The organism is Gallintestinimicrobium sp., from assembly GCF_046968865.1.
Classification (GTDB): domain Bacteria; phylum Bacillota; class Clostridia; order Lachnospirales; family Lachnospiraceae; genus Gallintestinimicrobium; species Gallintestinimicrobium propionicum.
Genome location: NZ_JBKVPW010000002.1, coordinates 112,967 through 228,309, shown reverse-complemented (window position 1 = coordinate 228,309; position 115,343 = coordinate 112,967). Strand labels below are relative to the sequence as shown.

The window sequence follows — 115,343 nt, the reverse complement described above, 5'->3', positions numbered from 1 at the left end:
GTTTTTCGGATTGCGGGCTGATTTTCTGCGGGAGAAGGCGTACACAGGAGGAAATTTTATGGACAACCGCGTAGCCCTGATTGGAATTATGGTGGAAAATCCCGATTCGATCGAAACGATGAACCGTATTTTGCATGAATACGGACAGTATATTATCGGACGGATGGGACTGCCTTACCGGGAGCGCGGTCTTTCTATTATCAGCATTGTTCTCGACGCGCCTATGAACCAGATCAGCAGCCTGTCCGGCAAGCTCGGCATGCTGGACGGCATCAGTACGAAAACCATCTATCAAAGTCTGAAAAAGGAGACATGATTATGAAAAAGTTTGGTTCCCTGCTGATGAGCGCCCTGCTGTGCGCATCCCTGCTCGCAGGCTGCTCATCTTCCGCTTCCGTTTCGCAAAGCACTGTTCCCGAAACCATCAGCACTGCCGAAGGCGCTATCGAAACCGGCTCCGAGGAAGTTTCTTTAGAAGAAATGACTGCTGCTAAAACAGAGACCTCGACCGAAGCCCTGGAGGAAAGCTCTGATGACACCGTTGTCCGCATAGGCGGTCTCAAGGGTCCTACCACAATGGGACTGGTCAAGCTCATGGACGATGTCCAAAACGGCACTGCCGCAAATAACTACGAATTCACAATGGTGACCGCTGCCGACGAACTGACCGGTCTGGTTGCTTCCGGCAAGATCGACATCGCCCTGCTGCCCGCAAACGTCGCTTCTGTCCTGTATCACAAAACAGAGGGTAAAGTTTCCGTGATCGATATCAACACCCTCGGCGTTTTATATCTGGTATCCGGCGATTCTTCTATCAGCTCGATCGAAAACCTGTCCGGCAAAACCGTTTATCTGCCCGGCAAAGGCACAACCCCGGAATATGTGCTCCGCTATCTGATCTCTGCATCCGGTCTTTCCGACGATGCCGTGACCCTCGAATTTAAGTCCGAGGCATCCGAGGTTGCCGCAGTTCTCGCAGAAGATCCCAATGCGATCGGTCTGCTTCCACAACCTTTTGTAACTGCTGCCATCGCGCAGAACGACAGCCTGTCCGTTGTCCTTGATCTGACAAAAGTATGGGACAGCCTGCAGGAGGATGGTTCCAACAGCCGTCTCGTGACCGGCGTTTCGATCGTCAACAACGAGTTTTTAGCCGCACACAAAGATCTTGTAGATACGTTTTTAACGGAGCACGAGGCTTCGATCGCCTATACTGCAGCCGATCCTGAAGGTGCTGCTGCCCTGATCGAAAAGGCAGGCATCGTCGCAAAAGCTGCCATCGCACAGAAAGCATTGCCCGCCTGCAACATCACCTATCTCGACGGACAGGACATGAAGGATGCGTTAAACGGCTATCTGTCCGTACTGCTTTCGCAGAACCCGCAGTCCGTTGGCGGTTCCCTGCCGGAGGATGATTTCTATTATCTGCGGTAAAAAAATGTGCTTCGGCACATCCTTGCGTCGAGGCGCGGTTGCTTCGGCAACCATCTACCCTTGCGCCGAGTGCGCATCCTCGCGGAGCGTTTCTTATCATATGGAAACAAAGTTTCCATATGATAAGAAGTTACAGCTGCATCCCGCGCTTTTGCGTGCGGCTGCAGCTGTTTTGATATGGAGCATTTTTTATGAATAGAAAAAAAGGATTCCCGAAGCTTTTCAAAAAGCTCGGCATATACGCGTTCTGGCTGCTCGTCTGGCAGCTGCTCGCTGTTTTCTTTCACAATGACATCCTGCTCGTCGGCCCGTCAAAAACGCTTCGGACCTTTTTTTCATGTCTGATCACCGCTGGGTTCTGGCGTTCCATCTGGTTTTCGATTTCCCGCATCTGCATTGGATTTTTTCTAGCCATGCTGCTCGGCATCCTGACCGGGGCGCTCTCCTGCCGCTTCCGGATTGTCGGGGAATTTCTGGAACCGCCAATTCAGTTTATGAAATCTATCCCGGTCGCGTCATTTGTCATCCTCGCCCTGATCTGGACCGGTTCGAAAAACCTTTCGATCCTGATTTCTTTTCTGGTCGCCTATCCGATCCTGCACATCAGTACGGTCAGTGGCTTAAAAAGCACCGCATCGAAACTTTTGGAAATGGCACAGGTTTTTCGCGTTCCTTTCCATAAAAAAGTCTTTTACCTGTACCGTCCGGCGCTGTCGCCCTATCTGATCAGCGCCTGCAAATCGGCGCTCGGCATGGCATTTAAATCCGGCATCGCCGCCGAGGTCATCGGCGTCCCCGACTTTTCCATCGGTGCAAACCTCTATGAAGCAAAAATTTATCTCGACACGGCTTCTTTGTTTGCCTGGACGCTCGCGATCATTCTAATCGCCTCCTGTTTTGAAAAAATTCTGCTCCGGCTCATGACTGCTGCCGGCGGAAAGGGGAACACTGTTCATGAAAAACAATGATCTGATTCTGCAAAAGCTTTCCAAATCCTATCACGGACAGGTCATCTTTTCCGATCTAAGCCTCGCGCTTTCTCCCGGAAACGCCTATTGTCTCATGGCTCCGTCCGGCACAGGAAAAACAACGCTTTTTCGCATCCTGATGGGTCTGGAAACACCGGACAGCGGCACAATAGATGGACTTAAAAATCTCAAAATTTCCGCTGTTTTTCAGGAGGATCGGCTGCTGGAGGGCTACGATGTCCTGACAAATCTCCGTTTTGTGTGCAGGCAGCGCCTTTCCGACGCAGAACTTTCTGCCTACGCTGCAGCCCTTTTGCCGCAAAATGCCCTGTCCCAGCCGGTATGCGAATTTTCCGGCGGCATGAAGCGCCGATTATCTTTGTTGCGCGCCCTGCTCGTTCCCTTCGACCTTTTGATTTTAGACGAACCCTTCAACGGTCTGGACAGCGAAAACCGCAAAAAAGCAGCTGTGCTCGTCCGCAACCGCGCACAGGACAAAATTCTTCTGTTTGCCGCCCATACGCAAGAGGACGCTGCGCTTTTGGGTGCAGAAATTCTCTGCCCGTTCGATTCCTATTGTTCTGTGTAAATCAGTCGTTCCAAAGGAAACTAAAATGACAAAAATTTCCATTATAATTCCCTGTATCCGGAACATACTAAGCTCAAGATAAGCAAATGTGACACTGATACATCGACCGGACAGGCAGCTGCAGAGCCAACGTTCCATCCGATGACAGAGTCTCTGCAGCTTATCTGAAACCCAACAGCAGAAAATAATGGAGGTGACTAATCATGGCAACGAATTCTGGTAAATCCAATAGAGTGGAAGTTCCTGAGGCGAAGGCCGCACTGGAACGCTTCAAAACTGAGGTTGCGTCCGAGCTGGGCGTCAACTTAAAGGAAGGCTACAATGGTGACCTGACTTCCAAGGAAGCCGGCTCCATCGGCGGCGAGATGGTTCGCAGAATGATCAAGAAGCAGGAAGAATCCATGAAATAAAAAGCATTTCATGAAATAAAGAGCATTTCATGAATAAAAAATAATTTCAGCCGTCCGGTAAATATCTGCCGGGCGGCTGTTTTGGTTTGTTCTTATTAAAAGGACGGTGCACTATGCCGTCTGTTTTTTCTTTCTGCGCTGCGCCATCTGCTCGTGGAATTCCTCGAGGGTCGCGCGCCCTTCCTGTGTAACCGGTTTGACCCATTTGCCGCTCGCAGTATAGCATAGCTCGAACACCAGACGGATCAGCTCATCTGTATACAAAAAGGCGAACACGGCCAGGAACGGCAGATGCAGGACCATGCCTGCAACCCAGGTTGCAGGTACGCTGATCGTATACAGACAGATAATTTCCAAAACGGTTCCGAAAATTGCCTCGCCGCCTGCGCGGTAACAGGTATTCATAATGTAGTTACAGGTTCGCACGGTTCCCGCTGCCAAATAAATGAGCAGCATATATTTTCCATATTCCATAGCCTCTGCTCCTAATCCGAACAAAGACAACAGCGGGCGGTTGAAGATCACACCAACCAGACAGATACCAAATGTGATCGCCGGGCAGAGAATCGTGAACCCTTTCACATACTGATAGCCCTTCATATGCCGTCCTGCACCAATCTCCTTGCCGACCACAACGCTGCTGGCATCCGCCAGTCCTCCGAAGAAGGCATAAACAAAGCCCTCCAGAACACGGAACGCTGCCATTGCTGCGATCGCACTTTCCGACTGTCTTCCGATCACGATATTGATCAGCATCTGACCGATGCCGTAAAACAGCTCATTGCACAGAATCGGAAAACATTTGGACAGATAGGTTCCGGCAAATCCTTCTCCCCAGTGGAACATTTCCTGTACATGCAGGGTAACCGTCTTTTTATCTTTCAGCAAAAACACCGTCAGGATGATCAGATTGACAATACCGGAAACCAGCGTGCCTACCGCAGCGCCTGCCGCTCCCATTTGCGGCATGCCGAACCGTCCGTAGATCAGGATCCAGTTCAGGACAAAATTGACCACCAGCGCAACTGCGGAAGAAACGAGGGGAATCTTGACGCGCTCTGTCGCCCGCATCAGAAAGCTGATGATCACCGCCAGTACCTGCAGCGGATAAGCAAAGCCAACGATCCGGATATAGGGAATCGCCACCTCTATAATATTTTTCTTATCTGTATAAATTCCAAGCAGAAACTCCGGTCTTGTCACCGCTACTGCTCCGAACAAAAGACCGACAAGCAGCATAAAGCTCATGGAAAGCCCAAAGGTTTTGTTGATACCCTTTTCACTTTTGGCACCCCAATACTGGGAAAAGAACAAAAGCGCGCCTCCTGCAAATCCGAAATAGCAGGAGAAAAACAGCGACGAAATCTGCGAGCAGATGCCGACCGCCGCGACCGATAGCTCTCCCATGCTTCCGATCATGATCGTATCCACCATGCTCGCCGTCGTAGACAATAAATTCTGAAACGCGATCGGCAGTGCAATAGTATAGACTGCCTGTGCAAATACGTTCCATCTGATTCTTTTCTCTCTCATCTAATACCCCTTATCTGTCGTATTTTTGTCGATGGTATCCCCTCAGTATATCATCAGAATGAAAACACCAATGCCGTTCTGCGCCCATCCGCCGGACATTGCAAAACGGGAGACTATTGTTCTCATTTTACTCTCATCCTTTCTCCAGATCAAGCGTAAAATCTGTTTTTCCCGACAATTCCAGATCCAGCATCTGCGCCAGTGGAACACAGGAATTCATACACTCCTCATAGGTGTTGGTCTGCGCCCCCATTTCAATCAGCAGATACCTCTGCTTTAAGTGCATATTGTAACGATAGCCTTTCAAATAAATCCTGCGAGTCAGCCCCGGGTAATACTCGTTGCACAGCACCTGCATCTGGAACGAAAATGCGAGATTATCCGCAATATTTTTATTCGGAAGCGAATCAATGTCCCCGAGCCGTCTCGTTCTGGACAGTCCGTTGAAAAACATGAAGCGCGCCATTTTTTTGCCGCCAATCTCCGTCACGAGCCGCGTTCCTTCTGCCACTTCGTCCCGGTGCAGGTCGATCACCACCTCAATCGACGGGTTTTCCGACAAAAGCGCTTCCAACGCCGGAAGGGAATTGGAATAGGCATAATCCCTTTTTTCCACGTCATACTGTCCCATATGATGCATCACGTTATAGCCATACTGTTTGCGAAGAATTTCCGCCAGCACCTCCCCGACGCCCATAATTCCGGTCTGCGCGTTTCCCGGAATCGAATCGGTAAAGGTTTCCTGCGAATGGGTATGATAAATCAAAATCTGCGGCTGGTCGTCCGTCCGCTTCTGTACGGAAAGCACCCTGCCAAGCAGCGCCTTTTGATTCAGCTGCGTCTCGTCCGCCGCGGTTGCCGGATCGATCGCATAAAATTCCCGCACCAGCGCATCATAACTCGTAAGCTCCGACCAGTTGTAGGTACGCTGCTTCTCCGGGAGAGAGGCTGTAAAATCGCCGATGCCGGAGCTATTTGCTGTGTCGCCGGTTTCGTTTTGACTATCGCCAGGTCTGGTTTCGATCCCGCCGTTGCTTTGCCCTTCGCGGTCGGATGCAACACTCCTCCCGTCGGTTTCGCTGCCGTCCGCCACGCCGTTTTGTCCGCTTTTTTGTCCGCCCGCCTGCTCATTTTCCAACCGCGCAAGCTCTTCAAGCGATAGGTTCCTGCCATCCGTCGGCGCATTTTTTTCTGTATCGTCACCGCTCATCCCGGTGTATTCGTCCCTCCCTTCCGCCAGCAGAATCTTTTCCACCATATCAGAATTTTCCTGCGCCAGCTGCGCAGTTTTTGTTTTGCTCTGATAACCAAGAAACGGAAAAATCCATCCGGACACAGAGATCCTGCCGTTGTCCCCTGCCGCTGCGATCACCGGACAGAAGGCATTTAAAAGCTCCAGCTCTGCATTCTCCGTCAGAAGCTCCCTGAAATTTCGTTCCTCTGCGCGCGGAAACGTAAGAAAAACAATTCCCGCTATCACAATGGCGATTACTGCCCGATATCTGTTTTTTTTCGGTCTGTCTTTTTTCCCCATACTGCAATATATGCGCACAGAAAGGCTGGAATCACTTTTCCCGGCTCAGTACCTGATTGATTGGTTCGCAATCACCCTTCCGGGTTCAGCGCCCGGTTGATTCCATTCGACACGATTTCGCTCAGATATAAAATTGTCTCATCGATGTCCTTTCCGGTCACATACATATTGTTCAGACCGGACAGTGCCTGCGGATGCTCGCGATTTTGAAGCAACGCAGAATCGTTTTCCTGTTCCATCTCCCGCAGCGCGTCTCCGACGATTGTCGCAGCATCCACTACCGTCGGCACACCAATCGCAAGCACCGGCACTCCCAGAGATTCCCCGGTCAGCGCATTTCTGTGGTTGCCGACCCCTGAACCCGGATAGATTCCTGCGTCACTGATCTGGAACGTCCGGTTTAACCGCTTTGTACTACGCGCCGCAAGCGCATCGACAACCAGCACCAGATCCGGCTTTGTCTCCTTCACAACGCCCCGCACGATTTCCGCACTCTCCATGCCTGTCTGCGCCATTACTCCGGGGACAAGACAGCTGACGCGGTTCATTTTTTTCCGGTTATACGCTGCTGCGCCAAACTCGAGAATGATGTGCCGGTTAATAAACAGTCTGTCCGCCACCCGCGGTCCCAGCGCATCCGCCGTCACCTGCCGGTTTCCAAGCCCCACGACCAACACGGATTTTTCAGTTTCCGGATCAGCAATCAGTTTCTGCAGCTGCACCGAAAGTTCCTTCGCCACCTCCTGCTGATACTCCTCCTCGTCGTTTCCAAGCTGTCCGGCTTCCAGTGTAACGTATGTTCCGATCGGTTTCCCCATAATTTTTGCGCCGTTTTTCGTCTCTATTTTTACCCGCGTCACCAAAATTCCCGTTTCCGGTCTGGTTTCTTCTTCCAGAATTACCCCGTGAATCTCAACGCCGGACTCCCGAATCCGTTCCCCCTCTTCCAGTGCAAGATCTGTCCGAACGGCAAAAGCGCTCATTCGCATTCCCTCCTTCTAAGATTGTGTTTCTTACAGTTCACTCGCGCCATTCGCAATACAATAGAATGCACGCTTCGCGAACATTCTATTGTCATGAACCGCGCTTCGACGCTCTCCGCTGCTTCGCAGCTCATTTTTGCTCATAAAGTGGCGTTCCCTTCGTACCTTTTTGTAAGCAGATTTTCATGCGAGCATGAAATCTGCTTACAAACGGTACGAGTGAACTGTAAGAACTATATTTCCATTTTTTCCAAAAATCCAGAAAATATCTATTGACAGAATTCTTTTCATCCAATAGAATACATATGTATGTTTGCATTAGAACGTCCGTGTCCGGCTTTAATGTAATACGATACAGCACACATTTTTGGGTTAATTCATTGGAGGTATCATCGTGGCAAATATTAAATCTGCAAAGAAGAGAATTTTAGTAAACCAGACCAAGGCTGAAAGAAACAAAGCAATCAAATCTTCTGTTAAGACCGCTGTTAAGAAGGTTCGTGTTGCAATCGAAGCACAGGACAAGGAAGCTGCAAAGGCTGCACTGCTGAACGCAACCACAGTTATCGACAAGGCTGCTTCCAAGGGCGTATATCATAAAAACACCGCTTCCAGAAAGGTTTCCCGTCTGGCTAAAGCAGTAAACGAAATCGCTTAATTTTAAAACGAATGAAACAGAATTAAAAAATTCTGTATGAAAAAGAGCAGTTCCCACCGTCACGGGAACTGCTCTTTTTGTTATGGTGACATGGAAAATACTCTGTGCAGAACAACATCCATCCCTGATTACGCGGCTCAACAGACAGATCCCAGGCTCACAGCTTCGTCATGCGATCCTGTGCGATCAGCTTTTTCAGTGCCTCCACGCCGACGCGCACCGCCATGTCTGTGTCGTGGACGACCGGGTTAGAAAGTCCGAGCACTTCCCGCTCCTGGTTTGCCATCGTCAGAAATACCGCGCCGCAGCGCACCCGAAGATACTGCGCCACGATAAACAGCGCCGCGGATTCCATTTCCGATGCAAGGCATCCCATCTTTTTCCACGCGCCCCAATGCTGCTGCAGCATGTAATCCACCGGCATGACCTGCGGCTCGTGCTGTCCGTAAAAGGAGTCCTTGCTCTGCACAACGCCCGTATGGAATCGGATTGCCTGATCCCGGGCAGCCTCCCGCAGTGCGCAGATCACATCCAGGTTTGCGACTGCCGGATATTCGATCGGAGCATATTCCCGGCTCGTCCCCTCAGCTCGTACCGCACCGGTTGCAATGACCAGATCGCCGCTTTGTACCTCTGTATCAATGCCGCCGCAGGTTCCGACGCGGATAAACGTATGCGCGCCCGCTTTGAACAGCTCTTCCATCGCAATCGCCGCAGAGGGACCGCCGATGCCTGTCGAGGTCACAGAAACTGTCTCGCCCTCCAGCGTTCCGGTATACGTCACAAATTCCCGGCTGTCCGCAATCAAAACCGGATGTTCAAAATATGCGGCGATTTTTTCACACCGTTTAGGGTCTCCCGGCAAAATGACATATTTTCCAACCTGCCCGTTATGAATCTGCAGATGATACTGCATTTCTTCTTCCGCATAGTGCATACAGATCCCCCTTTCCGGACAATCTTTATCAATTCTATAAATTTGCCATCCAAACGCCTGCTTCATAGGCGCGCTTTAAGTAATGTGCGCAGTCTTCCCCTTCCGGCTTGGAAACTTCCATCATGAAGGGCTGCTCGTAAGCGGACGCCCGGACAAGCTTCATGGTTTCTTTCCAGTCAATGCTGCATTCCCCCGGCAGACGGTGTGCGTCTCCGCAGCCATCTTCTTTTCCCCAGCCCCTGTTATCATGTAAGTGCTGGCAGAAGAAACGGTCTGCATAGCGGGTTGCCAGCAGCTTGATGAACTCGTTGCCGCCGACAAGGTTTGCATGTCCGGTATCGATGCACAGTCCCAGAAAATCTGCAGGATAACGTCCAAACAGATAATCAAACTGCTCGATCTGATCTTTTGCAGAAGCTTCAAACAGGTTCTCCAGACAGATCTTCACCCCAAGCTCCTTACAATAGGGCTGCAGCTCATCCAGAGACTTGCATGCCTGCTGATAGAAAAGCTCTTTGGTTTCCGGCTTTTCCTCAAAGCTCTTGGTCGGCAGATACATATGCAGCACGATCTCCTTGCCTCCCAGCACATGAACCAGCTCCACACGGTTTTTAATCAGCTCGACGCCTGCGATACGGTTCGGTTCCAGCTCGGACAGGTAGTCTTTTCTGCCATGAGGTGCCTCTGCATATCTTTCTACAAATCGGCGGCTGCCCTTCGAAGCATGCAGTCCTTTTTCTTTCAATCCAAGCTCGTCCATCCAGCTGCGGATCTGCTCCATTTCACTGCGGGCGTACAGATAATCCCCATCCCAGTCAAAGCACCAGTGAATGTGCGTAAAGCCAGCCTCTGCGATCTCGCGGAGCTTGTTTTTGATTTCTTCCAGTTCCCACGGCTCGTTTGCAAAATCTGTGTTAATTCCCAGTTCCATCTTTTTCCCTCTTTCCCCTTTGTATCTATGCGGCATATCCTGCTGCTTTGCGTGATACCATATCATTGTACTATGACAGCGGCTGAAAGCAAGCCGTTTCCTGTAGCAAATGCTTTGTCACAACGCCTTATGCCAGCGCCTTTAATTTGCTTTCCAGCAGATCTTTGCTCTGTACGCCGACCATGCGCTCTTTTTCTTCGCCGTTTTTGAAAATAATCAGAGTCGGAATGTTCATCACATGATAGCGCTCTGCAAGCTCACCCTCGTCGTCCACATTGATTTTGCCGACGTTATAGCCTTCCTCTGCCAGCTTTTCCACTGCAGGTCCCTGCATCCGGCAGGGTCCGCACCAGGTTGCCCAGAAGTCTACCAAAACGGGGCCTGCCGCCTGCAGTACCTCTTTTTCAAAATTATCCACGGTAATATTTTTAGCCATATTTTCCTCTCATTTCTGCACACATTTTTTTGTACATGCCGAGTTTGTGTCAAGTGTGCGCAGACACAAATCTCGCGATTGAAAAATTCTATTTTTCGTAACTGTTCTGTTCCCTCACAGTTACGCGCAAAAATCCATTCCAAATCGGCTGTGCCGATAGGATTTTTGCCTTCCAGCCTAAGTTTTCTTACGGTCAGCGCAGTAAATGCGCAGACCTACGGAACAGTTACTATTTTTCAATCTTTATTCTATTCTGTTTATGGTACCAGAGTAAACAGTTCGAAAAACCTCCTGCAAGCACACTTGCCCCGGATTTCCGACCTTTTGACCCTGATATCAGTATATCCACAAATTGTACTTTTTTCCATAACAAAGTCATAATCTGTTTACTTTTTTGCATTCGAACGCTATAATACAAAAAGAAATTTCGGAAGCGGGATGTGTGGGGTTCACATATCCCGCTTTTTTTGACGCTTTACTGTATTATCACAATGAAAGAAGGAAACTGCCATGTCACCCAAGCTGCACCATACGTTAAAAAATCTGTTCCGGATTTTCCTGATTCTGTTTGGAAACGCCCTGTATTCCCTTGCGGTCGTCGCCTTTATCCTTCCATCCGGCATCATCACCGGCGGCACAACCGGTCTGGCCCTCGCATCTGCGCACTGGTTCCACACGCCGATCACAGCGTTCGTACTGTGCTTCAATGTCCTGACCTTTTTGCTCGGGCTTTTCGTGCTCGGCTGGAAGTTTGCCGCGACTACACTTTTGTCCACGTTCTTTTACCCAATCTTGCTCGCATTCTGGCAGCAGTTCCCGGCGCTGTCCTCCCTGACGAAGGATGCAATGCTCTGCACGATCCTCGGCGGAATGATGATCGGTGCCGGCATTGGCATTGTCATCCGTGCAGGCGCATCCACCGGCGGTATGGACATCCCGCCCCTGATTTTAAAAAAACTATTCCATCTCCCTGTTTCCGCAACACTCTATGTGTTTGATTTTTCCATCCTGATTCTGCAGATGTTCTTTTCCGACATCGAAGAAAGTCTTTACGGCATTTTGCTCGTCATGATCTATACCTTTGTGCTGGACAAGGTTTTAGTCATCGGCACCCATCAGGCGCGCGCCGACATCGTCAGCAGTCATTATGAAGAAATCCGGCAGGCAATTTTTACCCGTCTTGACCGCGGCTGCACCCTTTTAAATGCGACGACCGGCTATCTGCAGACCGATCAGCCCGTCCTGATGACCGTCGTTTCCCGCCGCGAAATGGCTTCCCTGAATCAGATTGTCATGGAAATCGACCCCCATGCCTTTTTGATCATCAGTGATGCAAACGAGGTCAAAGGCTCCGGCTTTACCAGCACCAAAATCCATAAAAAGAACCCGAACCTCTGATCAGTTCCGGGTCTTTTCCACAATCAGCTCTTTCAATTTCCACAGACACCAAAGGTTTGGAACCGCCATGCAGGCATTGCATAGGTCCGACAGGTTCCAGACCAGCTCCAGCGAGCAGACGGATCCGAGATATACAAACACCATGTAAATCACCTGAAATACCGTTACACCTCTCTCGCCCCACAAATACCGCGCCGCACATTCCCCATAAAAGCTCCAGCCGATAATCGTCGCAAATGCAAACAGCACCAGGCAGAGCGACAAAAGATCCTCTCCCGCAACCGGCAGGTTCGAAAATGCAACAAAACAATATTCATCTACAGCGGCCGCCCTGTAAGGAGCGGCATTTTTTACCATATCGCTCAAAATTGCAAGCGCCGTCACCGCGCACATCACCAGCGTATCCCAGAACACTCCCGTCATCGAAACCAGCCCCTGATCCCGTGTAGATAGCCCTTCCGCCGCTGCCGCTGTCATCGGCATCGAGCCCATTCCAGCCTCGTTTGTAAAAAGTCCCTTCGCCATTCCGGTGCGAACCGCCATTTTCACTGCAGTCCCTGCAATGCCTCCGATCACCGCTTTTTTCGAAAAAGCAGACACAAAAATCGCCTGAAGCGCCGCCGGAATCCATGCTGCATTTTTTACCAGCAAAAACAGACAGCTACCCAAGTACAGCACGCTCATCACCGGAACCAGGCAGGTACAAACCTTCGCCGTTTTTTTCGCTCCTCCGATCAGGATGCTGCCCGCCAAAAGCGCCGCTGCGATACCGATCCAGTGTACAGACACCGGAAGCCTGCGAGAAATTACCGCTGTCAAGGAATGCGCCTGCACACCGCTTCCGACGCACAGCGCCGCCAGCACGGTAAAGACGGAAAAAAGAACCGCCAGCAGCCGATTGTGCAACAGCTGCTCCATCACATACATCGGTCCGCCATAAAAGCTTCCGTCTGCCCGCTTTTTCCGGCACGCTGCGGACAGCACGCTTTCCGCATAGCAGGTCGCCATCCCGAAAAAGCCGCTGATCCAGCACCAGAAAACCGCCCCGGGTCCTCCGAGCGCAATTGCACTCGAAATTCCGATGATATTTCCGGTTCCGATTGTCGCCGCCAGGGCGGTTGACAGTGCTTCATAGGGTGACAGCCCTCCTGATCCGGCAGAGGACAGGCTTCGGCGCAGTCCATCCGGCAGCTTCCTTTGAATAAAGCCCAGTCGAATTGTAAAATACAAATGTGTCCCGGCAAGCAGCACCAGCATTGGAAAATTCCACAAAAGGTCGCAGACTGTCCGCACCGCGTCATTGAATCGTTCCATCCTGATTTCCGTTTCAGACAGCCTTTCGCCGCATGTTCCGGTACCCGGCTGTCACAGTCGTTTTTTCTTTTCCAATATATGACGCAGGATGTTTTTTCTATGAATATATAAAAAATAGGCTTCGCCTATTCAACTCCCCTGCCCCTCAATCTTGAGGGGTGGGATTTCTTTTTGTTACTATTTCATGCATAATAGTCTTATGAATGTTTTACAACAGATTTTTACTGACTATTATGAAGAAATTGAATATACTCTTCATCCCAGAAAAACTGAGATGGAAAATATCGATAAGATGATTCATTGCGGTGATCCATCTTTCGGTGGTGCCATGTACGGCTGTCCTCACTGCGGAAATCTTAAATTTGTTCCTTTCCGCTGTCATAGCCGTTTCTGCCCTACCTGCGGCAACAAATATGCCATGGAACGCACTACCAGTATGTCCTTTAAACTGGTTAATGTCACACATCGCCATTGTGTTTTCACAATCGATAAAAGTCTTCGTGAATTCTTTCTCAAGGATCGTTCTCTACTCGATTGTCTGTTTCACTCTGCAAACAGCGTTATCACCCGTATGTTTTACAAAATGAATAAATCCAAAAACTTCACACCCGGTTTTATTATGGTTTTACATACTTTTGGCAGAGATCTGAAATGGAATCCACATATCCACTGCCTCATATCTGAAGGTGGTTACAGCGATGATGGTGTTTGGCGTAATGTCAAACACTTTGATTACACTTTTTTACGCAATGCTTTTCGCACGGCTCTGCTCAATGAAATGGAATCCAAAATCGGTTCTTCTTTCAAAAAAGTGAAGGCGAAATGTTATCGTGAACACCAACAAGGTTTTTATGTTTATGCCAAACCCAACCTCTGCGATCCCAGAATTGTTGTAAAATACATTGGGCGTTATCTTGGTCGCCCTGTCATTGCCACATCCCGAATTGATAAATACGATGGTGAAATGGTCACTTTCCATTACAACCGGCATGAGGATGAACAATACATAGAAGAAACGATTCCTGCTATGGAATTCATCCAGCGTCTCATTCGCCACATTCCTGAAAAACATTTTAAAATGATTCGGTATGGTGGGATTTATGCACGTCACCGAGAAATTGATTCCAAACTCTATCGTGCCATTTCCAAAAGCAAACATCATATCTACCACAGCTTTAATCAGTGGCGAACTGCTATTTTGTCTTCTTTTGGGTATGATCCCTTGGTATGCCCTGACTGCCAGCATAGGATGGAATTCTTAGAACTATACTTCAACCACCAGCGCGTTTCCCTCGAAGAAATGTACGAGAAAGTAATGTCCAAATCTCGTGGAAAGCGTTCTTCTGCATGATTTTCTCGATTCTTATGTTATAATCCTCTAAAAGGAGGATGAACACCATGAAACCAGATATCGAGGCACTGCGTAAAAAATACATGGATAATCCGCCGGAAGGTATGACATCCCAGGACATTCGCATTATGAGCGAGGATGCACTTCTGGATATGGACTATTTCTTAAATGATGATGAACTTGATGACGGTTTTGGTGAAGAAGGTTTTTATATCTTCTAAGCCATCTATCGTCTGCTTGTTGTGCCCGCCTCCGTGCGGGCCTTTTTCAATTCAAGAGATCGCCGTAGGCGGTCTTTCCTATAAAGTAAAAAAGAATCCTGCGAAGCAGGATTCTCCGCCTGCGGCAGGTCGCGCAAGCGACATTCTTCCATTCCGCTGCAGTGCGATCCGCGCGGAGCGTTTATTCATCGTATTCATCGTATAGGAAACGAAGTTTCCTATACGATGAATAAATGCGTGTCATCGATTCTGCATGAACCCTTCGATTTCATCCGGGTCGCGGATAATCTGCTCCGAAAGGACTTCGCATCCGTCCTCCGTAATCAGAAGGTCGTCCTCGATTCGGATGCCGATTTCCCATTCATCGATGTACAGACCCGGTTCGTCGCTGATGACCATTCCGGGAAGCAGCTTATCGTTCTCCAGCGTGTTGACATCGTGCACGTCGATTCCAAGATGATGGGATACGCTGTGCATGTAGTAAGTGCCGATCTCCTCCTCGTTTTCAATCAGACCGAGACGGATACATCCCTCCGCCAGCACCTTTTTGCAGACGTCATTCAACTCCCGAAGCGTCATGCCGGGCCTTGCCGTTTTTGCGATCGTCCGGTTTGCTTCCAAAACGACCTCATAAACCGCCCTCTGCTGCTGCGTAAAATGCCCGTTTACCGGATAGGTTCTCGTGATGTCCGCACAGTAGCCCTGATATTTTGCGCCCAGATCCATCAACAGCAGCGTGCCGTCCTCGCAGATATCCCGGTTGGTTTCGTAGTGCAGCATTGTACCGTTTGCACCGCTTCCGGCAATCGTCGGGAACGAAGTTCCATCCGCACCCTGATACATGATCTGATATTCAAAATCCGCCTGTGCCTGATATTCCGCCATGCCCGGCTCCAAATGCTTCATCACATACTGCAGTGCATTGTCGGTGATTTCGATCGCCGTTTTGAGCTGTGCGACCTCGTCTGCATCCTTCTGCATCCGCATCTGCGCCACATACGGGAACAGATTTCTGATCGGATGTCCCGGATACAGCGCCGCGTATTCCTTCGCCTTTACCGCATTGTAATCCGGCAGATCCTCTTGCTGATGGCGATAACAGTCAAAATACAGGCTTTTGACATCCTCGCGGGTCATCATCATATCGAACACCCCGTCAAAGCTTTCCAGGAAACGCACATCTTCGATCTGACTGATCTCTTTTGCCTCATCGACCGTCACCTTCCTGCCATACCAGCGCTCCTGCGTCGGGTCAGCCTCTTCTATAAATAGGATTTCCTTCGGATCGCGTTTCGTCTTTTTCATGAGCAGGATCATCCGCTCCCGGCGCAATCCCGTCAGATAAAAGAAGTTGCGGTTCGCCTCAAACGGCGCGTACTCGTCCGCGCTCACATGTGTTTCAATTCCAGAAAATAAAATCAGTGCAGCATTTTCCTCCATCTGATCGAACAGCTGCTGTCTTCTTTTTAAAAAATTCATCCTTCCCTCTCATTTCTGCGCACGCTTTTTGCGCATGCCGAGTTTGTGTCAAGTGCGCGCAGACACAAATCTCGTGATTGAAAAATTTCATTTTTCAATCTTTTCCTACATTTTGCAGACGCCCTCGCGTCATGCACTTTGTAGGCGCAAACGCGATCCCGCTTCTTTCATGTATTGGATAAATCCTCCGTTCAGTCGTTCTCTTCCAGCTCCTCCAGATTCTCGTCCGACGCAGACGAACCCATCCATGCCGCGACTCCAAAAATCAGAAGCACCGTTCCGACCACAATCCATAATGTACTGTCCGAATGCATCCAAATCGCCGCAAATCCGCCGATTTCCAACGGAATAGCCGCGATTTTCAGTCCCCAGAACCGCAGTTTTTCTACATCGTTCAATTGCTGATACGCCTGCTTCTGGGCCACCACAGACGCTGCACACATAATAAAAATGTTGCCGGAGGCTTTGTGTCCTCTTAACAACCACGCGATTCCAAAACAGATCGCCGCTAAAAAACATCCAACAATCAGCAGCAGGAAGCTGTCGCCTTCAACGAAATCCTCCACATACTGATAAAAATCATCTTCTGTCCCGTAAAAATAGAGATATGCGTGTCCCTCGGACGGCTTCTGCACCGTCACTTCACCGTTTCCGACAAGCGCTACCGCCGTCAGCTGCGCATCCTCTCCCAGTCCCCAGATCTGATAACGGGTGTCTCCATTTTTTCCGCCCGGGTAAAATTCGTCAAACCATTCCAGACCGCGAACATTATCCTCCGTCAGCTCTGTCTGATCGTCCAATGCAGCTGCGACGTGATCCCCCCGGACTGTATAGCTGCCACCATCCTCTTTTTCCCAGCCGGAAGAATCCTCATCCTCTTCTTTCTGATAGACCCATTTTTCCACTTTCAGATAATAAAACTGCCCATCCAGAAACTTTCTCGGATCGGAAACCAGATCGCCGGTCAGTGGAATCTGCGTCACCACAACTTCCTGCTGCGTGTCCTGATTTTTCCATTCCTCCAGATCCTGCATAGTGACAACCGGTGCGTCATAAAGTGCCTGCGCACGCGCACTCGTATCTTTCATATCAGCTGCGCAGAACACAATTCCCGCAAGCACAAAAAATATTCCCAGTCCGATGAAAAACTTTTTCATAATCCGCTCCTTTCCATAGCTGCTCTATTTCGGGATGTCCGTCAAAAAAAGAATTGAAGCTTCCTGCATTCCTGCCTTATACTGATAGTACCTGATAATATAGGAGGGCTTCCACATGATCCGTTTCGCTGTAATCGGCACAAACACCATTACCGATAAATTTCTCCAGGCAGCCTCTACACTGCCTGATTTCAAGCTCTGCGCTGTCTATTCCAGAACGCTTGCGCGGGCGCAGGAGTATGCACAAAAAAATAACGTTTCGCTTGTCTTTGATTCTCTGGAGGCGCTGGCTGACTCAGACCAGATCGACGCAGTCTACATCGCCAGCCCCAATTTCTGCCATGCGGCCCAGAGCATCCTGATGATGCAACACCACAAGCATGTGCTCTGTGAAAAGCCGATCGCCTCCAATGCTTCGGAATTTCAACAGATGTATAACACTGCCATAAAAAATCAGGTCATTCTGCTCGAAGCCATGCGCTCTGTCTTTTCTCCTGGTTTTGCAGCGATCCGTTCCCTGCTGCCTGTGCTTGGAACAATCCGGCAGGTGGATTTTTCTTTCTGTAAATATTCCAGCCGCTATGACCATTTCAAAGAGGGGATCATCGAAAACGCTTTCCATCCTGCACTTTCCAACGCTGCCCTGATGGACATCGGCGTTTACTGTGTCCATCCGCTCGTCTCCCTGTTTGGCATGCCGGCTTCGATTCAGAGCAGCAGCATTTTCTTATCCAACGGCTTCGAAGGCGCCGGCACGGTTCTTTTACAGTACCCGGATATGCAGGCAACGCTCCGGTATTCCAAAATCTCGGATTCGTATCTGCCGTCCCAGATTCAGGGAGAAGCCGCGACCCTGCTGATCGATAAAATTCAGGATCCACAGCAGCTCACGCTCCTGTTTCGAGACGGTCATACCGAAAATCCGAACATTCCAGCTGTTTCCAACAACATGGTCTACGAAGCAGCTGAATTTGTCCGCTTAATCGACCAGCTGCAGCAGGCGCTGGAAAATGACTCAACGGATGGGATTCCTTCCCTTATCCGTCATTCCTGGCTGAAGGCATCCTGCCTCGAGCTCGAAATCATGGACACCGTCCGCAGGCAACAAAAAATTCTTTTTCCGGCAGACCACTGAGGTCTGCCGTTTTTATTCCGGAAAGAGCCTTCTCCACCATAAGCGGCGGTAAAATGTACCTTTCTTTTTACATTGAAATCCACCCAAATGCATTTGCCACGGAGCTGATCAAAATGATCGTCGCAAAGATCGGGCATAAATACCGAATCATCACGTTAAAAATCTTCTTTCTCCGAAATGCGCTCTCGCCGTGCATAACTTCTTCTTCGATGCTTTTTGTTCCAACTACTTTCGACACGAGCAGACAGGTCGCAATTGCTGCGATCGGCATCATAACAGAGTTTGTCAGAAAATCAAAGAAATCCAGAAACTGCATTCCGATCAGCTTTACCCAGGACAACGGACCGTATCCCATACAGGATAAAGTCCCCAGACCCAGCATGATCACGCCAACCAAAACAACTGCCTTCCTGCGTCCCCAGTGAAGCTCATCCTCAAAGGTAGACACTGCACTCTCTGTCAGTGCAATCGAGCTTGTGATCGCTGCAAATAACACGAGTACGAAGAATAAAATTCCAGCTACTGTTCCAAATCCCATGCTTGCAAACACTTTCGGAATCGTAATAAACATCAGCGCAGGCCCTGCCTGCAGCGTCTCTGGATCTCCGCCGGAAAAGGCAAATACTGCCGGGATGATCATCAGACCCGCCATAATTGCGATGGCTGTATCGAATACTTCTACATTTCTCGTCGAATCTTCAATCGATACGTCCTTTTTCATATAGGATCCAAACGTGATCAAAATTCCCATAGCAATCGACAGGGAATAAAACATCTGTCCCATCGCCGCAACCACAGTCATCCAGGAAAAATTCTTCACATTCGGTACCAGAAAATATTTCACGCCTTCCAATGCACCCGGACGCGTTACCGAATAAATTGCAATAATCACGGACAACACGATCAGAATCGGCATCATGAATTTCGATACGCGCTCGATTCCGTTACGCACACCCGCATAAATGATCGCCAGCGTAAACAGCGCAAATACCGTAAAACAAATTTCCGTAGATGCTCCGTTTGAAATAAAATCGGAAAAATAGCCGTCTGCTGCCAGCTTCTGACCATTTCCTTTGATATATTCAACCAGATATTTGATGACCCAGCCACCGATTACGGAATAATACGGTACGATCAGCACAGGAATGATCGCATTGATCCAGCCGCCTGCAGACAGCCATTTCGATTTGCCGAAAGAGGAAAAGGCTCCGACCGGGCTCTTTTTCGTCATGCGCCCAATCGCGGTTTCCGCTACAATCATGGTATAGCCGAAGGTCAACGCCAGCAAAATATAAATCAGCAGGAAAATGCCGCCTCCGTACTTTGCTGCCAGATACGGAAATCTCCAGATATTTCCCAGCCCGACAGATGCTCCCGCAGCCGACAGGACATATCCGAGTTTGCCGGAAAAGCTGCTTCTTTTGTTATGTTCCATTTTCAGTTTCTCTCCTTTTTGTGAAATACGTTTTTACTATACCATACTTTCATCAAAAAGGATTCCTAAATTTTCGGAGTATTTTTATGCATTTATGTAAATTTTTAGATGATGTGTTTTTCTGATCATTTATATTCTCTTTTGTGAATATTCTCTTATATAAATTTTAACATTTTAATCCGCGCTCCCGCGAAGGGAGCGACAGTGTTTATTGTACACTACCAGTAAAACTGCGCGTATTTCAATCCACGCTCCCGCGAAGGGAGCGACGAGCTTCCCGGGAAGATGCGCATCGGCTCCTTGAGAATTTCAATCCACGCTCCCGCGAAGGGAGCGACTGCCATGTCAAGGTCTACATCTCCCTTGATGCCTGATTTCAATCCACGCTCCCGCGAAGGGAGCGACTAACCTCCTGATAAAACTCTTCCGGGCTGTTGCCATTTCAATCCACGCTCCCGCGAAGGGAGCGACTTCTGTTTACCTCTTTTTCTTCTTTCTATAACTAATTTCAATCCACGCTCCCGCGAAGGGAGCGACATAAAATACACTTTAAACTTATTACAATAGATAATTTCAATCCACGCTCCCGCGAAGGGAGCGACACGAATGCCTTGATAAAACCCATCTCATTTTTATATTTCAATCCACGCTCCCGCGAAGGGAGCGACCCAATGCCTACGACCTGGTTTGTGTGGAAGATCTATTTCAATCCACGCTCCCGCGAAGGGAGCGACTCATCGGACTTATCGTTGTGGAAGTTCTTCTGGACATTTCAATCCACGCTCCCGCGAAGGGAGCGACATCTTTTTCGGCTTCTCGATTGTATTCATAGCCATTTCAATCCACGCTCCCGCGAAGGGAGCGACTATTTTTTGGCTTTAAAGCCTAAACGCTAGAGCGATTTCAATCCACGCTCCCGCGAAGGGAGCGACTATAACCATTTTCTATTGTTTTCTTAATATCATTAATTTCAATCCACGCTCCCGCGAAGGGAGCGACAAGTTGAGCGGTGGGATGCCATCACGGCACTAATATTTCAATCCACGCTCCCGCGAAGGGAGCGACGTTGCAATCATCCGCAGATCGCATTTCCCACAATATTTCAATCCACGCTCCCGCGAAGGGAGCGACTTGCTAACAAATACAGCTGATTTACAAAGTGATCATTTCAATCCACGCTCCCGCGAAGGGAGCGACCAGAACGCACGTCTTTGTATGCGTCTATTCCGGTAATTTCAATCCACGCTCCCGCGAAGGGAGCGACCTTGCTGGGATAGCCCTCTTCCTCGCACTGTATTATTTCAATCCACGCTCCCGCGAAGGGAGCGACAAAATACATCAGTTACAGTAACAATTGTATCAAATTTCAATCCACGCTCCCGCGAAGGGAGCGACGCGAGAGCATTGGACGAGGTTATGCAGGTTGACGCTATTTCAATCCACGCTCCCGCGAAGGGAGCGACGTAGAAATCGGGGCAGTGTGTGAGGCGCGGAAGATTTCAATCCACGCTCCCGCGAAGGGAGCGACGGCATTTCCTGCATAAGCCGCATTTGATACGTCGATTTCAATCCATGCTCCCGCGAAGGGAGCGACCGGCGCAGAACCCGCATAAATACTGGATTCTTTAATTTCAATCCACGCTCCCGCGAAGGGAGCGACGAAGATCTTTACGACATCATGGAAGCATGCGACATTTCAATCCACGCTCCCGCGAAGGGAGCGACGTAACCAGTAATTCCAATACAGCTTCTCTGCATTATTTCAATCCACGCTCCCGCGAAGGGAGCGACGTCCTAGCACCATTCGGCAGCACAACCTCAATGAAAATTTCAATCCACGCTCCCGCGAAGGGAGCGACGCTGGAATCATCAAAAAGTACTTCGAATCCGTCGATTTCAATCCACGCTCCCGCGAAGGGAGCGACCAGAGGCACAGAGAAAAGCTGTTAGGGCATATGAATTTCAATCCACGCTCCCGCGAAGGGAGCGACCCGACCGAGAGTAATTATGTTGGAAAATGTAGAGATTTCAATCCACGCTCCCGCGAAGGGAGCGACAGCTATTTCATGCAGATCCCGGATGGAATAGAAGAAATTTCAATCCACGCTCCCGCGAAGGGAGCGACATGCGTCCCCATGTTTTCGCCGATATTCCAGACATTTCAATCCACGCTCCCGCGAAGGGAGCGACCTCTCTTTTGGGACAAAAAATAGACAGAGACGAGATTTCAATCCACGCTCCCGCGAAGGGAGCGACGATGTTGAAAAAGTAAAAGGTGCACAGGAAGAGCTATTTCAATCCACGCTCCCGCGAAGGGAGCGACAGGATTGCTGCAAGTGATAGCAAGAGCGCAACAATCATTTCAATCCACGCTCCCGCGAAGGGAGCGACAAAATTCACAATGATTGAAAAAGCAAAAGACGTATTTCAATCCACGCTCCCGCGAAGGGAGCGACTGAGTTCACGCAATATCAGACAGGCGAGAGCGTGATTTCAATCCACGCTCCCGCGAAGGGAGCGACGCAATAGACATTCTAGCCGACCCAGGGACGCTGATTTCAATCCACGCTCCCGCGAAGGGAGCGACATCCACCTCTTTTACCTCCTTTAATAGATTTTCAAATTTCAATCCACGCTCCCGCGAAGGGAGCGACTTAGAACTTACTCTAACCGGAACAATAATATCAGATTTCAATCCACGCTCCCGCGAAGGGAGCGACGACTGGGATAGGGTAACAAAAAAATAAAGCAAAAAATTTCAATCCACGCTCCCGCGAAGGGAGCGACGCCCTATGCAGTATGTGTATAAGCCCACCGGGCAATTTCAATCCACGCTCCCGCGAAGGGAGCGACTACGACGACTATGCGCTGATGTGCGGCGTGGATATTTCAATCCACGCTCCCGCGAAGGGAGCGACAGATAGTCCTGGGTATGATGCAGGACGCAAAGGACATTTCAATCCACGCTCCCGCGAAGGGAGCGACGTCTGTGACAAATTATATCAACTGGATTTGGCAGAATTTCAATCCACGCTCCCGCGAAGGGAGCGACCCTCAAACCGGCGGCGCATGGGACGTACTAAATATTTCAATCCACGCTCCCGCGAAGGGAGCGACTATTTTTCCGTTGAGGCACAAAAATACCCAGATATTTCAATCCACGCTCCCGCGAAGGGAGCGACCTACAACATGGCAGCCCAGACAAACATCCTACAATTTCAATCCACGCTCCCGCGAAGGGAGCGACGGAGGAAACGCCGCCGATTCTCAAGGGCGGGAACATTTCAATCCACGCTCCCGCGAAGGGAGCGACGCTCAAATTGCATCTGAAGCATTTGACGGTATGATGATTTCAATCCACGCTCCCGCGAAGGGAGCGACAGCATTTATTAACATCTTTTCGCTTGCAGTACGGCTATTCTTTATTTCATCTCACCAATAAAATATAGCTCCTGTTTTAAAAAAATAAATTAATAAATGTTATTTCATAATTTTTCAGGTGCGAATCTCCATAAGAATTCATATGCACTTCCTGTTCGCACCAGTTTTTTAGAGGAGCAAGACCTGATCGGCAGCAATACCTTTTTCGACCCCGACATGCTCCACTTTCGTCTCGTATTTATTACCAAGATAATAAAAGCGCAGACTGTCTACTTTGCTGTCGATAATATCTGTCAGAAGTGCTTTCAGTGCGATGCACTGAGCGTTATCCAAAATGCATTCAAATACAGAATTCTGAACCCTTCTTCCATAGTTGACGCATTGTTTAGCAACCTTCCGCAGTCTTGTTTTACCAGCTGCTGTTTCTGTGTTCACATCATATGTGATCAGTACAAGCATTTGTCACCTCATTTCCAGAGAAAAACAGGATATTCGTCCAGGTCTCCGCGTAAATATCGGGCAAGGAGCATTGCCTGCACATAGGGAACCATTCCCCACTCCACTTTTTCCCTAAGATACGGATGTGTAATAACTTCCTTTTTTCTATTTTGCCATTCTGTCAAAAACTTTTTCCGCAGCTCATCATCCATCAAAACTACACCATTTTCTTTTTTTGTAAAGTTTTTTCCGCTAATAATCTTCTTATTAATAAGAGATAATACAAACCGATCTGCCATTACAGAGCGAAGTTCTTCAACCATATCCAATGCCAGTGAACTTCTTCCCGGACGTTCTGTATGCAGATATCCGACACAGGGATCTAAGCCAACACATTCCAGAGCAGACATGATCTGATTCGTCAAAAGTGTATAGGCAAAAGAAAGCATCGCATTAACCGTATCCATTGGAGGACGTTTTGTTCGTCCCTGAAACTGAAAATCCTTTTTCTGCTGCAGAATCAATTCATTGAATACACCAAAATAAATGCTGGCAGCTTCCCCTTCATATCCTCTTAACTGATCCTTGGATGTACAGTTTTGAATCCGCTCCAGGGAAGCTTTTAATTGCATTGATGCTGCTTTTACCTTTTCCGCATCAATCTGCATTGCATGATCCCGGACTGCCCGTTCCAGAACCCAGCGCGAATTGTATACTTTTCCAAGAATACAAGTTTTTGCAATTGTAAGACTCTTTTCCTCATCTTTTCCTGTATCATACTGCTGTTTTCGTAAAATAACATTTCCTCTTACTTTTCCAGTCACCCGAGCTAAGAATTTCCCCTGTGGTGTAAGGTAACACAAGGAAATATTTCGGTCTACACAAGCGCCCATAAGCGCTGGGCTTGTCCCTCTGTAACCAAAAGAAACAATTCCCTCAAGATTATGCAACGGCAGCCTTCCAATCTCCTTCTGTTCTTCAAAAACAACAATATTTTCTCCATCCAATCCAAGGTAGCTATTTTCCGAAGTAACGTACAATGTATTGAGCAGTTTTTTCATCCCGGTTCCTCCTCCAGCGCCCGTTTCAGATATTCCTTTACCGATCCGGCTTTTTCGAGCTTTGGAAGGCATATTTCCTTCAGAGAACAGGAAGCGCATGCTTTGCTGTATTTTACTTTCGGCGTATACCGTCTGTCATAATATTGATGCATTTCCTCAAATGTCTGACAAACCTCATTTTTCAGTTCTTCCGTAATTACAACTACTTCACGTCTTCTGGTTTCTCCGTAAAAAATTGCCCCTTCCGTTACTGTTGTCGAAAACATTTCTTCCAAACACATTGCCTGCGCTGTCAGCTGTAAGATATCCTCCTCTGAATATTTTGGTTTCCCTTTTTTATACTCTATCGGATAAATACTGTAAAATCCCCTGTGTCCGTGCAGTTTCACTCCATCTTCACATTTCCGAAATTCTACAATATCGCATTCGCCACTGACTCCCATCGTTCTGGAACTGACCGGCAATGCCCTTACCACAAGCAAATCTTTCCGCTTTTCCGTCAGATATGGATCATGCGCCTTTTTGTGCATCAGCTCTCCAATGACAGTATGTTCATTTTCTGCCCATTGCTGTTCCACATGAATCAATGCCCATTGTCTCCTGCAAAATTTAAAATGCTGGATACCGGATATCATCAAATAATCGTCTTCCGCATATTCCATTATACGACACCTCTTTTTCAACGCATTTCAAACAAAGTGTGCCTTTTTCTGCTTCCTGATTACTATGCTCTTCTTGTCACTTCAACAGATTCCGGTATCTGATCCTGATGAATTTTAACTGTATAATCTTTATAGTTTCTGGGATAAATAATATCGTCGTTTTTCTTTACTTCCACTGCATCAAATAACTTATATGCGGGACAATCTCCCAGCTCCTTGCTGTGTTTGAAAATAATCAGTTCCCGCACCGCCATCTTTCCTCTTGCCGCAGAATGATCATTTTCAAACATGTTGATAATTGCTTCCCATAAAAGCTCCAGATCTTCCTCAGAAAATCCGGTTACCTTTCTGGCAAGATTTGCAGAAACATATCCCTCTGCACGATATAATCCATAGGGCACAATGCTTTTTCTGCCCATTTCCGTGCTCTTATTTTCCGCGTCTTTTTCTGTCGTAATCGCAACTCTCGTAATCGTTACTTCCTGACTGATAATCGGATCAATGCTTCTGGCAAAGCCAATCTGCACAGGACCCCTTACCTGCCCGCAATTCAGCGATGCTTTCACAAATGTTGTCATAACCGCACCAAAAGTTCTGATATCATAAAAATTCTGGCACATATAATCCCGAATTTTCAGATCTGCATCCGGATCGTTCTTTTTCAGCTTTTTTAATCCATCCGTCACTTTTTTTTCATCTGTCTCATGGATTCCAAGGCTCTCGCATGCGGTTCTATCGCTTCGGTTCAACGGTACGTCTTCACGGATATAAATCTGGAACCCCGGCTCCTCCTCTTTTACTGTTTCCACATAATTTCTGATCTTTCGTTTCAGACAAACATCTGTCACAAGACCGAGACCACTTTCCGGATCAATACGCGGCATATTTCCTGCATCAGGATCACCGTTCGGATTTCCATTTTCCACATCAAACAATACTACAAACTCATATCTGTTTTTGATCGCTTCGCTCATTTACTTTTCCTCCCGCTTTTCATATTTTTTCTGCATCTGATGATAATATCCCAGATCAAATTGTCCCTGATCTTCCAATGTCAGACGGTTCGACATTTTTTCTCCGAGTTTCCCCATAATTTCCATAATTTGCTTTTCATAATATATTTTTGCACTCGGATTATTCCGTTCCAGCTTTTTAATATGGCTGTTTTCTAATTTGAACAATATCGGAAAAACAATTGCCGGTGTCGCACACGCAGAGTTAAAATACCGATCCCGGATTGTTGCTTTAATTCCCGGATTGGCGTCCATCTGAATCGCTTCCAACACAGCAAACAGCCTTCCTAAAACATATGCTTCTTGCGTACATCCCTCATTTAATCCCATATAATGTTCCCCCTTTTCCAAATGGTAGTTTTGAATCAAATACGCTTTGAGGATCGCAGCTTTTTTCCAGGTGACGTTTCCCTGCTCCGCCCTGATGCGGATCATCGTGTCCGTATACAAACTTGCCGGATATCGATTTCCTGCAAGGATTGCCTGCAGCACCATAGACGCCATATTCGAAATCGGATTTTTATCCTTTGCTTTTTGATTCACTGTTTCCGCAAGCATGGCCCGGATTCCAAGATAACTATTCTGTTCCCATACCGGCTTTACAATTTCAATCCGCTGATAATGTTCTGCAAGATGTTTCAAAATATTTTCAAAAGAATCTTCATAAAAGAAACGAACCGATAAACGAGCCGCGTTCGGTGCAAGCCCAAGGATATAAAACTTTTGATTTGGATTCAATTCGAACTGATCCAGATCGAGATATTTCTGTTTTTTCAATCCTGCAAAAACGGCTTTCAGAATTTCCTCATTATCCGATTTGGGCTCCAGAAAAGAAGCAAAAAAATCCTGATATGCCTCTTCACCACTTTCTGCCCAGAATACCACTCTTGTATCACCAAGCTGAAATCGGTAGTCTTCCTGTCCCAGCAGGTAATTTAAAGCTGTCGTATACGCAAACTCTGCATACTTTCCAACCGGCGCATTGTAGCTTTGTTCTTTTCCGTAAGATTCAAATGCAGGTGCATTAAAAGACACCAGTGCTGCGCCGCTCGACTGTGCCCCTGGAACCCCTTTAATGAATCTGTGAATTCTGGAGATCGGTCCATAATTTCCGGTTACAAGACAAATTCCTGACGTTTCCTCCTCTGTCTCAGACTGACTTGCGTTCCACTTTTTCTGGATTTCCGGATCATCCTGTGCATAGAATTCGTTCATTCCAAAAACAAGATTCCCGCCATCTGTAATTCCTTCCCATTGCTCTTTCAGCTCCGGACATTCCTGAGCATTTTCCGGGTTCCAATTTTTAAAAAAACCGCGGACTGCCTGCGCCATTATGCCATCTGTTCCTTCCAAAACAGAAAGGTGTTTTTCCTTTGCTGCCAGAAAACGGTCCATGATCCACCCAGAAGTCCCTTCTGCATCAATTCCTAACAGATATTTTGAGTTATCACACAGAAAATTTGCCGCCACCCCGGAAGATCGAGTGACCATCTGCGGTACTTTCATCGTTTTGGGAATAAAAACCTTCTTTTTCCCAACTTCTTTTTCCTGCTTCAAGCAGATAATTTGTTTGATTCGTCCATCCGCATACAAATTGATTTCATAGGAAACTTTTGCCTGACACCACCCCGGCTGCGATACTTTTCCCTGCTCTGCCAGACTTTCATATTCCTTTGCAAGTGCCTGTAAAATCACCGAATCACCTCACAGTCTCTCAGATCAAGAACACCGTTTCTCATCACCGCCCGAAAGAACATCGGCTGAATATCGTTCGGATCAGAGTAATCCATGTCGTATAGCATAAAACCGAGATCCTTTTCCGGAACAACAGCATAACAGGATGTAGTTTCCTCTTCACATAATTCGAAATGTGCCGGGAATTCCCGGCATCCAAAATACGGCATGTGATAGCATTCTCCGCGCTTTAAACGGCGCATCATGATATCCTTGAACTTACCTGGATTGTCTGTTTTATTTGCCTGTTCCGTCATTTCAAAATGTGCTTCAATGACATATTCCACATCACACAGCAATAAAGATGCCCGCTGTACAATTTCCTCTTTTGTACTCAAATACAATTCCTTATCCGCTCCGTTATATGCCTGAAGCACATTGCTGGCAGAAATTTTGCTTTTCACTTCATTTCTCCGAACGCTGGTAAACCGGATTGGTTTGTTTACCTGAATTTTGTCGATCACCCATCGAAGCCCCGGATGCCAGTAAATCGCTTCCAGAATTCCTCTTGCAGCAGATGGCGTCATTACATCGTAAGAACACCGTTCCACTTTCATCTCTGGTCTTGAGAAGAGCGCATATGGTCCCCATACTCTGACTTTTACACCCATGCCCATTTTATCACCCCTTTTCATCTATAATATCGAACCATCCTGATAGCAGGCTGCCAGATAGTCTCTCGATTGATAGTAAAAATCCGTATTATAATCAGAAATGCTGGAATCTATCCAGGAATGATATACCTGCCAAAGCCCTTTCTCAATATCCTGATCAGAATAGGAATCTTCAATCAGCCGTTCATACACTTCTCCGATATCCCAATAATCCGGTACTGTATATCTGCATGCTCCCACATTATCAAAGCTGCCCTTCGGAATATTGCATTCTTCAATCAATTCTTCTGCCACCTTTTCAATTGGTTCACAATGAAACACATCTGCATGTTCGTAAATCCGATGAATATGCTTTCTTCCCAGATAATCTGCTACTTTTTTCCGAGGCTGTTTCGTTTTCCTTCCGATGTATTCGATCAAGCTGCATATATAAAATAAATCATTATTATTTTTTGTCCTCATACACGGCCTCGCTTCCTACAAATGTCAATGTATCCAGCGCTGAAATCGTATGAAAACTGATTTGATGCGTCGGATATTTAAACTTTGCCAGTTCCCAAAATGCGGCTCTCGAAATTTTGCCATCCAGATAGTTCTGGATATAATTGTAAATCGTATCATCTGCCATCGGTCCTTCCACAATATCATATTTGTGTGGAATTCCTCTACGACATGCCACAATAAAATCCAGCCATTCTTCCGTCATCTCTTCAAAATACAAACAATTCAAAGTACTGCTTGGTACATATTCATATTTATTGATGTACCCATCACCGTATCTGGTTGCCCAACGCTTCGCCTGCTCTGCATATAGTGTACAGTAAAATCCAAAATAGAAATCTTTTTGAAATCGTGCTTTTCGAATTTCGGGATATTCCACGATTTCTTTACTCCCATGATATAAAACCATCTCTGTTCCCCTTTTTATAAAAACTATCGTTTTTCTCACTGTCCTTTTCTTTATATTTCCACTATACTATACTGTTTTATATAATGCAACAATGTTTTCATTAGTTGTGGGAAAATATATTGAAGTTTCTATAAAAATATTTACACTGGATTATATGGAATAACTATTATATAATAAACATCGTCTTTTCCTGCCATTTACAATGACACGGAATTGGGGATTGAAAAAATATTTTTTCACACCATGTGAACCAAGCGATGCGGAACAGAAGTTGATTATTTCTCTTCTGTTCCGTATGCTTTTATCCTCTAGACTCCCGCCTGCAGCACTTGCTAAAACAATTACCAAAACACTCCGATGCCTTCTTCAATATCCATTTTTAATCCCATTTCTTCTGTGTACAGTTCCTCCGAAACCAATTCATAGAAATCTTCTATATCACCGGACACCGGACGCAGCGCTCCCTGTCCGTTTAATTTTTCAAAATCCCTGTCATAAATATTGATACAATACTGTCCTGCCTGTCTCATCAAAGTGCGGGAATACCCCTGGCTTCGAATCTGTCCCAATAACTTCGCCGCTTCCTGCTCTCTTTTTACAAACACTGTTACGGTATTCTCTTCAATCAGATGAAACTTTTTAGCAGCTGACGCAAACTGATAATTTTGATTTTCGAAGCAGCGCATCACACCGTCCTTATCCATTTCATCCTGTTTTAACTGATACAGCATCTGGAAATACCGATCTACTGTCGCCAGATCTTCCAGCTGATATCCATCCAGTAAAAGCGCTTTGGACGTATCAATCTGCATCTGCTGACCGGGAACAAACTCTTTTCCTTCCATTCTGAAAATATATACCGGACTTTCCTCTATGGAACGATCTCCATTTCGATTTCCGCGTCCTGCCGCCTGAATCATAGAATCCATTCCCGCAAGCTGTCTATATACAGATCGAAAATCCAGATCCACTCCAGCTTCCACCAGACTCGTTGCAATTAAAATACACTTTTTACCATCTTCCAGTCTTTTCCTAATCTGCTCTAACACCCGTTTCCGATGCTTTGGATACATTGTTGTCGACAGATGAAAGACTCCGTCCCCTTTGATCGCATTATAAATTCTCTGTGCACGTTTCTTCGTATTGACAATACACAATGCCTGTGTTTCTTTTAAAAGTTTTTCCTCCAGCTCTTCTTCTGTCACCGTTCCGATATCTTCAAATCTCGTCCTCTTGAAAAAGCGAAATTGCTCTTCCATACATGGACAAAGCTCAACCGGCTCCCAATTTCTCTGGAAAAAATTCTGAAATGTTGGCTGCGTTGCTGTACAAAGCACAACAGATGAACCATATTGCGCTGCCAGTTCCTCTACAACCGCAAGACAAGGCTTCAGATGCTCCGGCGGAATCATCTGCGCTTCATCAAAAATGATCACACTGTTTGCAATATTATGAAGCTTCCGACATTTTGAAGATTTCGATGCAAAGAGAGATTCAAAAAACTGTACATTGGTCGTAACAACCACCGGCTTGTCCCAGTTTTCCGAAGCAAGCTGCATCGGTCTGAGCTCTTCCGAACTGGTATAATCAATGTTGCAATGGCTTTCCAACACATTTTCCTCTCCCAGGATCTCCCGAAATACCTGCGCATTCTGTTCGATAATATTGGTATATGGAATGACATAAATAATCCGCTTCATCTGATGCGCTGCCGCATGCCGAAGTGCAAACGCCAGCGAGGCAATTGTTTTTCCTCCACCGGTCGGAACAGTCAGACGAAACATTCCCTTTTCCTGAGTTCCCATGTCCATACAATGCCGCAAAATCTCACTTCGTCTGCCGTTGATCGTATCGGGTTTTTTATTTTCCAGCCATCTTTTATTCTCAAGATATTTATCTAACTTTCTGTACAGTTCTTCTATTCTCGTGCCGGGATCTCGTTCTGTCTTTCCCTGCTTCATAAAAGCTTCCGTATCCAGAAAATCTGCGTCTACCAGACAGGAATAAATCATTCGCATAAAAAAACTTAACGAAAAATATGGGTTCGGCACAGCTTTTGGATCAATGGGCGCCGAATGAAGTTGCGGAACCTCAATCTCAGTCTGATAAGCCTGATAATCCTCTACCTTTTTCTTCAGGCGGCCGCTCAGCGTAGATTCTCCGCCATTGTCCGTATTACTTCCGCAATCTGGCAAGCCCGCATGATGCCCTGCAATACAATAATTTAGAAATGAGTAGTATCCTCCTTTCGCCGCACAAAGTTGTGCTCCAGCCGTTGAATGATCCACCTGAACATCTCCTTTTTGAAGTCTTCTCTGGAACCTGAGGCTGTACTTTCCAATATCATGCAGCAGACCACTGCAATATCCCCATTCATACTTTCCAAATTCTCCGGCAAACATTCCAGCAAGTCTTGCAACCCCCTCCGAATGCTCCAAAACACTCTGTTTTCGTTCCCCATCAATATGCGCAAAATAATCCATATGCCTCTCCCCCATTTTCTTCGACATTTTTCTGTTACGATCCTTTTTCTGACATCCGCTTCTAAAAATTCCTGATCGTTTTTTCGATGGTTTCATTATACTCTTTTTACTGTCCAATAAGCGTCCCTCGCACACCAAATATATGTTCTGTTTTTCTATAATAATAGCCGCACGCAGCAATCCCTGTTCCCGGATGCCACCGTGCGGCTGTTATTATTCCGATAAAATTATTCCAGACAATGGAATGTTCGCATAACATACACTCTGTTGCTTATTTCTATCTATCCGGCACGATCACCGGTGCAGACAAAATACCGACCTTCTGCAGCACATATTCCTCCGACCATCCATCATCCTGTGTGCGCCAGCTGCCGGGATTCAGGAATCTGTCATCCTCTCCAACCATATGGACTGCGCCAAAGGTATTGACGCGGTTTCCAAACAGCACCAGATCGATTGAATCAGCCTGTCCAACTTCCAGATCATAGGGTGCAAATGTCGTTTCACCCAACCGTTTTCCATCCTTTTCAACTGCAACGAGTGCGCCACGATAATGAGGAATATGTACAACAGCGCCATTTGCTCCGATCGATACCGGCAGATGATAGGTAATATTTCCACCATAAAAAGGAAGTCCCTGGGATACGATATCCCCAAAGCTTAACTCTCTGACAGGTGCTGTCACAACACCGGCTCTGCCTTCGATACGCACGCCAAAATCACCGAGGAGATAACACCATTCGAGACCGATTCTGTGCGTGAAAGGAACTGTCGCTTCCACTATATTTGTGCCTTTCTGAAGTGTGCCGATTTCGATCGTCCCGATGCAGTGGTCCGTATACCAGCCGGACACCTTTTCGTTCACTGTTTTCCCATTCAGTTTTACAGATGCATGCTCCGCTTCCTCCAGCGCCAAACGTACCGGTACTTCCACTTCACTTTCTATCGTAAAGCGAAGGGTCGCAAAATGTTCCGTCTTTTCCTCCGGCAATACCCATGGCTGGGCAACTTCTCCGCCGCGCGCCGGGAAACCGAGCTGACTGCGCAGGACATTGTCTGCCCGCAGCAGCTCCTGTGCAGGCTGATATGCTCCGCCGTCCATACAAAATTCCGCTCGATCCAAAAGAAGAACGTTCGGCTCACTTAAAGTAACAGCAACACGATTCGGAAGGGCTTTCGGCGCTGCGCCGGACGCAAGGAGCTGTTCCCGGAGGGCTGCAGCTAAAGCAGAATCGCCGCATGCTTCGCAGCTTTCTGCCGTGCTGGATGCGCCAGATACCGCCTGCATCGCGCCAGGCACGCCAGCTGCTTGTGTTGCATCGTTCGCATCAGCCGCCTGCACGCTGCCGCTCGTCTCGCCCACCGGCATCAGCTTTAACAGCAAGCTGCTCTGATTATAAAAGATATGATTTACAACCGTCTGCGCCCCTCTTTTTGCTGTCTTCACATCCCGGATTCTTCCGGTCATGGTATCGTATTCTTTCACCGTGAACCTGCCGTTTAACACGATGTTCACAGGATCCTTTTTCACAAAATCCGGATTTCCTGCAGGCTCTCCCACTGCAATAAACAACCAGCTGCAGTCCTGATCTATGCGCAGCTGATAGATGTAATGGTTTGTCAGGCTGCCCGTCTCATTTTCCAGGCGCAGTGTGCGATACGGCTCAACCGCTTCCAAAAGCGCCGCTTTTTCAAAGACGATCTGGCTGGACAGTGCTGCAAGCTCTGCTCCATCGTTACTGGGCACTGCATCGGTCATAGTCGGTGCTTCTCCCATCAGGATCAGCTTACCGCCCGCTCTTGCAAAGGTTTTCAAACGTTCTATTGTCGTACTGCGCAGCGTTTCACAGCCGGGAATGATAACAGCATCATAGGACATTGCACCGACCTTCAGCGGGTTTCCTGCTTCCGTACACAAATCAGGCAGAAGCGATTCATCCAGAAAGTCAAAGTCACAGCTGCCAAACAACAGCCAGCGGGTCACATTCTGGAACCGTTCCTCCATCTGCTCCCGAATCGATCCGGTCTGGGACTCCGGTCCCCAGTGAAGCCAGTAGCTTTCGATTGGATGGATGACGCCGACACGCACAGCTGCCTTCCCACGTGTCATGGCTGTATTTACTCTTGCAAAATGATCTTCAACTGTTTTATATTCCTTACACCACGGCGACTAATAATTGATGCTCGCCGGATAATCACGCTTTGCCTCCCCCTTCATAGAAACCCAGGACAGATGCGGCACACGCAGTGTAATGCCCAGCGCCGCCTGCCAGTCTCCCTGCAGCTTATGGCGTCTGAAATCAAAGCTCCAGCTCGTTACACCATAAAGCTCGCTCATTACGCCTTCACGCCCAAACTGATGAGATGCAGACTGTGCCTGCTTTGCCGTCGTGTATTCATGGTTGTCACACAGCATGTCGATACCGGGCAGTTCAAAGCTTCTGTACGCACGCATCGCCTCGCCCAGTGCTGCAGTCTGACTGCGCAGTGTGGGCTCTTCCATCATATGTCCGGTCAGCGCGATATTGTGCTTTTTGCACCATGCTCCCACATTGTCTGCAAACGCGCGGGTAAAACGCTCCGTCACATGATCATGATAATGATACCGGATCGTGGAAACGCTTCTGTCTGCTTTTTCCCAAATCAGCTCAGGGAGCTTTTCCAGAATATCCTCCTGATACATTTCCTGATAGGTCTGAGCAAAATCCTCTGTCCAGGGCAGGATCACATCCCGTTTTTCCTGCGGAAACTGCAAAAGTGTTTTATGAGAGAACTGCGGCTCATCCGTAAAGATCGTCGGCACAGTTTTTCCAAACTCGTCCCCGATCTCCTTTGCATAAGCCTCGTGGGTGATTTCCAGGAAACGATCCATTGCCGCTTTGTCCAGCGTATTTACATAGGTCTGATGGTTGTACCAGGTGCTCGGCAACGGGCGTTCCAGATAAGCGTACCAGCAGGTTCCCTGGGGCTGCATCCCTTCCTCCAGTTTTTTACCGGAAACCAGATAACCCTTTTCGTCCAGAACGACATCGTAAACCTCAAGCAGCCTGCCATTTAAGGTTCTTGCTGCTCTCGCACTGGAATCTGTCTGCATCTGTACCTCTTCCCCTGCTTCATAAGGCTTGTTTGTAAACAGAAGATACTGCGCACGGTATTTTTCCTCCTTCGTCACAAGACCTCCCGCAAATCCGGATGGCCAACGATCCTCATCATACAAATAAACCTGTAGATTTTCCTGCTTTGCTTTTGCCAGGCAGCCCTTGATCCGATCCATAAATTCCTCGCTTAAATACGGTGTTTCCAGACCGGTACGCGGATGCAGATGTGCACCGCCAAAGCCCATCGACTTTAAGACCTCCATCTGTCTGTCGAGTTCTTTTTGATCCAGCATCGTATTCCACGCCCAAAAGGAAGCTCCCCTATACTCCGCTGTGGGCTGCTTAAACAAGCTGTCTTCCAGTTTCTCTGCCTGATTCTTTTTGTACAGCATTTAACCGCTCCTCCTCTTATGTTTTCCCCTTTATTTTTATCGCTTATTTCTGCTGCATTTTTCTGATCGCTTCCAAAATGGCAGCATACGCTGCTTCCGGACTGCCGCAGGAAGAAACTGCGCATTCCATTGGACATAATCCGGTATTTTGACGATTTCGGATGTTCTCTGTCAGTTCGTCTGCTTCTGCAGGTATGTTGTATTCCGTCAAAAGCTCTTTCGCACCCCTGCTCATCACAGGTGCATACACCCCGGCTGCTCCAAGCTTCACATATAAAAATGCTGCCGCGCGTCCGACGATTTTATCCGCCGCGTAAAATCCGTTCAAATCCTTCCCCTCCCGGATGCGTGTCAGCAGCGGACGAAGACCTGCTTCCTTACTCGTCAAAAGCTCGTTGTCCCTGCACCAGACACAGGTATAATTTCCCTGTGCAAAAGTTTCCTTTGCTTTCTTCATTGCCTGATTCATCTCTGCTGTTCCTCCCCTGCCTCTTTGCTCAAGAGGCATACCATTTCGATATGTGCGTCATTGTCCAAACTCAAGCTCATATCTTCCGCAATGATTGGAGCTTGAGCTGGTTTTCCGTATCCTCGATTTTATCATACATCTTGTAAAGCCGGTCATCAAGGTCTGCTTAGCGTTTCATGTAGTGCTTATCATCCGGGTCGAGGGAATCAATCTCCTCCATCAGTCGTGCCTTTACGGAATTACTCTGTCGAAGCTGCTTTTCATGCGCCGCGATCTCCTGCTCAATGGCAGAGATATCCACCTTCATGCTGATCTTTTCCTGCATCATGGCGGCGAACTTCGGATTGCTTACCAGCTTTACGATAACCTCTACAACAATGCTGTCCGGCAGCTCTTCATTTTTTCTCAGGGTGTTGCGGTAAAGCGCACTGGTGTACTGGGTACCACGATCGAAGTGAAGCACTGCACCTCGAATAAGCGTTACAGCGGCTTTTTAAAAATCTGTATTGATTTTTCTGCGCGAGGTGCTATAATCGGTATATACCGAAAACAGAAGGAGGAAAGCGCCCATGCCAAGACCGCCACGGTGCCGTCGTATTTGTGGCGCACCACAAGTTGATACCTTCTGCCCCAACGGGTGTGAAGATACCGAGCCGATCCTGTTGACGCTGGACGAATACGAGGTTATTCGGTTGGTTGACTTGGAGCAGCAAACCCACGAGCAATGTGCCGCACAAATGGATATTTCCCGCTCTACCGTGCAGGAGATTTACGAAAGCGCACGGCGCAAAATCGCAGCGTGCCTTGTCCATGGGAAGCCGCTGCACATCACCGGAGGTAACTACCGCATCTGCGGAGGACAGGAGGCAGCCCACTGCGGCCGCTACTGCCGTATGCAGAGAGCTAACCCAGAAAAATCCAACCAAAATTGTAAAGGAGATTCCATTATGAAAATTGCAGTTACCTATGAAAACGGTCAAATTTTTCAGCATTTCGGCCACACTGAACAGTTCAAGCTTTATGAAGCTGCAGACGGCAAAGTTATCCATGCGGAAGTCGTTGACACCAACGGCAGCGGTCACGGCGCGCTGGCAGGTTTTCTGATGCAGCACGGTGTGGACACTTTGATCTGCGGAGGCATCGGCGGCGGTGCGCAGGCAGCTCTGGTCGAAGCGGGGATCAAGCTCTATGGCGGTGTCAGCGGGGAGGCTGATGCGGCGGTAAACGCATTGCTCAGCGGAAATCTTGGCTACAATCCCAATGTTCACTGTGACCACCATGACCATGCGCACGGCGAGGCCGGCCACACCTGCGGTAACCACGGCTGCGGTAAGCATAGCTGCCATTGATATGGAACGCACACTGACACAACTTCCGTTCTGGTCATCCTTGGCCGAACACGAAATGGAGACGCTGCGCCGAAGTGCCTTTGTCCGCCATTATGAAAAAGGTGCGTTCGTACACAGCAGCGACAACGAATGTCTTGGAATGATGCTCGTCCTTTCCGGCGAGATCCGCACCTATCTTCTCTCTGCTGAGGGGCGGGAGGTAACGCTGTTCCGCCTGTATCCGGGCGAACTATGCGTGCTTTCCGCCTCCTGCGTGATCAGTCAGATCACCTTTGATACGCAAATGACTGCCGGAATGGATACGGACGTTCTGATTATCCCTGCAAATGTCATTGCTGCACTCAAGGAGAAAAATCTATATGTCCGCTGCTTCCTCTATGAGTTGGCAACGAAACGGTTTTCTGATGTGATGTGGGCGATGCAGCAGATCATGTTCAAGGGATTGGATCGGCGGCTGGCAGAATTTCTCCTTACTGAAGCGGAGCGTACCGGCTCCGACACGATACGCATGACCCATGAGCAGATCGCCCAGCACATCAGCTCGGCACGGGAGGCAGTGGCACGGATGCTCAAAAGCTTCTCGGAGGACGGACTGGTGGAGCTGAAGCGTGGTGCAATCACGCTGCGGGATAAGAACAGACTGAATCGTCTAAAATAAAAAGGAATGTGACTTCGTCACAGAAGAAAATCATAGATTTGCTACAATAAAAGCAAAAAAAAGGAAGGAGTATCCACCATGAAAGAAACGAAATACGCAGGAACTCAAACAGAAAAAAACCTGATGACTGCCTTTGCCGGTGAGTCCGAGGCACGCAACAAGTACACCTATTTTGCATCCAAGGCCAAGAAGGAAGGCTTTGAGCAGATCGCGGCACTGTTCCTCAAAACCGCTGATAATGAGAAGGAACACGCCAAGCTGTGGTTCAAAGAACTGAACGGCATTGGCGACACCGCAGAAAACCTTCTCTCCGCCGCTGAGGGTGAGAACTACGAGTGGACGGATATGTACGACGGCTTTGCCAAAACTGCCGATGAGGAAGGCTTTCATGAGCTGGCGCAGCGCTTCCGCCTGGTCGCCGCCATTGAAAAGCACCATGAGGAGCGCTACCGTGCTCTGCTGCACAATGTGGAGACAGCGCAGGTCTTTGCCAAGAGCGAGGTCAAGGTGTGGGAGTGCCGCAACTGCGGTCACATCGTCGTGGGGGAGAAAGCCCCGGAAGTCTGCCCCGCCTGCAACCATCCCCAGAGCTACTTTGAAATTCACGCGGAAAATTATTAAAGAAAAGAAGAATCATCATAGAGCAGAAGTTTTACCTTTGCAAGCATTGCGGTAATATCATTACCAAAATCAAGGACATCGGCGTTCCCGTCATCTGCTGCGGCGAGCCGATGAGGGAGATCGTTCCCGGCACCACCGATGCCGCCGTGGAGAAGCATGTCCCCGTCTGGACGGTGGAAAACGATATCGTCCATGTCAAGGTCGGCTCCGTGGAGCATCCCATGCTGCCGGAGCACTACATCGAGTGGGTATCTCTCCAGACCAAGCAGGGCAATCAGCGCAAGGAACTGCATCCCGGCGAGAAGCCGGAGGTCTGCTTCGCTCTCTGCGAGGGCGATGAAGTCGAAGCGGTCTACGCCTACTGCAACCTCCATAGTCTGTGGAAAGCGTGATTCATCTTTCAAAAGGGGCTGCCGCCCAGCAAAAAATATTTGCTAGTGCGACAGCCCCGCTTTCTAATCAAAATCTCTGGTAATGTTTGTGAGCCATTTACCTCTGATATAGTGGATGAAGACCACCGGCATTTTTTCGAACTCATCCAGCGTCATTACAAAGTATACCCAGACAGGCGGCAGCTTTAAGACATATGCTGCAAGAAAGGTAAGTGGAACTGCAACAAGCCACATAAAGAGGGAATCTATGATCATTCCAAATCTGGAATCACCGCCACCCCTGAAGCAGCCGCATATAAGGCAGGTATTGATGCCTTCTCCCACAAGGCGCCAGGTTGTCATAATTATAAAAGTGCCAAGATAATAAATGGCCGTCTCTGTCAGTTTATCCCGATAGAAATCCAGTATCAGAGGACGAAGTGCCAGAATAATGACGCATCCGACCAGACTTACAACCATTGTTATTCTGAGCATGCGCTTTCCATATTCTCTTGCTGCCTCAATGTTGTCTTTACCCAGTTCCTGACTGACAATGATCGTAGTTGCATTGGCAAAACCACGACAGGCGATCGCACCAATATTTACCACCATAACAGCAACCGCATTTGCGGCAACCATATCATCACCAATATGACCGAGGATTGCTGCAAACGCTGAGCTGGCAAGACTCCAGACAACATCATTTATTACAGCCGGAGTAGCAATTTTCATAAAATCCTGGAACAGAATACCTGATTTCGCAAAGAAGTATTTTATCCGAAATCTGACATCGGAACTTCTTAATGAGTAGATGAGGCAGATCAGTACTTCTGTGATTCTGGCAATGACAGTACCAAGAGCCACACCGGTAACGCCAAGCTTTGGAAATCCAAACAGACCAAAAATAAAGGTGGCATTACAAATAACATTGACACAAAGCGAAACAATGTACGTGACAGAAGGCAGCATTATTTTTCCGATGCTTCGAAGGGCGCTCATAAAAACCTGAGAGAATCCCATAAACATAAAGGAAAATGAAATTACCCTTAAGTATTCACTGCCAGCAGCAATCGTATCCGGACTGCTTGTGAAGATCTTCATGATCGTAGCCGGCACAGAAAAAGAAATCACGAAAAACACGAAGGAAACAATCAGTGAGATTCGCTCCGCCAGGCCGAGAATTCTTTCTACTGTCTTTTTATCACCTTTTCCCCAGTACTGTGCACATAAAACGGAAGCACCCGTGGCCATACCATAATATAAACAGAAAAGAATAAAAGTAAACTGGTTCGCAAGGGATGAAGCCGACATGGCAGTCTGGCTTACATATCCAAGCATTACCGTATCCGCAATGTTTACCAGAGTTCCGATCAGATTTTGGATCATGATCGGAAAGGCTAGTTTTGAAGCGTATTTTAAGAAATCTTTTTTATTCAGCATACCTGATTTTCCTTAGTTTTTAGTATCCACAACCAATTGTATCATACTCTTGCATTACAAAGATATACCTTTTAGAACTATTTTTTATCTGCTGCTAATGCTAATACAGCAGTTAAATAGAATCCAAATATCATATAAATAATCGTTCGTTTTCGGTTATGAAAACAAAACCTATTATATACACCAAAGTGGAACAATAAACACAGCGGCAGCCATACTTTCTATGAATGCAATGTATATTCTTGACACTTTTACCCTTTCCTTTTAAAAATACCCAGCTTTTATTTTAGTTTGGATAGCAAACACACCGTCTCAATCCCGGTTGTCCAAGGGAACTGATCCACAGGAACACACCGCTGCACCTCATAGCCGTTTGCGATAAAAATCTCCAGATCCCGCGCAAGACTCGTCGGTTTGCAGGAAATGTATACCAACTTCTCCACCCCATAACCGATGATTCTGGAAAGTGCTTTGGGATGTACGCCATCCCTTGGAGGGTCGAGAATGATAAAGTCCGGCTTTTCTTCGATTTCATCCAGTACCTTTAAAACATCTCCCGCGATAAACTCACAGTTCTCCAGTCCGTTTTGCTTCGCGTTTTCCCGCGCAGCAACAACTGCCTCCTCCACAATCTCCACACCAATGACTTTTTTTGCAACCGGTGCCATCAGCTGCGCGATCGTACCTGTGCCGCTGTAAAGATCGTAAACGATACTGTCCGGCTTTCCCTCTTCCTTTACCAGGCTGCCGACATATTCCCGCGCTGTCTCATACAGCACCTCTGCGCCGCAGGTGTTCGTCTGGAAAAAGGAAAATGTCGAAATTCGAAATTTCAGTCCAAGCAGCTCTTCATAAAAATAATCCCTGCCGTACAAAATTTCACTGCTGTCGCACTTGACCGCATCCGACATGGAGTCGTTCGTAATATGCAAAATTCCGGCGAATTTTCCGTTCAACGGAAGGGAAATCAGTCGCTCTTTCCAGCTTTCCAGATCAACTTCCTGCTGCGTTGTCGTTACAAGCGCTGCAAGGATTTCTCCCGTCCTGGACGCCCTGCGCACCAGCAGATGCCGCAAATATCCCTCATGGGTATAGCGATGATAAAAGGGCGTCTTTTTCTCTTCAAAATAATAGAGTGTCTCCCGCAGGATCGCACTGTAATCGTCGTCCACAAGACGACAGCCATCCACCGTTACGATATCATAAAAGCTGCCTTTTTTATGCATGCCCAGCGCCAGAGGTCCATCCTTTACCTCGTCTCCGAACGTAAATTCCATCTTATTGCGGTATCCGTAATAAACGGGGCTCTGACGGATCGGCTCGATCTGACAGACGCTCTGCTGTTTGGAAAGCACCGGCTCCAACAGCTCCCTGACCTGGTTTTCCTTTATCTTCAGGCTTTCTTCATATGGCATGGAAATATAGCTGCATCCGCCGCAGATATTAAAATGCGGGCAACCGCCGTTTTCAACACCGACAGTTTCTACAGGCGATTTTTCCAGAATTTCCTTTAATCTGCCCTCTCCCTTGCCTTTCCGCACCTTTGTTATAACGACAGAAATCTTCTGTCCCGGCAGTGCACCTTTTACCTCGCAGATTTCTTCTCCATCTGCCGCACCTTCCAGCGGCTCCAGCACCACCATTGCGCGGTTCGGGAATTTCACATTCCGCACCACGCCTGTCCTGATCTGTCCTTTTTTCATCTCTCCTCCATTCCACAAACATACTGCCATGCAAAAACATATTTTATTACAAAACGGGATGTCCCCACGAAAAGCGAAATTTCTGATTTTTCCGCTCCCGTAAGAACATCCCGTCATCTCCGGCGTGCGCAACCCTATAAAGTTTTATCTGCACACTTCCAAATCGCGTTCCTACCGTTCCAAACCAAAGGGAATTCAAACACTCAAAAACCGTGATCTGTCTGCTCCTAATGGCACGTCTCCGCGATCCTTAGTCCTCTTTTTTCTCTTCGGAAGCTTCTTTTTCAGGTTCTTCCTTGTCCAGATCCTCGTCCTCAAAATCATCGTCAAAGTCGTCATCAAAATCTTCCAGATAATCCGGAGTCAGATAACGATATACTGCATAGGCAACTGCTGCCACAGCCGCAACGATGCCGATAATCGCCAGAATCCAGAGAATACAGGTCTTTTTCTCTTCTTTTTTCTTCGCCGCCTCTTTGTACTTCACCGCTTCCAGAATTTCATCCAGCTTTACCATATTATCTTCCATCCTTTCTGCTTGTTTTCATGATTCAATCGTCGTGTTTATCATACCACCCTTTTTTTACTTTTACTATATGAATCCGGAAAATTTATAGTTTTTTCAGTTTTGCAAACGCCGCATACATAATCTTCTGACCAGCTCCGTCGAACTGGATCGTCACCTTGTAATCCCGCGGGTCGTCCACAATCTCCGTCACCGTTCCGTCACCGTATTTTAAGTGCCGCACACGGTCGCCAACACCATATTCCAGCGCTGTAGATTTTACAGAGCCTCTGGAAATTCCGTTCACGCCGTTTAAGCTGCCAAGCCCCTGCGCGATAAAAGGTTTTCTGTCCTCTGCGGTTTTTTTCGGCTTCACAACTGCCCTTGGCTTTCCATAGCCGGTAAAGCTGCCGGTCGAAAAACTTTCCCCGGAAAAGCCTGTTTTGCCTGACGCAGCGAAGCTGCCTTTAGAAGCGCTGCTCCTTGTGTCTGCATTCGACGTGCCAAAGCTGCTATTTCCAAATCCGCTGCCTCCTGTCTTGCTGCGTCCGGTGGAGCCAAAGCCGTTCCATCCGCCTGTGCTCTCGTTCTTTGAGCTGCCGCCTCCAAAGCCGGAAAAACCGGAGAAACCGGAAAATCCTGAAAAACCGCTGTAATCATCCGTCTCTTCTTTTTCAAAGGAAAACCGTTTCGATCCTCCTACCCTCTGGTCGAGCAGATTTGCGGGAATTTCCTTCACGAACCGGCTGACCGGATTATACTGCGTCTCGCCACGAATCATACGCTGCTTTGCACAGGTGATCGTAAGTTCCTCCCGCGCACGGGTGATTCCGACATATGCCAGACGGCGCTCTTCCTCGATCGCGGTCGGGTCATCGTCCATGATGCTCATATAGCTGGGGAATATGCCATCCTCCATGCCAGCCAGATAAACAACCGGAAACTCCAGTCCCTTTGCGGAATGCAGCGTCATCAGAAGCACTTTATTATTATCGGATTCCACGCCATCAATATCCGCAACCAGCGCAACCTCCTGCAAAAAGCTGCTCAGCGTCGCATCCTCGTGTGCCGCTTCAAACGCGACCACCTTGGAAATCAATTCGTTGATGTTGGCGATTCTATCTTCCGCCTCCTCGTCATCCGACTCCTGCAACTCTTTTACATAACCGGTGGATTCTACGATATCATCCAACAACTGTTTTAACGTATAATATTCCAGCTTCGCCCGAAAGGACTGGATCAGCGTCACAAACGGCTCCAGCTTCGATGCGCTTCTGCCAAGCCCGGGAATCTGATCCGCCTGCCGCAGGGCATCGTAAAAGCTCATTTCGTTTTCTTCCGCATATGCCTGCACGCGGTTTACTGTCGTTGCACCGATTCCACGCTTCGGAATATTGATAATTCTGCGCACCTGCAAGTCGTCCTGTCCGTTGTCAATCGTCTTTAAATATGCCAAAATGTCCTTAATTTCTTTTCTCGCATAGAAATTGACGCCGCCGACCACATCATAGGGAATCCCTTCTATAATAAACCGTTCCTCCAGCAGTCGCGCCTGGGCATTGGTCCGGTAAAGCACTGCACAGTCTTTATAATCTGCTGTCCGATTCCGTTTTCTTTTGCAAACATCATCTGCAATAAATTCCGCCTCTTCATATGCAGTATCCAACTGTTTAAAATGGATCAGGCTGCCTTCACCCTTATCTGTCCAGAGAATCTTCTTTTTTCGTTCCACGTTGTTTTGGATCACCTCGTTGGCAGCATCCAGAATCGTCTGGGTCGAACGGTAGTTTTGCTCCAGCTTGATGACCGCAGCTTCCGGAAAATATTTTTCATAATCCAGAATATTGTTGATGTTGGCACCCCGGAACTTGTAGATCGACTGATCGTCATCACCTACAACACAAAGATTGCGGTATTTATCCGCCAGCAAACGGATCAGCTCAAACTGCGCCGTGTTGGTATCCTGATACTCATCCACCATAATGTACAAAAAACGCTCCTGATAGTACGCAAGCACCTCTGGACTGGTTTTGAACAGCTCTACGGTTTTGACAATCAGGTCATCAAAATCGAGTGCATTGTTCTTTTTCAGAGCTGCCTGATATTCCTGATAAACGGACGCGATTTTCTGCTTGGAAAAATCTCCCATCGCGGAGAGCGCATATTCCGTCGGGGAAATCAGCTCGTCCTTTGCGGAAGAAATTGCGGACATCAGGCTCCGTTCCTTATAAACCTTCGTATCAATCTGCAGCTTTTTGCAGACCTCTTTGATGATGTTCTTGCTGTCATCCGTATCGTAAATCGTAAAATTTGTCGAATAGCCGAGGTGGTCGATGTAACGTCTCAGAATCCGCACGCAGGTGGAGTGAAACGTCGAAACCCAGATCTGTTCCGCGCCGTGCCCGATCAGATCGTCCACTCGTTCACGCATCTCCCCGGCAGCTTTATTGGTAAAGGTGATCGCCAGAATATTCCACGGCTTTACGCCTTCGTGCTCAATCAGATAGGAAATACGGTGCGTCAACACCCTGGTCTTTCCGCTTCCCGCTCCCGCCAGAATCAGCACCGGTCCCTTTGTTTTAAAAACAGCTTCCCGCTGTCTGTCATTTAAGGTATCGTAAATGCTCATAGTTCCCCACTGTTTCCTGTTTTTTTCCATCTATAAGTGTCTTTTCGATTTTAACAGATTTTAGTCTGCGATACAAGACGAAAGACGCTGTCTTTGTCCGCTTTACTTTTAGACTTTAATATGTTAAAATAGAAACATATGGACGAACGAAGTCCACTCCATTAGAAAAGTAAAGGAGTTAGTCGGATGAACAAAAAAATTAAAACGGAGGCCGTAGATCACCTGTTTGACGCGATCTTGAGCCTGCAGAACAAGGAAGAATGCTACGCATTTTTCGAAGATCTCTGCACTGTCAATGAGCTGCTTTCCCTCTCCCAGCGTTTTGAGGTTGCAGCCATGCTAAAGGAAGGCAAAACCTATCTGGATATCGCAGAAAAAACAGGCGCTTCCACTGCTACAATCAGCCGCGTCAACCGTTCCTTAAATTACGGCAACGACGGCTACGAGTTGGTTTTCTCCAGAATGGCAGAAGCTTCCGAACCCGATTCGGAACAGTAAGTCCCGCAGGTCCAAGAGGGGGTACCCTGCAACAGGATTTGGAATCGGATCCGGTGAACACCGTAATGCACACATTTTGTCTACATTACATGAGTAAAAAAGAGCGAAGGCTCCGGAAAACTTTTCCGGCGTCTCCGCTCTTTTTTTGCTGCTGTTTTCAAAACGCTCAGCGCTCCAGCGCCTTTTTTGCAAACTCTGTATTGACCAGATCTTCATATGCAACGCGGTTTGTCAGCTCGCCGCCCTCTTCCAGAATATCCTGCAGCAGAACAAATGCATCCTCCGAGAAAATCAGGTCGGTTTTCCACGTATCCTGCTCGACATAGCGTCTCACAATCGCCGTCAGCACCGCTTCGTCCGTTTCCGGGAACTGCGGCGCAATCATCTTTGCGATTTCTTCCGGCGTGCTCTGTGATACCTTTTCCATGCCGCGCTGCAGCGCATTTACAAAGGCCTGCACGGTATCCGGGTGCGCTTCCAGATAACTCTTTTTCGCAGAAAATGCCGTATAGGGCACATAACCGGACTCTTCTCCCAGCGAAGCGACAACATAGCCGTCACCTTTTTGCTCCAGGGCAGTTGCATGAGGCTCGAATTCTACTGTGAAGTCCCCCTGCCCGCCGGAAAATGCTGCTGCCGTGGAACCAAAATCGATGCTCTGGTCGATGGAAAGATCTTCGGTCGGATCAATGTTGTACTGCTTTAAAATATATTCAAATACCATTTCCGGCATGCCGCCTGCCCTGCCGCCCAGCACTTTTTTGCCCTTCAGCATATCCCACTCGAAATTCTCGATCGGTTCCCTCGCAACGAGGAAGTTTCCGGCACGCTGCGTCAGCTGTGCGAAATTGATCAGATAATCCTCGGCTCCGCCGTTTTTTGTATATATCGTTGATTCGGAGCCCATGAAACCGATATCCGCCTCTCCCGCCAACACTGCCGTAACGGTCTTATCCGCACCGAATCCTGTCACCAGCGTCAGATCAATGCCCTCTTCTCTAAAATAGCCCTCTTCTATTGCCACATACATTGGCGCATAAAATATGGAATGCGCCACCTCGTTCAACGTAACCTTCTGAAGTTTCTTTTTCTCCCCTCCATCCGATAAATCTTTCTTCTGCCCGCAACCTGCCAGCATGCCAATCGTCAACGCCGCTGTCAGCGCCAGACATATCCATCTTCTTTTTTTCATAAAATAGCTGCTTCCTCAACACATGTTTCTTTATCCTATGCGCTCCTATTGTCCCATGTGCTGTCCCTTCACAGAATGGTCTTTCTATATTGAGTTTCTTTTCTCTTGTCATCTGGTTTTGAATACTATATAATGAATTCATTAAACAATCTTCATTATCTTATGGAAAACAGGAGCATTTCATATGACACTGGAAACAGGGGATCTTTTACAAAGTATTTTGGATAGTCTGGACCGTATTGATTATATCCGTCCGGATGATATCCCAGATATCGAATTATACATGGATCAGGTGACGACTTTTATGGACAGCCGTCTGAAAAATGCTGCCCGTAATCCCGAAGTGGACAAGATCCTGACCAAAACCATGATCAACAACTACGCCAAAAACGACCTGCTGCCGCCGCCCGTCCGCAAGAAATATTCCCGCGAGCACATGCTGCTTTTGATTTTTATCTATTATTTCAAGGGCATCCTGTCAATCAGCGACATTCAGACCGTATTAAAACCGATTACCGACCGTTTCTTTGCCGGAAACGAAGGGCTGAAGCTTGAAACGATCTATAACGAGGTGTTTAGTCTCGAGCGGGAAGAAGTTGAAGTAATGAAGCAGGACGTCGTACGCAAATATCACAAAGCTCAGGAAACCTTTTCGGATGCTGCCACAGAGGATCAGGAATTTCTCCAGACCTTTTCTTTCATCTGCATGCTCAGTTTTGACGTCTATGTTAAAAAAATGTTGATTGAAAAACTGATCGACAGCTGCAGCGCAAAAGAAACAGACACCACAGAACACCGCTCCCGTCACAGTCGTTCTGATAAAAAACAATAGAATGCACGCTCTGCGAGCATTCTATGTCATGAATCACAGTAACTGCAGCGTTTGCAAACGCTGTACCGCTTCAGTTTGCAAACGGTACGTCTGCTTATAACAGCATGACTGTGAACAGCATTTTTTTCCATCTGCCACTTGATTCCTGCCTGGAAAGTGCTAAAATAAACTTTAGCAGGAAACGGAAGTATAGCTCAGCCGGGATGAGCGTTCGCCTCACACGCGAGAGGTCACGGGTTCGAGCCCCGTTGCTTCCATATCAGTGCCTTTTATGAAAGGTCTGATTTTTCTTCATAAATTATGTTTGGGCTCGTAGCTTAGCTGGGAAAGCGCTGCGTTCGCAACGCAGAGACCGTGGGTTCGAATCCCATCGGGTCCATCCAAAATAAGCCGTTAGAATGTTGATTCTGACGGCTTATTTTCTGTATACACAATAGAATGCACGCTCTGCGAGCATTCTATTGTTATAAACTGTATAAAAAAGAATCCTGCGAAGCAGGATTCTCCGCCTGCGGCGGGTCGCGCAAGCGACATTCTTCCATTCCGCTGCAGTGCGATCCGCGCGGAGCGTTTTTATTTCATAGGACGTATTTTCCTATGAAATAAATAACTTGAGCGGCTGCACCATCTTTTGGAATGGGGCAGCCGCCCAAGCGGGTTCCTATCCGAAACCTTTTCACCCGATAATTCTCTGAATATCATTGAACATCACAAACACCATCAGAACCATCAGTGCGACAAAGCCCGCGAAATGAATGACGCCTTCTTTTTCCGGTGGGATCGGTTTTCCACGAAGTACCTCCAGGAACAAAAATACCAGTCTGCCACCGTCCAGTGCGGGCAGCGGAAGCAAATTCATCACGCCCAGGCTGACTGACAGAAGCATCGCCAGATTGACCATGTTCATGAACACAAGCATCGGTCCGCCGGGTTCTGCAGCTGTTTTCACCTGATCCACGATCTGTGCCATGCCAACCGGTCCTGCCACGTCGTTCTTGGACAACTTACCCTCTACCAGGGATTTCACGCTCAGCACGGAATTTTTTATGCAAAAGCGCAGCTGGTACCAGGCATAACGGAACAGCTTTGTCCCCTTCGCCTCATCATAGGACGCATAATTCTGAAAGCCGACCAGATATTTACCTGCTTCTTCGTTATAAATCGGCGTCAGCGTCGTTTCATACTCCTGACCGTCACGCTCATATACCACTTTTACAGGCTCTCCGGTTTTATTCAATGCCATTTCCAGGGAAATTTCCCGTGCCAGATTGATTTTGCTGTTAAACCGCAGGATTTTGTCTCCCGCCTGCATTCCGGCTGCCTCCGCTGCAGAACCCTCCACTACGCTGCCAAGCACCGGCAGATCTGCACCGGCGTAACCCGCAACCATAATTGCGAAAATAAATGCCAGTAAAAAGTTAAACAACGGTCCGGCAAAAACAGTGGCAATCCGGCTCCATACCGGCGCGTTCTGGAAATTTCCGCGATCCACATCCACCGGCACATTCCGCAAAGCGCCCCGTCCGGTTTTATCCGCCGGCGTGCCTGCGGCAGATGCCTCTTCTTTCGCCGCTTCCAGTCCGTCTTCCCCTTCAAAAATGCATGCGCCGCCCAACGGGAACGCCCGCAGCACATATTCCGTTTCCCCCTTTTTAAAGCCTGCAATCTTCGGTCCCATCCCGATTGCAAATTCATTCACACGGATGCCGTTCACTTTTGCAATCAGGAAATGACCAAATTCGTGTCCCATTACGATCACGAAAAAGATCAGTAAAAAAATGATGATTGTTCCGATCAAAGTTTCATCTCCTGCCTGATTTGTTCATAGGTCTCAGCCTCTGCCTGAAGGATCTGCACCACATCAGGATTTTCTATAGTATGATGATGCTCCATCGCCATTTCCAGGATTTCCGGAATCTGCACGAAACGGATCTTTTTCTGAAGCAGAAGCTTGACAGCCATTTCATTCGCCGCATTGAAAACGGTCGGCATACTGCCGCCTTCTCTTGCCGCCCGATAGGCGAGCGCAAGTCCCGGAAACGTCTCGGTGTCCGGTGCTTCAAAGGTCAGCTGATGGATTGCAAACAGATCCATAAATGGCGCGTTCATCGGTCTTCTTTCCGGATAAACGAGGGCATACTGGATTGGCAGCTTCATATCCGGAAGCCCGAGCTGTGCAATCACCGCACCATCGTCATATTCCACTGCGGAATGCACAATGCTCTGCGGATGCACAACAACCTGAATCTGATCAAGAGATACGTCAAACAGCCACTTCGCTTCCATCACTTCCAGCCCCTTATTGACGAGGGATGCCGAATCAATTGTCACCTTTTTGCCCATCGACCAGTTCGGATGCTTCAACGCATCCTCCAGCGTCATCTGCTCTAAGTCCGCACGCTTTTTTCCGCGGAACGGACCGCCGGAGGCTGTCAGCAAGATTCTGTGGATCTGATTATCCGCTCTTCCCTGTAAAGACTGGAAAATTGCGGAATGCTCACTGTCTACCGGCAAAATCGGAACCTTTCTTTGAGCGGCCAGCGGCATGATGATATGTCCTGCTGTCACCAATGTTTCTTTATTGGCAAGCGCAATCGTCTTTCCGCTTTCAATCGCTGCGATGGTCGGACGGATACCGATCATGCCGACCACCGCCGTAACGACAACGTCGCTTTCCGGGAAAGACGCGATTTCCAGCAGTCCGTCCATCCCGCACACGATTTTGACCGGAAGATCTGAAACTCTCTGCCGAAGGTCAGCCGCCGCTTCCTCACTCCACATTCCCGCGATCTGCGGATGAAATTCCCGAATCTGTTTTTCCATCAGATCGACATTCTGCCCTGCTGCCAGCGCAACCGCCTGTAAATCCTCATTATCCCGGATAATTTCCAGGGTCTGGGTTCCGATTGACCCCGTAGAACCCAATATTGCTACTTTTTTCATATAGTTTTCCTCTCCTGTACCCGCTTATACACAATTCCGGAAAAATCCGAAACCATTTTTTTAATGAACCGCTCCGAGCAAAATGACCGAAAGGAAATAGATCACCGGTGCGGTAAATAACACACTGTCGAACCGATCCATGATCCCGCCGTGTCCCGGAATTATCTTTCCGTAATCTTTAATATCGTGATTTCGTTTGATTGCAGACGCTGAAAGATCTCCTACCTGGGAAATGACTGCACCGGCAGCACTGATCAGCGCAACCACCCAGATCATCGCATCGCTTCCGGTCTCCGGAATAAGAAACAGCCATGCGAATAATGCTCCTACCAGGGCAGAACCGACTACGCCTCCAATTGCACCCTCTATCGATTTCTTCGGGCTGAGCACAGGTGCCAGCTTATGTTTTCCAATTGCCATACCGGTCAAATAGGCACAGGTATCACAGATCCAGGAGCTGATAAAAATGAGCCACACCAGATATTTTCCCCAGCTCAGTTCCCGGGTCAGATAGATGAACGGAAACAGCACCCCCGGGTAAAATGCACAGAAAAAAACAGTCATCACCTGGTCTGCATGGTATTTGGGAAAATGGAACACATAGACGAACATCACTGCCAGAAACATCAGGACAATTGCCCCGATTCCCCAGAGAAAATTTTTGGAAAGCATCATCGCTGCGCCATACAGCACGATTCCGCAGCCTCCCATGATTTCCAGCAGCGTAAATTTGCCATCTTTTTCCACATGGCACGCCTTAATCAGCTCGTAGTAAGCCGTCAGGGAAAGCAGCAGACACACCGCTCCCAGAACAGGACCTCCACTGATCAGAAAAATCAGCGCCAGCACAACCAGCACAACGCTGCTGCCCAATCTCGTCCAGAACATTGTTACTCCTCCTTCACCAGCCCATATCTTCTGTCTCTATGATTATATGCCTCAATTGCCTTTTCCAGCTCTGCCTTTGAAAAATCGGGCCACGCCACCGGTGTAAAATAAAACTCTGTGTAGGCCAGCTGCCACAACAGGAAATTGGAAATCCGAAGCTCATTGCAGGTGCGGATCAAAAGGTCGGGCTCCGGGATTCCTGCCGTATCCAGCGCAGCACTGATCTTTTCCTCGGTGATTTTCTCCGGTTGCAGGGTTCCTGCCTGTACCTGCTCTGCCAGATTCGTCACAGCGCGGCGGATTTCATCCCTGCCGCCGTAATTGATCGCAATCTGAAAATGCAGACCGGTGTTGTCCTTTGTCGCTTCCTCCAGCTCCGCAATCCGTTTGCGGATATCATCATCGAGCCCTGTCTTATCCCCGATCACGCGCACGCACATATTGTTCTGTGTTGCACGCTTTAAGCAGCTTTTCATATAATTGCGCAGAAGCGTCATCAGCGCGGATACTTCATCCTTGGGGCGATTCCAGTTTTCAGTGGAAAACGCATATACCGTCAGATAATGGATGCCCAAATTCCATGCATCCTCGCAGATCTGTTCTACGGTCTTTGCCCCCTGCACATGTCCGTAGTTGCGCGGCATGCCCTTTGCCTTTGCCCATCTGCCGTTTCCATCCAGAATAATCGCCACATGATTCGGAATATTCATTCTTTCTTTTCTCCTATCTGAGAGAAGGGGACAAGCCCAGCCTGCCCCCTTCTCCCTCACTATTCATGACAATATAATGCTTTCAACGTGTACATTCCATTGTTCATCCTGGCAGAATGTACTTTTGTATCCGTTTTAAACGGTCATAATCTCTTTGGATTTTGCTTCTACCAGCTTGTCGATATCCTTGCCGAACTTGTCAGTCAGCTTCTGCAGCTGATCTTCCAGCTCCTTGATTTCATCCTCAGAAACGTCTTCCTTGCCCAGCTTCTTTAAAAAATCATTGCCATCACGGCGGACATTGCGGACTGCAACCTTTGCGTCCTCGCCCTTTTTCTTAACGTCCTTTACCAGCGCTTTACGGCGTTCCTCTGTTACCTCCGGGAATACCAGACGGATCACATTACCATCGTTAGATGGGGTGATGCCGATATCGGACGCCATAATTGCTTTTTCGATTGCTTTGATCAGGGATTTTTCCCAGGGTGCAATCTGGATCATGCGGGGTTCGGGAACAGTTACATTGCCCACCTGCTGCAGCGGCGTGGGAGAACCGTAGTAATCCACACGGATTTTGTCCAGTACATGCGGGTTGGCACGTCCTGCACGGATTGTCATGAAATCTGCTTCCAGATATTCACAGGTCTTTTCCATTTTTGTTTCAAACTGCTGTAATCTCTCGTCCATCTTGTTCTCCTATCCTCCTTATACCGTTACCTTGGTGCCGGTAAAATTGCCCTTTACTGTGTTGACAATGCTGTCTTTTTCATTTAAACCAAATACCCACATCGGCATCTTGTTGTCTCTCGCCAGAATCGATGCAGTCATATCCACTACCTGCAGGTTTTTCTCGATTACCTCATGAATCGATACTTCGTCATACTTCTTCGCCGCCGGATTCTTCGCCGGATCGTCGTCATATACGCCATCAATCGCCTTAGCGAGAAGAATAACGTCCGCCTCTACCTCAATAGCGCGCAGCACAACGCCGGTATCCGTAGAAAAATACGGATGTCCCGTACCGCCTGCAAAGAATACGACCATTCCTTTTTCGAAATATTTGTTCGCGCGATCCTTGGAAAACAGCTTCGTAAAGGAACCGCACTCAAACGGTGTCAAAATGTTGGTCATCATTCCAACCGAACGGAAAATCTCTGAAACGTAGATGCAGTTCATCACTGTCGCAAGCATACCGATCTGATCCGCTTTGGTGCGGTCAATGTGCTCGCTGGTACGTCCTCTCCAGAAGTTTCCTCCGCCGATCACGATGCCGACCTGAATGCCATCATCCACCAGCTGTTTTACCTGAAGCGCTACAGCCCTGACAGTATCCTCGTCAAAACCATGCTTCTTTTCTCCTGCAAGCGCTTCACCGCTCAATTTTAATAATATTCTCTGCATCTTTTCACCTTCCGTAAAACCGTAATATTGGCTCTGCATCGCTTACAAAGCCTTCTGCAGACAGTATATCATAGAATACTGAGAACGAAAAGTGAAAAATCTCTAAAACTGTAGTTGCAGTTTTCTCGCAGCTTCTGACGGGCAATCCATACAACGGCATGTATGCTCCGTGGATATTCTATTGTTATGAATAAAATGCTTTTCTTTTTTGAATTCATATGCTATAATGTATGTCATGCAGATGTAGTTCATCGGTAGAACATCAGCTTCCCAAGCTGAGGAGGCGGGTTCGATTCCCGTCATCTGCTTTTTGTATGCCCGAAACCCTGTAAACACAAGGCTTGACAGCCGTAAGGAGCTATAAGTCTTGTGGTTGGGTAAAAAACGGTGCGACCGTGAAGGTCACACCGTTTTTTTTGCGTCCAATGGCAGATTCTGCGATCATGGGTTCTTCCCAGCGTTTCGGAGCAGGCACGTCAGCCTATTGCCTACACAGTCCACTTTTGGGGACTTGGCGGTGGATTTCAAGGATACGGCGGTCAGCTAAGATCTTAAATCCGGCATTCACGAAGTAAGTTATCGTCCTGTATGTTAAATAGACCACGTCTTAAAAGGTGTGTGCGTTCTTCATGTACTCTAAATAAAGACTGAACAGCACAGCACAGACGGGAACGCTGAACAGCATCCCTAAGATGCCGAATGCTTCGCCGCCGATCCATGCGCCAAAAATCGGCACCAGCGCAGTGACAGCCACAAACGCGGAAACCGCACCGGCATACGGAATCCCAAGGACCAGCATTGTCATGAACCGCGCTTCGACGCTCTCCGCTGCTTCACAGCTCCTTTTTGCTCATAAAGTGGCGCTCCCTCCGTACTTTTTTGTAAGCAGATTTTCATGCAAGCCTGAAATCTGCTTACAAAAAAGTACGAGTGAACTGTAACGGAAATACTATTTATTGCGATTTCGTTGCAAAGCTTTTTGAAAAATAGTAACATAGACCTGTGATAAAGGAACTTTTTTTCAGAAAAAGGAGGATGGAATATTGAAAAAGAAACTTCTGGCATTCGCTCTCGCCCTCACCATGTGTCTGGGCTCCGGTATGACGGCAAACGCCGCAATGATTGTCAAAAACAATATGAGCGCACTGAATACACTGAATACAATAAACAAAAACACCTCTTCCGAGACCTCTCTGCACAAGGAAATTATGAAAAAGTACAAAATAACATATACCCCGGAAGCCCTTGAAGCTTTAAGGCAGGTTTTCAAACCCGAACGGTATGCAATAGCATATCCGGATGTTGCAAAGGCCTTTGGAAATGACTCAGAAGCGCTTTGGAACCATTTTGTTATTTTCGGTTTGAACGAAGGAAGATCTGATATTAATTCTGACTTCAATGTTTTTGCATACAGTTCCGCTTATCCGGATCTGCAAAAGGCGTTTGGCGACGATCTTCTGGCATACTATGTTCACTATGTAAATTTCGGCATCAAAGAAAACCGAAAATATACGACCATTGACGCAACGACAAAAGCCGGCTTTACAGTCAGCGGAATGAACGGACAGATCCTTGCATCCCCCAGACTGATCGTCCCTTCCAGTGTAGACAACAGCTCTGTTTCGAACATCCTGTCCTCTTTGACCTTACCATCTTCTGCCGCTCCAACCCCAGTGCCGACACCTGCACCAACACCGGAGCCGGCAACACCAGAACCGGAGGTCCCCTGCAATCATGAGTTCGACGGCAGGAAACAGATCACCGGAACAACTATGCACGGTCCCGTATGTGTCCTCTGTGGATATATCAACGAAGAACAGGCAGAAAGCTGTACCGTTGATCATTATACCGCTGATGATTCTTCCCATAAAGAAATCTGTGGTGCATGCGGCGGCGTTATAAAAGAAGAATCCCATCTGTATACCTATACAACCGAGACTGCCGAAGACGGCGTGCGGATTCACAAGGGAACCTGTTCCGTGTGTGGACATACAATGGATGGCGCATGTGTATTTGATCCGGACGGTATCTGTGAGATCTGTGGTCAATCCTGTACACATGAATACACCGTCGGGCAAAGTCTTGATGAATCCTATCATCAGCTGGTCTGTGAATTCTGCGGTCATACCGAAAAAGAAGAGCACCAAATTGGCGAATCTGCAGACAGTCAAAAATATTGCACCGCTTGCGGTTATTCCTTGAACGAATAAGTCTCAACGCCAACATCCAGAAAAGTCTTCCGTTTTTGCGGAGGACTTTTTTTGCAGCAAAAAACAAAACACCGCTTCCCCGTTTCAGAGGAGGCGGTGTTCCAAAGGAAACCACACGAATCAATTTAATTTGTTATTCGATCTAAAACTTAGCCTGTCGGCCATGCATCAAAGCTTGGGAGCTTTTTCAGACTGTAATGTTTCCTGTCTTGTTCCAACAGCCGCCGTGAATACAACTTCAACAACACCGCTGATAGAAGGAAGTGCAAAAGAAACTACATCGCCCTTAATAACAACAGGAAGCGCTACAAAGGTTCCGTCTGCTCTCTTGTACATTGCTCTGATGGTCTCATTTTCAGCAAGCTGGTATCCGCCCAGGATTTCTTTCAGGCTCTTTGCAATAGAGATAGAACCCTTGCTTGCTACCAGTTCACCCTTTGAATTCGTCAGATAAACATTTCTGCTGCACAGGTATTTTACCTTGCCTTCCCGATTCAGCAGGGAAATGTTTTTCTCACCACTCTTGTTGATGATTTTGACCTTTTTTGCAGTCAAAGCCTTTGTCAGTTCGCTGGCAGATGTTGTCGTTTCTGCTACAGTTGTAGGAGCTACAACCAGCTGAACGGAAGCCGCATCCAATGCCTGGTTTCCTTTTGCAGTTGCGAATGTTGTTCCAACTGCTACTGCACTAGTCGCGCTGGCTACACCGCTGACAGTCGACTCAGCGGTTCCAGCTGTTGCTGTTGCAACAGACTGATCAACGGTTACCTGACTAACAGGCGTATTACCTGTATTCAGAGACGGGCTGGGAGCTGCAAATGCTGTCATGCTCATAGAGCATGCGAGTACAAGTGAAAGAACAATTGCCATTTTCTTTTTCATGTCAATCATCCCCCTTTCGTAAAATTGTGTGGCTTCTGTTTTTATATTAACAGGCGGTGTCCCGTCTGCCAATACCGTTTTATCCGGCGTGCAGGTCAATCCGCCGCCTCTTCATAAAATACGTCCAGCACCAGTTCATACAGTGCTGTTTCATCGGGATAAAATTCTTCGAATTTTTCTCCCATTTTGACCGTTCCCGTCATGGAATAAAAATTGTCGTCCCCAAAGCTGTAGGACAGCGCCTGACCTGCCAGGTAAACTGCTTCATCCGCAGTCACATCCGTTACCATGTACGGTGTAATCTGTGTATACAATTGCAAAGGAAGCGTCATATCCTGCTTCATCGCTTCTTTTGCCTGAAGGATAAATTTCTTCAAATACTGCTTTTGACGCTCCAGGCGTGCTTCTGCACTCTGTTCCTGCGCCGTATCGCGATAATGAATAAACTGGTACGCCGCATCGCCCTCTAAATGCACCTCGGCTCCGGTTGTCCAGCCCTTTTCCAGTCCGTTTGCAGATTCCGGAATCACGACGTCCACACCGCCGACCGCATCGTTTAACTTCGATACAACCGACATGTTCAGTGCGCAGTAACCGTGGATCGGAAGACCATAGAACAGATTGGAAACTGCATCCAGGCTGTTTTCGCAGCTTTCTTCCAGACCGTCCCCGTAAGCGTGGGAAAGTGCAATCTGTGCAGTCTGTCTTCCGGAATATCTCCCGTTCTTATCATACACATTCATAGAAGCCATGGTATCGCGGTTGATTCCGATCACGCTGATCTTTTTCTCTCCCGGGTCGAGTACAGCCAGAAACAGTGCATCCGCCTGGCCGCCCTTAAAGAGATTGGAAGAAGCCTTTACTTCTCCATTTTTATCAATTCCTAAAAACAAAAAGGTCAGAATATCCTTTTTGTAGGTATAAACCTTTCCATGATACCGGATGCTTCCCGCCTCCAGCATCATCTCGCTTTCCGCTTCCGATTCAGCCTGCTGCATCAGCTCCGGTATCGCTTCCTGTTTTTTGGAAAGCCTGCTCTGACCGCTGTAGTTCATCCACAGCCACCCTGCCGATACAGTAATTCCAAGTAACAGAAGCACAAGTAACAAAATCAAGAAAAAAAGACCAACTTTTGAAATTGCGGAACGCTTTTTCGTCCTTTTTTTCCTGCGTTTTCTCTTTTCCTGCTCCATTACTGTTCCTCAACCAAAACTGCCTGCACCAGATACCTCTGATCCGGCTCGTCGCTCACACCGGTTTCCAGCGTAATCAGCTTGTCATCTTCCGTCACATCCATCGTATCATCGATAAAAGCATCGATCTGACGAATGGAAAAGACTTCTTCCAGATAATTGCGGAAAATAATCGGATCTGAAAAATCATATGCGGCAATCAGATGCCTGTCGTCATACGGATATGCTGCAAAAATGCGGTAGACAAGCATCTTCTCCGGCAGATAAATCCGCACTTCCCGATTTTCATCAAAAAAAGTACGATCCTGATACTCATGAAGCTTTCCAAAACGATCCAAGGTGTTATGTCCGTAAATCACGGTATTTCCATCAGAAAAATCTATATCGTTGGCTGTCTCTGTATAAATTGCCCCATCTTCCGCCTCTTCCTTTGCAGCGTTATGGGTTAGATAATATTCATCGTCTATGCTGCTCTGCAGAATTGGCTGGCTGATGCCCGTTCCAGGAATTTCCAGCCACGCATATGCATCTGCATTCAGCGCGCAGAGCTCATTCAATTTCAAAGGAATTTCTGCATCCGACTGCAGAACCGCTTCCACCTGTGCTGCATCCACTGCTGCCTCTGCTTCTTCGATAGAAGTTTCCTCTGCAGAGCTGCTCTGCGTTATTGTCTCAGCGCCTGTCGTATCCGCCGTCTCCGGATTCGAAGAGCTGCATCCGGACAGCGTTACTCCAAAAACACAGATGCCTGTCAGAATTCCTCTCAACAGCCCGTTACAGGCTGCCGGTTTTCTTTTTTTCAAATTCTCCTCACATTCTGCCGCAATACGCAGCCAAATACCCAGGCAACAATAGAATGCACGCTCTGCGAGCATTCTATTGTCATGAATAAAATGTACACTTTGGGAACACTCTATTGTTATGAATCATTAAAACTGTCTTTTATCTGGCGCCCTTTTGTGTAAAGACCTCCAGGAAAGTTTTCAATAAAATCTTAATGTCCAGCCAGAAAGACCAGTTATCAATATACTCTACATCCAGCTTTACAATTTCTTCGAAATCCGTTATGTCGCTGCGCCCGCTCACCTGCCATATTCCGGTCAGACCGGGACGAAAGCTCAAGCGTTTCTTATGATATGGGCTGTACTGTGCAAACTCATCCAACGTCGGCGGACGGGTTCCCACAAGGCTCATATCGCCCTTTAAAATATTGATAAACTGCGGAAATTCATCCAGGCTCGTCTTCCGTAAGAAAGCCCCCGTCTTTGTAATCCGCGGATCATTTTCCATCTTGAACATCAGGCCGTTCATTTCATTCTGCGCCATCAGTTCTTTTTTGCGCTCTTCCGCATCCGCATACATGGAACGGAATTTGTACATTTTAAAAATTCTGCCGTTCCGTCCAACCCGTTTCTGTGCAAAGAAAATCGGTCCAGGAGACTCCAGCTTGATCATCGGCCCGACGATCACCGTCAATATTCCTAAAAATACACAGCCGACCAGCGCTCCGACCAGATCCAGCAGCCGCTTCATCGCCAGCTGCCCAACCGGTACAAAACGATTCGCATAGGTAATCGTATAAAAGCGCCCAAACTGCGTCAGAGCTTTCTGGCTCGCACCGGACAGCTCCGGAACAGGAATCCGGTAATGAATCGTCAGTCCCATTTCTGCCAGCGTTTCCAAAACATGCTTCATCTCTTTGCTCTGGGTATCCGCAACTGCAACGATCACTTCATCCAGAGACGCGCTTTTACAGTAATCGATCAGATCATCTGCCCCAGCTACGACCGACATTCCGCCGACCTCGCCATTTTCCGGTTTCTCGCCCAGAAATGCCAATCCGCAGAACTCATAGCTGTAATCCTTAAAATTTTTCATATCCATGACGAGCGGCACTGCGAACACATCGTCCGCAACCAACAGCGTCTTCCTGCTCTCCCGAAAAATCCGATACAAAGACGGCAGACATTTTTTCCAGAGCTGGTGCACAATCAGCATCAGGATACAGTCAATCAGAAGAAAATAGAAGAACACCAGACGCGAGTAAGCATCCAGCAGTCCCATAAAATACAGTACAACCGCCGCGCCCGCAAAACTGATTGCATTATTGCGAATCACACACATGCATTCATGCAGCGGTCCCCGCAGCATCATGTTCCGGTACAGGCTGCCAAACAGGTTCATTGCCAGAAAAACGACAAGCACTGCTCCGAGCAAAAGGCCGAAATCCATCCGGGCATCATCGCTCTCAAACAGCCGACCATTTCGAATATAGTTTGCCAGAATCAGGCTCACGACAATCGTCAGACAGTCCAGCAGCAAAATCATCAGATTCTGCAGATTCGATCTTCTCTGATACATTTTTACAGTCCTTCCATTTGATTGTAAAAGCTAGTTATATATTCTACACGGTTTTAAACTGCAATGCAATTCCGTGAAAACGTACTTTTCCGGCAGCAATAAACTTCAGAAAACCAGATTTCTCCGGGTTGGAATTAAAAAAAAGGGCTCCTTCATACGCTCTTTTTCTGTGTTTTCTGGTAGGCAGCAATTTCCCGGCGAAGCGGAATTTTCTATTTTCTTTACAGCTTGCTCACAATCCGATTGCGGATTTTGCGGGTCATGGAAAACGTGCCTGCGTCCACCTTCTGCATCCCCATCAGAATGGTCGTCTTTTCATTAGGCAGGTTTGCAAAGTAAACACCCAGCCAGCCGTCCCAACCATATTCATCCTGCATTGCAAGATAACCGCACTGCGCCGGATTTTTGCAGACGCGCATCAGGTTGCCGTAGCTGTAGCCATCCAGTCCGACCCATTCAGAAAATACCTTCTGAGAAACCGGCATCAGCTCCGGACTGGTAAAATACTTCGTCGTCTTTTCGCTCAGCACCCGCACGCCGTTTAAGCTTCCGCCCTGCATCAGCATCTGCGCAAATTTCATATAATCATCCAGCGTCGAAGCAAGTCCCGCTCCGCCCGACTCAAAGGCAGGGGACTTTTCCATCCGGTTTGCAACGACCAGATGATCCTGCGTATAGCGCTTCAGTACGTTTTGACCATTTTGGTCAATTTCAGTCTGGTATACTGCCGCCAGCCGGTCCTGCTTTTCCTCCGGTACCCAAAACGCCGTATCCTTCATTCCAAGCGGCTCGAAAATTTCTTCTTGCAAAAATTCCCCGAACCGTTTGCCGGACGCAGCTTCAATAATCGCACCGAGCACATCTGCAGAGGAACCGTACTGCCAGCCCTGCCCGGGCGCATAAAGCAGCGGGCACTTTGCCAGTGCATCCGCCACATTCCTTGTCGTCATCGCCTCCAGCGTATGCATCCGTTCCTTTCCCTCTTCGAAAACGTGCTCATACATCCGCCCCGGCTCCGTCGTCGTATCGCCATAAATCAGCCCCGACGTCATCCGTAAAAGATCGACAACCAGCATCTCCCGTTCTCCAGGCAAAAGTGCTTCGCATCTGCCGTTGCGCCAGATTTTTTGTTCGCGGAATGCAGGCAGATATTCTGCAACCGGCTGATACAGATCCAGCTTTCCGCGCTCCATCAAAATCATCGCAGCCGCTCCGGTAACCGGTTTCGTCTGGGAATATAACCGAAAAATCGTATCGCGCTTCATCGCACGTCCATTTTCGATATCCGCCATGCCTTCCTGACAGTCGCAGATTTCTTTTCCATCCTTCACCGCCAGCACTGTCACACCCGCTACACTGTTGTCGCCGATGTATTCTTTCATAATCTCCCTTACTTCTTTTGAAAGTTCCTTCATCCCCATCTTCTCCCTTCTGAAGTATACATCTTTTCGTGCAATACACGCCACTTTTCAGGCTGTTTCCACCTGTTTTGCTTTCTTTTTATCCGGAAGCTGTACACAGATCACCGCCGCAAACACGAGCGCGCAGCCAAAAAGCTCCCGCGCCGAAAGCTTCTGTCCCAGAATCACCCAGCCTGCCAGCACGGAAAAAACAGATTCCATGCTCAAAAGCAGGGATGCCGCTGTTGGCTCCACTTTTTTCTGTCCAACAACCTGAAGCGTATACCCAACGCCGCTGGACAGAACGCCCGCGTATAAAACCGGCACGATTCCGGCAAACAATGCATCCCAGGACGGATGCTCCGTCAAAAACGCAAGCACCAGACAGATGACACCGCTCGTCAGAAACTGCAGACACGAAAGCTTTACGCCATCCACCTGCTCTGCGAAATGATCCACCACCAGAATATGAATAGAAAATACTAACGCGCAGCCAATCACCAGCGCATCCCCCAGTCCGATCCGAACGCTTCCGGAAATACATAGAAGATACATTCCGATTAACGCAACCACAACGCTGCACCATACCTTCACACCTGGAATGCGGCGCACAAAAATCCCGAGCAGCGGCACGATAACGATATAGAGCGTCGTCAGGAATCCTGCTTTTCCCACTGACGTATACCGGATACCAAACTGCTGCAGAAGGCTTGCCGCACACAGCGCGATACCGCAGCATACGCCGCCAGGCAAAAGCGCACCGGATTTATTTTTTTTCGCAGGAGCTCCTGTTGCGCCTTTTTTTGCTTCCATCCGTTCTTTTGTCCAGATCACCGGCAGGAGCACAACGCCGCCAATTAAAAACCGAGATGCATTAAACGTACACGGCCCCATGTAATCCATTCCAACACTCTGCGCCACAAAGGCAATGCCCCAGATAAATGCGGCAAGAAGCAGCAAAAAGCCGCTCCGTACAGATTCAAACTGCTGTTTCATTTGTCTTGTCCCCTGTTGTCACTTCGGCAGTCTTGCCACAATCTCTGCAACAATCTCCCGAATACTTTTGTTTTCACAGTCCACTGTAATGTCCGCATAACGCTCGTATAGCGGGACACGCTCATCGTAAAGCTGCTGCAGCGTCTGTCCCTCCCGCAGCGTAATGCCGCGTTTGCGCAGATCGCCCAGACGCGCTGCGATCGATTCGCACGACAGCTTCAGATAGATTACAACACCGATTTTTTTCAGATGCTGCATGGCTTCCCGCCCATAAATCACGCTGCCGCCGGTCGCAATGACAGAATGCTTGACTGCCAGATCCGCATTGATCCGGTTTTCCACCTGCCGGAAACCGTCGTCGCCCTGCTGTTCTATGATCTCATGCAGTAAAAGTCCGGTTTGCTCCTGAATGACCAGATCGGAATCCACGAAATGATATCCCTGCTGCTTTGCAAGCACGACACCGACCGTGCTTTTTCCTGCGCCGGGCATGCCAATCAGTATCAGATTTTTCATAGGATTATTCTCCTAAATAAGCGACTACTTCTACTTCACATAAAACATCCTTGGGAAGCTTTTTCACTGCAACACAGCTTCTTGCGGGCTTTCCGGTAAAATATTTTTCGTATACTGCGTTAAATGCAGCGAAATCGCCCATATCATCCAAAAAGCAGGTTGTCTTTACCACATGGGTATAGTTGGTTCCGGCCTCAGTCAAAATTGCGCCGATATTTTTCATGACCTGCTCTGTCTGCGCCTCGATGCCTTCCGCTTCGATCGCTCCGTTTGCCGGGTTGATCGGAATCTGTCCGGATGCAAATAAGAAATCTCCTGCAACGATCGCCTGAGAATAAGGGCCGATTGCAGCCGGTGCTTTCACAGTTGAAATTACTTTAAACATGTCTTTTTCCTCCTCTGGGTACGTCCCGCTTCGGGGCTTTCGTTTTTTAGTATAGCACGCTTTTTCCTGTACTGTCACTCCGAAAATGCCACAGTCACATAAAATCCCCTTGGATTTTCTACAACGCTCGTCACATCGCCCTCCCTCGCAAGCAAACGCTCCCGGAACGGATAATTGCCCGACATCGCAAGGGACGGATCGATCGTATAATAATAATTGCTCGGAAGTACGCCCTCCGTCACGGTCACATGGTCGCCCTCTTTTAACAGACCCGGGCGCTCCATTTTAAACTCCATCATTCTGACACCCATACTTTGCCTTCTTTCTGTGCAAGCCTGCTTTCGAAACACAATGGCTGCACACTTTCCATCCACACATGCCTCATGTCATGAGCTGCCAGCCGCCCCCTACGCGCCTTCCCTTTCAAACGCCGTTTCCGCATCGTCCGAGGTACTTACCGCATACGCTGCATACCGCCCGGCGTCGCTTTCTTTACACGACACGGAAATCAGCACGCCGTCTGCCTCATAGGAAATGCTGCGCACAAGCGCCTGCTCCTGCAGCCTCGAAACCGCCGCACCATCCGTATACGGAATCAAAAACGTGCATTCCCGGTAATCGCCAAACAGCTTCTTCTGAATCAGCTCCAGCAATTCGGCAAGCCCAATTCCCTGCTTCGCAGACAGATAAATCCGATCGCCTAAAACTTTGGGAAGCTCGCTTTCTTCCATCACAAGATCGGCTTTATTCATCACATACAGACAGGGAATCTGTCCCGCCTGCAGCTCTTTTAACGTCTCTTGTGTCACCTCCATCTGCTCTCGGTGATGCGGATCGGAAAAATCGACCACCTGCAGCAGCAGATCTGCCGTGCATGCTTCTTCCAGTGTGGAGCGGAATGCCTTGACCAGCGTATGCGGCAGCTGGCTGATAAACCCTACCGTATCCGACAGCAGAAAATCCCGGTTATCTCCGGGGCTGATTCTGCGCACCGTCGTATCCAGCGTGGCGAACAGCATATCCTTTTCCAGAACCTTTTTCTCCGTGTCGCCCATCCAGATGTCCAACATTTTGTTCATCAGCGTCGACTTACCCGCGTTTGTATAGCCTACCAGAGCCACCGACGGCAGTTCGCTTTCTTTCCGGCGCTTGCGCTGTGTCTCCCGGTCCTTTTCCATGACCTTTAATTCCCGGTTCAGCTCGCTGATACGCTTTTCAATCCTTCTGCGGTCGAGCTCCAGCTTCTTTTCACCGGCACCCTTGTTGGAAAGACCACCGCCGGCACCGCCGCCCGCTCCGGCGCCGCCGCCCTGTCTGGAAAGCGCATCCCGCATTCCGACCAGACGCGGCAGAAGATACTGAAGATTCGCACTTTCGACCTGCAGACGGGCTTCTTTTGTCCGAGCGCGCCTGTCAAAAATTTCCAGAATCAGGTTCGTCCGATCCCAGACCGGAACCTCCAGCTGATTCTGCAGGTTTCTCTGTTGGGACGGTGTCAGGGAGTTGTCAAAAATCACGCAGTCTGCATCCAGCATGGAAACCAGATTTTTGACCTCTTCCACCTTTCCTGTCCCGATATAAAAGGCATTATTGACCATCGGAAGATTCTGCACAATCTGCGCCGCTGCTTCGATCTCACACGCCTCCGCAAGGTTTTCCAGCTCCTCCATCGAATGGTCAAAATCCAGATTTTCGTTTAGATTAACCCCTACTAATATTGCTTTTTGCATCGATACCTCCTGTTCAGGCTTTTGTTTGGGTGCTTTGTCCGCCGACCAGCTTCCGGATCAGGACGATATAAACCGGAATCAGTAAGGAAAGGGCGGTCAGCCATGCAAACGGCGTTGCAAAGCAGACGGCGCGGTAGCCAAACGGAATGGACAACACAGACGCACACAGAATTCTCGCAGCCAGCTCAATCACGCAGGCTGCAAACGGTGCCCAAGTATTGCCCACGCTCTGGATCGCGGTGCGGTAAACAAGCAGCGCCCCCAGAAAGAAATAAAACGGCACAACCGTGAACAGATAATCTTTGGAATACTGCATGATTTCCGCCGTCGGGTTTGTGACAAACATCGGGACAACGAAGCTCTGTCCCAGTAAAAGCAGCGCTCCCATCGCAAAATTCATCGCCGTCAGCATTAAAAAGCAATGCCATACGCCTTTTTTGATCCGGTCCATTTTGCCTGCACCATAGTTTTGCGCAACATAGTTGGCGATGCCGATTCCGACCGCGTTATCCACTAAAACGGAGAGCTGATCCACCTTGTTTGCCGCCGTATAGCCTGCAATCGCACTCGTACCGATCCGGTTGACCGCCGCCTGCATCGCAAGCTGACCGATACACATGACGGACATCTGGAATCCCATCGGGAATCCGACTTTTAAATGACGCCATGCCGCCTCTGCAGAAAACCGCCATTCTCTCGCAGAAAAATGCAGGATTGTAAAACGTTTCAGCGCAAACACAATGCACAATGCCGCGGAAATTGCCTGCGCCAGCACGGTCGCCCATGCAGCTCCCGCCACGTCCATGCCGAACGGAACGATAAATACCACGTCCAGCACAACATTTAACAGCGAAGAAAAAATCAGAAAATGCAGCGGTGTCCGGGAATCTCCCAACGCGCGCAGAATATTGGAAATCATATTATAAAAGACCGTAGCGCCGTTTCCCAGAAAGATAATAAACAAGTAGGTATACGTCCGGTCGTAAATATCCACCGGCGTGTTTAACATCCGCAGAATCGGATGCACCATGCTACAGCACAGAACCGTCAATACGATTGTAAACAGCGCGCTGATCCATACAGACGCCGATACGGATTCGCGTACCTGTTTTTCATTTCCCGCGCCGAATGCCTGTCCCAGTAAAATTCCACATCCGCCGGTCAGTCCCTGAATGAAGCACAGCACAAAATATACGATCGTCGCCGTCGCCCCGACCGCAGCCAGCGCATCCGCCCCCAGCGTCCTTCCGACAATCATACTGTCTGCCAGTGTATAGAACAACTGGAACAGATTTCCGCCGATTACCGGCAGTGAAAACCCGGCAATCACCTTCCAGGGAGTTCCCTGGGTCAAATCTTTTGTCCTATCCTTTGCCATCTTCTTTTGCTCCTGTTATAAGGTATCAAAAGATGCCTTACGGTTTTTTTCACCTACGCATCCCGGCATCTAATCAGCCCTTATTGTATAGTAGGTTTTCCGGTTTGTACAGTTCTTTTTTGGTATGAAATTCATAAATGAACCAATACTGTTCTCAGAAACGTTTTCGAAAGGGAGATTAGAAAATTACCATGAATAAAACGACTGAAACTTCTTTCTGTTCCCGCCCTGCAGCACTGTTTGCCTGCGGCAGGCAGAGCATCCGTCTTCCTGTCCCGGTCTATATTCGCTCCAGCGCCTCTGTCGTCGGCAGCCGAGAAAAGCAGGGACCGCTCGGGGAGCTGTTTGACTTTGCAGGAGAAGACGACCTGTTTGGCTGCGATACCTGGGAGGATGCGGAAAGCAGTCTGCAGCGCGACGCCCTGCATCTGGCGCTCCAAAAGGCTGGACTGCATTCCACGGATATCCGATATCTTTTTGCAGGTGACCTGCTCGGACAGAGTATCGCCACAAGCTTTGGGCTGATGCAGTATGAACGCCCGCTTTTCGGGCTCTACGGCGCCTGCTCCACCTGCGGGCTGTCGCTCACACTCGCGAGCCTCGCCGTTTCCGGCAGCTTTGCGGATTTTGCCGCCTGCGTCACAAGCAGCCATTTCGCCAGCGCAGAAAAGGAATTCCGTTTTCCGCTCGGCTACGGCAATCAGCGGCCGCTTTCCGCCTCCTGGACTGTGACCGGAAGCGGTGCGTTCATCCTCGCAAACGCTCCATCTGGGCATGATCGCGCGATGATCACAGGCCTTACTCCCGGAAAAATTGTCGATTACGGTCTGCGGGATTCCATGAACATGGGCGCCTGCATGGCTCCTGCCGCCGCGGACACCATCCGGCAGCATTTCGAAGATTTCGGCACCGCACCGAACGATTATGACAAAATTGTGACCGGTGATCTCGGAAAAGTCGGACAGCGCGTCCTCTTAGACCTTTTACAGACCTCCGGTATCGACCTTGGGGAGCGCCATATGGACTGCGGCATCGAAATTTACGACTGCAAAAAGCAGGACACGCACGCGGGCGGCTCCGGCTGCGGCTGCAGCGCGTCCGTTCTGTCTGCATTTTTGTTAAAGCAGCTTTCCGAAAAAAAGTGGAAGCGGATTCTATTCGTCCCCACCGGCGCGCTGCTTTCCAAAACGAGCTACAACGAGGGGCAGAGCGTCCCAGGCATCGCCCACGCGCTCCTGCTGGAAGCAATCTGAGCGTCGCACACGTCCAACAATAGAATGCACGCTCTGCGAGCATTCTATTGTCAAAAAAAGAATGTGCCTTGGCACATTCTCGCGCCGAGGCGCGGTTGCTTCGGCAACCATCTACCCCTGCGCCGAGTGCGCATCCTAAGCGGAGCGTTTTTATTTCATAGGACGCATTTTCCTATGAAATGAAAAAAAGGCTCCCGTCCGCAGCACAACACTGCAGGCAGGAGCCTTTTTCTTCCTATTTTTCAACGCTGAAACCAGCGTTTTTTTACGATGCTTCGTGTTCAGGCTTCGAAGTGCCTCGCCTGCTCAGCTGCGGTCCGTTTTCTCAAACCTGAGCAACGTCCTTCATGGAGAAGCTCATTCTGCCCATCTTGTCCTTGCCAAGGCAGACAACGGTAACCTGGTCGCCCAGAGTCAGGACATCTTCCACACGGTCGATGCGCTCTTTTGCGATCTTGGAGATGTGAACCATGCCTTCCTTGCCAGGTGCGAACTCAACGAATGCGCCGAACTCCTTGATGCTGACAACCTTGCCCTTGAAGATCTGTCCAGCCTGGAACTCGGTGGTGATGATTTTGATCATCTCAATGGCTTTGTCCATCATTTCCTTATCAGTACCGCATACGGAAACGCTGCCGTCATCTGTGATATCGATCTTTACACCGGTGCGGGCAATGATCTCGTTAATGGTCTTGCCTCTCTGACCAACAACATCACCGATCTTCTCAGGATCGATCTTGATGGAAATGATCTTCGGTGCATATTTACCAACCTCTGCTCTCGGATGTGCGATGCAGGGAGTCATGATCTCGTTGATGATATATTCTCTTGCTTCTTTGGTTCTTGCAATCGCTTCTTCTACAATCGGTCTTGTCAGGCCGTGGATCTTGATATCCATCTGAATTGCGGTGATACCGTCATGGGTACCTGCTACCTTGAAGTCCATATCGCCGAAGAAGTCTTCCAGACCCTGGATATCGGTCAGGACGATATAATCATCATCGGTATCGCCGGTAACCAGACCACAGGAAATACCAGCAACCTGCTTCTTGATCGGAACGCCCGCTGCCATCAGAGACAGTGTAGATGCGCAGACAGAAGCCTGGGAGGTAGAACCGTTGGATTCGAAGGTCTCGGATACGGTACGGATTGCATAAGGGAATTCCTCTTCCGAAGGAATTACCGGGCACAGAGCCTTCTCAGCCAGTGCGCCATGACCGATTTCACGACGTCCGGGACCTCTGGAGGGCTTTGTCTCGCCTACAGAGTAGGACGGGAAGTTATAATGATGCATGTAACGCTTCGATACTTCGTTTTCATCCAGGCCATCCAGCTTCTGAACCTCAGACAGAGGAGCCAGCGTACAGATGTTGCAGATCTGAGTCTGTCCACGGGTAAACATTGCGGAACCGTGTACTCTCGGAATGATATCTACTTCTGCAGCCAGAGGACGGATCTGTGTGATTGCGCGGCCGTCAGGACGCTTGTGGTCCTTTAAGATCATCTTGCGGACGGTCTTTTTCTGGTACTGATAAACAGCCTCACCTAAAACAGCCAGCCATTCTTCTCTATCAGCAAAAGCCTCTTCCAGACGTGCTGTAATCTGACGGATATTCTCCTCACGAACCTGCTTTACATCGGTAAAGACTGCCTGTTCCATCTCTTCGGGAGGAACGATCTCTTTCATCGCATCGAACAGTTCCTGCGGAACTGCGCAGCTGGTGTAGGAATGCTTCGGCTTGCCTACTTCTGCAACGATCTTGTTGATGAACTCAATCAGGGTCTGGTTTACGTCATGGGCTTTGTAGATTGCATCGATCATGACAGCTTCCGGAACTTCGTTTGCACCGGCCTCGATCATGATAACCTTTTCGCTTGTGGAAGCGACAGTCAGCTGCAAATCGCCCTTTTTCCACTGTTCCTGAGTAGGGTTGATAATAAACTCCCCGTCGATCATGCCAACCTGTGTCATTGCGCAGGGACCGGCAAACGGAATATCGGAAATGCAGGTTGCAATCGCAGAACCGATCATTGCCACCAGCTCAGGACGACACTCGGGATCTACGGACAGAACCAGGTTATTTAAGGTAACGTCGTTTCTGTAATCCTTCGGGAACAGAGGACGCATCGGACGGTCGATAACACGGCTGGTCAGAACGGAGTTCTCGCTCGCCTTGCCTTCTCTCTTGTTGAAGCCGCCGGGGATTTTGCCTACCGCATACAGCTTCTCTTCAAATTCAACGGACAGGGGGAAGAAATCGATTCCCTCTCTGGGCTTCTCACTTGCAGTTGCAGTGGAAAGCACGGTTGTCTCGCCATAGTGCATAAATGCAGCGCCATTTGCCTGTGCCGCTACACGGCCTACGTCTACGCTTAACGTACGTCCGGCCAGTTCCATGGAAAATGTCTTGTACATTCTGTCTCTCCTTTTCTTTTACCTTGTTGTTGGAAATTGTTCCGAAAACGCTTCGGATGATGGAAAAAGCGAAAGACAAAGCTGCCGAAACTACTGAAAAACACACTGGCTTCAATGCGCTTGTCAGTGGTCTCGGAATTGCTCCGGTATCCGCTTTTTGCATCGTGTGCAACACCCTGTCTGCTTGCAACAGCCCCGGCAAAACACCTTTTGCCATCGGGTTCTTTTGCAGCTGCAGCATATCGCACGAAAAACAGGGCAGAAAGCTGTACGGCTTCCGCCCTGTCTCCAAGTCTTACTTTCTGATGCCCAGTCTCTCGATCAGGGAACGATATCTCTCGATGTCATTCTTCTTCAGATAGTCCAGCAGACCACGTCTCTGACCTACCATCTGCAGCAGACCACGTCTGGAATGATGATCCTTCGGGTTGCTCTTTAAGTGCTCGGTCAGCTCCTGGATTCTTGCTGTCAGGACTGCAACCTGAACTTCCGGTGAACCTGTGTCGCCTTCGGTTCTTGCATACTCTTTGATGATTGCTGTTTTCTTCTCTTTGGAAATCATGGGTAAATCCTCCTTTAAATGTTAACCGCCTGGTACTAAGATATGGGTCGGAGTGTCCCAAGCCTGAGCACCGGCTGAATTCATACCTAATGACTATATCATAAAAAAATGGGGCTGTAAATACTATTTTCCGGAATTTATTCAGATTGTGACTGTATCACGCTGCCACAAAACAGCCCCTTTTTACGACAGCACCCGTCTGACGGAGTAAGGTGTCCGATAGGATACGTTTGAAATTTTAATGCCCGTTCTGGGGTTGCTGGCGTGGATAACCTGTCCGCCGCCGATATAGATTGCGACGTGGTTGATTTTGCCATTTTTCGCATAAAATACCAGATCGCCCGGCTGTGCTTTCGAAAGGCTGACCTTCTTGCCGCACTGTGCCTGGCTTCCGGAATGATGCGGCAGGCTCACACCATATTTCTTCATAATGCTCAGGACAAAGCCCGAGCAGTCCGCACCCTTTGTCAGGCTCGTGCCGCCCCAGACGTAAGGGTTTCCAAGAAACTGCTTCGCGTAGTTGACGAGATCGACCCGGATGTCAGAAACGCCCTGACCGTATTTCAATTCTGTCAGGCTGACCGCTTTTTCCAGCTTCTTTGCGATATCCACATAATCTGCGGAAACATACGCTGCTTCATCATCCAGCATGATCTTAACCCAATCGTCCTGAATGTCCACAACCTCAAGCTCTTCTCCCTCCGCTACCAGTGTAATGACCGGCGCATCCAGACTTCCCTCTTCCCGCACGCGTAAGCCTCCGGAATTGCAGACCGCCATGTTCGTCGCCTCTTTGTCCGCAAGATTTCTTGCTTCCTCTCCGGTCACCATATAGTCCGCCCTGACATACCCCGTCACTTTACCGGATTTGATCTTATACCAGCCATTTTCTTCGGAAAGCACGTCCGCACCGCCGTTTTTTGGAAGCTTACCCACCAGCTCCCCGTTTTCAGACGGATCTTTACGGATATTCAGATAGTCATTGACCTTCGCAACGCCAAGATTTTCATAGCCGTAAATCTTTTTGCGCGTCTCTTTGGCATTCTGCGCCGCCTCAAGGCACGCTTCCGGATCCATGGATTCCTCCAGAAGCCCGCCGACGCCCATAGACTGCCCTGCGGAGTGAACGTTGCTCCCCGTAAAACCTGCATTCACTGTCATCCCCGCAGACAACACACAGAACACAACAGTCAGTCCAAGTTTTTTCCAAATCTGCATTCAAATCCTCCTTCGTATTCTGACGGCGCAGGTGCAAAAACGTCTGCATCTGCGCGCCGACACTATTGCTCGGCAGCGCCAGGCGTGCTGCTCCAGCTTTACCGCGCGCCCGCTACGATATCCCTCTGCAGCTGCTCCTTTAATTCCTCCACGTCAGCAAATTTTTGTTCCGGGCGCTCAAAGGTCAACAGCCGCACCGTGATAAAGCTGTCGTAAATATCCTCTGAAAAATCATAAATATAGGTTTCCACGCTCATCGGCGGGTGGTCGCCATGCTCCACAGTCGGTTTGACGCCGACATTGGTCAGCCCTTTAAAAACACCACTGCTGCATTCCACCTCCGAGCGGTACACGCCGTTTGGCGGCAAAAGCTTGTCTGCAGGAGGCATCAGGTTGACGGTAGGAAATCCTATTGTACGCCCTAACTGTCTGCCGTGCACAACCGTTCCCATCACCGCATAGGGCGCGCCGAGCAGTCTTGCTGCCTCTTGCATCTTTCCTGCTTCCACTGCCTGACGGACACGGGTCGAACTGATCTCTTCCCCGTCCTCAAGCACCTTGTCGATAATCTTTACCTCGTAGCCATATGCTTCTGCGCGCGCCTTTAACAGCTTGCAGTCCCCTAAGCCCCGGTCGCCAAAGGACAAATCGGTTCCCGCAGCCACGAGCTTTGCCCCGATCTGTTCCTGCACGATCACACGCAAAAAATCCTCCGGAGAAATCGCCGCAGTCTGAAAAGTCAGGGGAAACTCGATCAGCACATCGATTCCGATCTGTCGAAACAGCCGTCTCTTTTCTTCCCGCGTCGTCAGTCCTTTGACTGCTTTTCCGGAAAAAAGAACAGCCGGAGGAGGATCAAATGTAAATACGACCGCCTGCAGTCCGCGCTTTTTCGCTTCCAGTATTTCGGAAAGCAGCGCCTTGTGCCCGCGGTGCATCCCGTCGAATTTGCCAATTGCCACTGCGGACGCCCCCTGCAGCAAAAAATCTGTCGTTCCGGAAATGATCTGCATTTCTTCCTATTGTTCCTTTCCCAAAAACATTTTCACGGGCTTTAAACGCTTTTCTTCCTGCTTCCAGGCATAAATCCCCGTAAACTGCCCGTCTGTATCATAAATGCGCAGCTGCTGTTCGGGTGCAAACGTACCTCTTTCACATGCTGCCGCCGTTTTTTCTTTCTTATAAGGTATCACCAAATCTGCATAAAGCCAGTTGCCGTTTTCTAAAAGCTTCTGTCCGTCCCCCTGCACCTGATATGCATCCAGCTGTTCAAACACGCACTCCACCGGAAGAAGCTTTTCTTCCAGGCTGCCTTCTTTTGCAAACACTTCCAGTTCGGAAAGCCGATAGGCATCCTCAGCTTTGAAATTGCCGGAGCGTGTCCGTTCCAGCCGCTCCATCGCTCCGCCGCAGCCCAGCTTCTGTCCGATATCGTGACAGAGCGTCCGGATATAAGTGCCGCGGGAGCACGCCACGCGCATCGTCACGCGAGGCAGTGAAATGTCCTCGATTTCGATCGAATGGATCGTAATCCGCCTGCTCTTTCTCTCTACAACCTGTCCTTTTCTGGCGAGGTCACACAGCTTCTGACCATTGACCTTTAACGCCGAATACATCGGCGGAATCTGGTCATACGGACCGACAAACGAAAGGATCGCGCTGCGCACATCCTCCTCGCCTGCATTTACTTTCTTTTCTGCCAGAATCTGTCCCGTCGTATCCTGTGTGTCCGTCTCCACGCCGAGCAGCAGAACCGCCCGGTATTCTTTATCTTTGTCTGTTAAAAGGTCGCACAGCTTCGTCGCATTTCCCAGACAGACGGGCAGTACCCCGGACGCTTCCGGGTCCAGGGTACCTGTATGGCCGATTTTTTTCTGTTTGCAGATGCCGCGCAGCTTCGCAACCACATCGTGGGAGGTAAAGCCCGGCTCTTTGTATACATTGAGAATTCCGTTCATGTATTCTCCTTTGTTATTCTGCTTTTATCAGCTGCTTTTCAATCTGCTCCGACAGATTGTTGACGCAGTCATGCACGGTTCCCTGCATGGTGCATCCTGCTGCCCTGACATGGCCGCCGCCCCCGAAATAGGACGCGATCGCCGCCACGTCCACCTTTCCGTTCGAGCGGAGGCTAACTTTATATTCGAGTGTCTTCGTCTGATACAAAAAGATCGCACACTCCACGCCTTTCGTGATGCGCAGCTGGCTCACAATGCCATCCAGATCCTTGGGCACAACCTTGTAAAACTCCATCGTCTTTAAATCGATGGAACTGAAAATACACCTGCCGTCCATAAACCGGATGCTCTCCAAAAGTGCGCGCCCCAGCACCTGATTCTGCACATAGGTCTTTTCAAAAAACGTCTCATCGATCAGCTTTGAAAAATCGAATCCGTATGCCAGCAGCTTTGCAGCGATACGCAATGTATCCGGCGTCGTATTCGAATACTGGAATACACCGGTGTCATGCACGATGCCAAGATACAGTGCCTTTGCAATCTCTGCATCCATATACTTTTCCTCCAGAAGCTCATAGACGAGCTCGGAGGCGGAGCTTGCATCCGGTTTGCAGTAATTAACATCGCCACAGCCGGACGCATTGCTGATATGATGATCCACATTGATCGTCTTTTTCGCGGTCCGGAAATACTTTTCCGCATCCCCGAGCCGTTCCTTTGAGGTATCCAGAACGATGAAAACGTCATAGACGCAATCCTTGCTGCAGTCTGTACGGACATCTTCGATTCCATGAATGCAGTCAAAAATATCTGCAGGCTTTTCCAGATACACATCAATCTGTGCATCCGGCAGCGCTTTTTTCAGATACAGGTACATGCCCATACAGGAGCCGACACAGTCACCGTCCGGACGTACATGTCCGCCGATGGCGATTGTATCCCTGCTTCCCAGCTCTTCCAGGATTTTACGCATCCTCTTCCTCTCCTTTTTTGGCGCGCTGGTCTGCCATTACCATGTCGATCTTATGCGACATGTTGACACCATACGCAATGGACTGATCCATAATAAAATGAATCTCGGGTGTATTGCGCAGATTGATTTCCTTTGCAAGACGTCCGCGGATAAAACCCTCTGCGCTCTTTAATCCCTCCAGCGTTGCGGCAGCCTCTTCCTCGCTGCCCAGAACGCTGATATATGCACGGCAGGTTTTTAAGTCCGGTGCAACCTCGACATCCACAACACTCGTCATGGGCGCAATCCGGGGATCTTTGATTTCTCCCCGGATCACTTCTGCCAGAACACGCTGCACTTCGCCGTTAATCCTGCTGTTTTTTACACTGTTCTTTCTCATGAATGCTCCTATATTGCGGGGAAATCCTGACAGATTCCCCCTTCTGAAAGCCTATCTCGGCACTTCTACCATTATATAGGCTTCTACTACGTCAAACTCCTTCATCTTGTCAAAGCCTTCGAATACAAGGCCGCACTCGAATCCGGCTTTTACTTCCTTCACATCGTCCTTGAAACGTTTTAAGGATGCCAGCGCGCCTTCGTAGATCAGCTCACCTTCTCTGGTAATACGCACTTTACAGCCTCTGGTAAATACGCCGTCCAGGACATAGGAACCGGCGATATTTCCGATTGCGGATGCCTTGAAGATCTGACGTACCTCGGCATGGCCGATGATCTTTTCTTCGTAAACGGGATCCAGCATACCCTTCATGGCAGCTTCCACGTCTTCGATCGCCTGGTAAATAACCTTATACAGACGGATATCTACCCCTTCCGTCTCCGCAGTCGCCTTTGCTGTCGCATCCGGACGCACGTTGAAGCCGATGATGATCGCGTTGGAAGCGCTCGCCAGCGTAACGTCGGACTCGTTGATCGCGCCTACGCCGCCGTGGATACATTTGACAACGATTTCCTCGTTGGAAAGCTTCGTCAGGCTCTGCTTGACTGCTTCCACGCTGCCCTGTACATCCGCTTTGACAATCAGGTTCAATTCCTTTAAATTGCCTTCCTGGATCTGGTTGAACAGATCGTCCAGGGACATTCTGGATTTGGTCTCTTCCAGTTTCTTTTCCTTGTTCTGCTCGATAAATGCCTCTGCGTAGGATTTTGCTTCCTTATCGCTTTCATGTGCCAGGAATACGTCGCCTGCTTCCGGCACGTCGGACAGACCGAGGATTTCGACAGGCATGGACGGACCGGCTTCTTTGACACGGCGTCCCTTGTCGTCTACCATCGCGCGGACCTTACCGCTCGAAGAACCTGCGGAAACGAAATCGCCGACATGCAGCGTACCCTTCTGAACCAGCACGCTTGCCACAGGGCCGCGTCCCTTATCCAGCTGAGCCTCCAGCACAATGCCTCTCGCCATACGGTTCGGATTTGCCTTTAATTCCATCACCTCAGCAGTCAGAAGGATCATCTCCAGCAGCTGCTGGATTCCTTCACCGGTCTTTGCGGATACCGGTACAAATACCGTGCTGCCGCCCCAGTCTTCTGCAACCAGTTCGTACTCCGTCAGCTCCTGCTTTACGCGGTCCACGTTTGCATTGGGCTTATCGATCTTGTTGACTGCAACGATAATTTCAATTCCGGCAGCTTTTGCATGGTTGATTGCTTCTACCGTCTGGGGCATTACGCCGTCGTCTGCCGCAACAACCAAAACTGCAATATCGGTCGCATTCGCGCCGCGCATACGCATTGCAGTGAACGCTTCATGTCCGGGTGTATCCAGGAAGGTGATCGCCTGACCATTGATCTGTACGGTGTACGCACCAATATGCTGCGTGATGCCTCCTGCCTCGCGGTCTGTTACGTTCGTCTTACGGATCGCATCCAGCAGGGAGGTTTTACCGTGGTCAACGTGACCCATAACACAGATGACAGGCGGTCTGGAAACCATATCCTCGTCTGCTTCCTCATCCTCTTTCAACAGCTCTTCAATGACGTCAACCTTGACTTCCTTCTCGCAGATGATGTCGTAGTCGATTGCGATGTTTTCCGCGTCTTCATAGGAGATTTCCTGGTTCACAGTTACAATCTTGCCCTCCAGGAACAGCTTCTTGATGATGGCTGCAGGCTGCATCTTCATCTTTTCCGCCAGCTCTTTGATCGTGATGTTGTCGCCGACGGTGATTACCTTGATGGTCTCTTCCGGTTCAACCGGCTTGGGTTCGGGCTTGATAAAGCGGCCTGCCTTCTTTGCATTTTTCAGTGCTGCTGCGCCGTCTTCTTCGTAAATCGCGTCTCTTCTCGATTTCTTGTCGCGCTCCTGCTGGTTAAGACGGCGATCGTCTCTGCGCTTTTCCGTATCCTTTGCCGGAGCTTCTGCTGCAAAGCCTTTGCCTGCTGCCGGCTTGCGGAATCGATTGTCCTGCCGTCCATCGCCGTTCTGAGGGCGTCCGCCATTTGAACCAGGACGGTTATTGCCCGCACCAGGGCGGCCACCGCCTGCAGGGCGATTATAGCCCTGATTATCTCTTGCACCGCCGTTATTACCCGGACGGTTCTGGTCTCTTCTTGCTCCATAACCGGATGTCCTTTCCTGACCCTGACCATCTCTGCGGCCGGACTGGTTTCTGTCACCGTTTCTGTTATCACGGTTGTAACCGGGTCTGTCTCCGTTTCTGTTGTCACGGTTGTAGCCAGGTCTGTCTCCATTTCTGTTGTCGCGGTTGTAGCCAGGTCTGTCTCCGTTTCTGTTGTCACGGTTGTAACCGGGTCTGTCTCCGTTTCTGTTTCCGGAATTTCTGTTATCGGAACGGTCTGTTCTTTCGGTGCGGTCTGTTCTTTCAGTGCGGTTGTCGCGCTGCTCGGTTCTCTGAGGGCGTTCCATGCTCTTCTCCAGACGTTCCTTTGCCGCAGCCTCTTCTTTTTTCTGTGCTTCGATTTCAGCAGCCTTTGCTGCACGTTCTGCTTCTGCTGCAGCCTTTGCTGCCGCTTCCTTGGCCGCACGCTCTCTGCTCAAAAGCTTCTCATCCGGCATAACGGGCTGGGAAGGCTTAGTCAGGGGCTTGATCAGCGGTCTGCTTTCCATACGCATGCCGTTGTTGTTTCTGTTACCCTGACGGTTCTGGCTTCCTCTGTTTCCATCATTTCTGCGCCCGTCATTTTTTGCACCGTTTCCATTATTATTTCTTCTGTCATTGTTTCCGGAATTGCCGTTCTTCATCCGGCTATTCTGGGGATTGTTCACTACAATGATCGTCTTTGCTTTTTTATGTGCCTTTGCCTGACTGTCCTGTCCTGCAACTTCTTTGTTCATATCCTGTTTATCCGTTGTCTGTTCCTCCCGGCCCTCAGCCTGTACTGCCGCAGTCTGCGTCGTCTTTTCTGCCGTTTCCGCTTTCTCCACCTGCGCCTTCCTTTCTGTCTGCGCTGCCTGCCCTATCCTGCTGCTGTCCTTTTGATCGGACGGCTCCTTATTTGCAGCTGCGAACTTCTTTTTTACCCATTCTACCGCATCGCCCTCGATTGAGCTCTGCGCTGCCTTAACGTCCACGCCCTTTTCCTGTAAAAAGGTAATGACGTCTTTGCTCTTTATTTCAAGCTCCTTTGCGAGCTCGTGCACCTTTATTTTTGCCATTCATTTCCCTCCGTCTCCTTCATTTCCGTTTCCAGATACCGGTTTAAGGTTTTGGCAAACCCGGCGTCTGTTACCGCCAGGGATGCACGCATTTCTTTTCCCATCGCATGTCCCAGCTCTTCCTTCGTCCCGTATTCATAATACGGTACATGATAAAAGCTGCACATGTCCCGGAAATTTTTCTTTGTATTCGCTGAAGCGTCTGTGCCGACGATCACCAGCGCTGCGGTTTTGTTCTTGACAGATTTTTCTGTCATGAACTCCCCGCTTGCCGTCCGTCCTGCTCTCGTCGCAAGCCCCAGCAGGGAAAATACCTTATTCGGTTTCACTCTCACCAAACTCCTTTTCCAGGCTGTCGTAAACCTCATCCGGAATACTCATCTGGAAGGAACGCTCCAGTCCGCGGTTCTTTCTCGCCTTTTTCAGGCAGTCCAGACTTTTGCACAGATAGGCACCGCGTCCGTTCTTCCTTCCCGTCGCATCCAGCACGATCGGTCCCTCCGGCGTCTTGAGCACGCGCATCATTTCGCGCTTGTTTTTCATTTCGCCGCAGCCCACGCACTGTCTCATGGGGATCTTTTTATTCATCGCTGCCCTCGCCGTCTTCCTCGGCTGCTGCAGGCTCTTGTGTATCTTCCAGTGCTTCCTCAGCGCCTTCTTCGTAATCGTCCTCGTACTCTTCTTCCTCGTCGTCATATCCGTCATCCAGATAATCCTCGTAACGGAAGCCAGGAGCATCCTTTGCCTGTGTCTCGCTCTTGATATCGATCTTGTAGCCGGTCAGACGCGCTGCCAGACGTGCGTTCTGTCCTTCTTTGCCGATCGCCAGGGACAGCTGATAATCCGGTACGACTACCTTTGCGGTGCGCTCGTCGGGATCTGCAAATACTGCAACGATCTTTGCAGGGGACAGTGCGTTCTGGATCAGGTTGCCGGGGTTTTCATCCCAGTTTACGATATCGATCTTTTCGCCGCGCAGCTCATCTACAATCGCATTGACACGGGAACCGTTCATACCGACACAGGCGCCGACTGCGTCTACGTTCGGATTGTTCGACCATACTGCGATCTTGGTACGGCTGCCAGCCTCACGGGCGATGCTCTTGATCTCTACAACGCCGTCGCGGATTTCTGTTACTTCTTCTTCAAACAGACGTTTTACAAGCTCCGGATGGGTACGGCTGACTAAAATACGAGGTCCCTTGGGAGTGTTCTTTACTTCAAGAATATAAACCTTAATTCTCTCGGTCGGCTTGAACACTTCGCCCTTTACCTGCTCACTCTCGTTTAAGATTGCGTCCGCCTTGCCCAGGTTGATGCTGATGTTGCGGCCCAGATAACGCTGTACAACGCCGGTTACGACGTCTTTTTCCTTTTCGAAATACTGATTGTATACAACGCTTCTCTCTTCTTCCCGGATCTTCTGCAGAATGACATTTTTCGCATTCTGTGTTGCAATACGGCCGAATTCTTTAGACTTAATCTCCACATGGATTATGTCTCCAACCTGCGCTCTGTGGGAAATCTGCTTTGCATCCTCCAGAGCGATCTGCAGGCATTCATCCTCCACGTCGTCCTGTGTCGGAACAACCTCTTTCTCCGCATAGCAGAGAAAATCGCAGGTATCCCGGTCGATTTCCACCTTTACATTATCCGCTTTGCCGAAATGCTGTTTGCAGGCTGTGAGCAGAGAGTTTTCGATCGCTTCGAACAGAGTCTCTTTGCTGATCTCTTTCTCTTTCTCCAGTACATCCAACGCTTCCTTTAATTCCTTATTCATTTCATCCTCCATTCCGCTGCTTTGTCGTCTGTTTAAAAATCCAGCGCCAGACGGATCAGTGCAATCTCTTTTCTGGCAAATGTCATTTCCTTTTCTGCTGTATCAATCGTAATGCTGTCCGCATCGTAGCTTTTTAATACGCCTGTAAATTCCCGGCATTTATCCACCGGCTTATACAATCTGATTTCTACTTCTTCGCCCAGGCTCTTTTCCAGATGCTTATCCTTTTTCAGCGTCCTGCCCAGCCCCGGTGAGCTCACTTCCAAAATATAGGCGTCCTCGATAAAATCGGCTTCATCCAGTTTGTCGGACAACGCGCGGCTTACTGCCTCGCAGTCACCGATGTTGACGCCGTCCGGTTTGTCGATGTAGGCACGCAGATACCAGTCGCTGCCTTCTTTCACATACTCCACGTCGTAGATTTCCACGCCGTTTTCCTCCGCGATCGGAAGCAGAATTTCTTCTGTCTTCGCTTCGTATGTTTCTCTTTTTGACATTCCTTCACCTTCCTTATTCAGTTGTCTGTGTTATACCAGCGCGCGGTTCGCTTCGCGGAGCTCGCGCTGATTAGCGGTCGTCAAATATCCATTCGTGCAAGCACGATGGATATTTTCCTCGTCGCGATAACAAACAAGAGTGGGTTTTTGCCCACTCTTGCTCCAGTAACATGTATCATCCTCTTTACTCTAACATGTTCCCGACTGGAATGCAAGGGGTTCCGGCAAAAATGTTGCAGTTCACCCACACATAGATGTTTGTGCAAGCACAAATCTATGCACAGGAATTTTCGAGGGAACTGTAACGCAAAAACCGGAATCCTTTACGAATTCCGGTTCTCGAAAACAGCTAGTAGGGGAATCGAACCCCTGTTTTCGCCGTGAGAGGGCGACGTCTTAACCGCTTGACCAACTAGCCATAACTGTTATCCTGTTCTTCCTGAAGCTCAGGAAATCTTTATCCTTTGCAGAAATCCGTTTCTGCAAACAGCTAGTAGGGGAATCGAACCCCTGTTTTCGCCGTGAGAGGGCGACGTCTTAACCGCTTGACCAACTAGCCATTCTTTTGTGTCACTTAACTGACGCTTGATTACTATACAATACTTTTTTCCAAAATGCAAGTGTTTTTTGCAAATTTTATAAATTTGCTGGTAGATAGTAACAGTTTTTGCTGCAGCCGCTTAAAAACAACTCCTGCTTCATCCGTTTTTGATAGGTTTCCCGGTCTTTGGAGGCATCCAGGATCTCCAACGCACGCTTCATCGCCCGGATGTCTTCCACCATCCGGTCCGGGTGGTTTCCTCTGCCTACAATTTTCAGATGGGTAATTCCCGCCTGACCCAGATCATAGAGCGCACACAGCCCACAGCCACTTTCGCCCAGGATTGGAGCATCGAAATCTGATTCCGGTGAATCCCATGTGCCGCCGCACTGTCTGGCCTCTGAGGTATATTCCCTTGAAGACGCGGTATCGTCCCATTCTTTGTGATCGATAAGGATGCTGTCCTTCCGCTGGCTCTTCCCTACACCGACCCGATACGGCACGCGGCACAAATATCCCATCTCGTCACAGTGCAGGGAATTGCAGAATGCCCCGGAAAACTGACACAGCTCATTTAATGCAAACGCTTCATATTTCATGTTTTCCAATCCGGGACTTCTTTTGGCACATGCCTGCGCCACAACCGCCATATCCTTCGGTCGCATCTTCCTTGGAAAGATGATTCTGCTGATTTCCATCTGCTCAAACAATCCTGTCATCGCGCTGTTGATTTCTCCAACCTCGCCGCTTAACGAAATCCGACAGCCGATCTTTTGCTGCCGAAGATATAAAATCAGCGCCGGGTCTGCGATAATATAATCCTCAAAACCAATTTTCATACATTTTTGAATTATCTCTGCGATTTCCGGATACTGCTGTGGAAGATAGTACAGCGAATTAAACGTCAGCTGCACGGGCTTTTGATACGCCCGCACCATCGCCGCCAGAATTTCCAGCTCCGAAAATGCACCCAGCTGCACGCTGCAGCATCGCACCTCCCTGCGGTTTAAGGACAGAACCGTCCCGTACTTTCTGTCCCACGCATAGGGAATGTAACCGCAGAAGCATTCGTCCGCTCCCGCTTCGATATATCGGATATAATCGTCAACCGAGCCAAGCCCCGCTGTAAGTTCCATGTGTGACCTCCATGCCGCGCACTGCACTCAAAGCAGATTCAGCACCGCGCGGTCAGGCTGCACCTCCTGTTCTGCTTCCCCAAACACTGCGTTTTCCACACTGCCCGTCTCCAGCGCCAGCAAAACCGTCTGATCCAGCGAAAACAACGAATTGTATCTTCCTGTCATATGCAGATGCTCCGGGTATAAAAACGTTTTCGTCTGACAGTATCCGGGACATTCCGTCTGTAGATACTGCCGTCCCCTGTTGTGCTCCCTGCACTGCGCATAAAGGGTACAGTATTGCGATGTGTTCGTTTGATAAAACGGAAGATGCAGGCTGTTTTTTCCTTCCGGGAATCTTTGCGGATACCCACAGCTTTCCCATTCATAGCGCACAAATCCAAGGCTTTTTTCCAGTGCCTTTTGATAAAAATCTGCATTCAGGCTGTTCTCTGCCAAAAGTCCGGTGTCCTTGTCCGGCAGGCGGCTTTTTAAATAGGAAAGCCGCGGATCTTTTTTCCGTTTATTGAGAAGTGTTCCCATGCACAGCTCAAACTGCTCCGGATATCTGCCTACAAGCTGCGCCATCCCCCAGTCATTGACGACGATCTCGATCGATCCGTTTTTCTGACACCAGCTTCGCAGGCTTTCCAGAAGCCGTTCCGCTTCCTTTAAACTAACCTCCGGCTGGCATGCAAACGAAACTGTCACGCCAAGCCTCTCGCTCCGCGCCTTTTCGAGCAGGGCAAACAGGATTTCTTTCTTTGGAAAGAGCAGACGGCAGAATTGATTTCCAAGGTAAATCCGATCCGGCAGGCGTTTTGCGTAAAACGCGCTGGCAACGTTGTTTTCCTTCCAGTAATCTGCCATAAAATCCGACAGGCTTTCTTTTAAATATGTCTCATACCATTCCGGTCTGTCCAGCTCCAGCGCGTAAGACGGATACGGCCGCAAAACCGCCTCCCAGTCCGTCTGCGCAAACCATTTTCGTTTCTGTTCTTCCAGGCTGTCGGCAAAGCAATCCTCTAATTCCACCGGATAACCAACCGTTGCCTCTGCAAGCCTAGCGTCATCCTCTTCCAGCTTCAGATGGATGTAGCGGGTATATTGCAAAAGAAGCTTCTGCACAGCAATCCGAAACTCCGGCGAAGTTACGCAGACCCGATAAAGCTGATAAAAGGAGGCAGCGCACAGCTTCTCCCTGTGCCCTTGCTGTGACAAAGCGGGTGCTTTTTCCAGCCCATACTCTGTCAGCACAAGTTCCTGCCAGAGTGCCTGCTCCAGATCGTAAAAGCACACCTTACAAAACGGTGTCACTATGCAGTGCTGCGGCGGTGCGGCATCTCGCAAAACCTGGTGCTGTGCCGGCACAGCATCTGTCAAAAGCTGCCTTGCCGCCTTTTTTTCCAGTCGAAACTCAAATCCGTTTTCCGAAATCCCGACCACCTGAATTTCCCGCTCCCCAAGCTGTGCAGTCAGCAGCCCGGACGGGATTCCTCTGATATATTCTTCCATTTTCATTCTTCCAGCTTCCGTCAGCCAACCATAAAATCAAACAGACTGATCTGGTTGGACTCCGGCAGATCCCCAAGAATGCCCAGCGTATCCAGAAGCTCCACAATCGTCTTACTCGCCTTGGAACGTTCCCGGAAATCATCCTTGCTCAAAAACGGACCTTTTTTCGCCGCTTCCACGATGGCGTCCGCCGCCTTTTCGCCCAGACCGTCAATGCTGTTTAACGACGGCATGATTTTACCGTCCATGATCTGGAAATTTCGGGAATGTGCTTTAAACAAATCGATGGGCAAAAATTCAAAACCGCGCGCATACATTTCCTGCACGAGCTTCATATCCTTTAACGACGCCTGCTCTTTCTGGGAAAGGCTGTCCGAACGCTTCTTGTAATCCGCCATGACCGCTTCCAGATGCTGTTGTCCCTGACACATGATTTCATAGGAAAAGGCGGATGCACGAATCGAAAAATACGCCGCATAATAAGCCAGCGGATAATTTACCTTACAGTAAGCGATTCGCCACGCCATCATAACGTAAGCCGCCGCATGGGCTTTCGGGAACATGTACTTGATCTTTTTACACGACCAGATATACCAGTCCGGCACACCGACCGCCTTCATCGCTTCTTCCATTTCCGGCTTTAAGCCTTTCCCCTTCCGCACACTCTCCATCGTCGTGAAGGAAAGGCTCGGGTCCATGCCCATGTTGATCAGATAAATCATGATATCGTCTCGACAACAGATCGCCGTGGAAATCGTCGCCTTGCCTTCCTGAATCAGCGTCTGTGCGTTGCCCAGCCACACATCCGTACCATGTCCTAATCCGGCGATTCGAATCAGGTCGGAAAAGCACTGCGGCTTGGTGTCCAGAAGCATCTGGATAACGAAATCTGTACCAAACTCCGGGATGCCCAGAGAACCAACCGGGCAGCCGTCAATCTGATCGGGTGTGATTCCGAGAGCCGACGTATTCTGAAACAGGCTCATAACCTGCGGATCGTCCAGCGGGATCTTCGTCGGGTCAACCCCAGTCAGATCCTGCAGCATACGAATCATCGTCGGATCATCGTGTCCGAGGATATCGAGCTTCAGCAGGTTGTGGTCGATGGAATGGTAATCGAAATGGGTCGTAACCGTATCTGTTGTCATATCGTTTGCGGGATGCTGCACCGGCGTAAAGGAGTTGATGTCCTCTCCCACCGGCAAAACGACGATACCGCCGGGATGCTGTCCCGTGCTTCGGCGCACGCCCGTACAGCCCTGTACAATCCGGTTGATTTCGCAGTTTCGTTTCTTGCTTCCGCGTTCTTCAAAATAATTTTTCACATAACCAAACGCCGTCTTATCCGCCAGTGTGCCGATCGTACCGGCACGGAACGTCTGTCCTGCGCCGAAAATAACTTCCGTATATTTATGCGCCTTACTCTGATATTCGCCGGAAAAGTTCAAGTCGATATCCGGCTCCTTATCCCCCTTAAATCCAAGGAACGTTTCAAACGGAATATCGAAACCGTCCTTAATCAGCGGCTCTCCGCAAACCGGGCACATTTTATCCGGCATATCGCAGCCGCCGTTTCCGGCAAAGGCTTTGACCTCCGGAGAATCAAAATCGTAATAATGGCATTTCGGGCACCGATAATGGGCGCTCAGGGAATTTACCTCCGTAATCCCCGCCATGAACGCCACCAGTGAAGAACCGACAGAACCTCTGGAGCCAACCAGATAGCCGTCCTCCACCGATTTCCAAACCAGCTTCTGCGCAATGATATACATTACGGCGAATCCGTTTTTGATAATAGAGTTCAGTTCCTTTTCCAGACGGTCCACAACGATCTGCGGCAGCTCTTCCCCATAAAGCTCATGCGCCTTGCGGTAACAGATTTCCGTCAAGGTTTTATCGCTGTCCGGAATAACCGGCGGACACTTATCCGGGCGCACCGGAGAAATCGTCTCTATCTGATCCGCAATCCGATTGGTGTTGGTAATGACAACCTCCTCTGCCTTTTCACTGCCGAGATACTGAAACTCCTCCAGCATTTCTTCCGTCGTGCGCAGATATAGCGGTGCCTGGTCGTCCGCATCCTTAAAGCCCTTTCCCGCCATGATAATCCGACGGTATACCTCGTCTGCGGGATCCAGAAAATGCACGTCGCAGGTTGCTACAACCGGTTTATTGAACTGCTCGCCCAGCCTGACGATTTTTCGGTTCATGTTCTGAATGTCCTCCACCGAGTTGACATTTTCAATCTTGTCGGAATGGATCATGAACATGTTGTTGCCGGTCGGCTGGATTTCCAGATAATCATAAAATTTCACGATCCGCGCAATTTCCGCATCCGACTTTTCATCCAGCAGGGCACGGTACAACTCGCCTGCCTCACACGCACTGCCCAGAATCAGTCCCTCCCGGTACTTCATCAGCAAGCTCTTCGGAATTCGCGGTGTCTTATGAAAGTAAGTCAGATGAGACTCCGATACCAGCCGGTACAGATTTACCCGCCCCACATCGTTTTTCGCAAGGATAATCGCATGGTAGGAAAACAGTCTCTTTACAATATCCGGACTGGAATCTCCCAAATGGTTCACATCCGCAAGGGTGTGACAGTTGCGCTGCTCCAGAAGCGGAATAAATTTTACGAAAATTTCCGCCGTTGCTTCCGCATCGTCCACTGCGCGGTGATGATTTTCCAGGGAAACACCCATCGTTTTTGCGACCGCATCAAGCGTATGCTTCGCCTGATGCGGCAAAAGCACGCGCGCAATGCCGACTGTATCCACATAGGTAGGATGCAGCTCGATATTTAACTGCGCCGAATTTTCCATAATAAAGCTCATATCGAAATTCGCATTGTGGGCGACAAAAATCGTACCCTCGCAGAATTTCAAGAACTCCGGCAGCACTTCTTCAATCCCCGGCGCATCCATGACCATTTCATCGTTAATACTTGTCAGCTGCTCAATTCGAAACGGAATCGGCACACGTGGATTGACAAAGGTGGAAAACCTGTCCACAATCTTTCCTTCCACCACCTTGACCGCACCGATCTCGATAATCCGGTTTTTAACCGGCGAAAAGCCGGTTGTCTCGATATCAAATACCACATAGGAATCCCGTAATACCTGACCCTTATCTCCGGTTACGATTTCCTTCAAATCATCCACCAGATACGCTTCACATCCATAAATTACTTTAAAGAAATCATTTCTGTCCGGATTTTCGTCTCCTGCAGCCTTACGCTTTTCTTTCTCCGCTTTCCAGAGGTCATCCAACAGATGGTTTGCATCCGGAAATGACTGTACGACGCCGTGATCCGTGATTGCGATCGCCGGATGTCCCCACTGATACGCCCTCTTGACAATATCCTTTACCTCGGATACACCGTCCATATCGCTCATTTTTGTGTGGCAGTGCAGTTCCACACGCTTGCGCACGGAATGATCCATTCTCGACGTGGTAAAATCCGAAATCTTTTTTACCCCGACAATCGAACCGACCGTCAGCTCGCCGTCAAACTTGTCCACCATCGTCAGACCCTTGATTTTGACAAAAGCGCCGGGCTTGATCCCCTCTTTTACCTCTGCCAGCTGTTCATTTAAGGTAAAAATTTTGATGGTCATCGTGTCAGTAAAATCCGTCACGTCAAAAATCAGGATTGTCCGCTCGTTGCGAATTTCACGCTGATCCATTGCGATGATTTTGCCGCGGATAACAACCTCTCCCATCTCACCGATGATCTCCTCGATCGGGATTGCTTCTTCGTCAAAATCCCGTCCGTAAAGCACATCCGGATTGTCACTTTTTTTAACGCCGCGGCGATAATCGCCACGCCCCTCCCGGTTGAATTTGCCTTTGCCGTATTTGCTCTGTCCGCCCGCATTTCTGCCGCCAGCCGATGCGGTACCGTTCGTGCCTGCCGCAAAAGCTGCCGTCTGTCCCATTGCCGGAGCACTCTGCCCTGCTGCCGGTGCATCCGGGCGCATCCGATTCGCTGCTGCCGCTGCCTCCGCAGGAACCATCGTTCCGCCCTCAAACGGAGCTTCCTGCGCAGCTGCGCCCATGGACGCAAGGTATGCTTCATAGCCGGCATCCATACCGCCAGCCTGCATGCTGCCTTCTGCCCTGTCACCCGGCATCGCACCATTTTGCCCTGCGATCCCCGCTGCACCATACTGCGCTGCGTTTCCGTCTGCGTTCTGTGCAGCATTGCATGCGGTGCCATCCTGTCCGCCTGCATACTGCGGCTGCCCATCGTTACCGGACGCGCTGTATCCGCCGCTCATTACGCTGGCGAACTGCTCCTGGCTCATGCCATAGTCCGTCGCAGCCGGACGAGCACCCGCTTTCGCGGCAATCATCGCCACTTTTCTTGCCAGTGCAATCTCTTCCTCCGCTTTTCTCGGATTTTCCTTCGGCTGACAGTAATGTGCGACCGCCTCCATCGGGATTCCGCACCGTTCACAGCAAATTTTTTCCAGAATACGGACAAGCTCGGGACAGCGTTCATGCGCGATTACCGTATCCGGCACTTCCAACACCAGCTTCCCCTCATCCGGGAAGGAAATATTGGCTGATTTGAACAGACTGTATTCCACCGGGCTGCATTCCTTTAATTCCAGTAAAATGCTCTCCTGATAGGTTTCCAGCAGGCTCTTTAGGTTGTACTGGGCGGACAGCTGAAATTTTTCCTGAATTTTGATCGTGATATTGCAGTTCGGAAACAGCTGCCTTGCAATCTCTTCCTCTACCCGGAAAATAACTGTTTTGGGGATCAGGCGTCCGCAGCTGATATACACCCTGATCAGATCCTTTTGCCGCGTGGTCGTCACCCGTTCTACCTTTACTTTTTCAAACAATGCCCGTACTTCCTGTTCCAGAACAAGCTCCGGAAATACTTCCATGAAACCTTTGGTCATTTTACTCTCCATTTTCGTAAATACTTTTACACCAAAAACGATTACTGTTCGTTCCAGTGCTCCAGTTCATACCGCAGAGTCGGAATAAATTCTGCCTCCGGAATCTTGCGGATGATCTGCCCTTTTTTGATCAGCAGACCTTCCCCGATGCCGCCTGCAATACCCAGGTCCGCTTCCTTTGCTTCGCCGGGTCCGTTTACGACACAGCCCATGACTGCAACCTTGATATCCAGGTTCGGAAACTGCGCTGCAAGCGCTTCTACCTGATTCGCGAGGCTGATCTGGTCGATCTTCGTGCGTCCGCAGGTCGGACAGCTGACAACCTCAATACCGCCTTTGCGCAGTCCAAGCGTCCGCAAAATCAGCTTCGCAGATTTGATCTCTTCTACAACGTCCCCTGTCAGGGATACACGGATCGTATCGCCGATTCCCTGATTTAAAATCAGTCCCAGACCAATCGCAGACTTGATATTACCGGAAAGAACCGTACCGGATTCCGTAATGCCGACATGCAGCGGATAAGGTGTCTTTCCTGCCAGCAGCTCATGCGCATGCACGCACATCATAACATCGGAGGACTTGATGCTGATAACCAGGTTGTCATAGCCAAGGTCTTCGATCATATGCACCTTATCCAGCGCACTCTCTACAATCCCCTCTGCCGTTACGCCATGATATTTTTCTACAAGATCTTTTTCGAGGGAACCGCTGTTTACGCCGACACGGATCGGAATATTGCGTTCCCTTGCAACACGCACTACTTCCGCTACACGGTCTGCACCGCCGATGTTTCCGGGATTGATCCGGATTTTATCCGCTCCGTTTTCCATCGCGGCGATTGCCATCTTATAATCGAAATGAATGTCTGCAACCAACGGAATGGAAATCTGCTTTCTGATCTCAGAAATCGCTTTCGCAGCTTCCAGCGTCGGTACGGTGCAGCGGATAATTTCACAACCAACCTCTTCCAGTCTGTGAATCTGCGCAACCGTCGCCGCCACATCCTCGGTCGGCGTGTTGGTCATCGACTGAATCAAGATCGGATTGCCGCCTCCGATTACACGGTTTCCAATTTTTACGACTTTGGTATGATCTCTGTACATAATGCCCTCCGTTTTATCGCTTCCGCGTTCTTTTTGTTCAAAAGCCCAGTTATTTTTATTTTAACACTTCCCCACAGGCAGTGCAATCGGTTTCCGGCGAACGAATTTTGCTGCCCGACGTGCAGACTTCTCCCGAAAATGCCGTCTCGCTACAGCTGTGCATCACCCGAAATGCATCCGGTTTAAGGAAGCCCCTGCACCTTTTTCGCATCAGCGCTTCTGCCCCATCACAAGCTCATACTCTCCGATTTTTTCGTTTCTACTGTACAGACTCAGCATAACCCGCACCTCGTCCCCGCATCCAAGGGTGTTTGGGTTTAATTCCAGAAACACCGGCTTTTCTGTATACAGTGCGGCATTTTCTTTTATCAGGAGCTTTCGCAGACTGCTATCCCGCAGGGTGATCGGAATTTTACCGGCTGCACGATCTACGCCTGCCGCCTTCGCAGCTACGGTCGCCCCCTGCAGCATCAGAACCGCCGCCAGCAGTGCAAACATCCACCTCCCCGGCGGTTTTGCCGTCCTGAGAACGCTCTGCAGCACTTCACAGTCCGCCGTCTTCTTCCGACGCACTTTTTGCCAAAACGGTGCTTTCTTTCCTGTATCATCTACCGTGCAAGCCTCCTGCAACGCCAAAAGCACCTGCAAAAAAGCCTCCATCGTCTGAAACCGTGCTTCCGGCTCCCTGGCTGTGGCACGCATGATAATCTGTTCCAGCTCATCGCCAACCTGCGGACAGCGGCTTTTCAGGGACGCAAACGCATAAGGCGGTCTGGAAAGGTCTGCCCCGCACAAAAGCGCATACAGTGTCCGTCCCAGACCGAACACATCTGTCCGGACATCCACACAGCGCTTTTCGATTTCCCGGCTCAGCTGCTCCGGTGCCGCATAGCCAGGACTCGCGGAAATGCCTTTTGTCACGGGTGTATGCGCTTCCAGCGCGCTGCCAAAATCGATCAGCCTGATTTTTCCATCGGAATCCTTCATCACATTTGACGGCTTGCAGTCCAAATACAAAAGCGGTGGCTGCATCTGGTGAAGCTTCTGAATCGCTTTTGCCAGACAGATCCCGATCTCGATCACCGTTTCTTCTGCAAAGGCGCCGTCTCGTTCCATCTGCGCCGCCAGCGTTTCCCCCTCAATCCATTCCATAATTAAAAAGCGCTCTTCCTCTTGTTCTACTACATCCACAATCCCCGGAAACGCCGAATCTGCCAGCTTTCCCATCGTAAATTCTTCCCGGATCGGAAAATCCCGTCCGACCTTTTTTGCCGCCCAAATCTTTTGCAGGCGCAGATCATACGCCCGGTAAACGGTTCCGGTTCCCCCGCTCGCTGTTTCTCCTTTTAAAATGTATTTTTCACCGATTTTTCGTTCTTTTTCCAGACAGATTCCTCCTTTTCATATCCGATCAGTACCGCTGTCATATTGTCCTTTTCCCCCTGGGCCGTCAAAAAGCTCCCAATTCCTTTCAGCCGCCGATACAGTTGCCCTGCTTCCCGTTCCTCGTACAGGCAGATTCGGAAAAAATCCGGAGGCGCTTTTTTATAAAATCCGTCCGTACACAACAACAGCATGTCCCCGTCGTCCAGCGTTCCTGTATACAATTGCGGCACTTCCAGCCCAAACGCCCCGACGCAGCGGCGCAGCACGCCGCCCTCTTCATGATCCTGTGAAAGCTGCCTGGTTCCGGTCTGTTTTTCCCGATTTAAGCAGCGTTTGCGGCAAAGCTGATACGCCCTGCTGTCCCCGAGATGCACCAGTACAAATCTGCGTCCGCGAACAAACACCATCGTTACTGTCGTTCCGCTGCAGATTTTTTCCTCCCGCTCGCAGCGCTCCAGCTTTTCCTGCATGTCTAAAAGCGCGTCGAGTGCCCGCTTTTTCATCCGTTTTGTCCAGAAAAGAGAGCGCATTTTCCAAAAACCTTCCCGGTAAAACCATTCCGTCAGCTGCTCTGCAACCAGACCGCTCGCGCATTCTCCTGCCCGCAGTCCGCCGATTCCGTCGCAAACCGCAGCAAATATGAGCTCCTTTTTGCGTGCACGAACTCGCTGCAGCGTAAAAGAATCCTCATTTACCTTGCGAAAATCTCCTTTATTCCAATACCACGACGTGATATACGCCATCCGTCCTCCCGTCTCTCTCCAAAGACCGGAACAATGATTGCTCTTTGAATTTCCCTGCGGTCAGAATATCCGCAGCCTGCGACAGAACGCCGCCAGCGATTATACAGGACAATAGAATGTCCGCCAAGGGTACACGCTATTGTATAGAACGCCCAAAAACCTTTCGATATCCGTATTATATCGTCCCGCGCATGCGCCGTCAACGGTGAAAAATACGGTAGTAATACGAATGCAAACTCTGTAAACAATCTATTGCCATAAAAAAAGGCGGGACAATGAGTTTTTGATATTGCCTCTCATTGTCCTGCCTTTTTTTGATCCGAACAGCCTCAGTTTCCGCACTCTACGCTAATTCGGTTGAAAATACCCATGATCTCGTCCGTGTTGAGCTGATTCTTTTCTTCCCCAACTTTATCCAGAACGATTTTTCCCTGATGCATCATCAGGATACGGTCCCCATATTCCAATGCATAGCGCAGGTTGTGCGTTACCATAACCGTCGTCATTTTCTTTTCCCGGACGATCTGATCCGTCAGCTTCATGACAATTTCCGCTGTTCTGGGATCCAGTGCCGCCGTATGCTCATCCAGAATCAGGAAATCAATCGGTGTCATCGTCGCCATCAGAAGCGCCAGTACCTGACGCTGTCCGCCGGAAAGGGAACCGACCTTTGTTTCCAGCTTGTCTTCCAGCCCAAGTCCAAGACCGGAAAGCATCTCGCGGTACGCATTTTCCCGGCTCTTTCTGACACAGCGGTTCAATCCGTAACCTTTTTCTTTCAGATCCGCAACCGCCATATTTTCCAGCACCGTCATATTCGGGCACGTCCCGGCAGAAGGGTTCTGGTATACTCTGCCGATTTTGCGGTGGCGCATATATTCTTTCTGACCGGTGATATCAGTTCCGTTTACGATGACCTTTCCTGCGTCCGCCGAAATGCTGCCGCAGATCAGGTTCAGCATGGAGGTTTTGCCGGAGCCGTTGCTGCCGACCACCGACACGAACTGGCTGTCTGGAATCGTCAGGTTAAAATCCTGAAACAGGCACATTTCATTGACTGAGCCCGGATTATAATATTTATCGATATGGGAAAGTTCAAGCATTTTTCCGCCCCTTTCGTTCCATGCTGACAACCAGAATGACTAAAAACAGTACCGCCGTAATCAGCTTTAAGTCTGTAGATTTTAATCCCATGCGAAGTGCAATCGCAACGCAGGCTTTGTAAAGGATTGATCCGATCACAACGCTGAACGTTACCATGCCAACCCGCACGTTGTGAAGCGCCTTGGAAATCGATCCGATTCCTTCTAACTTCTGATACAGACTCGTTCCGATAATTACACTCGCAAGTCCGACCACTACAGTTCCGGTTCCGACCGAAATTTCAAAGCAGCGCTGCTGCTGTGCAAACAGGCATCCGCTCAACGTAACCAGACCGTTTGCAATTGCAAGTCCGAGAATTTTTACTTTACCACGGTCACGTCCCATCGCCGTTACAATCGACGCGTTATCGCCAACTGCGCGGAGCAGAAAGCCGGATCCGGTTTTTAGATAAGCGTCTAAAAGCACTTTTACCGCAACTGTAATGACAACCATCACGAGTACGATTTTCCAGGACGCCAGTGCTCCCTGGCAGATTCCGTTGACCAGACTATTATCAAATACAGTTACTTCTTTATAAAACGGAAGGTTCGCCCTGCCTGCGATCCGCAAATTGACGGTGTAAAGAGCGGTCATCATAATGATGCCGCTCAGCAGGTCTCTTACCTTGAGTTTTACATGGATCAGACCAGTCAGTACACCTGCCAGCGCTCCTACAAGGAAACACACCGGAAGCGTAAGAATTGCAGGAACCCCATTTGTAATCATGACTGCCGTAATCGCTGCTCCCATCGGAAAGCTGCCGTCTACCGTCAGATCCGGGAAATCCAGTATTTTATAAGTGATATATACTCCCAGCGCCATGATCCCGTAGATCATACCCTGTTCGAGTGTACTGATGACCAGTTCCATGTCAGAACCTCCTGCTTTTTCTTTCTGTCCTTCTATTCTACTGTAACGGTTTCAAAAACCTCTGCAGCGTCCGCTTCGTAGTTTTCCGGGAAAGTGATGCCAAGATCACTTGCTACTTCTGTGTTAATATAAAGGTTTGCACCCTCGCATGCTTCATAAGGCATGTCGGAAGCCTCTGCCTCGCCCTTTAATACCTTTGCTGCCATCGCTCCGGTCTGTTTGCCAAGTGCTACATAGTCGATACCTTCTGCTGCCAGGCAACCGTTCTTTACCTGTTCTACTTCAGAACCAAATACCGGGATGCCCGCTGCGCTCGCTTTTGCCAGAACGGTCTGCAGACCCTGTACTACGGTATTATCTGTCAGGTTGGAAATGCAGTCTACCTTTGCTGCGAGGTCAGCCGCTGCCATATCGACGTCTGCCAGTGTATTGATGCCGGATTCTACGATTTCAAAGCCGTAATCGTCAGCCAGCTCTTTGTAGGTTTCAATCGTGCTCAGAGAGTTTGCTTCGCTTGTTGTATACAGGATACCGATCTTTGTTGCATCCGGAAGCACCTCACGGATCATTTTCAGCTGTGCTTCTACCGGAAGCGTATCTGCGGTACCGGTGATGTTGCCCTCCGGTGTCTTATCTTCTTTTGCAATTCCTGCGCTGACCGGATCGGATACAGCGGTGTAAATAACAGGAATATCGCTGTCCAGGCAGGAATTGTATGCGCTCATTGCGGACGGAGTTGCGATCGCACAGATCAGATCCACTTTCTGAGAAACGTAGTTATCGGAAATCATGCTCGCTGTCGCGGTGTCTGCCTGCGCATTGTCAAACAGAACAGTCAGGTTCACGCCCTCTTCGATGCCCGCTTCTTTTAAGCCTTCCAGAAAACCGGTTCTGCAGTTGTCCAGAGAGCCGTGCTCTGCGAACTGAGAAATACCGATTGTGTAGCTTTCGCCGTCTGCCGCCGCTGTATCTGCTGCTGTGCTTTCCGTATCAGCGGTGCTCTCTTCTGTCTGCACGGTTGTGTCTGCTGCGGTCTCAACAGTGGTTGCTGCGGTCTGTCCGCATCCTGTGATCATTGCTGCTGCCATCATTGCTGCTACGGTAAGTGCCATTGCTTTCTTTTTCATTGTGTTGTTCTCCTTTTCTAAAAACGATGATTGAAACAAAGAAGAAAAGGAAGGGGGATGCGAGTGTGGTGGCTTGAGAAGCTTCCCGCCCGGAGGGCTTCGTTTGTCTGGGAATTTATTCCCAAACAAACGAAAACCGTCTCAAGCATTTTGCTTGAGACGGTAATGTTTCATTATCGCGGTGCCACTCAAATTGACTGTTTCAGTCCACTCTGTTCACATACTATCATATGCGCCGGTCGGATAACGGGTCCGGATCCCGCCGGCACCTACTGTTGGTTCGGGGCCAGCCTCGAAAGTCCATTCCTCAAATGTTCCCATACTGCAATCCCACCGCCTGCAGCTCTCTGTAATGTTCGCGACTCTGAGTACTCCTCTTTCTCATCGGTTTCTCTTTGTTTTCTATACTGTACCTCACTACAGTCAAAAAGTCAATCCCCAGTTTGAAATTTTTCCAATTTCCTCCTGCAGCACAGCGGGAAGCATCCAAGACGGGATTTTGCAAATGGCGCAGGTAAACTGCGCCTCTACATCATTACTGTTCACACGCCGCCAGCACTTTTTCAAACGGCAGGTCTCCGCCGTACAAGTCCAGCGCGCTGCCGACTGTGATATGAATTTTATTCTGTCCGGCTTTTCGAATCTGTTCGATATCTTCCAGACTGCGGATACCTCCGGCGTAGGTGATCGGAATCCGGTTCCATCTTCCCAGCAGCCCGATCAGCTCCTGCTCGATTCCGCTGCGTTTTCCCTCCACATCCACTCCGTGAATCAGAAATTCATCGCAGAAAGAAGACAGCATCGTCAGAATTTCTTCCGAAAGCGCGACCCTCGTATAGGTTTGCCAGCGATCCGTCACGATATAATACTTCCCATCTTTCTTGCGGCAGCTCAGATCCAGAACCAGACGCTTTTTGCCGACAGCATCCATCATGCGGTTCAGATTTTCAAATGAAATATCACCATTTCGAAATACATAGGATGTCACAATGACATGGGATGCACCTGCATCCAGATACTCCCGGGCATTTTCTGCGGTGATCCCGCCACCGACCTGCAGACCGCCCGGATATGCCTGCAGCGCAGAAAGTGCCTGCTGCCTGGTCTGCTCGTAATAAGCGCTGTCTTTGCTGTTTAACAGGATGACATGACCATTTTTCAAGCCTTTTTCCTGAAACAGGCGTGCGTACCACGCCGCATCCTGGCTGGAAATATAATTCTCCTGCGCAGAGTCTCCCTGATCCTGAATGCTGCCGCCCACCAGCTGCTTTACCTTGCCGTTATGAATGTCAATACAGGGTCTTAATTCCATGATGCTCCCATTCTGCCGCTGTCTGCGGCGCTGTTCATGCTCCAACCGACCGGACGTTCTGCTTCGCGCCGGGTATAAAATCCGTCTTCATGCAGATACTGCATACAGGCACTGCCGCTGCGTCCCGCATTTTAATCCCTATTCCGCAGGCGCTTTGTGCCAAAAAACCGCGTGCGATCCATAGCTGTGAGAAGCATAAGTGATCACGCTTATGTTTCAAACTAACATCCACCCAGAAACGAGGAATTTCATGAAACGCAATTATTCCATCCGTCCCATCCTCCTGTTGCTGCTTACAGGCATCGTTCTGCAGGCTTCCTCCTGTCAGAGCGAAAAGTCCACCAAACACCCGGACGATATGGCGTCTGTCCGGTCAGATTCCTTTTTCGATCAGAATACCATCCCGATAAGCGTTCAGAAGCTTTTCCAGATGCCCGATACTCTCCTTTAGCTCGCGTCCAATATCCGTATCTGCCACAAGAATTCTTCGTTTTGCCGTTTCGATCAGGATATTGTCCGATACCATGTCCGTTTCGTTTCGGATCGCATCCTCTGCGGAAACGAAGGGCCTGTGCTCCACCAGATTCATGCCGTGAGAATTGGCAACAAGGGTATAGCCTGCGATTCCAGTTTTTCCCTGATAAGCCTTGGAAAAGCCGCCATCGATAATCAGTAACTTTCCGTTACATTTGATCGGCGTCTCCCCACGCTTGATCTCCACCGGAACATGACCGTTAATAATATGGGAACGATGCTCATCCAGTCCAAATTCCCGCAGGATCTTATTTAAAATCTCCTCGTTATCATACAGGCGATAATAAGCGTTTTTCGTTTCCTTATGTGTTTCCTTATCTGCGATGAAATATCGTTCAAAGGTCGCCATTTTATCCTTGCCGAATACCGGAGACTTCGGACCCGCCCAGATATACCAGAGGGTATCACGCCCTTTTCTGCGTTCTTCCTTATCCTGAGAGTAATATCCCTTGCGGGCATAGGTTTCCAGCACCTCGTAAAGCTTTTTGCCGCTGCAGAGCTTGCCATACACATTGATCTGTTCAAAATTTCCGTCCTCGTCCATCGGCACACAGCCATGATAGAGCAGGTTGGAATTAAAGATCTTATACATGCTGCCCTTGGCAAACAGGAAGCGCACATGCTTCTGGAGCTTCTCGCAATGAACAAAGGCATGCCGCAGGCGCTCTACTACCTGCTCCTCCTCTGCCGTCAGACGATACGGATCCTTCGGATCGACAGTCGGAAAATCAGAATCCAGCATTTCATATTCCTTATCTCCGATACGGACAGTTCCTTTTTCAAAGTCGATCTTATCCAGCAGCAGCCGGTCATCCATGTGATATTCCGGATGTGCCAGGATCAGCTGTCCCTCCAGCTTGAACTGAATGATGGCGATCGCCTTGTGCATCATCATGTCGAGCTTTAAGTCCTTGACATCGTAATCTGCCCCGTATTTGATGGAAAATACGCTGCAGTCCGAATTTTCATAAGTCTTTAGTGCAAAGGTCGCCAGGGGGATCAGGTTAATACCATAGCCCTCTTCCAGCGTGTCCAGATTGCCGTAACGAGCGGAAATCCGCAGTACCGTCGCCATACATGCCGTCTGCCCGCTGGCTGCACCCATCCACACAATATCGTGATTTCCCCACTGGATATCCACAGAATGATATGCACTCAGGGTATCCATGATGACATGAGGTCCCTTGCCGCGGTCATAGATATCTCCGACGATATGCAGGTGGTCGATGACAAGGCGCTGAATCAGGTTGCAGAGCGCGATAATACATTCCGGTGCCCTGCCGATCCGGATAATCGTATTGATAATTTCGTTATAGTAAAGCTCTTTGTCCTGAATTTCTTCTTTTTCGGTAATCAGCTCTTCGATGACATAGGAAAAATCGTGGGGCAGCGCCTTGCGCACCTTGGAGCGGGTATATTTGGAAGAAACGCGTTTGGTCATCTGCACCAGCCGGTGAATCGTGATCTTGAACCAATCCTCCAGCACATCCTGATCCTCTTCCTCCTGACAGACCAGCTCCAGCTTTTCCTGAGGATAATAAATCAGCGTCGCAAGGCTTCTTTTGTCCTTGACACTCAGCGTGTTGCCGAACTCCTCGTCGATCTTTCTGCGCACGGATCCGGAGCCGTTTTTCAACACATGATTGAACTGCTCATATTCTCCGTGAATATCTGTCAGAAAATGCTCCGTGCCTTTGGGCAGACTCAAAATCGCCTGCAGGTTGATAATCTCCGTCGCAGCGTCCGCAATGGTCGGAAACTGTTTCGACAAGCTTTTCAAATAAACCCTGTACTCAAAATTATTATCCATACGCCCTCTCTATCTGCCGCCTGGCGGCTCCCCCGGTTTCACCGTCAACAGTTGCTTTCTGTCTTATTTTCCCTCGATCACGCGGCTCATATCGTACATACCTGCAGGCTTACCTGCCAGGAACCTTGCCGCGGAAACTGCGCCTGTTGCGAACAGCTTTCTGGAATATGCCATATGAGAAAAGGTAATGACCTCATCCTGACCTGCAAAAATCACGTCATGGTCGCCGACAATCGTCCCGCCGCGCACTGCAGAAATACCGATTTCCTTTTCCGGGCGCTTCTCCCTGCGGGTCGATCTGTCGTAAACATATTCGTAATCGCCGCCAGCCGCCTGATTCATGACGTCCGCCAGCGCAATCGCCGTGCCGCTGGGGGCATCCAGCTTCTGGTTATGATGCTTTTCCACGATTTCCATATCATAGCCTGCCGCTGCCAGCACCGGAACCGCATCCTTTAACAGCTTCATCAAAAGATTGATGCCCATGGACATATTTGCAGAGCGCAGGATCGCAACCTTGCCGGAAGCCTCTTTGACATGTGCAAGCTGTTCTTCCGAAAGTCCGGTGGTGCAAAGCACACAGGGAAGATTTCTTTCTACACAGACATCCAGCAGCCCGTCCACTGCCTTCGCATTTGCAAAATCGATCACAACGTCCGCTTCTACATCACAGTCCTTCAGGGTTTTAAATACCGGATAGGTATTATGGACAGAATCACTCACATCCACCCCCGCAACGATCTCCATCTCTGCTTCCTTTGCGATCATCTCCGTAATGACCTGTCCCATGCGGCCATTGCAGCCGTGCATAATTACTCTGACCATGTTATCCTCCTTGTTCTGAACCTGGATTTCCTCTCTGTGGATTGCTCTGCTGTAACCCTCGCAATCCTGAAATGTAAAACAGACCGGAGCACTTTATGTCCCGGCCTGTCAAAAAGCCCTTATAATACACCAAATTTTTTCATTTCACGTTCAAGTCTTGCCGCATCTGCCTCTTCCATCTCTGTCAGCGGCATCCGCAGGGTTCCGGTGCACATGCCCTTTAACTGCATCGCCTTCTTGACCGGGATCGGATTCACTTCACAGAAAAGCGCTTCTACAAGGGGAACTGCCTTTAATTGCAGCTCACAGCTTTCTTTTACCTTTCCTTCAAAATAAAGGCTACAGATCTGGTGTGTTTCCTGCGGCGCAACATTTGACAAAACAGAAATCACGCCCTTTGCTCCCAGAGAAAGCATCGGAACAATAATCGCATCCTCACCGGAATAGAGATCCACGCAGCCATCTGCGATGCTCATGAGATGAGCTGTCTGGCTGATATTCCCCGTTGCATCCTTGACACCGACGATATTTTCCACATCCCTGCACAGGCGCACGATCGTCTCCGGCTGCAGCGTCGTACCGGTACGGGACGGAACGTTATATAACAGGATCGGCAGCTTTACAGAATCCGCAACCATCTTAAAATGCTGATACAGACCATTCTGAGTCGCTTTATTGTAGTAAGGAGTTACAACAAGAAGCCCGTCTGCACCGATCTTCTCCGCTTCCTGGGAAAGATAAACCGCCGTCTCCGTGCAGTTCGAGCCGGTTCCTGCCACAACAGGAATCCGATGTGCCACCTTCTCCACACAATAGCGGATCACATCCAGATGCTCCTCATGCGTCATCGTCGCAGATTCACCGGTTGTACCGCACACAATGATCGCGTCTGTCTGATTTGCGATCTGCTGTTCAATCACTTCGCCAAATTTATCATAATCAATCGAACCATCCGTATGAAACGGGGTGATAATCGCTACTCCGGCACCTTCAAAAATTGCCATATAAACCTCCTTGCGAGCCGTCCGGCCGCCTTGCTTTCTAACAGATTTTATATAGAATTATCATAGCACCCTGCGCCTTGACTGTCAATCAACAGGGAAAAACAAAACCCGCGCTGTAGAGAAGCTCCATTCAGCGCGGGTCTGTTTTTATTTAATTTGTTCGATATCAGATACATGGTCAGCGATTCCCAAAAGGCTGTCACACATCCGAATTCCAGTCAATGTCACATCCGTATCTGCACCGCGCAGAAAGATCAGTTCTCTCAACTCCTGCTCCTGCACGATCCCGCAGTCCACAAGCCCCAGCACCTCATCCAGTACCAACAGGTCGCATTGACCAGTGGTCAGCACCTTTCTCGCAAAGCAGATACCATTTCGAATATTCTGTGCTTCTTCCCTCTGTTTGTCTTCCGGAAGAGATAAAAAGTCAGCATCCGATTTCTCAAACCGGAAGATTTTGATCTCCGGTTCCAGCTGCCGCTCAAATGTAGAATCCGTCAGGCCTCTCCCCTTCAAAAACTGAATCACTACTACACGTTTGCCGGATGCGGCAGCAATCAACGCTTCCCCGAGTGCCGCCATCGTTTTTCCATAGCCGTCCCCTGTAAAAATCTGAACTCTGCCCATAGTCGGAATTCCTTTCCCGATTTGTCTTTTCGTAAACATTTAATGCCGCAGATATACTATATGATGTCGATATTCTAGCATACCTTACCCTAATCTGCAACTATATCAGTCCATCCGCTCCAGCTTGCTGACCGATACCTCATAAGCGATACGCTTTTCCAGCTGATCCTCGGAAAGCTTTTTCATATATTCCCGGCTCTGGATCCGTCCCCATACCGCACAATGGGCACCAACCTCAAAGCTGCCTGCATATCTGGCATTCCTGCCCCAACAGATGCAGGGAATGTAATCCGATTTTCCGTAAGGTCTGTTGACCGCCAGCAGCACATCCGCGATCTCCCGACCCAGCGGCGTCTTACGGTAAACCGGCTCCTTACAGATATAACCGTCCAGATAAATCTGGTTTGTCCGCGCACTTTCCTCCAACTCATCCACGAATGTGATCTCCCTTGCAAACACAGATAAAATCAGCTTATTCCTGCGTTCTTCATGGCGGTTATACGAACGGAACTGTCCGTAAATGCTTACATATTCCCCCTCGTAATTCGCATCCACGTCGATCAGGCGCTCCGATACCATAACCGGGATGATATCATAGGATTCGCTCAGCCGCGCGACTTCCACATCCATCATGTAAAAGCCTTCACCGAAAATCTCATGGCTAAACGTAAATCCGCTGATAATTTTGCCCATTACTGCTGCCTGGTTGTTTTCAATTACCTTATCTGTCATTTTAAAGTTCTCCCTTCTTGTTACAAGAATTTTTTCCTGTCATGTAATTCCATTTTATGGGGTTTCTTCCTAATTTATGAATATACGGAGGCGCACAATTCTCCTTTTCCCGACATCTGCGCCCGCTTCCGGCAGTTTTTTCCTTATTTTTGTGTCGAAAAACAGCTCTTTGGGCGTTTTAATGGTTGCATCAGAAAAAAAGCGGTGCTATACTTGTACCGTTTAAACCCGGAAATGATGAAATACGCGGACGGAATGCCGCAGTACAAGCCGCTTTGGCGGCGGAATGTGAGGAAAAAATGAGACAGAAAAGAGAAGACGTGAGAAACGTTGCCATTATCGCCCATGTCGATCACGGCAAAACCACGCTGGTTGATGAGCTGTTAAAGCAAAGCGGTGTGTTCCGTGCCAATCAGGAAGTGGCAGAACGTGTGATGGACTCCAATGCCATTGAGCGCGAACGCGGTATCACCATCCTTTCTAAAAATACAGCCGTTACCTACAACGGCACAAAGATCAATATCATCGACACTCCCGGACATGCCGATTTCGGCGGCGAGGTAGAACGTGTCCTGAAAATGGTAAACGGCGTTATCCTCGTTGTAGACGCATTCGAAGGTCCCATGCCGCAGACCCGTTTCGTTCTGCGCAAAGCCCTGGAACTGCAGCTTCCCGTTATCGTCTGCATCAACAAGTGCGACCGTCCCGAAGCGCGTCCGCTGGAAGTACAGGATGAAGTTCTGGAGCTGTTCTTAGAGCTGGATGCTACTGACGAGCAGCTGGATTGCCCCTTTGTTTACGCATCCGCGAAAAACGGCAGTGCGACGACGAACCTGACCGTTAAGAATAAGGATATGAAGCCTCTGTTCGACACGATCCTGGACTACATTCCCGCTCCTGAGGGCGATCCGGATGCTGGTCTGCAGCTGTTGATCAGTACCATTGACTACAACGAATACGTCGGCAGAATCGGCGTCGGCAAAGTGGATAATGGCAAGGTTTCCGTCAATCAGGAGGTTGTCATCGTCAACCATCACGATCCCGACTCCACCAAGCGCGTAAAGGTCAGCAAGCTTTACGAGTTTGACGGTCTGAATAAAGTAGAAGTCCGCGAGGCGGGTATCGGCTCCATCGTTGCAATTTCCGGTATTGCAGACCTGCACATCGGAGACACGCTCTGCTCTCCCGATGCGCCCAACGCAATTCCGTTCCAGAAAATTTCCGAGCCTACCATTGCAATGTACTTCATGGTAAACGACTCTCCCCTTGCCGGCAAAGAAGGAAAATTCATCACCAGCCGTCATTTGAGAGAGCGTCTGTTCCGCGAATTAAATACTGACGTTTCCCTTCGCGTGGAAGAAACAGATTCCACCGATAGCTTTAAGGTATCCGGACGCGGCGAGCTGCATCTGTCCGTCCTGATCGAGAACATGCGCCGTGAGGGCTATGAGTTTGCAGTCAGCAAGGCTGAGGTTCTGTACCATTATGATGAAAAGGGTCACAAGCTCGAGCCTATGGAACAGGTATATATCGATGTTCCGGAAGAGTTTGCCGGAAACGTTATCGAAAAGCTCGGTCAGAGAAAGGGCGAACTGGTCAACATGACCCCCGGCCACAGCGGCACGACCCGCCTGGAATTCATGATTCCTTCCCGCGGTCTGATCGGCTACCGTGGTGAGTTCATGACCGACACCAAGGGCAACGGTATCATGAACGCTATATTTGACAGCTATGCGCCTTACAAGGGCGATATCCAGTACCGCAAGCAGGGCTCCCTGATCGCATTCGAGGCAGGCGATGCCATCACCTACGGTCTGTTCAATGCACAGGAGCGCGGCACACTGTTTATCGGAGCCGGTGAAAAGGTTTACGCCGGAATGGTTATCGGTCAGACCGGTCGCAGTGAAGACATCGAAGTCAATGTCTGCAAGACCAAGAAGCTGACTAACACCCGTTCTTCCAGCGCCGACGATGCCCTGCGCCTTTCCCCTCCGCGCATTTTAAGCCTGGAGCAGGCACTGGACTTCATCGACACAGACGAGCTTCTGGAGGTAACTCCAAAGTCTCTCAGAATCCGTAAAAAAATCCTGGATCACACCATGCGCAAGCGTGCTGCAATCCAGAACAAGTAAGCAAAAAAGAGAGCCGCAAGGCTCTCTTTTTTGCGCTACTTTCAAATTTCCGTAAGAAAATTTGAAAGGTTCCTTTTTTAGGGCGCTACTTCTAAAAGTTCCTTTTTTACTACTATAAATCTATCTTTAACTGTTCCTTAATTCTTTCCTTTTCGGTTTGAAACAGCCCTTTTTTGATTTCATAAAACAATCTGCTATATGTATTTTCCCTATCTGATTTTTGCAGAATAAACATAATCTTGTCTGGTCTGGAGCAATATGCTGTGATCGGAGCGTTCAGTAAAGTGGTCGGAATCGCCGCTTTGGCTCTGTCCACTTTATCGCTTCCTTTTATTTTTATGCGCGCATCATACCCAATGACTCCGTTCGCATTTCCGGTAGCCATTTCAAAATCATTCTCGCGTGTTACTAAATCTTTTTCTCCAATTTTATAACATTTGCTGTTTCGTAAATCCAACATCTGCTCCAAAACAGCCAGCTTGGAATACATCGTTTTCCTGTCTCTCCGCGGAGTGCATGCCTTTTGTGTCACCATTCCATTCAGACATGCTTCATAAAATTCGACCGCATTGAACATTTCACTTTTCATTCCCGCCAGGTGCATGAAATTATGCTTTCCAAATCTGACCTCATAAAAATTATAACCTTCCGTTTTCTTTTCCCGAAACAGAAATAGCAGTGTCGTATCAGCATATTCGGAATATCGGACGGCACTGCGATGCAGGATCGCCAACACCTCTTCCGACGTCAATATTTTTTCGTTTTTTATGCCGTATTTCATTATTCTCCTTAACGTAAAAGAGAAACCTTTGTATCAAAGGTTTCTCCATTTTACCTGCAAAACTGGTTTCGTTCCGGTGCTTTGCCACCACTTTACGAGCCTTTCACCCGTCCGACCTTATTATTCTCTGGCTGAAGAGTAAATGCAAAGTTTTAACGTTGCCAGTGCAACGGAAGCAAACACCTTATGCTTCGTGTCCTGTTTCCAGGAAGAGAGTTTTCTCTTGGTATTTATATTATACACAAAACATCCTGGAATATCAACTGATTCCAAAATTTTTCATATTTTTATCCCCAGCAGAAATTTTTTAATCCTTCAAAATCAGCTCCACCGGGCAGTGATCCGATCCCAGAACCGTTGTGTCGATCTTCGCATCCTCCAGTCTGTCTTTCAAACTTTCTGACGTCATAAAATAATCAATTCTCCATCCAGCATTTTTGCTGCGCGCCTGGAAGCGGTACGACCACCAGGAATAGATGCCCTCCTGATCCGGATAAAAATACCGGAACGTATCGATAAAGCCATTCTCCTGCAGCTTTGTCATCTTTGAGCGCTCTTCATCCGTAAAGCCCGCGTTTTTACGGTTGGTTTTCGGGTTCTTTAAATCAATCTCCTTGTGCGCAACATTCAAGTCTCCGCAGAAAATCACCGGCTTGTTCTCTTCCAGCTTCTTCAAATACGCGAAAAAGTCGTCCTCCCATTTCATCCGATAATCCAGCCGAGCCAGACCGTCCTGGGAATTGGGTGTATACACTGTAACCACATAATAGTCCGGGTATTCCAGCGTGATTACTCTGCCCTCGTGATCGTGTTCCTCAATTCCGATGCCGTATGCGACCGACAGAGGTTTCTGCTTTGTAAAAATCGCCGTCCCGGAATAGCCCTTTTTCTCCGCATAATTCCAGAACTGTTCATAGCCCGGCAGCTTCATCTCGATCTGCCCCGCCTGAAGCTTCGTCTCCTGCAAACAGAAAATATCGGCGTCCGCCTCGTTGAAAAAATCCATAAAGCCCTTTGTCATACAGGCGCGAAGCCCATTCACATTCCATGAAATCAATTTCATCCCAATTCTCCATTTCTATTACAACTATGCTCAGCCGCCACGAAATACAGCTTCTCCACCTCTTCGATGCCAGCCTTCGCTGCGGTTGCCTCTGTAATTTCTTTTTTCAATCCGGGCACACACTCTGCCGCAAGCAGCACCGTCAGCTCCACCTGATCCGTGTAAACCGTGTCCTCCGCTTCCAGACCGTTCTGGCGCAGGATGTACTGAATCCTTCCGATTCCATTATAGTCTGTGCAGATTTTTAAACGGACGCCGTAACGCATCGTCCCGATTTTGGACGCGGCAATTCCTTCTTTTACAGCGCCGGAATAGGCGCGCACCAGTCCGCCGGTGCCCAGCAGCACGCCGCCGAAATACCGCGTCACAACGACTGCGACGTTTCTTACGCCCTCGCCTAAAAGCACCTCCAGCATCGGACGTCCCGCCGTCCCGGAGGGCTCGCCATCGTCGCTGCAGCGCGTCAGCTCCGCTTTCGTGCCGATGACAAACGCCGAGCAATTATGCCGGGCGTCCCAGTATTTTTTCTTCATCTCATCAATAAACGCAACCGCCTCTGCTTCGGATTCGACCGGACGGACGTTTGCGATAAAGCGCGATTTTTTTTCCACCAGCTCTGCCTGACCGCCCTCCAGCACCATCCGGTAAGGCTCCCTGACCGTTTCTTTTTCTTCCATAAAAATTCTCCATTCTACAGCTGCCCTGCGGTTTCTCATCTGTCCGCTGACAGGCGTTTCCCGCTTCCCAACCAGTATAACAGCATTTCTTTTTGTGAACAATATCTTAATATGGCAGAAAAACCTTTATTTACCTGCCCGATTTTGCTATAATCAGGGGAGGTAATGTCCAAAACCAAGGAGGTTTCATTGCATGAATTATGGCAAAAAGAGTGTAAAACAGAAAAAGAAAGCACTCCAGTCCACATCTTCGAAGCTCGGACGCAAATGCCTGCTCACCTTTTCCAAGGTGCTGCTTTTATGCGTCATTGCAATCGGAATTATCGGCATCTGCGCCGGACTGGGGGTTTTCAAGGGGATTATAGATTCTGCACCTACCATCACACTGGAGGATGCAACTCCCACCCGATACTCTTCCTTTATTTATGACAGCAAGGGAAACCAGATGGCGAAGCTGATCGCCGAGGACTCCAACCGTGTCCCCGTTACGATGGATCAGATTCCCACCGATCTGGCAAACGCCTTTGTCGCCATCGAGGATGAGCGTTTTTACCAGCACAACGGTATCGACATCATGGGGATTCTCCGTGCCGGCGTAACCGCCGTAAAGACCGGCTTCAAACGGCAGGAGGGTGCCAGCACCATCACCCAGCAGCTGATCAAAAATACCGTTCTGACGACCTGGACTCAGGAAAAGACGCTGGGCGAACGAATCAAGCGAAAAGTCCAGGAGCAGTATCTTGCGATTCAGCTGGAAAAAGATACCAACGACAAATCCAAGATCCTGGAACAATACATGAACACGATCAACCTGGGCCAGAACACGCTGGGCGTACAGGCTGCCTCCAAGCGTTATTTCAACAAAAACGTCTGGGAGTTAAGCCTTTCCGAATGCGCAACCATCGCCGGAATCACCCAGAACCCGTCCAAGTATAATCCGCTGACCCATCCTGACAAAAACCAGGATCGCCGTGAAAAGGTGCTGACCAACATGCTTGAGCAGGGCTATATCACACAGGCGCAGTACGACGAGGCGGAATCGGATACTGACAGCTTATACCGCAGAATCCAGACCGCCAACCTCGAAGTCGGCGGAGATTCTTCCGTAGACTCTTACTATGCGGATGCAGTCAAAGAAGCCGTAACCGAAGACCTGATCGCAGCCGGCTATACCGAAACCCAGGCTTACGTCATGGTTTATTCCGGCGGTCTGAGCATTTTCTCCGCCATGGATCCCGATATTCAGGCGATCTGTGACTCCGTTGCTTCTGACGAATCCCTCTATCCGGACGGCACGCGCTGGCTGCTAAGCTACCAGCTGACCTACCGCGATCCTGATTCTGAGGAGGAAGGCGGCATCGTCAACATCAGCTCGGAAAAGTACAAATCCTATTATCAGGAAAACGGCGACAAAAACTTCAACCTCCTGTACAGCTCTCAGGAAGAGGCGAATGAAGCGATCGAGGCTTATAAGGCTGCTACGATTCCCGACAGTGCGGAAATTATCGGCGAATCCATCACCCTGACGCCCCAGCCCCAGATTTCCTTAACGATTGAGGATCAGTCCACGGGCTATGTCGTTGCCATGATCGGCGGCCGCGGCACCAAGGAAGGAAACCTGACTCTGAACCGCTCCACCGATGCGGTCCGTCAGCCGGGTTCCACCTTTAAGATCGTCTCCACCTACGCGCCCGCGCTGGACAGCGCCGGCATGACTCTCGCGGATGTCGAGGTCGACGGTCCCTTCAACTATGACAATGGCAGACCGGTATCCAACTGGTATTCCAGCGGCTACCGCGGCATCTGTTCCCTGCGGGATGGTATCCGGGACTCCTTAAATATCGTTACGGTAAAGGTCCTGACGCAAATCACTCCCCGTCTTGGCTATGAATATTTACAGAAATTCGGCTTTACCACGCTGGTAGACGGCGTAGAGAAAAACGGCAAGATTTTCTCCGACGTCCAGCAGGCCCTCGCCCTTGGAGGTATCACATATGGTGTAAAAAACATCGAATTAAACGCCTCCTATGCCACCATCGCAAACGGCGGGCAGTATATCAGACCCAAGCTGTATACGATTGTAAAAGATCACGACGGCAACGTTATTTTGGATAACACCAGCACCGAGGGTACGCAGGTCATCAAGCCCTCCACCGCATTCCTCTTAACGAGCGCAATGCAGGATGTTGTCACCTCCGGTACCGGTACTGCTGTCAACTTCGGCGGCATGTCCATCGCCGGTAAAACCGGTACGACGTCCGATTATAACGATATCTGGTTCTCCGGCTACACACCGTACTACACCTGTACGACCTGGACAGGTTATGACAACAACACAAAGCTGCGCAAGGGCGAAGAACGAAGCCTTGCAAAGAAGCTCTGGAAAGCAGTCATGAGTCAGGTGCATGAAGGTCTGGAAAACAAATCCTTCTCCCAGCCTGCCGATATCGTCGCTCAGACTGTCTGCGCGCAGTCTGGCAAGCTGCCGACCGCACTCTGCGGTGAAACCTTAAAGACAGAATATTTTGCTGTAGATACGGTTCCGACCGAAACCTGTGACGTACACTATCAGGGTAGTGTCTGCGCCTACAGCGGTCTTCCCGCAGCAGATGCCTGCCCCTTTGCAACGGAGGGTACTCTGGAAATGCTTCCGGAAAACGAACGTATCCTGACCGGTCAGGTGACCTCCGAGGATTCCCAGAGGGTCTGCGAGCACAGCTCTGTCTTCATGGCAACCCCCGGTGCAGATCAGATCATCGAGCAGGAACGGCTCGAGCTTCAGCTGCGCAGCAACTCTGCACAGTACGAAGCTCTGCTCGTAAGCCTGCAGCAGCAGCTCCAGACCGCAGTAGAGGACAAGGCGATTGCAGATCAAGAACTTGCAGCGGCTGCCGATGACAATGCAAAAGCGGCTGCACAGAGCGCTGTCGATGAGGCACAGCACCGAATCGACAGCCTCAACGCACAGATCAATCAGTTAAATGCCGCACAAACCTCTGTCCAGACACAGTCTGCCGCAGCTGCACCGTCTTCCGACGGCAGCGCAGCCGACAATGTCCCTGTCGATGATGGAAATGCAAACTAACGCGCTTACAGCGCATATCTGGAACTAAAAATAGCATCTATTTCCTATCGAGCAAAAAGCTCCTGTTGGAAACCACACTTGCTTTCGTGGTATGATTCCAACAGGAGCTCTTTTTTACTTATTTTTATTCATGACAATAGAATGCTCACAGAGCGTGCATTCTATTGTTTCCCGCTGTTCTTCTGTGCCAATTCCCTTGCGGTCTGCGGATCGATGACGATCTCCACAAACCGCCGCAGGACGGTGGCAGCTTCCGCCCTGGGCGACTTTTCCATCTATTATGCTTCTTCCGGCACTGCACCGAAAACTGCGCTCAGGTATAAAAATCCAGTGTATCCCTCCTGATTCAGCAGCGTCTGCACCGCATAGCCAGCCGGAACTACTACTCTCCAACGCTTTCCAAGATACCGAAAACGCACAACAACCGTCAGATCATTTCGTTTGCTCAGTTCCTCCATCGTGCTACGGTCAAAGCTCATCCAGTTCTTTCCGTCTATTTCCACAACTGCTCCGGGCGCTGCATTTTTGATCTGGCTGCGCACCGCTTTCTGGAATTCGGCATAGCCGGAGCTTTTCTGTACTGTCGTCTGCTCTTCCGAACCGGAAGCACCCGGATTAGAAACGGCGCTGTTTTTCATTTCTTCCTTTATGATCCGTTTCAGCACTGCGGACAGATTCACACCGCCGCCGCGCGGAACGATCACCGACCAGGTTCCATCCGGCCGCTGAAGGACCTGTGCTTTTCCTCCGGAAATGGATTCCAGCTCGTACCCTTCTGCAATCTGAATCGTAATCCCAAGCTCCTGATTTTCCTGCGCGACATCATACTCCCCGTATTTGGAGGTTCCGTTTACCGAAAAGCTGCCGCCCTCCGAATTGTTCCACCGGATCATATACCGGATCGTAGCATAAATCTTTTCATTCAGCTCCCCGATTGTTTCATCCTCCGGATCGTTCCCATACAGCCCATTGTCATAACTGTTCCAGATAAAATCTTCATTCTTTGCGACCAGCTCTCCCACCACGATATCCGGCAGACTGTTCAGAATATCCTCCTGCGAAGCGCCCGGGGCTGCATTCACATAAATCGCGTTCGCCTCTCCGCCGGCTTTCGCTTTCTCAAGGATCAACGTTCCCTTCTGGCTTCCGGCATCCCAGCAATTGATGCCCACGGCAAAAAAGTTTCTTTCTGCTGTCGATACCGTCCCTTTTACGATGACAGTCGTGCCGGCCCCTGCAATAATAGCGGGATACACGTATTCATAGCCCTCCGGTGCTTCGTAGAACGTTCCACCGGTCACATTTCCATCGACGGTAACCGTTGCGTTTTCTTGCGCAAACACGCCAGGGCCGACCTTCGTCTCTGCATCTCCTTTCACGCTTACCGATGCGTTTCCAACCGCTACAATGCCACTTAATGTTCCGCTTACGGAACCGCCTACCGTTACGTCAGCCTCTCCCCTTGCAACGACCGCTTCTATCCCGGAGACATCGCCTCCGACTTTTATCGTGCCGGTTTCTCCATCAATGCCGACTGAGTTTTCACCGGTTGCAGTCACATCACCTTTTACATGAACCGTGCTGTCTCCGCATGCCGAAGCTCCTGTCATGTATTCCCCGGAAACTTTCACATTTCCGGCTGTCGCTTTCGACCCGCTTTCTGCAATCACGCCGGTCGATTCTTTTCCGCCAACCTCCGTATCCCCGACCGTCAGCTTGCTGCCGTTTGACGCCAGAACACCTGTCTGGCGGTTCAAATCCGTTGCTGTTACCGTTCCGTTTACCGTCACAGTCCCTTTTTTTGCAACGACCGTATTGATTCCGTTTCCTGTCACATTTCCGTTTACGGTTAACGTAGCACCGTCTGAAACCAGACCGTCCGAAACGTTTCCGTTCACCGTCAGGTCAGCGCCCTCGACTGCCACCGCTCCCGGCGACATCACGCCTCCCTGCATCTCTCCGCTTACATCTCCCTCTACGACCTTCACCTTGCCGCCGCCTGCAGAAGCAGGCTGCGCATACACCGTCATCGGCATAACCGAAGCAGCCGTAAGCGCTGCTGTGAGCATCCAGGCAAGATAATGTTTTCGTTTCATTCTCCTTCCTCCCTTCCAATATGGGCAAACCGTAATAATGCACAAATTTTATCGTCTCTATAAAAATATTATATTTGATTTTTTCACTTTCTGCAATATAATGTAAAATATGACGTGTATTTTGTTCTAAATAACGGTTCTGAAGGAGGATGCTTTATGCAAATTCAGGAGCTTGCCGACTACACCGCACAAATACTGTTGGATTATTACGAAAACAGGATTCAGCCTTTTCTGGATGCCTGCGATGAGGACGTTCTCTGGATCGGCCCTGCTGTCGGACAGGTGATCCGCACGAAAAAAGCGCTCGTCGCAGCCTTTGCAGCCGAAAAACACGAACTGCGTTTTGCCGTCCACAACCTGACAGCGACTTTACTTCCGACCGGAAGCAGTCATGTTATGAATATCCTTCTTTCCTTTCTCGTCGATACCTTCTGGCCGGATGGAAGCTCCGGCCGCGTCTATCAACGGATCGTCTTTACCTGGGTATTCCACAATAACACGCCCTACATCCGTCTGTGCCATATTTCGAACGCGATTGCCTATGACAAACGGGACCGTATTTATCCGGTTCACTACGAAGAAACCTACCGGGATCAACTGGTTCTTGCCGGAGAAACCCGCTCTGACAGGCTCCGCTTCCGCGGCACACAAAAGACGCTGATCTATTTGAACTGGAGCTCCATCCTATATGCGGAAACCCACGGACGCCATACGATCCTCCATACCACCGACCAGGTCTATGAATCCGTCGAACGCCTCTCCGCCCTCGCGGAACGCTACGGTGCGTTCTTTATCCGTTGCCACGAAAGCTACCTCATCAATCCCTCCTTCGTCCAGAAAATCAGCCGCTTTCAGGTGCAGATGACCGACGGGCGGATCATCCCGATCCCGGAGAAAAAATATACCGCAGTGAGGGATCTTCTGCTGCCCCGCCAATCTTTTTCCAGCCCCTACTTCACAACACCTTTTTTCAAAATGATATTGGCATACTGGGCTTTTTCTCCGGTCGCTACCACGCAGTACGCCTTTTTGGCGCGCTCGTAATAGGCAAACCGCTCGATCTTATGCACCTCTGTGTCCGGCTCATAATAGTTCAGGAGAGCCTTATAAGCCTCCCAGATCACCGGTACAACCGTATCTCCCGGCACGACCTCCATCAGGACGAAATGCTCGGGATCGTACTGATCCAACGGAAACAACGGCAAAATCGCCGCCAAAAGCTCTGCCGTACCGATTCCATCCGCCCGGATCACCCGTTGTCCGATGCTGCTGGACGGAAAGTTCGCATCCGCCAGCACGATCTCGTCTCCGTGTCCCATTTCATCAAGAACTTTTAACAGCTCCGGTGAAATCAGTGGTGAAATTCCCTTCAACATATCGAATATCCCCTTAAACTTATTCTGCAGCAGCGCGCCTGCCACGCCGTATTTTCGCCGCACGCGCTGTCATCACACCAGGCTGCAGCGCCATACCTCCACGCCGCTGTCCTGGAATACCTCTCTCAGACGCTTCTGCACCTGTTCCGCAGTCACGCCTTTTTTCAGGATAACCTGTAAAAAGCCTCCGCCGCCTGCGCCGCAGATCATCTTTCCGTCGATCAGATCCTCCACGGAACTAAAGATCATATCAATACAGGTATTAGTACAGCCGCCATCCAGCCGTCTGGAAAGCTCCCAGTGCTGGTTCAGGAGCTGTGCAAAGCCGTCTACATTTCCCTTTTCCAGCTCAAAGCGCATCAAAACCGCTATCCGCTGGATCTCATAAAGCACCTCCACCGTATCCGGGTTACCGCTCACATAGCGGCTTACAATATCGCGCAGCAGGTTTCTTGCAAGCCTGCGCTGTCCGGAATAAATCAGGCAGAATCGCTCGTTTAACTCCTGCAGCGTCTCTGTGCTGATGCTGCATGGACTGCAGCCGATTTCCTGTACAATCGCTGCATCGCTGGTCACCATTTTGATTCCAGGCGCAAGCCCGCCCACCTGGTCCTGCCAGCCGCCGCCCGTGGACATAATCTGCTCCATGCACAGGACCCGGTTGTACAGCTCCTCCTGAGACAGCTCCTTTCCGAGCATCCGGTAAATCGCCTTGACACATGCGCCCGCAAGAATCGAGGACGTACCGAGGCCGCTGCCTCTCGGGATATGAATCACCTGTGTGGACAAATAGAGCCCGCTGCCGAGATTTTTCGTCACCTCTTCGACAGAAATCTGCTCCCGGTACGGAATGATGCCGCAGGCGATCAGCGCCGCCTTATGCAGGGCAAAGGGATCGTAAGGATTACTGGAATCCTGTAGCTGACTGATTTCAGAAAATGCCTGCTCTGCGCCGCTGTCCGCGCTGGCCAGCACGATCTGATTGCCCGGAATCTTTTTCACAACTGCCTCGACAGGATTTTGTCCGTCCAGCTTCACCGCCGCATTCAGCACCGTTCCGCCGTGCTCCATGCAATATGGAGGCGTATCGCTCCAGCCGCCGCCCCAGTTGACGCGCACGGGCAGGCGTACCACCACTTCCTCCTGCTCCATTTTTGCCATCGGATCGTAGGAAAGCCCTGCCACCGCCCCGACAAGAATCGCGTTTCGGATCGTATCCAGGCACAGGTCAAGATACTTATCCTGCTTCGTCAGACAGGACAGCGCATAATAAATCCGGATTTTCCGGGAAAATTCAAACAGCTCCTGTTCGTCCAGCTTTTCCGCCAGACCGCAAAGCTGCCGGATTACGCGCGCATTGATCTCCCCGTTGAACACCTTCACCGCCTCATGGAGGTTATCCTTTTTATCGATGGCCTCCAACAGGGATTCGATTTTTACCTTATCCTCCAGCTTATCCTGCCAGGGCAGAATCGCCGTTACATCCGCCTGGTTGAAGCTGTCTTTTAAAGAAATCCCGTCTTCCAGTGTTGGAAAACCGTCTTCATATGCACGCAGTGTCGCAGATACTGCTTCCTGAATCGTATTTCGAATCGGATAAAC

100 protein-coding genes, 5 tRNA genes, 1 CRISPR repeat array and 1 other annotated feature (1 of these 107 cut by a window edge) are annotated in these 115,343 nt (G+C 49.3%); of the genes, 24 read left to right on the top strand and 81 right to left on the bottom strand.

The genetic code is table 11. The features are described from left to right. Positions 1–58 precede the first annotated feature (58 nt). The 5 genes from ACLTOQ_RS02865 (at position 59) to ACLTOQ_RS02845 (ending at position 3,401) form a co-directional block, all read left to right on the top strand. Positions 59–316: a TM1266 family iron-only hydrogenase system putative regulator gene (locus ACLTOQ_RS02865; RefSeq protein WP_021915761.1), complete on the top strand. Its 258-nt coding sequence runs from the start codon at positions 59–61 to the stop codon at positions 314–316. Between the two features lie 2 nt (positions 317–318). Continuing rightward, positions 319–1,434 (top strand): ABC transporter substrate-binding protein, encoded by a 1,116-nt coding sequence (locus ACLTOQ_RS02860; protein WP_412318681.1) that lies wholly within the window; start codon positions 319–321, stop codon positions 1,432–1,434. A gap of 191 nt (positions 1,435–1,625) precedes the next feature. Beyond that, entirely contained in the window at positions 1,626–2,402 is a 777-nt protein-coding gene (locus ACLTOQ_RS02855) for an ABC transporter permease (RefSeq protein ID WP_337561883.1), read from the top strand. Then, entirely contained in the window at positions 2,389–2,991 is a 603-nt protein-coding gene (locus ACLTOQ_RS02850; protein WP_412318679.1) for an ATP-binding cassette domain-containing protein, read from the top strand. The genes ACLTOQ_RS02855 and ACLTOQ_RS02850 overlap by 14 nt, the downstream gene beginning before the upstream one ends. 203 nt (positions 2,992–3,194) lie before the next feature. Continuing rightward, complete coding sequence (locus tag ACLTOQ_RS02845) at positions 3,195–3,401, top strand: alpha/beta-type small acid-soluble spore protein (RefSeq protein ID WP_021915757.1); 207 nt, start codon at positions 3,195–3,197, stop codon at positions 3,399–3,401. Positions 3,402–3,512: 111 nt separating this feature from the next. On the opposite strand, the gene ACLTOQ_RS02840 is transcribed toward ACLTOQ_RS02845, so the two are convergent. The 3 genes from ACLTOQ_RS02840 to gpr all read right to left on the bottom strand — a co-directional run bounded on the left by ACLTOQ_RS02840 (position 3,513) and on the right by gpr (position 7,451). Next, positions 3,513–4,934 (bottom strand): MATE family efflux transporter, encoded by a 1,422-nt coding sequence (locus ACLTOQ_RS02840; protein ID WP_412318678.1) that lies wholly within the window; start codon positions 4,932–4,934, stop codon positions 3,513–3,515. A 133-nt stretch (positions 4,935–5,067) separates the two neighbouring features. Beyond that, positions 5,068–6,468 carry a stage II sporulation protein P gene (locus ACLTOQ_RS02835; RefSeq protein ID WP_021914608.1) on the bottom strand — a complete coding sequence of 467 codons (1,401 nt, stop codon included), beginning with the start codon at positions 6,466–6,468 and terminating at the stop codon, positions 5,068–5,070. 71 nt (positions 6,469–6,539) lie between these two features. Further along, positions 6,540–7,451, bottom strand: coding sequence for a GPR endopeptidase (gene gpr, locus ACLTOQ_RS02830; RefSeq protein WP_021914607.1), 912 nt, complete (start codon positions 7,449–7,451; stop codon positions 6,540–6,542). 394 nt (positions 7,452–7,845) lie between these two features. Between gpr and rpsT the strand changes: the two genes are divergently transcribed. Further along, positions 7,846–8,109, top strand: coding sequence for a 30S ribosomal protein S20 (gene rpsT / locus ACLTOQ_RS02825; protein ID WP_021914605.1), 264 nt, complete (start codon positions 7,846–7,848; stop codon positions 8,107–8,109). Between the two features lie 157 nt (positions 8,110–8,266). Here rpsT and udp read toward each other — a convergent pair whose 3' ends face one another. From udp to trxA, 3 genes are all read right to left on the bottom strand, one after another. Then, positions 8,267–9,046: a uridine phosphorylase gene (gene udp / locus ACLTOQ_RS02820; RefSeq protein WP_021914604.1), complete on the bottom strand. Its 780-nt coding sequence runs from the start codon at positions 9,044–9,046 to the stop codon at positions 8,267–8,269. Between the two features lie 34 nt (positions 9,047–9,080). Further along, positions 9,081–9,977, bottom strand: coding sequence for a sugar phosphate isomerase/epimerase family protein (locus ACLTOQ_RS02815; RefSeq protein ID WP_412318677.1), 897 nt, complete (start codon positions 9,975–9,977; stop codon positions 9,081–9,083). Positions 9,978–10,104: 127 nt separating this feature from the next. Beyond that, entirely contained in the window at positions 10,105–10,413 is a 309-nt protein-coding gene (gene trxA, locus ACLTOQ_RS02810) for a thioredoxin (RefSeq protein ID WP_021914602.1), read from the bottom strand. 510 nt (positions 10,414–10,923) lie between these two features. Between trxA and ACLTOQ_RS02805 the strand changes: the two genes are divergently transcribed. After that, complete coding sequence (locus ACLTOQ_RS02805; protein ID WP_021914601.1) at positions 10,924–11,811, top strand: YitT family protein; 888 nt, start codon at positions 10,924–10,926, stop codon at positions 11,809–11,811. Here the strand turns inward: ACLTOQ_RS02805 and ACLTOQ_RS02800 are convergent, their stop codons facing one another. Further along, positions 11,812–13,125, bottom strand: coding sequence for an alanine/glycine:cation symporter family protein (locus tag ACLTOQ_RS02800; RefSeq protein ID WP_021914600.1), 1,314 nt, complete (start codon positions 13,123–13,125; stop codon positions 11,812–11,814). A 199-nt stretch (positions 13,126–13,324) separates the two neighbouring features. On the opposite strand from ACLTOQ_RS02800, the gene ACLTOQ_RS02795 reads away from it, so the two are divergent. Both ACLTOQ_RS02795 and ACLTOQ_RS02790 read left to right on the top strand, forming a co-directional pair. Continuing rightward, positions 13,325–14,476: a transposase gene (locus ACLTOQ_RS02795; RefSeq protein ID WP_412318676.1), complete on the top strand. Its 1,152-nt coding sequence runs from the start codon at positions 13,325–13,327 to the stop codon at positions 14,474–14,476. Between the two features lie 47 nt (positions 14,477–14,523). Then, a complete protein-coding gene (locus ACLTOQ_RS02790; RefSeq protein ID WP_262586920.1) occupies positions 14,524–14,697 on the top strand; it encodes a hypothetical protein in 174 nt (57 codons plus the stop codon). Between the two features lie 240 nt (positions 14,698–14,937). Here the strand turns inward: ACLTOQ_RS02790 and ACLTOQ_RS02785 are convergent, their stop codons facing one another. Both ACLTOQ_RS02785 and ACLTOQ_RS02780 read right to left on the bottom strand, forming a co-directional pair. Beyond that, the gene (locus ACLTOQ_RS02785; RefSeq protein WP_021914599.1) at positions 14,938–16,176 is read right to left on the bottom strand and encodes an aminopeptidase P N-terminal domain-containing protein; all 1,239 of its coding nucleotides are present in this window, start codon (positions 16,174–16,176) and stop codon (positions 14,938–14,940) included. Positions 16,177–16,367: 191 nt separating this feature from the next. After that, a complete protein-coding gene (locus ACLTOQ_RS02780) occupies positions 16,368–17,333 on the bottom strand; it encodes a hypothetical protein (RefSeq protein ID WP_021914598.1) in 966 nt (321 codons plus the stop codon). Positions 17,334–17,448: 115 nt separating this feature from the next. Between ACLTOQ_RS02780 and ACLTOQ_RS02775 the strand changes: the two genes are divergently transcribed. Further along, on the top strand, positions 17,449–18,468 hold the full coding sequence (locus ACLTOQ_RS02775) for a Gfo/Idh/MocA family protein (protein ID WP_021914597.1): 1,020 nt from the start codon (positions 17,449–17,451) through the stop codon (positions 18,466–18,468). Positions 18,469–18,535: 67 nt separating this feature from the next. Here ACLTOQ_RS02775 and ACLTOQ_RS02770 read toward each other — a convergent pair whose 3' ends face one another. The 14 genes from ACLTOQ_RS02770 to ACLTOQ_RS02705 all read right to left on the bottom strand — a co-directional run bounded on the left by ACLTOQ_RS02770 (position 18,536) and on the right by ACLTOQ_RS02705 (position 36,621). Continuing rightward, positions 18,536–19,903 (bottom strand): sodium-dependent transporter, encoded by a 1,368-nt coding sequence (locus ACLTOQ_RS02770; RefSeq protein WP_021914596.1) that lies wholly within the window; start codon positions 19,901–19,903, stop codon positions 18,536–18,538. A 171-nt stretch (positions 19,904–20,074) separates the two neighbouring features. Continuing rightward, positions 20,075–23,284: direct repeats of the CRISPR family, unit length 32 nt; unit sequence ATTTCAATCCACGCTCCCGCGAAGGGAGCGAC. A gap of 168 nt (positions 23,285–23,452) precedes the next feature. Continuing rightward, the gene (gene cas2 / locus ACLTOQ_RS02765; RefSeq protein ID WP_118496161.1) at positions 23,453–23,743 is read right to left on the bottom strand and encodes a CRISPR-associated endonuclease Cas2; all 291 of its coding nucleotides are present in this window, start codon (positions 23,741–23,743) and stop codon (positions 23,453–23,455) included. A gap of 8 nt (positions 23,744–23,751) precedes the next feature. Next, positions 23,752–24,783 (bottom strand): type I-C CRISPR-associated endonuclease Cas1c, encoded by a 1,032-nt coding sequence (cas1c, locus tag ACLTOQ_RS02760; protein WP_412318674.1) that lies wholly within the window; start codon positions 24,781–24,783, stop codon positions 23,752–23,754. Then, positions 24,780–25,445, bottom strand: coding sequence for a CRISPR-associated protein Cas4 (gene cas4, locus ACLTOQ_RS02755; protein ID WP_412318673.1), 666 nt, complete (start codon positions 25,443–25,445; stop codon positions 24,780–24,782). The genes cas1c and cas4 overlap by 4 nt, the downstream gene beginning before the upstream one ends. Before the next feature lie 62 nt (positions 25,446–25,507). Next, a complete protein-coding gene (gene cas7c, locus ACLTOQ_RS02750) occupies positions 25,508–26,419 on the bottom strand; it encodes a type I-C CRISPR-associated protein Cas7/Csd2 (RefSeq protein WP_412318672.1) in 912 nt (303 codons plus the stop codon). Then, the gene (cas8c, locus tag ACLTOQ_RS02745; protein ID WP_412318671.1) at positions 26,420–28,153 is read right to left on the bottom strand and encodes a type I-C CRISPR-associated protein Cas8c/Csd1; all 1,734 of its coding nucleotides are present in this window, start codon (positions 28,151–28,153) and stop codon (positions 26,420–26,422) included. After that, complete coding sequence (gene cas5c, locus ACLTOQ_RS02740) at positions 28,150–28,809, bottom strand: type I-C CRISPR-associated protein Cas5c (RefSeq protein WP_412318759.1); 660 nt, start codon at positions 28,807–28,809, stop codon at positions 28,150–28,152. Before cas5c ends, cas8c begins: the two co-directional genes overlap by 4 nt. An 18-nt stretch (positions 28,810–28,827) precedes the next feature. Next, positions 28,828–29,268, bottom strand: coding sequence for a hypothetical protein (locus ACLTOQ_RS02735; protein WP_412318669.1), 441 nt, complete (start codon positions 29,266–29,268; stop codon positions 28,828–28,830). Next, positions 29,252–29,716, bottom strand: coding sequence for a DUF3990 domain-containing protein (locus tag ACLTOQ_RS02730; protein WP_412318668.1), 465 nt, complete (start codon positions 29,714–29,716; stop codon positions 29,252–29,254). Before ACLTOQ_RS02730 ends, ACLTOQ_RS02735 begins: the two co-directional genes overlap by 17 nt. Before the next feature lie 341 nt (positions 29,717–30,057). Next, a complete protein-coding gene (gene cas3, locus ACLTOQ_RS02725) occupies positions 30,058–32,199 on the bottom strand; it encodes a CRISPR-associated helicase Cas3' (RefSeq protein ID WP_412318667.1) in 2,142 nt (713 codons plus the stop codon). A gap of 277 nt (positions 32,200–32,476) precedes the next feature. Further along, complete coding sequence (locus ACLTOQ_RS02720; protein ID WP_412318665.1) at positions 32,477–34,309, bottom strand: hypothetical protein; 1,833 nt, start codon at positions 34,307–34,309, stop codon at positions 32,477–32,479. A 60-nt stretch (positions 34,310–34,369) separates the two neighbouring features. Continuing rightward, positions 34,370–35,689 (bottom strand): hypothetical protein, encoded by a 1,320-nt coding sequence (locus tag ACLTOQ_RS02715; RefSeq protein WP_349173803.1) that lies wholly within the window; start codon positions 35,687–35,689, stop codon positions 34,370–34,372. Between the two features lie 43 nt (positions 35,690–35,732). Next, positions 35,733–36,158 (bottom strand): DUF1893 domain-containing protein, encoded by a 426-nt coding sequence (locus ACLTOQ_RS02710; protein ID WP_412318663.1) that lies wholly within the window; start codon positions 36,156–36,158, stop codon positions 35,733–35,735. Between the two features lie 166 nt (positions 36,159–36,324). Next, positions 36,325–36,621 (bottom strand): hypothetical protein, encoded by a 297-nt coding sequence (locus ACLTOQ_RS02705; protein WP_412318661.1) that lies wholly within the window; start codon positions 36,619–36,621, stop codon positions 36,325–36,327. A gap of 106 nt (positions 36,622–36,727) precedes the next feature. On the opposite strand from ACLTOQ_RS02705, the gene ACLTOQ_RS02700 reads away from it, so the two are divergent. The 4 genes from ACLTOQ_RS02700 (at position 36,728) to ACLTOQ_RS02685 (ending at position 39,178) form a co-directional block, all read left to right on the top strand. Beyond that, the gene (locus tag ACLTOQ_RS02700) at positions 36,728–37,507 is read left to right on the top strand and encodes a DUF134 domain-containing protein (protein ID WP_412318660.1); all 780 of its coding nucleotides are present in this window, start codon (positions 36,728–36,730) and stop codon (positions 37,505–37,507) included. Position 37,508: 1 nt separating this feature from the next. Beyond that, positions 37,509–38,165: a Crp/Fnr family transcriptional regulator gene (locus ACLTOQ_RS02695; protein ID WP_412318659.1), complete on the top strand. Its 657-nt coding sequence runs from the start codon at positions 37,509–37,511 to the stop codon at positions 38,163–38,165. 78 nt (positions 38,166–38,243) lie between these two features. Then, the gene (gene rbr, locus ACLTOQ_RS02690; protein ID WP_308727469.1) at positions 38,244–38,786 is read left to right on the top strand and encodes a rubrerythrin; all 543 of its coding nucleotides are present in this window, start codon (positions 38,244–38,246) and stop codon (positions 38,784–38,786) included. Between the two features lie 17 nt (positions 38,787–38,803). Further along, positions 38,804–39,178, top strand: coding sequence for a desulfoferrodoxin family protein (locus ACLTOQ_RS02685; protein WP_412318757.1), 375 nt, complete (start codon positions 38,804–38,806; stop codon positions 39,176–39,178). Positions 39,179–39,241: 63 nt separating this feature from the next. Here the strand turns inward: ACLTOQ_RS02685 and ACLTOQ_RS02680 are convergent, their stop codons facing one another. The 4 genes from ACLTOQ_RS02680 to ACLTOQ_RS02665 all read right to left on the bottom strand — a co-directional run bounded on the left by ACLTOQ_RS02680 (position 39,242) and on the right by ACLTOQ_RS02665 (position 45,434). Continuing rightward, positions 39,242–40,597: an MATE family efflux transporter gene (locus tag ACLTOQ_RS02680; RefSeq protein ID WP_021915549.1), complete on the bottom strand. Its 1,356-nt coding sequence runs from the start codon at positions 40,595–40,597 to the stop codon at positions 39,242–39,244. A 281-nt stretch (positions 40,598–40,878) separates the two neighbouring features. Beyond that, complete coding sequence (rlmD, locus tag ACLTOQ_RS02675; protein WP_412318658.1) at positions 40,879–42,300, bottom strand: 23S rRNA (uracil(1939)-C(5))-methyltransferase RlmD; 1,422 nt, start codon at positions 42,298–42,300, stop codon at positions 40,879–40,881. A gap of 250 nt (positions 42,301–42,550) precedes the next feature. After that, entirely contained in the window at positions 42,551–42,817 is a 267-nt protein-coding gene (locus ACLTOQ_RS02670) for a DUF4366 domain-containing protein (RefSeq protein WP_412270309.1), read from the bottom strand. Positions 42,818–42,911: 94 nt separating this feature from the next. Next, positions 42,912–45,434, bottom strand: coding sequence for a UvrD-helicase domain-containing protein (locus ACLTOQ_RS02665; RefSeq protein WP_412318755.1), 2,523 nt, complete (start codon positions 45,432–45,434; stop codon positions 42,912–42,914). A gap of 186 nt (positions 45,435–45,620) precedes the next feature. On the opposite strand from ACLTOQ_RS02665, the gene ACLTOQ_RS02660 reads away from it, so the two are divergent. Then, a complete protein-coding gene (locus ACLTOQ_RS02660; RefSeq protein WP_118763568.1) occupies positions 45,621–45,932 on the top strand; it encodes a YerC/YecD family TrpR-related protein in 312 nt (103 codons plus the stop codon). A gap of 166 nt (positions 45,933–46,098) precedes the next feature. Here the strand turns inward: ACLTOQ_RS02660 and ACLTOQ_RS02655 are convergent, their stop codons facing one another. Then, a complete protein-coding gene (locus ACLTOQ_RS02655) occupies positions 46,099–47,124 on the bottom strand; it encodes an ABC transporter substrate-binding protein (RefSeq protein ID WP_262585572.1) in 1,026 nt (341 codons plus the stop codon). A 184-nt stretch (positions 47,125–47,308) separates the two neighbouring features. On the opposite strand from ACLTOQ_RS02655, the gene ACLTOQ_RS02650 reads away from it, so the two are divergent. The 3 genes from ACLTOQ_RS02650 to ACLTOQ_RS02640 all read left to right on the top strand — a co-directional run bounded on the left by ACLTOQ_RS02650 (position 47,309) and on the right by ACLTOQ_RS02640 (position 48,335). Further along, complete coding sequence (locus ACLTOQ_RS02650) at positions 47,309–47,956, top strand: DUF1836 domain-containing protein (RefSeq protein WP_117960116.1); 648 nt, start codon at positions 47,309–47,311, stop codon at positions 47,954–47,956. 183 nt (positions 47,957–48,139) lie between these two features. After that, positions 48,140–48,213 (top strand) — tRNA-Val (locus ACLTOQ_RS02645). A 49-nt stretch (positions 48,214–48,262) separates the two neighbouring features. Beyond that, a tRNA-Ala gene (locus ACLTOQ_RS02640) sits at positions 48,263–48,335 on the top strand. Positions 48,336–48,632: 297 nt separating this feature from the next. Here ACLTOQ_RS02640 and ACLTOQ_RS02635 read toward each other — a convergent pair. The 6 genes from ACLTOQ_RS02635 to pyrH form a co-directional block, all read right to left on the bottom strand. Then, positions 48,633–49,754 carry a M50 family metallopeptidase gene (locus ACLTOQ_RS02635; protein ID WP_262585571.1) on the bottom strand — a complete coding sequence of 374 codons (1,122 nt, stop codon included), beginning with the start codon at positions 49,752–49,754 and terminating at the stop codon, positions 48,633–48,635. Further along, positions 49,751–50,899, bottom strand: coding sequence for a 1-deoxy-D-xylulose-5-phosphate reductoisomerase (locus tag ACLTOQ_RS02630; protein ID WP_262585570.1), 1,149 nt, complete (start codon positions 50,897–50,899; stop codon positions 49,751–49,753). The genes ACLTOQ_RS02635 and ACLTOQ_RS02630 overlap by 4 nt, the downstream gene beginning before the upstream one ends. 60 nt (positions 50,900–50,959) lie before the next feature. Continuing rightward, positions 50,960–51,787 (bottom strand): phosphatidate cytidylyltransferase, encoded by an 828-nt coding sequence (locus tag ACLTOQ_RS02625; protein ID WP_262585569.1) that lies wholly within the window; start codon positions 51,785–51,787, stop codon positions 50,960–50,962. 2 nt (positions 51,788–51,789) lie between these two features. Beyond that, the gene (locus ACLTOQ_RS02620) at positions 51,790–52,497 is read right to left on the bottom strand and encodes an isoprenyl transferase (protein ID WP_337562945.1); all 708 of its coding nucleotides are present in this window, start codon (positions 52,495–52,497) and stop codon (positions 51,790–51,792) included. Between the two features lie 135 nt (positions 52,498–52,632). Then, positions 52,633–53,184: a ribosome recycling factor gene (frr, locus tag ACLTOQ_RS02615; protein WP_021914409.1), complete on the bottom strand. Its 552-nt coding sequence runs from the start codon at positions 53,182–53,184 to the stop codon at positions 52,633–52,635. 18 nt (positions 53,185–53,202) lie between these two features. Beyond that, the gene (gene pyrH, locus ACLTOQ_RS02610) at positions 53,203–53,898 is read right to left on the bottom strand and encodes a UMP kinase (RefSeq protein ID WP_262585568.1); all 696 of its coding nucleotides are present in this window, start codon (positions 53,896–53,898) and stop codon (positions 53,203–53,205) included. Positions 53,899–54,135: 237 nt separating this feature from the next. Between pyrH and ACLTOQ_RS02605 the strand changes: the two genes are divergently transcribed. Next, positions 54,136–54,206, top strand: a tRNA-Gly gene (locus tag ACLTOQ_RS02605). A 299-nt stretch (positions 54,207–54,505) separates the two neighbouring features. Here ACLTOQ_RS02605 and ACLTOQ_RS02600 read toward each other — a convergent pair. Beyond that, on the bottom strand, positions 54,506–54,703 hold the full coding sequence (locus ACLTOQ_RS02600; protein ID WP_337427316.1) for a hypothetical protein: 198 nt from the start codon (positions 54,701–54,703) through the stop codon (positions 54,506–54,508). A gap of 238 nt (positions 54,704–54,941) precedes the next feature. Here ACLTOQ_RS02600 and ACLTOQ_RS02595 point away from each other — a divergent pair, with 238 nt between their 5' ends. Beyond that, complete coding sequence (locus tag ACLTOQ_RS02595; RefSeq protein WP_412318655.1) at positions 54,942–56,108, top strand: hypothetical protein; 1,167 nt, start codon at positions 54,942–54,944, stop codon at positions 56,106–56,108. Between the two features lie 168 nt (positions 56,109–56,276). Here ACLTOQ_RS02595 and ACLTOQ_RS02590 read toward each other — a convergent pair whose 3' ends face one another. From ACLTOQ_RS02590 to ACLTOQ_RS02540, 11 genes are all read right to left on the bottom strand, one after another. Then, a complete protein-coding gene (locus ACLTOQ_RS02590) occupies positions 56,277–56,990 on the bottom strand; it encodes a hypothetical protein (protein ID WP_262585562.1) in 714 nt (237 codons plus the stop codon). A gap of 95 nt (positions 56,991–57,085) precedes the next feature. Then, the gene (locus tag ACLTOQ_RS02585) at positions 57,086–58,045 is read right to left on the bottom strand and encodes an LCP family protein (protein WP_412318653.1); all 960 of its coding nucleotides are present in this window, start codon (positions 58,043–58,045) and stop codon (positions 57,086–57,088) included. 137 nt (positions 58,046–58,182) lie between these two features. Next, positions 58,183–58,986, bottom strand: a complete 804-nt coding sequence (locus tag ACLTOQ_RS02580; protein WP_412318651.1) for a class B sortase — start codon at positions 58,984–58,986, stop codon at positions 58,183–58,185. A 139-nt stretch (positions 58,987–59,125) separates the two neighbouring features. After that, the gene (locus tag ACLTOQ_RS02575) at positions 59,126–60,544 is read right to left on the bottom strand and encodes a sugar transferase (RefSeq protein WP_412318649.1); all 1,419 of its coding nucleotides are present in this window, start codon (positions 60,542–60,544) and stop codon (positions 59,126–59,128) included. A 221-nt stretch (positions 60,545–60,765) separates the two neighbouring features. Further along, positions 60,766–61,959: a serine hydrolase domain-containing protein gene (locus ACLTOQ_RS02570; RefSeq protein ID WP_262585558.1), complete on the bottom strand. Its 1,194-nt coding sequence runs from the start codon at positions 61,957–61,959 to the stop codon at positions 60,766–60,768. A 54-nt stretch (positions 61,960–62,013) separates the two neighbouring features. Beyond that, positions 62,014–62,940 (bottom strand): DMT family transporter, encoded by a 927-nt coding sequence (locus ACLTOQ_RS02565; protein WP_262585557.1) that lies wholly within the window; start codon positions 62,938–62,940, stop codon positions 62,014–62,016. 18 nt (positions 62,941–62,958) lie between these two features. Next, positions 62,959–63,456: a shikimate kinase gene (locus tag ACLTOQ_RS02560; protein WP_117961091.1), complete on the bottom strand. Its 498-nt coding sequence runs from the start codon at positions 63,454–63,456 to the stop codon at positions 62,959–62,961. Between the two features lie 4 nt (positions 63,457–63,460). Beyond that, the gene (locus ACLTOQ_RS02555) at positions 63,461–63,841 is read right to left on the bottom strand and encodes a RidA family protein (protein ID WP_262585556.1); all 381 of its coding nucleotides are present in this window, start codon (positions 63,839–63,841) and stop codon (positions 63,461–63,463) included. Between the two features lie 74 nt (positions 63,842–63,915). Then, the gene (locus tag ACLTOQ_RS02550) at positions 63,916–64,152 is read right to left on the bottom strand and encodes a hypothetical protein (protein WP_021915535.1); all 237 of its coding nucleotides are present in this window, start codon (positions 64,150–64,152) and stop codon (positions 63,916–63,918) included. A 96-nt stretch (positions 64,153–64,248) separates the two neighbouring features. Then, a complete protein-coding gene (gene hflX / locus ACLTOQ_RS02545) occupies positions 64,249–65,571 on the bottom strand; it encodes a GTPase HflX (RefSeq protein WP_412318646.1) in 1,323 nt (440 codons plus the stop codon). Between the two features lie 13 nt (positions 65,572–65,584). Then, on the bottom strand, positions 65,585–66,949 hold the full coding sequence (locus ACLTOQ_RS02540) for an MATE family efflux transporter (RefSeq protein ID WP_021915533.1): 1,365 nt from the start codon (positions 66,947–66,949) through the stop codon (positions 65,585–65,587). 191 nt (positions 66,950–67,140) lie between these two features. Here ACLTOQ_RS02540 and ACLTOQ_RS02535 point away from each other — a divergent pair, with 191 nt between their 5' ends. Further along, positions 67,141–68,202, top strand: coding sequence for a stage V sporulation protein AD (locus ACLTOQ_RS02535; RefSeq protein WP_262585553.1), 1,062 nt, complete (start codon positions 67,141–67,143; stop codon positions 68,200–68,202). A 325-nt stretch (positions 68,203–68,527) separates the two neighbouring features. On the opposite strand, the gene ACLTOQ_RS02530 is transcribed toward ACLTOQ_RS02535, so the two are convergent. The 29 genes from ACLTOQ_RS02530 to ACLTOQ_RS02390 all read right to left on the bottom strand — a co-directional run bounded on the left by ACLTOQ_RS02530 (position 68,528) and on the right by ACLTOQ_RS02390 (position 102,531). Beyond that, entirely contained in the window at positions 68,528–70,618 is a 2,091-nt protein-coding gene (locus ACLTOQ_RS02530) for a polyribonucleotide nucleotidyltransferase (protein ID WP_021916338.1), read from the bottom strand. A gap of 295 nt (positions 70,619–70,913) precedes the next feature. Next, complete coding sequence (gene rpsO, locus ACLTOQ_RS02525) at positions 70,914–71,180, bottom strand: 30S ribosomal protein S15 (protein WP_021916339.1); 267 nt, start codon at positions 71,178–71,180, stop codon at positions 70,914–70,916. A 183-nt stretch (positions 71,181–71,363) separates the two neighbouring features. Then, positions 71,364–72,398, bottom strand: coding sequence for an NlpC/P60 family protein (locus tag ACLTOQ_RS02520; RefSeq protein WP_412318645.1), 1,035 nt, complete (start codon positions 72,396–72,398; stop codon positions 71,364–71,366). A 98-nt stretch (positions 72,399–72,496) separates the two neighbouring features. After that, complete coding sequence (locus tag ACLTOQ_RS02515; protein ID WP_337673287.1) at positions 72,497–73,411, bottom strand: bifunctional riboflavin kinase/FAD synthetase; 915 nt, start codon at positions 73,409–73,411, stop codon at positions 72,497–72,499. Between the two features lie 6 nt (positions 73,412–73,417). Then, on the bottom strand, positions 73,418–74,356 hold the full coding sequence (truB, locus tag ACLTOQ_RS02510) for a tRNA pseudouridine(55) synthase TruB (RefSeq protein WP_412318644.1): 939 nt from the start codon (positions 74,354–74,356) through the stop codon (positions 73,418–73,420). 13 nt (positions 74,357–74,369) lie between these two features. Continuing rightward, positions 74,370–75,329 carry a bifunctional oligoribonuclease/PAP phosphatase NrnA gene (locus ACLTOQ_RS02505; RefSeq protein WP_337673285.1) on the bottom strand — a complete coding sequence of 320 codons (960 nt, stop codon included), beginning with the start codon at positions 75,327–75,329 and terminating at the stop codon, positions 74,370–74,372. Then, the gene (gene rbfA, locus ACLTOQ_RS02500; protein WP_021916344.1) at positions 75,322–75,708 is read right to left on the bottom strand and encodes a 30S ribosome-binding factor RbfA; all 387 of its coding nucleotides are present in this window, start codon (positions 75,706–75,708) and stop codon (positions 75,322–75,324) included. The genes ACLTOQ_RS02505 and rbfA overlap by 8 nt, the downstream gene beginning before the upstream one ends. A 51-nt stretch (positions 75,709–75,759) precedes the next feature. Further along, positions 75,760–78,951 carry a translation initiation factor IF-2 gene (gene infB / locus ACLTOQ_RS02495; protein ID WP_262585548.1) on the bottom strand — a complete coding sequence of 1,064 codons (3,192 nt, stop codon included), beginning with the start codon at positions 78,949–78,951 and terminating at the stop codon, positions 75,760–75,762. Next, positions 78,939–79,280: a L7Ae/L30e/S12e/Gadd45 family ribosomal protein gene (locus tag ACLTOQ_RS02490; protein ID WP_021916346.1), complete on the bottom strand. Its 342-nt coding sequence runs from the start codon at positions 79,278–79,280 to the stop codon at positions 78,939–78,941. The genes infB and ACLTOQ_RS02490 overlap by 13 nt, the downstream gene beginning before the upstream one ends. Beyond that, complete coding sequence (gene rnpM / locus ACLTOQ_RS02485; protein WP_117961071.1) at positions 79,267–79,539, bottom strand: RNase P modulator RnpM; 273 nt, start codon at positions 79,537–79,539, stop codon at positions 79,267–79,269. The genes ACLTOQ_RS02490 and rnpM overlap by 14 nt, the downstream gene beginning before the upstream one ends. After that, positions 79,532–80,731 carry a transcription termination factor NusA gene (gene nusA, locus ACLTOQ_RS02480; RefSeq protein ID WP_021916348.1) on the bottom strand — a complete coding sequence of 400 codons (1,200 nt, stop codon included), beginning with the start codon at positions 80,729–80,731 and terminating at the stop codon, positions 79,532–79,534. Before nusA ends, rnpM begins: the two co-directional genes overlap by 8 nt. 32 nt (positions 80,732–80,763) lie before the next feature. Beyond that, positions 80,764–81,228 carry a ribosome maturation factor RimP gene (rimP, locus tag ACLTOQ_RS02475; RefSeq protein WP_262585547.1) on the bottom strand — a complete coding sequence of 155 codons (465 nt, stop codon included), beginning with the start codon at positions 81,226–81,228 and terminating at the stop codon, positions 80,764–80,766. A 346-nt stretch (positions 81,229–81,574) separates the two neighbouring features. Beyond that, positions 81,575–81,646 (bottom strand) — tRNA-Glu (locus ACLTOQ_RS02470). Positions 81,647–81,715: 69 nt separating this feature from the next. After that, positions 81,716–81,787, bottom strand: a tRNA-Glu gene (locus tag ACLTOQ_RS02465). A gap of 77 nt (positions 81,788–81,864) precedes the next feature. Beyond that, positions 81,865–82,905 carry a U32 family peptidase gene (locus tag ACLTOQ_RS02460; protein WP_262585546.1) on the bottom strand — a complete coding sequence of 347 codons (1,041 nt, stop codon included), beginning with the start codon at positions 82,903–82,905 and terminating at the stop codon, positions 81,865–81,867. 27 nt (positions 82,906–82,932) lie between these two features. Further along, positions 82,933–84,402 (bottom strand): hypothetical protein, encoded by a 1,470-nt coding sequence (locus ACLTOQ_RS02455; protein WP_262585545.1) that lies wholly within the window; start codon positions 84,400–84,402, stop codon positions 82,933–82,935. Between the two features lie 20 nt (positions 84,403–84,422). Then, positions 84,423–89,315 (bottom strand): PolC-type DNA polymerase III, encoded by a 4,893-nt coding sequence (locus tag ACLTOQ_RS02450; protein WP_337598022.1) that lies wholly within the window; start codon positions 89,313–89,315, stop codon positions 84,423–84,425. Positions 89,316–89,356: 41 nt separating this feature from the next. Further along, complete coding sequence (ispG, locus tag ACLTOQ_RS02445; RefSeq protein ID WP_021916353.1) at positions 89,357–90,418, bottom strand: flavodoxin-dependent (E)-4-hydroxy-3-methylbut-2-enyl-diphosphate synthase; 1,062 nt, start codon at positions 90,416–90,418, stop codon at positions 89,357–89,359. Positions 90,419–90,628: 210 nt separating this feature from the next. After that, entirely contained in the window at positions 90,629–91,771 is a 1,143-nt protein-coding gene (locus ACLTOQ_RS02440) for a serine/threonine-protein kinase (protein WP_262585581.1), read from the bottom strand. Further along, positions 91,765–92,547, bottom strand: a complete 783-nt coding sequence (locus tag ACLTOQ_RS02435) for a PP2C family protein-serine/threonine phosphatase (protein ID WP_262585543.1) — start codon at positions 92,545–92,547, stop codon at positions 91,765–91,767. The genes ACLTOQ_RS02440 and ACLTOQ_RS02435 overlap by 7 nt, the downstream gene beginning before the upstream one ends. Before the next feature lie 329 nt (positions 92,548–92,876). After that, positions 92,877–93,650: an ABC transporter ATP-binding protein gene (locus ACLTOQ_RS02430; RefSeq protein ID WP_262585542.1), complete on the bottom strand. Its 774-nt coding sequence runs from the start codon at positions 93,648–93,650 to the stop codon at positions 92,877–92,879. After that, complete coding sequence (locus tag ACLTOQ_RS02425; protein WP_117961056.1) at positions 93,643–94,560, bottom strand: ABC transporter permease; 918 nt, start codon at positions 94,558–94,560, stop codon at positions 93,643–93,645. Before ACLTOQ_RS02425 ends, ACLTOQ_RS02430 begins: the two co-directional genes overlap by 8 nt. Before the next feature lie 32 nt (positions 94,561–94,592). After that, positions 94,593–95,687, bottom strand: a complete 1,095-nt coding sequence (locus tag ACLTOQ_RS02420; protein ID WP_337598024.1) for an ABC transporter substrate-binding protein — start codon at positions 95,685–95,687, stop codon at positions 94,593–94,595. Between the two features lie 152 nt (positions 95,688–95,839). Continuing rightward, positions 95,840–96,081, bottom strand: a binding site (T-box leader). A 141-nt stretch (positions 96,082–96,222) separates the two neighbouring features. After that, positions 96,223–96,999, bottom strand: a complete 777-nt coding sequence (gene hisA, locus ACLTOQ_RS02415) for a phosphoribosylformimino-5-aminoimidazole carboxamide ribotide isomerase (protein WP_412272278.1) — start codon at positions 96,997–96,999, stop codon at positions 96,223–96,225. 373 nt (positions 97,000–97,372) lie between these two features. Beyond that, on the bottom strand, positions 97,373–99,343 hold the full coding sequence (locus ACLTOQ_RS02410) for a fructose-bisphosphatase class III (RefSeq protein WP_021916361.1): 1,971 nt from the start codon (positions 99,341–99,343) through the stop codon (positions 97,373–97,375). 63 nt (positions 99,344–99,406) lie between these two features. Then, positions 99,407–100,168 (bottom strand): 4-hydroxy-tetrahydrodipicolinate reductase, encoded by a 762-nt coding sequence (gene dapB, locus ACLTOQ_RS02405; protein WP_337598025.1) that lies wholly within the window; start codon positions 100,166–100,168, stop codon positions 99,407–99,409. A 119-nt stretch (positions 100,169–100,287) separates the two neighbouring features. Further along, positions 100,288–101,172, bottom strand: a complete 885-nt coding sequence (dapA, locus tag ACLTOQ_RS02400) for a 4-hydroxy-tetrahydrodipicolinate synthase (RefSeq protein WP_021916363.1) — start codon at positions 101,170–101,172, stop codon at positions 100,288–100,290. Positions 101,173–101,319: 147 nt separating this feature from the next. Then, the gene (locus ACLTOQ_RS02395) at positions 101,320–101,799 is read right to left on the bottom strand and encodes a cob(I)yrinic acid a,c-diamide adenosyltransferase (protein WP_021916364.1); all 480 of its coding nucleotides are present in this window, start codon (positions 101,797–101,799) and stop codon (positions 101,320–101,322) included. Between the two features lie 105 nt (positions 101,800–101,904). Then, a complete protein-coding gene (locus tag ACLTOQ_RS02390) occupies positions 101,905–102,531 on the bottom strand; it encodes a single-stranded DNA-binding protein (RefSeq protein ID WP_117961044.1) in 627 nt (208 codons plus the stop codon). Positions 102,532–102,830: 299 nt separating this feature from the next. On the opposite strand from ACLTOQ_RS02390, the gene typA reads away from it, so the two are divergent. Beyond that, positions 102,831–104,663 (top strand): translational GTPase TypA, encoded by a 1,833-nt coding sequence (typA, locus tag ACLTOQ_RS02385; protein ID WP_021916365.1) that lies wholly within the window; start codon positions 102,831–102,833, stop codon positions 104,661–104,663. Positions 104,664–104,775: 112 nt separating this feature from the next. Here the strand turns inward: typA and ACLTOQ_RS02380 are convergent, their stop codons facing one another. The 3 genes from ACLTOQ_RS02380 to ACLTOQ_RS02370 form a co-directional block, all read right to left on the bottom strand. Then, positions 104,776–105,444 (bottom strand): PBECR4 domain-containing protein, encoded by a 669-nt coding sequence (locus ACLTOQ_RS02380; RefSeq protein ID WP_021916366.1) that lies wholly within the window; start codon positions 105,442–105,444, stop codon positions 104,776–104,778. Positions 105,445–105,751: 307 nt separating this feature from the next. Continuing rightward, entirely contained in the window at positions 105,752–106,507 is a 756-nt protein-coding gene (locus ACLTOQ_RS02375) for an exodeoxyribonuclease III (RefSeq protein ID WP_021916367.1), read from the bottom strand. Continuing rightward, positions 106,504–107,184, bottom strand: a complete 681-nt coding sequence (locus ACLTOQ_RS02370; RefSeq protein WP_337598604.1) for a YigZ family protein — start codon at positions 107,182–107,184, stop codon at positions 106,504–106,506. The genes ACLTOQ_RS02375 and ACLTOQ_RS02370 overlap by 4 nt, the downstream gene beginning before the upstream one ends. Positions 107,185–107,377: 193 nt before the next feature. Here ACLTOQ_RS02370 and ACLTOQ_RS02365 point away from each other — a divergent pair, with 193 nt between their 5' ends. Beyond that, positions 107,378–110,269, top strand: coding sequence for a transglycosylase domain-containing protein (locus ACLTOQ_RS02365; protein WP_412279652.1), 2,892 nt, complete (start codon positions 107,378–107,380; stop codon positions 110,267–110,269). A gap of 278 nt (positions 110,270–110,547) precedes the next feature. Here ACLTOQ_RS02365 and ACLTOQ_RS02360 read toward each other — a convergent pair whose 3' ends face one another. Then, the gene (locus ACLTOQ_RS02360) at positions 110,548–112,365 is read right to left on the bottom strand and encodes a hypothetical protein (RefSeq protein ID WP_337598602.1); all 1,818 of its coding nucleotides are present in this window, start codon (positions 112,363–112,365) and stop codon (positions 110,548–110,550) included. 156 nt (positions 112,366–112,521) lie between these two features. On the opposite strand from ACLTOQ_RS02360, the gene ACLTOQ_RS02355 reads away from it, so the two are divergent. Continuing rightward, positions 112,522–113,409, top strand: coding sequence for a LytTR family DNA-binding domain-containing protein (locus ACLTOQ_RS02355; protein WP_412318643.1), 888 nt, complete (start codon positions 112,522–112,524; stop codon positions 113,407–113,409). Here the strand turns inward: ACLTOQ_RS02355 and fucU are convergent. Next, positions 113,316–113,741 carry an L-fucose mutarotase gene (gene fucU, locus ACLTOQ_RS02350; protein WP_021916371.1) on the bottom strand — a complete coding sequence of 142 codons (426 nt, stop codon included), beginning with the start codon at positions 113,739–113,741 and terminating at the stop codon, positions 113,316–113,318. The genes ACLTOQ_RS02355 and fucU overlap by 94 nt on opposite strands. A 72-nt stretch (positions 113,742–113,813) precedes the next feature. After that, positions 113,814–115,343: the 3' portion of an L-fucokinase gene (locus tag ACLTOQ_RS02345; RefSeq protein ID WP_412318642.1), read on the bottom strand. It continues 1,470 nt past the right edge of the window; 1,530 of the gene's 3,000 nt are visible here — the last part of the coding sequence; the start codon falls outside the window, past its right edge; the stop codon is at positions 113,814–113,816.

Excerpts from the sequence above, each read along its gene's own strand:
- ACLTOQ_RS02865 (WP_021915761.1), top strand. The coding sequence starts at position 59 with ATGGACAACCGCGTAGCCCTGATTGGAATTATGGTGGAAAATCCCGAT.
- ACLTOQ_RS02860 (WP_412318681.1), top strand. The coding sequence starts at position 319 with ATGAAAAAGTTTGGTTCCCTGCTGATGAGCGCCCTGCTGTGCGCATCC.
- ACLTOQ_RS02855 (WP_337561883.1), top strand. The coding sequence starts at position 1,626 with ATGAATAGAAAAAAAGGATTCCCGAAGCTTTTCAAAAAGCTCGGCATA.
- ACLTOQ_RS02850 (WP_412318679.1), top strand. The coding sequence starts at position 2,389 with ATGAAAAACAATGATCTGATTCTGCAAAAGCTTTCCAAATCCTATCAC.
- ACLTOQ_RS02845 (WP_021915757.1), top strand. The coding sequence starts at position 3,195 with ATGGCAACGAATTCTGGTAAATCCAATAGAGTGGAAGTTCCTGAGGCG.
- ACLTOQ_RS02840 (WP_412318678.1), bottom strand. The coding sequence starts at position 4,934 with ATGAGAGAGAAAAGAATCAGATGGAACGTATTTGCACAGGCAGTCTAT.
- ACLTOQ_RS02835 (WP_021914608.1), bottom strand. The coding sequence starts at position 6,468 with ATGGGGAAAAAAGACAGACCGAAAAAAAACAGATATCGGGCAGTAATC.
- gpr (WP_021914607.1), bottom strand. The coding sequence starts at position 7,451 with ATGAGCGCTTTTGCCGTTCGGACAGATCTTGCACTGGAAGAGGGGGAA.
- udp (WP_021914604.1), bottom strand. The coding sequence starts at position 9,046 with ATGCACTATGCGGAAGAAGAAATGCAGTATCATCTGCAGATTCATAAC.
- ACLTOQ_RS02815 (WP_412318677.1), bottom strand. The coding sequence starts at position 9,977 with ATGGAACTGGGAATTAACACAGATTTTGCAAACGAGCCGTGGGAACTG.
- trxA (WP_021914602.1), bottom strand. The coding sequence starts at position 10,413 with ATGGCTAAAAATATTACCGTGGATAATTTTGAAAAAGAGGTACTGCAG.
- ACLTOQ_RS02805 (WP_021914601.1), top strand. The coding sequence starts at position 10,924 with ATGTCACCCAAGCTGCACCATACGTTAAAAAATCTGTTCCGGATTTTC.
- ACLTOQ_RS02800 (WP_021914600.1), bottom strand. The coding sequence starts at position 13,125 with ATGGAACGATTCAATGACGCGGTGCGGACAGTCTGCGACCTTTTGTGG.
- ACLTOQ_RS02795 (WP_412318676.1), top strand. The coding sequence starts at position 13,325 with ATGAATGTTTTACAACAGATTTTTACTGACTATTATGAAGAAATTGAA.
- ACLTOQ_RS02790 (WP_262586920.1), top strand. The coding sequence starts at position 14,524 with ATGAAACCAGATATCGAGGCACTGCGTAAAAAATACATGGATAATCCG.
- ACLTOQ_RS02785 (WP_021914599.1), bottom strand. The coding sequence starts at position 16,176 with ATGAATTTTTTAAAAAGAAGACAGCAGCTGTTCGATCAGATGGAGGAA.
- ACLTOQ_RS02780 (WP_021914598.1), bottom strand. The coding sequence starts at position 17,333 with ATGAAAAAGTTTTTCATCGGACTGGGAATATTTTTTGTGCTTGCGGGA.
- ACLTOQ_RS02775 (WP_021914597.1), top strand. The coding sequence starts at position 17,449 with ATGATCCGTTTCGCTGTAATCGGCACAAACACCATTACCGATAAATTT.
- ACLTOQ_RS02770 (WP_021914596.1), bottom strand. The coding sequence starts at position 19,903 with ATGGAACATAACAAAAGAAGCAGCTTTTCCGGCAAACTCGGATATGTC.
- cas2 (WP_118496161.1), bottom strand. The coding sequence starts at position 23,743 with ATGCTTGTACTGATCACATATGATGTGAACACAGAAACAGCAGCTGGT.
- cas1c (WP_412318674.1), bottom strand. The coding sequence starts at position 24,783 with ATGAAAAAACTGCTCAATACATTGTACGTTACTTCGGAAAATAGCTAC.
- cas4 (WP_412318673.1), bottom strand. The coding sequence starts at position 25,445 with ATGGAATATGCGGAAGACGATTATTTGATGATATCCGGTATCCAGCAT.
- cas7c (WP_412318672.1), bottom strand. The coding sequence starts at position 26,419 with ATGAGCGAAGCGATCAAAAACAGATATGAGTTTGTAGTATTGTTTGAT.
- cas5c (WP_412318759.1), bottom strand. The coding sequence starts at position 28,809 with ATGGGCATGGGTGTAAAAGTCAGAGTATGGGGACCATATGCGCTCTTC.
- ACLTOQ_RS02735 (WP_412318669.1), bottom strand. The coding sequence starts at position 29,268 with ATGAGGACAAAAAATAATAATGATTTATTTTATATATGCAGCTTGATC.
- ACLTOQ_RS02730 (WP_412318668.1), bottom strand. The coding sequence starts at position 29,716 with ATGGTTTTATATCATGGGAGTAAAGAAATCGTGGAATATCCCGAAATT.
- cas3 (WP_412318667.1), bottom strand. The coding sequence starts at position 32,199 with ATGGATTATTTTGCGCATATTGATGGGGAACGAAAACAGAGTGTTTTG.
- ACLTOQ_RS02720 (WP_412318665.1), bottom strand. The coding sequence starts at position 34,309 with ATGACACGTGGGAAGGCAGCTGTGCGTGTCGGCGTCATCCATCCAATC.
- ACLTOQ_RS02715 (WP_349173803.1), bottom strand. The coding sequence starts at position 35,689 with ATGCTGTACAAAAAGAATCAGGCAGAGAAACTGGAAGACAGCTTGTTT.
- ACLTOQ_RS02710 (WP_412318663.1), bottom strand. The coding sequence starts at position 36,158 with ATGAATCAGGCAATGAAGAAAGCAAAGGAAACTTTTGCACAGGGAAAT.
- ACLTOQ_RS02700 (WP_412318660.1), top strand. The coding sequence starts at position 36,728 with ATGCCAAGACCGCCACGGTGCCGTCGTATTTGTGGCGCACCACAAGTT.
- ACLTOQ_RS02695 (WP_412318659.1), top strand. The coding sequence starts at position 37,509 with ATGGAACGCACACTGACACAACTTCCGTTCTGGTCATCCTTGGCCGAA.
- rbr (WP_308727469.1), top strand. The coding sequence starts at position 38,244 with ATGAAAGAAACGAAATACGCAGGAACTCAAACAGAAAAAAACCTGATG.
- ACLTOQ_RS02680 (WP_021915549.1), bottom strand. The coding sequence starts at position 40,597 with ATGCTGAATAAAAAAGATTTCTTAAAATACGCTTCAAAACTAGCCTTT.
- rlmD (WP_412318658.1), bottom strand. The coding sequence starts at position 42,300 with ATGAAAAAAGGACAGATCAGGACAGGCGTGGTGCGGAATGTGAAATTC.
- ACLTOQ_RS02670 (WP_412270309.1), bottom strand. The coding sequence starts at position 42,817 with ATGGTAAAGCTGGATGAAATTCTGGAAGCGGTGAAGTACAAAGAGGCG.
- ACLTOQ_RS02665 (WP_412318755.1), bottom strand. The coding sequence starts at position 45,434 with ATGAGCATTTACGATACCTTAAATGACAGACAGCGGGAAGCTGTTTTT.
- ACLTOQ_RS02660 (WP_118763568.1), top strand. The coding sequence starts at position 45,621 with ATGAACAAAAAAATTAAAACGGAGGCCGTAGATCACCTGTTTGACGCG.
- ACLTOQ_RS02655 (WP_262585572.1), bottom strand. The coding sequence starts at position 47,124 with ATGAAAAAAAGAAGATGGATATGTCTGGCGCTGACAGCGGCGTTGACG.
- ACLTOQ_RS02650 (WP_117960116.1), top strand. The coding sequence starts at position 47,309 with ATGACACTGGAAACAGGGGATCTTTTACAAAGTATTTTGGATAGTCTG.
- ACLTOQ_RS02630 (WP_262585570.1), bottom strand. The coding sequence starts at position 50,899 with ATGAAAAAAGTAGCAATATTGGGTTCTACGGGGTCAATCGGAACCCAG.
- ACLTOQ_RS02625 (WP_262585569.1), bottom strand. The coding sequence starts at position 51,787 with ATGTTCTGGACGAGATTGGGCAGCAGCGTTGTGCTGGTTGTGCTGGCG.
- ACLTOQ_RS02620 (WP_337562945.1), bottom strand. The coding sequence starts at position 52,497 with ATGAATATTCCGAATCATGTGGCGATTATTCTGGATGGAAACGGCAGA.
- frr (WP_021914409.1), bottom strand. The coding sequence starts at position 53,184 with ATGGACGAGAGATTACAGCAGTTTGAAACAAAAATGGAAAAGACCTGT.
- pyrH (WP_262585568.1), bottom strand. The coding sequence starts at position 53,898 with ATGCAGAGAATATTATTAAAATTGAGCGGTGAAGCGCTTGCAGGAGAA.
- ACLTOQ_RS02600 (WP_337427316.1), bottom strand. The coding sequence starts at position 54,703 with ATGACAATGCTGGTCCTTGGGATTCCGTATGCCGGTGCGGTTTCCGCG.
- ACLTOQ_RS02590 (WP_262585562.1), bottom strand. The coding sequence starts at position 56,990 with ATGAAAAAGAAAATGGCAATTGTTCTTTCACTTGTACTCGCATGCTCT.
- ACLTOQ_RS02585 (WP_412318653.1), bottom strand. The coding sequence starts at position 58,045 with ATGAACTACAGCGGTCAGAGCAGGCTTTCCAAAAAACAGGAAGCGATA.
- ACLTOQ_RS02575 (WP_412318649.1), bottom strand. The coding sequence starts at position 60,544 with ATGTATCAGAGAAGATCGAATCTGCAGAATCTGATGATTTTGCTGCTG.
- ACLTOQ_RS02570 (WP_262585558.1), bottom strand. The coding sequence starts at position 61,959 with ATGAAGGAACTTTCAAAAGAAGTAAGGGAGATTATGAAAGAATACATC.
- ACLTOQ_RS02565 (WP_262585557.1), bottom strand. The coding sequence starts at position 62,940 with ATGAAACAGCAGTTTGAATCTGTACGGAGCGGCTTTTTGCTGCTTCTT.
- ACLTOQ_RS02560 (WP_117961091.1), bottom strand. The coding sequence starts at position 63,456 with ATGAAAAATCTGATACTGATTGGCATGCCCGGCGCAGGAAAAAGCACG.
- ACLTOQ_RS02555 (WP_262585556.1), bottom strand. The coding sequence starts at position 63,841 with ATGTTTAAAGTAATTTCAACTGTGAAAGCACCGGCTGCAATCGGCCCT.
- ACLTOQ_RS02550 (WP_021915535.1), bottom strand. The coding sequence starts at position 64,152 with ATGGGTGTCAGAATGATGGAGTTTAAAATGGAGCGCCCGGGTCTGTTA.
- hflX (WP_412318646.1), bottom strand. The coding sequence starts at position 65,571 with ATGCAAAAAGCAATATTAGTAGGGGTTAATCTAAACGAAAATCTGGAT.
- ACLTOQ_RS02540 (WP_021915533.1), bottom strand. The coding sequence starts at position 66,949 with ATGGCAAAGGATAGGACAAAAGATTTGACCCAGGGAACTCCCTGGAAG.
- ACLTOQ_RS02535 (WP_262585553.1), top strand. The coding sequence starts at position 67,141 with ATGAATAAAACGACTGAAACTTCTTTCTGTTCCCGCCCTGCAGCACTG.
- ACLTOQ_RS02530 (WP_021916338.1), bottom strand. The coding sequence starts at position 70,618 with ATGTACAAGACATTTTCCATGGAACTGGCCGGACGTACGTTAAGCGTA.
- rpsO (WP_021916339.1), bottom strand. The coding sequence starts at position 71,180 with ATGATTTCCAAAGAGAAGAAAACAGCAATCATCAAAGAGTATGCAAGA.
- ACLTOQ_RS02520 (WP_412318645.1), bottom strand. The coding sequence starts at position 72,398 with ATGCAGATTTGGAAAAAACTTGGACTGACTGTTGTGTTCTGTGTGTTG.
- ACLTOQ_RS02515 (WP_337673287.1), bottom strand. The coding sequence starts at position 73,411 with ATGCAGATCATTTCCGGAACGACAGATTTTTTGCTGCAGGGGGCGTCC.
- truB (WP_412318644.1), bottom strand. The coding sequence starts at position 74,356 with ATGAACGGAATTCTCAATGTATACAAAGAGCCGGGCTTTACCTCCCAC.
- ACLTOQ_RS02505 (WP_337673285.1), bottom strand. The coding sequence starts at position 75,329 with ATGCGTAAAATCCTGGAAGAGCTGGGAAGCAGGGATACAATCGCCATC.
- rbfA (WP_021916344.1), bottom strand. The coding sequence starts at position 75,708 with ATGAGAAAGAACAGTGTAAAAAACAGCAGGATTAACGGCGAAGTGCAG.
- infB (WP_262585548.1), bottom strand. The coding sequence starts at position 78,951 with ATGGCAAAAATAAAGGTGCACGAGCTCGCAAAGGAGCTTGAAATAAAG.
- rnpM (WP_117961071.1), bottom strand. The coding sequence starts at position 79,539 with ATGAATAAAAAGATCCCCATGAGACAGTGCGTGGGCTGCGGCGAAATG.
- nusA (WP_021916348.1), bottom strand. The coding sequence starts at position 80,731 with ATGAATAAGGAATTAAAGGAAGCGTTGGATGTACTGGAGAAAGAGAAA.
- rimP (WP_262585547.1), bottom strand. The coding sequence starts at position 81,228 with ATGTCAAAAAGAGAAACATACGAAGCGAAGACAGAAGAAATTCTGCTT.
- ACLTOQ_RS02460 (WP_262585546.1), bottom strand. The coding sequence starts at position 82,905 with ATGGAACTTACAGCGGGGCTTGGCTCGGTTGACGATTATATCCGATAT.
- ACLTOQ_RS02455 (WP_262585545.1), bottom strand. The coding sequence starts at position 84,402 with ATGGAAGAATATATCAGAGGAATCCCGTCCGGGCTGCTGACTGCACAG.
- ACLTOQ_RS02450 (WP_337598022.1), bottom strand. The coding sequence starts at position 89,315 with ATGACCAAAGGTTTCATGGAAGTATTTCCGGAGCTTGTTCTGGAACAG.
- ispG (WP_021916353.1), bottom strand. The coding sequence starts at position 90,418 with ATGTACAGAGATCATACCAAAGTCGTAAAAATTGGAAACCGTGTAATC.
- ACLTOQ_RS02435 (WP_262585543.1), bottom strand. The coding sequence starts at position 92,547 with ATGGCGTATATCACGTCGTGGTATTGGAATAAAGGAGATTTTCGCAAG.
- ACLTOQ_RS02430 (WP_262585542.1), bottom strand. The coding sequence starts at position 93,650 with ATGCTTGAACTTTCCCATATCGATAAATATTATAATCCGGGCTCAGTC.
- ACLTOQ_RS02425 (WP_117961056.1), bottom strand. The coding sequence starts at position 94,560 with ATGGAACTGGTCATCAGTACACTCGAACAGGGTATGATCTACGGGATC.
- ACLTOQ_RS02420 (WP_337598024.1), bottom strand. The coding sequence starts at position 95,687 with ATGAAAAAGAAAGCAATGGCACTTACCGTAGCAGCAATGATGGCAGCA.
- hisA (WP_412272278.1), bottom strand. The coding sequence starts at position 96,999 with ATGGAATTAAGACCCTGTATTGACATTCATAACGGCAAGGTAAAGCAG.
- ACLTOQ_RS02410 (WP_021916361.1), bottom strand. The coding sequence starts at position 99,343 with ATGGATAATAATTTTGAGTACAGGGTTTATTTGAAAAGCTTGTCGAAA.
- dapB (WP_337598025.1), bottom strand. The coding sequence starts at position 100,168 with ATGGTCAGAGTAATTATGCACGGCTGCAATGGCCGCATGGGACAGGTC.
- dapA (WP_021916363.1), bottom strand. The coding sequence starts at position 101,172 with ATGGCAATTTTTGAAGGTGCCGGAGTAGCGATTATCACCCCGTTTCAT.
- ACLTOQ_RS02395 (WP_021916364.1), bottom strand. The coding sequence starts at position 101,799 with ATGGGCAGAGTTCAGATTTTTACAGGGGACGGCTATGGAAAAACGATG.
- ACLTOQ_RS02390 (WP_117961044.1), bottom strand. The coding sequence starts at position 102,531 with ATGACAGATAAGGTAATTGAAAACAACCAGGCAGCAGTAATGGGCAAA.
- typA (WP_021916365.1), top strand. The coding sequence starts at position 102,831 with ATGAGACAGAAAAGAGAAGACGTGAGAAACGTTGCCATTATCGCCCAT.
- ACLTOQ_RS02380 (WP_021916366.1), bottom strand. The coding sequence starts at position 105,444 with ATGAAATACGGCATAAAAAACGAAAAAATATTGACGTCGGAAGAGGTG.
- ACLTOQ_RS02375 (WP_021916367.1), bottom strand. The coding sequence starts at position 106,507 with ATGAAATTGATTTCATGGAATGTGAATGGGCTTCGCGCCTGTATGACA.
- ACLTOQ_RS02370 (WP_337598604.1), bottom strand. The coding sequence starts at position 107,184 with ATGGAAGAAAAAGAAACGGTCAGGGAGCCTTACCGGATGGTGCTGGAG.
- ACLTOQ_RS02365 (WP_412279652.1), top strand. The coding sequence starts at position 107,378 with ATGAATTATGGCAAAAAGAGTGTAAAACAGAAAAAGAAAGCACTCCAG.
- ACLTOQ_RS02360 (WP_337598602.1), bottom strand. The coding sequence starts at position 112,365 with ATGAAACGAAAACATTATCTTGCCTGGATGCTCACAGCAGCGCTTACG.
- ACLTOQ_RS02355 (WP_412318643.1), top strand. The coding sequence starts at position 112,522 with ATGCAAATTCAGGAGCTTGCCGACTACACCGCACAAATACTGTTGGAT.
- fucU (WP_021916371.1), bottom strand. The coding sequence starts at position 113,741 with ATGTTGAAGGGAATTTCACCACTGATTTCACCGGAGCTGTTAAAAGTT.